Genomic DNA, 95,522 nt, shown 5'->3' with positions numbered 1-95,522 from the left:
TTCCGCGCAATGGAAAATCTTGAATGGTTACTTCTTTATGAAAGCCATGGGCAATAAGTATTCTTGAGGCTTCTTCTTTAGGAGCTATATTTCGCTCTTCAAAATAGAGATGCATGACCTCGCCGCTTTTTGTGTTCTTAAATAATTCAAAATGGTTAATCAAAAATTCTGGAAGAATAAGTTTTAATAAGTCTAGGTAATTGTCCAAGGTGCTCTTTTTTTACAAAAATCGTAATCTTATTGTAATTCACACACAACTTTTAGGATTGATCCGAATTACCACCAAATTACCGTACACTGAAAATATAGCTACCGGTTAAAATTGATGCTATATATATACTGTCCATTTTTATACCCTTTGAAAAAAACATAATTTGAAAGGATTATGATATTTTAACTACGTTATATACTAATTTAACCTTGCACTACCCCACTTTCATAATACCTGATAAAATAGCACATAAATATGGCAAAATCAATGTTTTAACAGACGTAATCCTAACATATCTTTGCCTTGTGAAATGTTAAAAACACCAAATTATGAAAAATCTATTAAACAACTCTAAAAAAGGATTCTTATTGGTAACAATGCTTGTTACTATGTTAAGTTTCGCTAAAGAAGCATCTGTTAATAGTTTTATGAATGATGCTAGAAAAACATCGCTTACACTAAATAATGTAAAGCAAGGTGACGTATTTTCAATTAAAGATGAAAATGGTATTGTACTATATAAAGAGTTAATGCAGAAATCAGGAATTTACACTAAAGGTTTTGATTTAACATCACTTCCTAATGGAGAGTATTTTTTTGAATTAGAAAAAGACATGGAAATTAAAACCATTCCTTTTATAGTAAATGCAAAAACTGTTATTGTAAATAGAGAGTTAGAAAGTACCACTTACAAACCTTATGTAAAACAAAAAAACAATTTACTTTTTATCAGCAAACTGGCTACAAACCTAAAACCTGTAAAGATTAGTATTTACACACACAACAATTTAGAATTTCAATTACTATATTCTGAAAAAGTTGAAGGTGTTAAAACTATTGAAAAAGTTTACAAATTAGAAAAAGGTTATTACAAAGTGACTATTAACTCTGATGACAAAGAATTTACAACCTACATTAATAATTAGCTTAATGTCTTATTTAGTTTAGTTGGTAAAGTGAGCTGTGGTGGCTCACTTTTTTTTGCTTTATATTTTCCGGTTAAAGCATACCCCTTAAGCCATAGCTATTCAATATACCTGTATGTAGGTATAAATTAATTGAATGAAAGAAATATAAAACACCAGCCACAACCTTATATTGATAAAATACTATACAATAATATAGATAGATCAATTCCTAACTACATCTTAATAAGGAACCAAGTAACAACTTTTAATACACCATAATTATCCGCCAAAAAACATCTAAGAAACAAAACCGATTTTAGCAAAATATGATGAATTACCATCAATATATGCTATTTTAACTCAGTGCGCAATCAACAATATAATAACAGATAAAATAGCATAGAAACACGTCAAAATCAATGTTTTCATAACCACATACCCACCATATCTTTGCAGTATCAATTATGAAATTAATGATTATGAAAAATATATTAAACAACACAAAAAAAGGATTCTTAATGGTAACAATGTTTGCTACCTTGTTAAGCTTCGCAAATGAAACATCTTTCTATTCTATTGCTAAAGATGCTAAAAAAACATCCCTTACTTTAAACAATGTAAAAGAAGGAAACAAATTATCTATTAAAGATGCAAGTGGTGTCGTTCTTTATAAAGAGCTTATCCAAAAAACTGGAATTTACACTAAAGGTTTTGATTTAACCTCTCTTCCAGATGGTGAATATGTATTTGAATTAGATAAAGATTTAGAAATTAACACAATACCATTTACGGTTAAAGCAAATGATGTTAATGTTAACAAATCTGCTGAAACTACAGTTTTTAAACCGTTTGTAAATCAAAAAAACAACTTAGTATTTATTAGTAAGTTAGCTACAAACTTAGAATCTATGCATATTAGCATCTATGAAATAACAAACAACAATTATGAATTAATTCATTCAGAAAAAGTTGGAGGTACTAACACCATAGAAAGAGTATACAATTTAAGAAAAGGTGACTACAAAATAGCAATTACTTCCGATAACAAGGAGTACACAACATTCATTAATAATTAGTTTAATGTCTTATTTAGTTTAGTTGGTAAAGTGAGCTGTGGTGGCTCACTTTTTTTTTAAACAGTAATACCCCGAACACCTGTAGGAGTTCATCTTTATAAAGTTGGCAGATTAATTAAAATACACTCAATTACCACCTTTATATACTATATTAATTTTACAATAATTTCACTTAAAAATAACAGATAAAATAGCATACAAATTGGTCAATTTCAATGTTTTAAAACCTTTAAAACGATATTACCTTTGTCATGTAAAACGTTAAAAACACCAAATCATGAAAAACGTATTAAACAACTCAAAAAAAGGATTCTTATTAGTAACACTGTTTGTTACTATGTTAAGTTTCGCAAATGAAACATCTTTTTATACTATTAAAAATGATGGGGAAGAAATCTCTGTAACTTTAGATAATGTAAAGCAAGGAAACCTATTGTCTATCAAAGACAACAATGGTATTGTACTATATAAAGAGCAAATTCAAAAATCTGGAACATTCTCTAAAGGATTCGATTTAACATCTTTACCTAATGGAAGTTATATTTTTGAACTTGATAAAGATGTAGAAATTCAAACAATTCCTTTCAACGTAGTAGCAAAGACTGTTACTTTCGATAAAGAATTAGAAACTACAATTTACAAGCCAGTAACTAGAATTAAAGGTGATGTTGCTTTTGTTTCAAGATTATCTTTAAACAAGGCTCCAATGAAAATAGCTGTTTATTTTACTAGCTTCTCAAGCAGCTTCAGAAGCCCAGAACTTATTTATTCTGAAACAGTTAAAGACACTGAAAACACCAGTAGAATTTTCAAACTTACAGGTAAAGATAAAGGTACTTACAAAATTGTTTGCACTACAGAAGGCAGAGAATTTACAGAAGAAATTTAATAATTAATTAATCAAATTGTTTTTAAAAGAGTGAGCATTTAGCTCACTCTTTTTGTTTTATATACAATCGAAATCAATTAAGACATTAACAACACCACCACTACCCTTTATTTACCGGGAAAATTAGCTTTCCGTTTTTGTAAAAAAGCTGTGGTGCCTTCTATAAAATCGTCCGTTCCAAAGCAATTTCCAAACCCAACAATTTCAGCATGAAATCCATTAACACCATCCTTATAATTCGCATTTACGGCTTTAATAGCTTGGCTTATAGCAACTAAAGAATTGTTAGCTATCTTATAAGCTAACTTTTCAGAAAGTGGTAATAATTCTTCCTGGGTTGTTACATGATTAACCAAACCGTAATTTAAAGCTTGGTTAGCATCTATCATACTGGCAGTCATTATCAATTCCATGGCACGTCCTTTCCCAATTAATTGCGGTAATCGTTGCGTGCCACCATAACCTGGAATAACACCCAAAGACACCTCGGGCAATCCCATTTTAGCGTTATCGCTAGCCACCCTAAAATGGCAGGCCATAGCTAATTCTAAACCACCACCAAGAGCGAAACCATTAACCGCAGCAATTACTGGAGTACTTAAATTTTCGACAAAATCAAACAAAATTGTTTGCCCTTTAAGTGCCAATTGCTTGCCTTCTTCTTCAGAAAAATCGGCAAATTCACTAATATCTGCACCAGCAACAAAGGCTTTTTCCCCACTACCTGTAACAATAATTACTTTAGTACTTTTATCATTATCAGCTTTCTTAAAGGCATTATGCAACTCCTCAATAGTTTCGATATTTAGTGCATTCAATTTTTTGGGTCGATTGATGGTAATGGTGGTTACACCAGCTTCTGTTTCAAAAAGTAAGTTATTAAATTTCATAAGTTATTCCTTTAATAAGTTTAGTCCTATAATATAAGGTATTTCGGAGGCATAAAACCTTAAAGCTGTTTTCACCACTTTATCCGATTTATCTCTAGGCGATTTCGTAATATATCGCGCTTTGGAATTGGTAAAATCCATGGTATGTTTTTCATCCATATCTGTTTCTTTATTTGTCTGAAAAATGATACTATTTTTATCAGACCACCAAGTTCCTTTTCCATAAAAATTCTCTTCAGCAGGAATACCACCCTTTCTATAAAAATGATATAAAAAAGTTCCATCTTCATTTAATGAAAGTGTCCATTTTAAACTTTTCTCTACATCTTTTGGATGGCCATAAACATATACACCAGATTGCCCGAAAATATTCATGGAAGCAACAATAGATAAAATAAAAAATAATCGTTTCATGTTCGTTTATTTTACTCTAGGAAACATCACTTTAAAAGTGCTCCCAACATCTTTTTTGGATTCCAAGGTTATACTTCCTCTATAAGTTTCTACAATATTTTTAACCATAGCCAATCCAAGGCCCATACCACTAGTTTTGGTAGTAAACTTTGGTTCGAATACTTTGTCTATATTTTCAATGGAAACACCTGAACCATTATCCGATACAGTAATAACCACATTGCTATCTTCATTCTTAACATTGATATCTATTTTTGGCGTATGGTTTTCTGGCATAGCCTGAATCGCATTTTTAACCAAGTTGGTAACAACACGTATTAACTGTGTTCTATCTAATTTCGCTATAATTTCCTCTTCTTCAGCAGTAAAAACAATATAATCTTCATTAAAAATTTCGAGTGCTAATCTTACAATATTAACCACGTTTAAGGTTTCATTTTGTTGGGCTGGCATTTTAGCAAAATTTGAAAACGCAGACGCAATAGAACTCATCGTATCAATTTGTTGAATCAAAGTTTTGCTAAATTCATCAAGCTTGATATGAATATTTTCATCATCTGGATTAAACTTACGTTGAAAATTTTGAACTGTTAAACGCATGGGAGTTAATGGGTTTTTAATCTCATGCGCTACTTGCTTAGCCATTTCTCGCCATGCTTGTTCTCGTTCACTCTTTGCCAATTGAATAGCACTTTCCTCTAACTCATCAATCATACTATTGTATGAATTTACCAGTGTTGAAATCTCTTCACTAGTATCGTCTACAACAATTTTTTGATTACGTTTTTCTAATCGGGTTGTATTAATCTTATCGCTAATGGTTTTTAACGATTTTGTAATGTATTTTGATAACAAAAAGGCAATAATAATTGCCATAAGTAACACAAACATAAAGGCGTAACCGATACGTGTTAAAAACTCCTGCAATTCTTTATTTAAAAAATCATCCTTCTCTAGATAAGGCAAATTCAATATCGCAATGGCTTTGGATTTTTGATCGATTAAATAGGTATAAGACGATTGAAATGTTTCACCATTCTCTATACGCTTATCCACAAAACGATGTATTGCTGTATTAGAAATGGCATTTAAAATTTCGGCATCTATACAATGGTCTGCTTCATTATTTTGCAAACCTGCCTTTGACGAAACAAGTAAAGATCCCTCTAAATCGTATAAGTTGATTTGAAGTTTATGAATATCTGCAATATTATAAACTTCATCTTTAAATATTAACGGAATGTTTTCGGTTTTAACTTCCCATGTATTCTGACGTCCATTTAGAACCCGTTTTAAATGCGTTTGAATATTTTCTTCTTTCCTATCTAAACGCTCCTTATGGTAATCCTCACTTTGTTCTTTATATTGATAAATGGCAACCAAAGAAATAAGTATAGACGCTAATAATACCAAAAGGATCATAGCTAAAAAAATGCGGGTTCGCAGAGATAGTTTTTTAAGTTTCATGCGCCTATTTTCTTTGATTTGGAAGGAACGCATGCCGTTCACATTTAAACGTACCGCTTTTGGTTGAAATTATTAACAATTCTTGTTCCATGTAGATTTATACTGCATTAAATATAGCAATAATTGAACCAAAAATCGTTTGGAAGAATTCCAAAAAAAAATAAAAATCGTAAACTGCAGAAAGTAATACTTGGAATTTTAAATTTGATGCTTGATAATTTACTTTTAATTAAGCATCCGGATTTTTATCCCGTATATTCTTATATACTTTAAACCCCAACATTATAAGAATGCCCAAAACGATGATTCCTACCACACCCCAAACCCAATTGATGGCACTTTTTAAAATCACCAAAAACACCACGGCGAATAGAATAAAGGTGGCTCCCTCATTCCAAATACGCATAAAACTTGATGTTTTTTTAACCTCATCACTTTGAAGTTGTTTGTAGTATTGATGTGTTTTTAGATGATAAATAAAAAGTAAAACCACAAAGGCTAGCTTTACATGCATCCATGATTGTTGTAACCAATAAGGCTGCAAAATGAGTAACCAAATAGCAAAAAAGGTTGATAAAATAGCTGAAGGCCATGTAATAATAATCCATAAGCGTTTGGCCATTAGTTTTAATTGTTTCCCCAGAATTTCCTTGTCTGGTGAGGGTTTATGGAACGCCTCTATTTGATAAACAAAGAGTCTTGGAATATAAAAAAGCCCTGCAAACCATGTAATTACAAAAATAAGATGAAATGATTTAATGTAATTGTAATATTCCATAACTAGATAGGTTGATTAATTAAATTAGTCTTCACTTCTTTATTCAAAAAATAGGCAGTTACTATGGTTGAAAGCACATCGGAAATCGGAAATGCTATCCACACACCTAGTTCGCCATAAAATTTTGGTAATATTAAAATTAGCGGTATAAAGAAAAAACCTTGACGGGTTAAGGTTAATAATAATGCTGGAATTGCTTTTCCTATAGATTGAAAATAGGCAGCTCCAATAAGTTGTACAGCTATAATCGGGGTTGCGGCAAACACCCATCTCATATCGTTCGGGGTTTGTTTAATAACCTCTAAATCGGTTGTGAACATGCGTGTAATGGCCTCAGGAAACAACATTAAAACCAAAAATATACAAGTTGATAATACGGTGGCAAACTTAATGGCTATATTAATACTTTCCCTAACCCTGTCGTAATTTTTAGCACCATAATTAAATCCTGCAATAGGCAAAAAACCTTGTGTAATTCCCAAAACAGGAAACATGGCAAACATGAGCATTCTACCAACAATAGCATAAGCAGTTACAGAAACTTCTCCCCCTAAATCGAATAGAATATTATTCATAAATAAATAGGTAACACTCACAACGGCTTGCCTGGCAAGAGTTACAAAACCTAAAGACCCAATTTCTTTAACTAAAGTTGAGTTTAATCCAAAATGAGTGGTATTTATTTTTAATTCTGAATTTTTGGAAAGAAAATACCAAACAATATAAACAAACGTGAAGGTGTAAGAAATGGAGGTGGCCCATGCAGCGCCTTCCATTCCAAAATCTAATACATTAATAAAAATATAATCCAATAATAGGTTTCCAACTGATGGAATCATCATGGCATACATTGCAAACTTAGGTTTACCTTCGGCTCTAATAACATTATTTCCCATCATGCTCAGCGCTAAAAAAGGCACGCCATATAACACAATGGTGTAATAAACTTTAGCAGGTTCAAAAATTGCACCTTTACCTCCAAAACCTAAAATAATGGCATCTGCAAACAGTAACCCCGTGCCAACAAAAACCGTTGTAAGTAAAATGGTTAGCGAAATTTGATTTCCAAAAGTTTTTAAAGCTTTATCTCTGTTTCCTGCCCCCAATGCTCTTGAAATAATGGAAGAACCTCCAATACCAATAGCCATACCCAAAGCAGCAATAAAAAAAGAAACTGGCAATACCACATTAATGGCGGCAATAGCAATAGAACCAATCCATTGACCAACAAAAATAGTATCCACCAAAACGTTAAGTGACATTACTAAAATACCAATAGATGCAGGAACCGCCTGTTTAATTAAAATTTTACCAATTGGCTGCGATCCTAAATCTTGTGATGATATTTTTGCCATTATGCATGCTGGGTTTCAGAGGCTGCCCAATGGTTAACCCATTTTGATAAGAGTGCTACCCATTCATCATCATCATTTAAGCAAGGAACTGTTGTAAAATCTTTACCTCCCATTTCATGAAAAATTTCCTGACCTTCCATAGCTATTTCTTCCAAGGTTTCTAAACAATCGCTCACAAAGGCTGGCGTTACAATGGCCATGTTTTTTACACCTTGTTTCCCTAAACGCTCAATAGTTCTATCGGTATAAGGTTGCAACCATGGGTCGAATCCTAATCGGGATTGAAATGATGTAGAGAAACTTCCTTCTTTAATTTGAAGTTTTTCAGCAACCAACCTAGTTACTTCCAAACATTGATGACGATAACAAAATTCATGCGCTTTACTAGGTGTCGCACAGCAACTTCCATCTATTTTACAATGTGACTTTGTTATATCACTTTTTCGAATATGACGCTCCGGCACACCGTGATACGAGAATAATAAATGCTCGTAGTTTACACCTTCTAAATGTTTTTTAATAGAATTTGAAAGTACTTCGATATAATCGGGTTTATTATAAAATGCAGGAACAGACTCTATTTTTAAATTTGGAAAATATTGTTCACGAAGTTCTTCGGCCAACACAGTAATCGTTTCGGTAGTTGCCATAGCAAATTGCGGATACAACGGAAACAGTAATACCTCATCCACCCCTTTATCTACTAACTCTTGAAGGCCTTTCTTAATGGTCATACTACCATAACGCATCGCTAAACCTACAGGTAAACTGGTTAGTTTTTGTAATTTATTCTGAAGTCTTTGCGAAAGTACAATTAATGGCGAACCATCTTTCCACCATATTTTTTTATATGCTGCTGCGGATTGTTTTGGGCGTGTTTTTAATATGATGCCTTTAACCAATGCTGTTCGGGCAATTAATGGAATGTCGATAACGCGCTCATCCATTAAAAACTCGCCTAAATACTTTTTTACATCCTTTGGAGTTGGGCTATCTGGGGAGCCAAGATTTACAAGTAAGATTCCTTTTTTCATGTTGCAAAAATACGATAGAAATTAGAATCCTCATATTTTGCCACAAGTAATTCTAAGATTGTTCTTCAGTTTTTTCCTGATGATATAGTTTAGGGCGCTCCTCGGTATAATCACAATCTTGAAAAATACCGCAAGATGTACTAGGGCGAACTAAAGATTTTGAATTCTTATTTTTTAGCAATGCTTCAATTTCTGGGGTTAAATATTTCATTGTAATGTTTTTTTTGTTGTTGCAAAAATACAACCATTTCCTAAGCCTTTTGTTAAGAAATAGTCAAGTAAATGCAACATTACTTACAAAATTACCGAATTAAGCAATACAAAATACCCCCTAAAAGGTGCTGTTTAAACTCAGGAACCGCATACGACTCGTTGGTGTGCCCTAAACCTGTGTAAAACGAGCGCCCACCATCAAACTCATGGTACCATGCTATAGGATGGTAATCACCATGTACACCACCATCATAGGAAGATTCATCTAAGCGTAACAAAACAGATATATCTTGATTAAAAGACTTAAAATTATACCATTCGTCATAATGCACCCATTGTTCAGGTAAATGCTTCGTAGAAGGATGATTTTCATTTACTCGGATTAAGGTTGCAGTTGCCTGTTCCGGGTGACTTAAAAAATAAGCACCTACTAATTTACCGTACCAAGGCCAATCGTACTCCGTATCTGTAGCCGAATGTATCCCCATAAAACTGCCACCATTTTTAATAAACGTTTCAAAAGCCTTTTCTTCATCGTCATTTAACACATCCCCCGTAGTGTTTAAGAATACCACTAATTTATATTGTTTTAAATTCTCAACAGAAAACTGCTGGGCATCTTCGGTATTGGTAACCTCGAAATTATTCTCTTTGCCTAAAGCTTGAATTGTTTTTATACCTGTTTCAATGGACTCATGTCTAAAACCAGTGGTTTTAGAAAAAACAAGAACCTTATCTGTTGTTCTGCACGAGACAATAAAAAATAAGACAACTACTATTAAAATACTTTTCATAAAATTAATTTAAAGACATGATATATTTTTTAGGAGTTGTACCATACTTCTTTTTAAATGCAGCAATAAAATGACTTGCGGTGCTGTAACCTACACGTAAACCCACTTCGTTTACATTATTTTCACCCGATTCTAAAAGTTTTCTAGCCACTTCCATTTTATAATCGAACAAAAAACTAAAAACCGAATCGCCGTAAATCTGTTTAAATCCTTCCTTTAGTTTTTTAAGCGGTAAACCTATTTCGTCGGCCAATTCCTGTAAACTCGGTGGTTCTGCCATCCTGTTAACTATAATATCTTTAGCCTTTCTAATTTTTATGACGTTGGTTTCATCCACCAAAAACGGACATTGCTCAATATTAGCATCTTCACTTCGGTTAAAATAAAGACTTAACAATTCATAAGCTTTACCTTTAAAATATAAATCTTTTATGGAATGATTCAGATTATAATTCAATAATTGATTTAAAACAATAGCCATAGATGGTGTAATATTACCATCTTTATAGTATTTTTTATCTTTGTTATCTTCATTTAAAAATGAAATATAATCGGCTTCTTGGGAAAACAATCCGTGGAACTTTTTAATTGAAATTAACACAGAAACCATCCAAGAATTAGGATTCACCTGAAGATTAATTGGTAAATCGCGCTGTGGATTGTATAATAACAATGAGTTTTCTTCAAGTATATTTAGCAAATAGCGACCTTCATTAAAAACAAATTTGCTCATACCTTTTACACAAAAGTGAAATTGAATACAATCGCTATCTATTTCTTTAAGAACATTTTGGGTTTCGCTACTGTCGTTTTTATACACTAAAACCAAAAACCCATCTTCCACTTTTGTTTCTTCAAATGAACTTTTAGCGTTGTTTTTCACAAACCTTTCTTCGTTATTTGTTATCATCTTATTTAGTTTAATTCTAAATTAGCAGTAAAAAATGAGGTACTCATACCACAAAAGTATGATATTTATCATGTTTTTGTTAAAAAGCAGTCTAAAAAACCACAAACGACACTAAAAGTTCTTTTAGCGTTGTTTTTTTACTAATCATAAATATACATTTGCTTTCTGAATTACGCGAAAAAAAATGCACCAATATAACATTTCGAAAAGCAAATACTTTTACGCCATAGGCTTGAGTTACAAAAAAGCCGATGCCGACGTAAGAGGTCATTTTAGTTTAGATGAAAACGCGAAATTAAAATTGCTTAATCAAGCTAAAGAAAATGCTATTGAAAGTTTAGTAGTTACTTCTACTTGTAATCGTACAGAAATTTACGGATTTGCAGAACACCCTTTTCAACTTATCCAATTACTTTGCGATAACACAAGAGGTACTGTTGAAGAGTTTCAAAAAGTGGCATACGTTTATAAAAATAATGATGCCGTGTCTCATATGTTTCGTGTGGGTTCGGGGTTAGATAGCCAAATTCTTGGTGATTTCGAAATTATTAGTCAGTTAAAAATTAGTGCAAGACAATCTAAAAAATTTGGATTGTTAAATCACTTTACCGAACGTTTGGTAAATGCCGTAATTCAAGCAAGTAAGCGTATTAAAAATGAAACTGAAATTTCATCGGGGGCAACTTCGGTTTCTTTCGCTTCAGTTCAATATATTTTTAATACGGTTAAAGATATTTCAAGTAAAAATATCTTACTTTTTGGAACCGGCAAAATAGGACGAAACACCTGCGAGAATTTAGTTAAGCATACAAAAAACGAACATATCACTTTAATCAATAGAACGAAGGATAAAGCTGAAAAAATTGCAGGAAAGTTCAATCTTGTTGTTAAAGATTATGCCAACTTACAAGAAGAGATTCACACTTCAGATATTTTAATTGTAGCTACTGGTGCCCAACGCCCTACAATTGATAAACATATAATTCAAACGCACAAACCGCTTCTAATTTTAGATTTATCAATACCAAAAAACGTAGATGCCAACGTGGAAGAATTGGATAACGTTTCGTTAGTACATTTGGATCATTTATCTCAAATTACCGACCAAACTTTAGAAGCAAGAAAAGAGCACATTCCTTTTGCTGAAGCCATAATTGAAGAAGTAAAAGCAGAATTTAACGATTGGTTGGAAACACGAAAATTTGCCCCAACCATTAAAGCTTTAAAGGATAAGTTACTAGATTTTGCTACGGCAGAATTAGAAACACAACGCAAAAAAAATAGCGATTTTAACGAAGTACAAGCCGCGTTAATTAGCAACAATATTATTCAAAAAATAACCAATCATTTTGCACATCATTTAAAAGATGATGGCATTCCTACCGATGAAAGTCTGGAACTCATAAAAAAAGTGTTTCAGTTAGAACCCACAACACATGTCTAAAATTATAAGAATTGGCACCCGCGATAGCGAATTAGCGCTATGGCAAGCTAACATAGTACAAATTCAACTTGAAAGTTTAGGTTATAAAACCCAATTAGTGCCTGTAAAATCTACAGGCGATTTAGTTTTAGATAAACCCTTATATGAACTTGGTATTACAGGTATTTTTACTCGCACCTTAGATATTGCCATGTTAAACCATGACATTGATATTGCAGTACACTCACTTAAAGATGTGCCAACCGTTTTACCAAAAGGTATTGTACAAGCAGCAGTTTTAAAACGTGGTAATGTTAACGATACGTTAGTTTTTAAACATAACGAAGAGTTTTTAGGTTCTAAAGAGGCTGTTATCGCAACTGGAAGTTTACGCAGACGTGCGCAATGGTTAAATCGTTTTCCTACGCATACTGTTGTGGATTTACGCGGAAATGTGAATTTACGTTTACAAAAACTACAAGACAATGAAAATTGGAATGCTGCTATTTTTGCAGCAGCAGGTATTGGTAGAATTGGATTAAGACCAGAAGAAGCCATTAATTTGGACTGGATGATTCCAGCTCCAGCACAAGGTGCTATAATGGTTACGGCTTTAGCTGAAGACGAATTTGTTCGTACTGCTTGTAAAGAGTTAAACCATGAAGAAACTGAAATTTGCACCTCCATTGAACGTGAATTTTTAAATAAACTGGAAGGTGGCTGCACCGCACCTATTGGCGCTCTTGCTTACATTAAAAATGAAGAGGTTAATTTTAAAGGCGTTTTATTAAGTATTGATGGCTCTAAAAGAATTGATGTAACGCGTGTAAAAAAACTAGGCGAACACCATGATATGGCAGAGTTCTGTGCCAATTTTGTAATAGAACGTGGGGGCAAACGCCTGATGGACAGCATTAAAAACGCGAACAAAAAAACAAATATATACTCAACAAAATCGTTTACTGAAGACCAACGTTTACTTTTTCATGAAAAGGTGGTTGCAGAAAGTGCCGATTTTATAAAAATAAGTCTAAACAGAATTCACCCGCGATTTTTAAAAAATGAAATTGAAAATGTGGTGATAACCAGTAAAAATGCGGTTGAATCGTTAATTACGAACTATTCTGCGGTTGAATTGCAGTTTAAAAACATATACTGCGTTGGTCGTCGTACCAAACGTCTTGTAGAAACTAAAATAGGTAAAGTAAAACACTTTGAAAATAACGCTAAAAAACTAGCTAAGTATTTAGTAGAGTTTATGGAAGGTACCGAAGTAACTTATTTCTGTAGTGATTTGCGTTTAGATGATTTGCCAACTATTTTAGAAGAAAACAAAATTAAAGTAACAGAAGTTGAAGCCTACCAAACCAAATTTGACGGTATAAAAGTAGACGATACTGTTGAAGGTGTAATGTTTTACAGTCCCTCAACTGTTGAAAGTTTTATTCAGAAAAACAATGCTGAAATTATAGCTTTTTGTATTGGTGAAACCACAGCCACAGAAGCTAAAAAACATTTTAAAGATGTTAGAATTGCCAAAGTGCCAACCGTTGAAAGCGTTATTGAATTAGTCAATGAACACTACGTTTAAACTCCATACATTGGTATACATTTAAGATGAAAAGAGAATCGTTATTAAATTATCTTTATCGCTTTTTTGATATAATAGTTCTCCTTTTTATTGTTTTTGATTTTGGTTACGATTTTAACGAAAACTTTACATCACCACATGTTATTGGGCTCATAATACTTTTGTTTTTTCTGCTGTTTTTTAATGTTTTTAAGTTTGTAAAATACCAATACAAACGCTTAAAAAATGTAGCATTTGTAAACATCATTATTATTTCGGTTTTACTTGTTACTTCTCTAATAATTTCATTAGCTAATTTTGGTGAAAGTTCGGATATTATCTTACAAAAAATAAAACCCGTATTAGAAGGTGGTTTAATATTATACTTCTTACTCAGGCTTTTAGTATTAGTTAGGCATATTTACGACGTATACTTTAACCCAGCCATCGTATTTGTTGGCAGCTTTGTGATACTCGCCTTAGCGGGTGCTTTTTTACTAATGTTGCCTAGTGCTACCACAAACGGCATTAGTTTTACCAATGCCTTATTTACAGCCACTAGCAGTGTGTGTGTAACCGGATTAACAGTAGTAAATACTGCCACCGATTTTACTTTAATTGGGCAATCCATTATACTTGTTTTAATTCAGTTAGGTGGTTTGGGTATATTAACCTTTACTTCGTTTTTCGCCTTTTTTTTTAGAGGTAGTTCGTCATTTAAAGAAGGTTTAAATACCAAAGATTTTTTAGCACATGAAGGCCTAAAAGATGTTTTTAGAGTGGCATTGAATGTAGTTGTTTTTACACTCGCTGTTGAATTAGTGGGGGCAATATTCATCTATTTTACTGTATCTACAAATACGGCTATCAGTAATAAATTTTACTTTTCTATTTTCCATTCTATTTCGGCATTTTGTAATGCTGGTTTTTCAATATTTTCAGCTGGCTTATTCGATCAAAGTATTCGATTTAACTATGTCTTCCAATGGATTATTATGATCCTCATTGTATTTGGTGGTCTGGGGCATCACATTATATTCAATTTCTACAAATATTTAAAAACCTACGTTTTAGAATTCTTCAATAATAAAATTATTCATAAACGGGTTCCTATAGTAACTCTTAACTCTAAAATAGTAATTTATACCACCCTTATTTTACTATTTTTTGGATGGATATTCATATTTATTTCCGAATATAACAGCACGCTTTTAGACCATGCCACCCTTTTCGGAAAGCTTACAAATGCAGCCTTTGGCTCTGTGTCACCAAGAACTGCCGGATTTAACGTGATAGATTACTCACAAATGACGATGCCTTCATTATTATTCGTTATATTCTTGATGTGGATTGGTGCTTCGCCAGCATCAACCGGAGGTGGCATAAAAACCAGTACTTTTGCATTAGCAACATTAAACATACTTACTATAGCGAAGGGAAAAAGTAGAATAGAAATTTTTGGAAGACGATTTTCGGCAGAATCTACATCCAGAGCTTTCGCTATTTTAAGTATTTCATTAATAATTATTGGTATTGCTATTATGGCATTACTAATTTTAGAACCTAAAGACACGCCACTATTAACGGTGGTTTTTGAATGCTTTTCGGCATATAGCACCGTTGGTTTAAGTTTAAACTTTACACCAACACTTACCGAGGTAAGTAAATACGTTATTATAGCAGTAATGTTTATAGGAAGAATAGGAATGCTCAACTTAATGATTGGTTTATTACGACAAGTGAATCATCAGTTTTACGAGCTACCAAAAGAAAATATTTTAATTAACTAATCAGTCATTAAAATGAAGATAATCGTTTTCGGACTTGGGAATTTCGGTATGGCTTTATCATTAAGTTTAACTGAAACTGGTAATGAAGTTATCGCTATTGATAAACAAATGGATAAAATTAATCTTGTAAAAGATAAAATTTCGCACGCCATTTGTATGGACTCCACAAACGAATTAGCTTACGAAGCTGTTCCTTTAAAAGATGCAGATAAGGTTATTGTGGCCATTGGTGAAAACGAAGGTGCAGCCATCATTACCACAGCCATCATTAAAAAATTATGTAATGTTAAAATTATAAGTCGCGCTTTATCCCCTATTCACGATACGGTTTTAGAGGCAATGGGAATACATAGTATTGTGCACCCAGAACAAGATTCGGCAGATAGACTTACAAAACAAATTAACTTTAAATCGACTCTTGAAAATTATCAGTTGGATAATAACTTCACCATTTCTGAAGTAAAAGCAAAACCCGAATTTTTTGGTAAAACCTTGCAAGAATTAGATTCTATTGATAAGTATCGATTAACATTAATTACCATCATTCGAGAAAAGGAAAAAAAGAATTTAATTGGTAAAAAAACCATAATAAAAGAAACCATAGGAAGAACATCACCCAATACTTTAATTTTAGAAAAAGATATTTTAGTTGTTTATGGCAATAACAAGGATATTGAAAACTATTGTATGGGCGAAGAAGAATATGATTTAAGAAATAAAAATATATAATTGAAAAAACCAATCTTGCTAAACAAGAAACAAACAATATGAGCATAAAAAACGATTTATTTTTAAGAGCCCTAAAAGGAGAAACTGTTAACCGTCCACCTGTTTGGATGATGCGTCAGGCAGGTCGCTATCTACCAGAATTCATAGCACTTAGAGAGAAATATGACTTCTTTACACGCTGCCAAACACCAGAAATAGCCAGTGAAATTACTGTTCAGCCTATTCGTAGATATGGCATGGATGCTGCTATTTTATTCAGTGATATTTTGGTTATTCCTCAAGCTATGAATATTGAAGTGCAAATGAAACCGAACTTTGGGCCCTATTTACCAAATCCCATTCGCACGTCTAAAGATGTTGAAAACGTTATTGTTCCCGACGTTAAAGAAGCTTTAGGTTATGTTTACCAAGCTATAAAAGCAACTAAGGAATTATTAAATGATGAGATTCCCTTAATTGGTTTTGCAGGATCCCCATGGACCATCTTATGTTATTGTGTGCAAGGTCAAGGCAGTAAAACCTTCGATAAGGCTAAAGAATTTTGTTTTACAAACCCAGTGGCAGCCCATTTGTTACTTCAAAAAATAACCGACACTACCATTGCTTATTTAAAAGAAAAAGTAAAAGCAGGTTGTAATGCTGTACAGGTTTTCGATTCTTGGGGCGGTATGCTTTCTCCGGTAGATTATCAAGAATTTTCTTGGCAATACATCCAACAGATTATAGACGCCTTAAAAGACGATGCACCAGTAATTGCTTTTGGAAAAGGTTGTTGGTTTGCGTTAAACGATATGGCGAAGTCTGGCGCTGCTGCTTTGGGAGTAGATTGGACTTGCTCACCAAGAAATGCACGTTATTTAACGGGTGGTAACATCACGCTTCAAGGCAACTTTGATCCATCACGTTTATTGTCTCCCCCTTCCGATATAAAAAGAATGGTGACCCAAATGATAAACGAATTCGGTAAAGACAAATACATTGCAAACCTTGGTCATGGCATTTTACCTAACATTCCGTTAGATCATGCAAAGGCATTTGTAGATGCTGTTAAGGAGTATAAAAGTCCATCTTAAGCTACCTACAGGCTAGAAACTTTAACAAACGCAACCCTATTTGCTAAAACTTAAAACGTTGAATACATATTATTCTATCTAAAACCAAACACCCTCTCCAAAGGAGAGGGTTAAAGAGTGGCTTTATATGATTAAAAATATATTTTCAGGAATTCAAGCCTATTTTGGAGCGTTTAGTTTAATATCCAAACTAAAGCTTTGGAAGTATTTTGTTATTCCAATGCTAATAAGTTTCATAACGGCCATTCTAATTGGCGTTTCTGCCTATGCCTTATCCGATAATATTGGGTTTTATGTCTCTAAAATATGGGTTTGGAATTGGGGCAAAGAAACCTTTACAACCATTTGTAATATCATAGGTGGCTTGTTAATAATTCTTATAGGGCTCATCTTGTTCAAGCATATTATAATGGCTCTATCCGCGCCCTTTATGAGTCCCGTTTCAGAAAAAATTGAACATCATTTAGTAGGCCAATTGCATACACACAGAAAAACTTCATTCCTTGCCCAACTTTTACGAGGTATTCGTATAAATATTAGAAATCTAGGCTTAGAACTAGTTTTAACTGTACCAATACTTTTACTTGGTTTTATACCTATTATTGGTATATTTTCAACTGTATTATTAGTATTAGTTCAAGCTTACTACGCTGGTTTTGGTAATATGGACTATACATTAGAGCGTCATTTCAAATACCATGAAAGTATCCAATTTGTTAAAAACAACCGTGGGTTAGCCATTGGAAATGGTATTATTTTCCTGCTTTTTTTATTAATTCCCGTAATTGGTGTAATTTTAGTGCTGCCGCTTTCGGTAACCGCAGCTTCAGTAAAAACTATTGAAGCTTTAAAATTAAATGACAAATAAAAAAATGGTTCAAAAAATCATATTATCTCCATTTCAAAAATTCGTTAAAATTGAAAGTTCGAGTGGAATCTTATTACTCATTGCTACCATTTTAGCACTTATTTGGGCCAATTCGCCTTTATCAGAAAGCTATTATGCTATTTGGCAATATAAAATGGGTGTTACCACCGAAAGCTTTGAATTAAACAAACCATTAATACTTTGGATTAATGATGGGTTAATGGCCATCTTCTTTTTTCTAATTGGATTGGAAATTAAAAGGGAGTTCTTAATTGGAGAACTTAATTCCACTAAAAAACTAGCATTTCCATTAGTTGGTGCTTTAGGAGGCATGCTTATTCCTGTGCTGTTTTTCATCCTTATAAATCAAAACCCAGACACATTTAAAGGTTGGGGTATTCCCATGGCTACCGATATTGCCTTTTCTCTAGCTATTTTAAAAGTATTAGGAAACAAAGTACCGCTTAGCTTAAAGGTGTTTTTAACTGCTTTTGCAATCGTCGACGATTTGGGTGCTGTTTTAGTTATAGCCTTATTTTATAGTGGTACCATTAAAGTTAGTTTATTAGGTATCGCATTTGTATTATTAGCCATTTTATACTTTTTATCATACAGAGGACTTTTTTCAAAGTTTACATTGATTTTTTTAGGAATTATCATTTGGACATTATTTTTAAAATCGGGTATTCACCCTACCCTTGCTGGTATTTTGCTAGCGTTTTCAGTGCCTATCAGTCAGAAAATAAAAACGCAAGAATTTATCGATAACCTGGTATCAATTACCAACAATATTAAACAAGCAAGGATTTCAAAAAAACCCATTCTATCCAGAGAACAAATTCAGGAAATTGATGATTTAGAAGATTGGACCAACAAATACCAATCGCCACTTCAACACATGGAGCACAATTTACACGATTGGGTGGCCTATTTTATCATTCCACTATTTGCTTTAGCCAATGCAGGTGTGGTTTTAAATAGCGGCATTCCTTTGGATATAGCTTTGGTTATTAATATAACTATCTGCTTAGTATTAGGTAAAAGCATTGGGATCTCTTCCATCGTTTTACTAGCCAAAAAACTTAAGATTATTGAAATTCCGCAAGATATTTCGAATCTTCAAATTATAGGCGTTTCATTTCTAGCTGGTATTGGTTTTACCATGGCTATTTTTATTGCAGGTTTAGCCTTTGTGGATAGCCCTACCTACATAGATTCTGCGAAAATTGGTATTCTAATAGGCTCATTAATTTCTGCAGTCCTTGGATTTATCATATTACGCTTCAAAAAATAAATATGAAAGACACATTCTATCAATACATACAAAATTTACAAGATACCATAACATCCGGATTAGAAGCTATTGACGGTAAAGCTACATTTCAAGAAGATATTTGGGAACGACCTGAAGGTGGCGGCGGGCGTACACGTGTTATTGAAAATGGTAACGTTTTTGAAAAAGGTGGCGTCAATATTTCTGGAGTTCATGGAAAATTACCAAAGTCAATGCAAACCTATTTTAATGTAGGTGATGTTGATTTTTTTGCATGCGGATTAAGTTTGGTGCTTCACCCTAAAAACCCATTGGTTCCAACCGTACACGCTAATTGGCGCTATTTTGAGATGTACGATGAAAACGGTAACATAATTGATAGTTGGTTTGGTGGCGGACAAGATTTAACGCCCTATTACCTATTTGAAGAAGATGCCATTCATTTCCATCGCATCTGTAAAACGGCTTGCGACAAGCATAATCGGGAGTTTTACACCACTTACAAAAAGCGTTGTGATGAATATTTCTACAACGCACATCGTGAAGAAGGTCGAGGCCTTGGCGGTTTGTTTTTCGATTATTGTAAAGCAACAGATGAGATGACAATGCAAGATTGGTACAGTTTTGTTACCGAAGTAGGCGATAGCTTCTTAGAAGCCTATGTGCCTATTGTTGAAAAACGCAAAACCTTACCGTATACCGAGGCCCAAAGAAACTGGCAAGAAATTCGCCGTGGACGTTATGTTGAATTTAATTTGGTACACGATAAAGGCACCTTATTTGGATTAAAAACCAACGGACGCATAGAAAGTATTTTAATGAGTTTGCCACCACATGTGCAATGGGTTTACAACCATAAGCCCGAGCCAGGAAGCCAAGAAGAAAAATTGATAGAAGTATTAAAAAAACCTGTAGATTGGGTTTAAATAAAATCCTAAAAGGTTAAAAAAATCAGGAATTTGAATTGCTACTGCGGAAATAATAAAACCTACCAAAATTGCTGTGAAATTTACCATAAAAATGGCGGTAAAACTAAAACAGCTGAACAGTTAATGCGCTCCAGATATTCTGCATTCGTTTTGGCTAATGGCGACTATTTAATGCTAAGTCATCACCCTTCTACCCGACCAATAAAGGAGAAAAAAGACATCGTTTCTTGGGCCAAATCCGTACAATGGATAAAATTAGAAGTTTTGGAAACTTCCAAAGGAAATGAAACCGATTCCGATGGTACCGTCACATTTAATGCGTATTTTTACGAGCGCGGAAAAGTAGAAGTGATTCACGAAAAATCTGCTTTTTTAAAAGAAAATAATCAGTGGACCTATTTAGGTTTAAGTAAATAAAATAATAGTAATGTACCCACTTAGAAGAAACAGACGTTTAAGAACCAATGAAGCCATTCGTTCCTTAGTTCGAGAAACCATCCTATCTCCAAGCGATTTTTTAGTCCCTTTATTTGTAGTTGAAGGCCAAAATATAAAAGATGAAATTCCGAGCATGCCAAATTATTTCCGTTACAGTCTAGATTTACTAGAAAAGGAAGTGAAGGAACTTTGGAGTTTAGGTTTAAAATCGGTGCTACTATTCGTTAAGGTACCAGATAATTTAAAAGACAATAAAGGTACCGAGGCCTTAAACCCTAACGGATTGATGCAACGTGCGATTAAAACCGTAAAAAATGCCTGCCCAGATATGTTGGTTATGACGGATGTGGCTTTAGATCCTTATTCTATTTACGGACATGATGGTATTATAGAAAACGGTATGATAGTTAACGACCCAACTGCCCAGTTTCTAGCAGAAATGAGCGTTTCGCATGCGCAAGCTGGTGCCAATTTTGTAGCACCAAGTGATATGATGGATGGACGTATTTTAACCATTCGAGAAGCTTTGGAAGATGAGGGGTTTATTAATACCGGAATTATGAGTTATTCGGCTAAATATGCTTCGGCATTTTACGGACCGTTTCGCGATGCGTTAGATTCTGCACCAGTGGATATGGTTGATATTCCAAAAGATAAAAAAACCTACCAAATGGATTATGGAAACCGTTTAGAAGCCATCAGAGAAACTAATATGGATATTGATGAGGGCGCCGATATTGTTATGGTAAAACCAGGACTTTCATATCTTGATATTCTAAGAGACATTAAAAATGAAGTTGATGTACCTGTTGCTGTGTATCAAGTGTCTGGTGAATATGCCATGTTAAAAGCCGCTGCCGAAAAAGGTTGGTTAAATCACAACCAAGTTATGATGGAAACCACAACTGCTTTTAAACGTGCTGGGGCAGATATTATAGCGTCCTATTTTGCCAAAGATGTGGTTAAACTTATAAGTTAGCAAACTAGTTTCAATTACAATACGAACTTCTCTTCTAAAACAATAGGCAAGAATCATTATGTTTATGTGACTAAATTTGATTAAAAACTACCGATTTTTATAAATTTTATTAAATAAAACTTCTTAGAAGACACTTATTTTAATTAAAAAAATCAACCGAAAATTTATCCGTTATGAGAAACCGATTCTTAAATTCCAAAGTAATTTTAACGCTCTTTATAGCGGTAACGCAAACCATCCTTTCACAAGCACCTAATTATATTATTGTTTTAGGAGATGATATTAGTCCTTCTAGCCTAGGCTGTTATAACGCCCTAAATCCAAATACCTCTCCTAATATTGATAAACTAGCAAAAGAAGGGATTAAGTTTAACAATATGTTTGTTTCCCAAGCCGTTTGTGGCCCAACTAGAGCAGAATTATATACTGGCTTACAACCTCATAGAAATGGATGTTCTAGCAATCATATGCCCACAAAAACTGGCACGCTAAGTATTGTTCATTACCTTAAAAAACTAGGTTACCGGGTTGGGTTAACTGGAAAAAGGCACTTTTCGCCTGCAGCAGTTTATCCCTTTGAATTCATTGAAGGCTTTGAAGAAAATGCTAATGCCAAAAAACCAATATCAGAATCATGGGATAGCGTAAAAGAATTTGTTTCACGTAACCAAGAGCAACCCTTTTGCCTTATCATATGCTCTGTACACGCCCATGCGCCATGGGATTCTGGAGATACTTCTTGGTGGAATTTAAGCGACCTAAAACTACCTCCTATTTTAGTTGACACCCAAGAAACTAGACACTATTTTCGGGAGCATCTTGCAGAAATACGATTGTTTGATGAACAAGTTGGAAACGTTCAAACCTTAATGAAAACCTTTTCACTAGAACAAAACACTGCGTTGATTGTTTTAAGTGAAAATGGAACGGGTATGCCCAATGGGAAATGGAGTAATTATGATTGGGGTGTACGGTCTGGTTGTATCATGAAATTTCCTGCGCCTTATAATAAAATTTTTGAAACCAATACCATTGCCCAATATTGCGATATTGTACCCACATTAATAGATGCTGCAGGAGGCAAAATCCCTGAAAATTTAGATGGTAAAAGTTTGATGCCCATTATTAGTGGTAAAACAAACAAGCATAGAGAAAATGCATTTTTTGTATATAATAACGGTAAAGAAGGAACCGACTTTTCATCTCGTGCCGTTACAGATGGACGTTTTAAACTTATTTGGAATTTAACACCCAATACCCTATTTGCTGTTCGGGTTATTAATGGTTTCGATTACGGTTATATTGATAAAATGGAAGACCGACACGTAAGGAAAATGTATTTAAGTTGGCTTGATAAAGCTGCAACAAACCAAAATGCATCAAATATGGTGCAGCGTTACAGAAAAAGACCAGAGTATGAACTTTATGATTTAAATTCGGACCCTTGGGAGTTGAATAATTTAGCAGATAACCCTAATTACTTAAAAGAAGTAACAAATTTTAAACACGCTATTGTTGCTTGGATGAACCAACAAGGCGATGTTTTAATGAATTGATAGTACCAATAAATCTTAATAAAATTACCGTTCTATTTTTTTATCAACGCTATAGGTAGTTTCAAAATACCCAATGTTGCCTTGATTGGTAATGCCTTCTATTATAACAAGCATATCACCTATATTGTCTGCATTATAAAACTCAACTTTTGCCTCTCCATTTTCATCTGTATTGAAATTTGGTAACCAATGGACTACCGAACGTAAATCGGGTATCTTCCAATCGTTAATGTCATCTGCATCATATTTTGGCGCATAAAATTCACGCTTGGGCGTAAAACCTTGAACACTGCCTTTATAAATACCTTTTGGTCTTTGTACACCATAATATCCCTTGCCTGTATACGTATAGATGCTTATTATTGACGTTCTTCCTTCAGAAACCGATTCAGTTGGTGCAAACATCTGATCTTCATTAGAAAAAGAAGGCCTATTTAAGTCAGAATCATAATATCTTGGATATGTTGGACGATTTATTATCTCAAAGCTTTTAATTTCTTCCGTAGGTAAACTTTCCAAATATGGATAATCTAAAGGTTTTACAGCAATACCGTCTATGATAACAATCGTGCGGTCAGATCCGTAAACATATGCTACTAAGTAATCACCCGTGTCGATTATACCAACATCATTAGGATAATTGAATTGCAACAAACTATACAACCCATAATGCCATTTTTTTGTTTTTGTCATCAGTTCATCATTTTCTATCACCAAATCTGGTGCACCATGTAAATCCATCACTTTTTCTCGAGTTGGCGTCATATTATAACCATCAAGCTTCACTTCATCTAGAGCAATGGTGCCATTAGCTACTTTAAAGTCCTCCAATGCTTGTCTGCGGGCAATGTTCTGTTCCACATAAACATTGACACTATCTATCAATTGTACTTGTTCTTCTCTTAAAAATTCCACTTTTGGACTAATAGGCATATCCAAATCTATTGTGAAATTCTTTTTGTCTCCTTTTTCATTTTTGGTCTGAATCGTAACTTTAAAATTATCCTTATAATAATCATCTATCTGAAAATGGAAAACCCCTGTGCTGTCTACTTGTTGGGTTGCTACGTTTAAAGGACCATAAACCATAGTGACCTCCACAGGTTCTCTTAAGGGTTTGTTGGCACCGAAAAGATTCCTTACCCTACCTATAACAGATAAACTTGTTTCCGGCAGAAACTCAAAATCGGTGCTAAACTCCGTACTTTCATATTTATAATTGCTCCAACCTTGGGTCAATAACAGGGCATCCATATCGTGTTTTCTGCTCTGGTTGTTCGGGTTGAAATAATGGGAAGGGGTTTCTATGTTGCCTTTTAATTCTGAATCCAACAGAAAATAGGATAGAATATTGCTACGTGCATCGTTCACGCTTCCCAATTGTTCCTTGTTGACCACCAATACCGATAGGTTGGTTTTAATGGCATTACTTTCCTTATCCTTTGTGGTCAAGTTCAAAACGGTTTTATCGCGTTGTCTGTAATGCTTTAAATGTGGGGTGGTTGTTATGTTGATGCGTTCGTCTTCCTTAAAATTAAAGAACAAACGTTCGGCAACAATTTGGTTTTGTTTGTTGGTGATGGTGAACTTAATGATGCCCTCGGGAAACATGCTTTTTTCTATGCCCGTATTAGCGATTCCTTTTTTGAATGGCAGATAGAAACTATCGTACTCCACGCCCCGTGCCTGTGCTTTTACGTGCAGTTCCTCTTGGTTTGGGTCTTTGGAGTTTAAGGTGATGATGATATACTCCTGTAGTTCCTTTACTTTTATCACCACGCCCGTTGGGTTTGCTTTGGGCAGTTCGTATTTGTATTCTATATCGTTCTTACCTTTTACACTGGCGTAGTAAGTTTTTTGGATGTCGGGTGTTAAATAGGTAGTCCCCATGCCCAAAGGGTTGCTTTGGAAGGGCATGATGATGTTACCGTCTTGGTCTACAATATAACCGCTGACTTCCTTCCCTTTGTTGTTATAATCGAGTGCCTTAAACCCGATGGTACTTGTGAGCCCATCTACCAACTTGCCGCCTTCGGGGAAAAACTGTAAGTCCAGATACTCCTTGTTTACCGCTACGGTTTTGCTGTATGAACTTACATGTCCCAGATTGTTGTTCCTTAGTTTTACGGAATCCAGTTTTAGTTCCATGCGGGCTTTTATAACATCTTTTGGGAGTGCATATTGAAATGAATAGCCTTCATCTGCACCTTTTTTTATTTCTACCGAATCTGTTTTTTTATCGGTATGGATGTACATTTTTAGCTTGCCTTTGTATTTTGGGTTCAGTAAGTTTGGGTATGCCTTTGCCGAAAGTTCAAATTGGTCGGGAGCGGTTTCCGTAAGCGTGATGTTCCTGATGGCCTCTTCATTTTCCGAAACTTTTTTGGCTGCGTAGATATCGATATAGGTCTGTGAAATGAATGCGCTATCAAAGTTTTTGTTCCATTGGGTATAGGCACGTACCATGTAGCGTCCCGGGGGCAACTCTTCATTTAGATCGAAAAAACCATCGGCCTTTCCATAGTCCAGTTTCAACAGTTTTTTGTCTATGATGCGCTTGTCGAAATCAATAAGTTCCACATGCAGGACACTGCTTATTTTGGTGGGTAAGTGTGCAAAATCAGTGACTATGGCCTTGAACCAAATGGTATTATCGGTGGTAAAAACGCTGCTGCTTAACTGTATATAGATTTTTTCGGCGTAGGCATTTTTAGAGTCTATAACCAATGACTTTTCCTGGGATTGAACTTGATGGCTTATTAAAAGGAAAAAGAAACAGAACAGAATGGTGCAGAAATTGTTTTTCATAAATCGCTTAGTTAGGTTAAAAACCTTACACAATTATCATACCAATATAAAACAAATTCTTACATTAAAAGATTAAATTGATTTTGTAAATTAGCGCTAAGAAAACTTTTTTAATGAACACATTAATTTTTTGGGCAACCATTTCTATTTTCTTTTCTTTTTTATGCTCTATTCTTGAAGCTGTTTTATTAAGCGTAACACCTACCTTTTTAAATCTAAAAAAACAAGAAGGTAAACTCTATGCACATACCTTAGAAAAACTAAAAAAAGACATTGACAAGCCCCTTATCACGATTCTTACACTAAATACGGTAGCGCACACATTAGGTGCTATGATGGTTGGAATTGAAGCAGAAAAACTGCCTTATAAAATTGAATTTCTCGGTATAAACACCGTAGGGGTTGTTTCTGCGCTTATGACGTTTTTAATATTAGTTGCCTCAGAAATTATTCCAAAAACCATAGGAGCCACTTATTGGGAAAATTTAGTGAATTTTACCGCGAAAGTCTTGGTTGTTTTAATGTTTCCATTAAAATGGACTGGTATTTTATGGTTACTCCAATTAACCACAAAACTTATTGGAGGTAAAGGACATGGAAGCGTTTTAAATCGGGAAAACTTTATTCTAATGACCGATATGGCCCAGAAGGAAGGTGTCTTTCAAGAGAATGAAAGTAAAATAATTAAAAATCTGCTAACATTTAAAGAAATATATGCTAAAGATGTGATGACGCCCCGAACCGTTATCCAAACAGAAAATGAAAACACGACTGTAGAAGACTTTTTTGCAAGAAATTTAAATTTACGATTTTCAAGAATCCCTATTTATGATGAGGATTCAGATAATATCATAGGGCTAGTTTTAAAAGATGAAGTCTTTAAGGAAATGGCACTTGATAATGGTCACAAAAAATTATCGGAACTTAAACGAAACATCATTGTTGTACATAGGCGATTGCCAATACCTCAGCTATTTGAAAAATTGGTGGAGAGCAGAAACCATATGGCTTTAGTGGTTGATGAATACGGATCTGTTAGTGGTATTGTTACCATGGAAGATGTAATTGAAACGCTATTAGGTCTGGAAATAATGGATGAAAGCGATAACGTTTCTGATCTTCAGCACTTGGCAAGAAAAAGTTGGGAATCCAGAGCTAAAAAATTAGGTATCTTGGACGATCCTGATAGTACGGAACAGTGAAAACCTGCATCATCAAATCGCCTTTAGGTTTTACCAAAATTGTTGGTAACCAGGATGGAATATGCTCTGTTGTTGTACTGAACTCTGAAGAAAAAATAACCGACAATATTCCTACTGAATTAGAGGATTGCGTCATTCAACTTCAGCAATATTTTGAAGGTATACGAACGCACTTTAGCCTAAAACTAAACCTAAAAGGATCGAATTTCCAAAAAACAGTATGGAAACAGCTACAAGAAATTCCATATGGTAAAACTATTTCATATTTAGACTTATCTAAACAACTAGGTGATGTTAAGGCCATACGTGCTGTAGCCAATGCAAACGGCAAAAACCCTATTTGGATAATTATTCCCTGCCACCGTGTTATAGGAAGTGATGGTAGTTTAACTGGTTATGCCGGTGGTTTGCACCGAAAACAGTGGCTTTTAGAACATGAAAGGCCACACAAACAGCAGACTTTGTTTTAATTTTTTTGGGGACTGAAATACATAAAATTATTTCCTATATTTAATTCAACTAAACCTTAATACATGAAAATCTTAAAGTACTTTTTCAAAGGAATTCTAATTTTGTTTGGATTAATAATTATTTCCTTATACGTTACCGATACCGATTACCTAATTAAAGCCGTAAGAACCATTTACCTTAAAGGCTATTCCACGGCTTACCTAGATGATTTTAAAGAATTTGATAATCAAAAAGTAGAAAATGGCATCCCGCAACCTTGGCCAATTCACAAAGACTACAATAAGGTTAAAGAAACCGAAGCCCTTAACACCATAAATAAATCAAACGGAACTATTGCTTATGTGATTATAAAAAATGACAGTATTTGGTTTGAAAATTATTATGACGGTTACGATGAAAACTCCAAAACCAATTCGTTTTCTATGGCCAAAAGTTATGTGTCTGGACTTATGTTTAAAGCAATTCAAGATGGCTACATAAAAAGTTTAGACCAACCTGTTAGCGATTTTTTACCAACATTTAATAAGGGTTTAGCAGCAAAAATGACGGTAGGCGACTTATCGAGTATGGCATCTGGAACTACCTGGGATGAAAAATACTATTCCCCTTTTTCCATTGTAACGCGTGCTTATTTTGATGATGATCTGGAAAAAGTAATGCTTGGTTTAAAAGTTCAAGAAACACCAGGACAAAAATTTAAATATGCTAGTGGCGACACTCAAATGCTAGCTATGGTAATAGAAAGAGCAACAGGAAAAAAACTTTATAAGTACTTAGAAGAAAGCTTCTGGAAACCTTTGGGTTGCGAAAACGAAACCCTTTGGCAAGTTGATAGTAAAAAACACGATTTAGTAAAATCTTACTGCTGCATTGCAAGTAATGCCAAAGATTTTGCTCGCTATGGTAAACTTTTTAAGGACTATGGTAAATGGCATGGTAAGCAAATTTTAGATTCCACTTTTGTAGCAAAATCCGTAACGCCCCGGTTTCCAGATAGTCCACAATACGGTTACGGCTGGTGGCTGAAAGAGCAAAATGGCAAGCAGTTTTTTATGATGCGTGGGCATTTAGGACAATACGTTATTGTGGAACCTAATGACAATGTTATTATTGTGCGCTTAGGCCATTCCAAAGGAAACAACAAGGAAGTAGGCTCATTCACACAAGATATTTCCGTTTATATTGATGAAGCTTATAAAATGCTAGAGCAATGATCTCAAAACTTAATTTAGAAAATATCTTGTTTTTAGATATTGAAACCGTTCCAGAAGTTCAGCATTTTTCGGAATTGGACGAAACCAAACAAGCACTTTGGGAACACAAATCTAAATACCAAAGAAAAGACGATGAAACTGCTGAAGACTTTTATGAACGTGCCGGAATTTGGGCAGAATTTGGTAAAATTGTTTGTATTTCTGTAGGCTATTTTACCTTCCGTGGTGATATAAGAAACTTTAGAGTAACCTCTTTTTGGGGTGATGAAGTAAAAATTTTAAAAGACTTTAAAAATCTACTCATTTCGCATTTTAACGAAACTAAACACCTGCTATGCGCTCATAATGGTAAAGAATTCGACTTTCCATACATTGCACGTCGCATGATAATAAACAATATTGAGTTGCCTAATAAACTTAATTTATTCGGAAAAAAACCTTGGGAAGTACCGCATTTAGACACTTTGGAATTGTGGAAATTTGGCGATTATAAGAACTATACCTCTTTAAAATTATTAACCAACGTATTAGGGATACCGTCGCCAAAAGATGATATTGATGGTAGTGAAGTGTATCGTGTTTTTTATGAAGAAAACGAAATAGACCGCATTGTAATTTACTGCGAAAAGGACACCGTTGCTGTGGCTCAAATATTTTTGCGTTTACGTGGTGATGATCTTTTAACCAACGAAGAAATTATTCATATTTAAGGAAAGTTTACTTTAAAATATTCCTTTTACACAAGAGCATTTTCATTTAAACTATCCAAACAAAAAACAGCAGATGTTCTAGTAAAATGCACTAGTTCCATCATTTTTTTAATATTCACGTCATTCGAAATTGGCAAAATATTAAGATCGGATGTACTCGATTTTAATAAATCTAATTCTTGTTTTACATCATAAGCATCAATTATCGAATCTTCTGGAAAACGCACCAAATCTTTTAATAAACTAATATCATCATTAGTTTGCATACCATTATCATCAAACCCAACTTTCACATGAATTTTACCTTTCCAGTTTTTTTGAAGTAGCAGTGAGGTTAAAATTGAAATATCATTATTTCCTAAATCGTAACTTTGCTTCCAATTTGCTGGAAATTCCTTTAGCCATAACGTGATATCTCTCTCTAAAGAAAGCCCAACATTTTCAAAAGGCACGTACAATAAAACGCTATACTTATTAAGTTTAGCTACTTCTATTAATTTTTGGTAAGAATCATGAAATTGCTCATTACTACCAACTGTTAAAAACAGGGTATTAGGTTTAAAAAAAGCGGCGTTAAGTGATTGCATACTTATCTTTAAACTTTCTGACAAATCGTTCCCACTGATATACGTATAGTTGGTTGCAATATTTTTACTTTTTAAACGCTTACTTACCTCGGGCAAGAACACATTTAACTTATCTTCTATATCCTTATCAAAACTTTGAACGGCTAAAAATTTAACCGATCCTTTGGGAGCTACAACGCTTTCAATTAGTTTAAAAGCCACCCTGATATCTTTTGGTGCAGTTACGGGAATAAGCAAATCGGGGCGCCATGAACGTACTTCTCTTGTGGGGCTTAACTCTGTTGTTTTTTTTGTAGACCACTCTGCCAACGCGGTAAACAAACCACTTCTAGAATCGCCTGCCTCCGATTTCAATTTCTTTTTCACTAAGTAGAAATAAAAAATTATAATTAAAATTATGGAAGCTAAAGCTACTGCTGCGTTTATAATAAACATAACAGTTATTGAGCCAAAAGCACCAATTAACGGAACTATTATAGGGATTTTTAAAGTTGGTCTGAAACTGGGTAGAGCCAGCGACTGCTCTATTAAGGCCACAACGTTTACCATGGCATAAGTAATCATAAAAAACATGGTTATTAACGGGGCTATGGTATTTAAATTTCTAAGCGACAATCCTAAAAGTACGATTACAGCCGTAATAATCATGGCATTTATTGGTTCTCCCTTTTTGTTGGTTTTAGCTAAAAACGGACTTTTAGGAAGAATTTGTTTTTCACCTAAAGCCAATAAAATTCTAGGAGCACCTACAAAAGACCCCAATGCAGAAGACAATGTTGCTCCTAACAATCCTGCCAACACAATTGGAGCGTAATACGCCTTATCAATAAACACATTATAGTTTTCCAATAACTCTGTTGGAGTTGCTAATAAAGCTGCTACAAAAACCAATCCCATATAAACGATAGTGGTAATTAACACAGCACTAATAGTTCCTATTGGAATGTTTTTTCTAGGGTTCTTGAGGTCTCCAGACATGTTAGCACCTGCCATTACACCCGTAACGGCAGGAAAAAAAACCGCAAAAACAACCCAAAAGGAGGTGCCCTCAAAATTATTCTCTATGGAACCTTTGTAATCGCCAACCCAGACAAAATCGTAATTAAGCTCGTGTATAAACAAGCCACCTAGAATTGAAGCTATCGATAATATAATGACAGCCATTATAATATACTGTATTTTAAAAGCAAAACTAGTACTTATAAATGCAATTGTTAAAACCAAGGAGAAAATTAAAATATCTAAGATAATAGGCGCAAATTCTGGTAATAATGTTTGCAGACCTTCCCTAAAACCAAAAACATACATAGCTACAGCAATTGCCTGAGAAAAGAAAAAGGGAATACCAATGGCACCACCTATTTCTAAGCCCAAAGACTGGGAAATCAAACTAAAAGCACCTCCGGATCCAATACGTATATTAGTAGTAATACTTGATAATGATAGTGCTGTGGTTAAGGTTATGGAAACCGCAATAACAATTATAGACAGCGCACCAAAGATGCCTGCATTACCAACCACCCAGGGGTGTCTAATATACATGATAACACCTAAAATGGTTAAAAATGTTGGAGTAAAAACACCAGCCATAGTGCCAAATTTTTTTCCTGATTTTGTGGCTTCTACCTTCATTTTTACTACTATTTTAAATTTGTTTAGTTACACCAGTCTCCAATATTGTTTACTAAATTTAAAGTTTTTTATCCTTAAAATATCACGCATTTTCATTTTTTTCAACTTTATACATTAAGGAAAACGCTATTTTTAATGGTTTGAAATTATTTGAATAATTCTTTAAAAAAAAAGCAGCTTGAGATAGGCAAAAGCTACTTTTTAATTTTAAGTCTTTAAAAAAAACTAGTTTAATAATTTATCCTTTTAAAGCAGCCACTTTATCTTCATAGGCATGCCATAGTTCTGTAATATATACATGTTGATTAGAAAAATCATTGTTTAACTTATCTAATGATTTCTCCAAATCTTTATCCGGATGATTAAATAAATCTACTTGAAGGTGCCCTACTTTAGCAACTAAACTTTCACAGGAGTTTTTGATGTCTTCAATTTTTCTTAAAAATTCTTCTTTTAATTCTAATTTAGATTTTTCCATAATTTTCAATTTTATAAATTAAACTTATACCCTACTGCTAATTGATTGTAATCAAATAAATTTCGAATTGTAAAATCAACATAAAGCTTACCATTCAATACATTAGTATTAGCACCTAATATTAAGTTGGCATTGAGTTTAGCAACCCCTTTTATGTTCATAAACCCTAAACCAGCTCCCGCATAGGGTTTTACAGTGGCGTTGTTTATGTTTATTGGCATGATACAGTTACCAGAAATACCGAAGGATATTGGGTTAGAAATACCGAAGAACAATTCGGGAACTAACATTATCTTAGAAGCCTGAATCCCAAAATAAGCACGAGTTCCTATTACAGGCATCGATTCTTTTCCGAACATAATACCTGCAAAACCAGCCATATCTTGAAAGGCAAGTTTAGATAAATTAGGTTTCGGTTCTTCCAACTTCATGGGTTCTACAAAAGATAGGGTATCAACCACCTTTTCTTCAGTTTCATTTAACTCCACTTCTGGCTCTATAACATTACTTTCTGCTTTTTGAATAGCATGCAACCCTTCTATGCGCTCTGTGTTACTTTCAACTTTTCTATTTAGCGTGTCTAATTTATTTAGAACTTGTTGATACTTGGCATCATTTGATTGTTCGGCTTTGGCGTTAATATCATTTTTTAATTTAGCGTTATTGGCTACTTTTTCTAATTCAAGTACCCGCTTTTTGAGAAGTAAAATTTGATTTTCATTATAAGCTTGCGATTGATTTTTTAAAGTTGTTGATGGAACAGCATTTGTTTCAACTTGGTTTAAAATACGTTGAATTAACATTTCAAATTCCAGTGGCGTCATTTGCACCATTGGTTCTTTGTCTTCTACTGGAGCCGTTTCAACAACAGGTTCAGGAACTAATTTACTCTGGGCCTCTACTTTCTTTTCTTCAATTATTTTCTTATGAATTGCTGGTTTATTTTCATCTACAATCGAATCATCAGCCACAACTATTTTTTCCACTTCTACTTTCTTTTCTGTAGTAGCTTTTTTAATGTTCTCAGTTTTTTTTGTTGCAGCCACAACCTCAACGGCCTCTACTTCTTTCAAAGCTTCAACTGTCGCTTTTTTATCTTCTAAAATTTCAACGGCTTTATTCAGGTCTTTATTTGCCTTAGCCTTTTTCAAGTCTGCTTCTAACTGTGTTATTTTTTCTTGATAGCCTGCTTTAAGATTTGAAATTTTGATATCGTTATCAAGCTGTTGTTCATTGAGAACTTCCTCTAAATTTTCATTATAAACGGTAGATGGAGAGGCTGCTTTTTTACCCAAAACTAACTTCAAACCAAAATCATACATAATATGCGTTTGTATTTGGTCTGGTGATTGAAGATCTTCTTCATTGGCATTTGATGTTAATAAAGCTTTAATGCCGCCATAAGCTAGAACACCTTTTACTAGCGGCACTTGTAACCCCAGACCTCCTGAAGCAAAATAACTATTGTTTACAGAGCTGCCGTTCTTACCTAAATAGCCGTTGGATGCATTCATGTAACCGCCTCCTAAAGCTATATAAGGCACTACGCCGGTGGGCTGATTCAATCGAGCTCTAAATTCACCACCATACATGGAAAGCTTATCGAAGTCGGTTGAAATTTGCTCATCATTTGCTGCCTGATAGTAAAAGGCTCTTATTCCGATATAATCGTTAAAATCCAATCCTAAATAGCCTCCTAACAACCAAGCATCTCGAAAATTAGATTCGTTATCAAATTGAATATTAGATAAACCAGGTTCTAGAACAAATCTAACTCCACTAAATCCGCCAGAAAAGCTATTTAAATAGGCTTGATCCAACTCGGTTAATGTACCGGGTTTGCGACCTCCTAAATAAAATTGTAAAGATGCCATGGCCGACCAGTTACTTAATTTCTCATCGTTAAAATCTGCATCCGAAACTCCAAAAGTTAATTTATCCGCCTCTGTTAGCAAACGAGAACCTGCATTAAAATTATACATGGTGTTTTTTGCCTCAATTGCAAAAACAGTACGTTTACCCATATTAAATTTAGCACCCAAACCCAGCGAGGCAAAAATTTGCTCATGCTTAAACTGAGACTCCAACTGTATGGTTTGAACTCCCGAACCTAGAGTGAAATAAGGATTAAGCTTGGTTGAAGTGCCAAAATTTGCTTTAAATTCGCCTCCAATTCTTGTTAGGTTGACATCTCTTTTTGTAAATGAATCGCTTGAATAATTAACCAAACCAAAATCGGAAAAACTAGTATTTAAATCTATGTCTTGCATATAAGTTGCACGCAACTCAATATATTCGCCAAAACCGAAACCAACTTTTCCTCCAAACAACAAACCATCTTCTAAACCCGATTTATTATCCCAAAGTGTATATTCTAACGCTGGTGATAATGTGACACTTATGTCTTTTACCTGAGCAGACACTTTGAAACTGCCTAGTAAAATCATAAAAATTAGTGTGTATAGTTTTCTCATATGTAAGCATGTTGTTTTATTATTAAATACTTTTAAACCACTTCTTTACCAACAACTTCTTTTTCAACTACTTCATTATTTGGAATAACTTCTATTGTATTATTAGATTTTAATTTATGCTGAAGGTTGTTTATCAAAGAATCCTTTTCTAGGCCTAAAATTGTTTTTTGAAATTCGGAAACTTCTACTTCCCTTCTTAGTTCTTTAAAGCCGTCGATTATTGCAAAAGCTATTAATGCCACTAAACCTATTACCTGAACAAGAATTAATGGTGGCATTTGAAAAATTCCGAAGCCTAAATCGATATTAATAGATGTTGAAAATAGATTGAAATTTAGTATCAATAAAAAGGCGTTAATCGCTAGGTATAGGTAAATTATAATATATTTCATAACTATTCATTTTCTAGTTTAATTAGTTGTTTTTCAACTTTAAGCAACAATTTTTGATTTGCCTTATATTCTAACACCAGATTATCTATTGCTTTTGTATTTAAAAACGTTTTATGCAATGAATCGTTTTTTAAATAATGTGCTAATGTTAATTCTCCGAACTTAAAAGTTAGTGTTTCTTGAGCAGCTTCTAATTTGTGTTTTTCTTTATTTAAAGCCTGCTTATCGGTAAAATGATGAATCTTTTCATTCGCTTCCTCTACCAATTCTGCACTTGCTACATATGCCTTAGCTGTGGTTTCTTTAAATTTTTCGGTAACAAATGATGCACCTTCAGCCACATAAGTTGCGCCTTCCGCAACATTTTCGGTAACATTTTCTATTAAAGATTTTAAAAAGCCCTTATTACTTTTATCTTTAGTAGTTGTTTTTGTAATTTTTTTCGTTGCCATGATATTATTTCTTTTTATGGTTAACTCTATTGCTTCTTCTCTTTCCAATCATGTATAATGCACCCATTATTAAGCCAATGGTAACTATTATTATAAAGGCCAAACCAGATTTACCCGATTTCTCTTCTTTGTTCAATACACCATCGTCCTCTAGGGCTTTATCTGTAGTTAAAGGGGTATCTAGATTGGATATTTTGGCGGCTAACAACTTATAATCAGTATCTAAATTTGATTTTTCGCTTAACAGCGTGTTTAAAATGTCATTAATTTTAGAAATTTGTTCTTCAAGTCTTACTTTTTCATCGGCATTAAACTCGGTTATGATAAGTTGAGTATCGTAATTACTTCTAATTTTTTTGCTAAGTGCATCTCTTTGACCAGAAATCCTAATAATCTGTTCTTCAGCATCTGCTACACTTCTATTTATGTTTTTTACCACATCATTCTGAATAAGTATTTTAGAGTTAATACTATTCAATAAGGTATCTACATTTTTAAATGCAGCCGGTGGTGCCCCTTTATCGTACAGAGCCTTTTTTTGTTCTTGGTAAACATTTTTCTCTTCATTTAAAATTTCAATTTTTTTAAGAGCCAATGCTACTTCTTTCTTTTGCAAAGAAGTTTGTTCCTGCAAATTTTCCTTTTGACCTTTCAGTTCATCAAGTTTACGGTTAACGCCTTCTATGCCCGGATTAAGTTTTTTTTCGTTAATGGCTTTCATAGATACTTCCAACTGCGTTAAAACCGCCTTTAATGAATCTCTTTGCTCAGATAATTCGTCGATAAGTTTTACTTTTTCAACTTTTTGCGTGCTTAACAACCCTAATTTTGAGTTATAGAGGTTAATAGAATCTGCATTTGTTGCTACATATTCATTGGATGCGCCATCTTTAATCAAAGATTGGTCTGCTTTTTTATCTCCACTTGTACAACTTATAATTGCTAAAGCGAGAATTCCTAGTGTTAATAGTTTTGTTTTCATATAATAATTATTTAATTAGTTAAGGAGTAAGTTCTATTAATGAGCCAGTTACTTATAAAAAAGTCGTGTTTATTAAATAAAAATCAGCAACCAAATCGTACTTTTAAGGTCATGCTATTTTGATTTTATAAAATATAAAAGACTATGTACAAGCTATTTTTATTATTAATCAGCCTTTTTTCTTTGACTGTTGGCGCGCAATTAGATTCGACAAACCAAAGTATTATTCGACTTTCTGAAAAAGACTTAAACGCTATTATTACTAGAATTGTAGAAGCTAAGCAAAGACACTATAAGATACGAAATTTAATTGACAATCAACCAGTTAATTCAGATAATTTACGATTAAACGCTGATATAAATCTTTTGTATAAAAAGGTTGAAAGTTTAGAAACTGTATTTGGTTCCTTAAACACGAAAACAATTATGCCTTCGCAATCTTTTAATGAAAATTTGCCCCTAAAAACCCAATTGGAAGTGTTGCAGCTTAAAATTGATAGCTTAAACTGGTTTTTGGATATCTACCGCAAAAACGACCCTAGTTTACGCCAAGAAACCATCCGTCCTATCAATACAAAAATGAACAGACCATTACTACAAACTGAAATAGATTCTATTACTACACTTATAAAAAAAAGGCTGCAGACAGAAAAGCAACAAAAGAACCTAAATATTCTAGACAGCACACCATCAGCATACATCTTGCTATCAAAAAAATACGGAGACTTTAAATCTCAATTATACTTTGAAAACAATTCGGTAGCTATTGACACCTCTCAAACTGAAATTATTCGTAATGTCGTATCCATCTTAAAAGATAATGACAATATAGATGTGTTACTAAAAGGTTTTACAAGTAACAAAGGAAGCGCCCTTCACAACCAAAATTTATCGATGCGTCGTACAGAATCTGTAAAAACAGCTTTAGTTGCACTAGGTGTACATCCCACAAGAATAGTATCCATGTACCATGGCGTAGACTATAAGGCAAATACCGAACAAGAAGCAAGACGAGTAGATATAACTTTTATTATCAGAAAATAAAAATGAAGCTTACAATTATAATGTTCTTATGTTTTCTTTAATTTGATAAAGTCTTTATATTTACTCATGCCAAATAATATAATTTTAAAAGTTTCCGATTTATCCATTTCATTTGGAAACAACGAGGTCATTCATCATATTTCATATCACTTAAATCAAAATGAAATATTAGGTATTGTTGGTGAATCGGGTTCAGGCAAATCGGTATCATCATTAGCCATCCTAGGATTGCTTCCAAAGAAAATTTCAAAAATATCTTCTGGTAGTATTCTTTATAATGGCGAGGACTTAACAAAATTATCTTCGAAAACATTTCAAGGTATTAGAGGAAAAAAAATAGCGATGATTTTTCAAGAACCAATGAGTTCTTTAAACCCATCGATGACTTGTGGCAAACAGGTTCAAGAAATTTTATTACAGCATACTAAATTATCTAAACAAGCCGCCAAAGAAGAAACAATCTCACTTTTTGAAAAGGTAAAACTTCCAGATCCCGCACGCGTTTATAATGCCTATCCGCATGAAATTTCTGGTGGTCAAAAACAACGGGTTATGATTGCTATGGCCATAAGCTGTAAACCAGACATTTTAATTGCGGACGAACCCACCACGGCTTTGGATGTCACTGTGCAGAAGGAAATAATAAAGTTGCTTAAGGAGCTTCAAGCTTCAACCAAAATGAGCATCATATTTATTACCCACGATTTATCGTTAATATCGGAAATAGCACATCGGGTATTGGTAATGTATAAAGGGGATATTGTGGAACAAGGTGCCGTTAAAACCATTTTTAACACACCAGAACACGTTTATACCAAAGCGTTAATCAATTCACGTCCGTCTTTAAAAACACGATTAAAAGTACTGCCAACCATTCAAGATTATTTGAATAACACCACCAAGCATGAAATTATAAGCTCGGAAGAACGCCAAATGAATCATGAAAAATTATACAGTAAACCAGCTCTATTAGAAGTTATTAATGTTGAAAAAGCTTATATATCCAAATCTGGTTGGTTTACAAAACCGAATGTATTTAAAGCGGTTGATGATGTAAGTTTTAAATTGTATGAAGGGGAGACTTTGGGATTGGTAGGAGAATCTGGTTGCGGAAAATCAACACTCGGAAATGCCATACTTCAGCTGGATAAGGCCACAGCAGGACAAATTCTGTACAACGGCGTTGACATTACAAAGCTTTCAAATTCCGAAATTAAAACCCTAAGAAAAGATATTCAAATTATTTTCCAAGACCCTTATTCATCATTAAACCCCAGAATACCCGTAGGTGAAGCCATTATGGAGCCAATGAAAGTACATCAACTTTATAATAATGATGCTGAGCGAAAAGAAAAAACTATTGAAATATTAAATAAAGTAGGACTCTCGGAAGCGCATTTTGATCGGTATCCTCATGAATTTTCAGGTGGGCAACGTCAACGCATTGGTATTGCTAGAACCATTGGCTTACAGCCTAAATTAATTGTTTGCGACGAATCTGTTTCTGCTTTAGATATTTCGGTACAAGCACAAGTACTAAACCTGCTTAATAATCTTAAAGAAACATTTGGTTTCACCTATATTTTCATTTCGCATGATTTAGCGGTTGTGAAATATATGAGTGACCAATTGTTAGTTATGAATAAAGGTAAAATAGAAGAATTGGACGATGCGGATGTTATATACGCTTCGCCCAAAACAGAGTATACTAAAAAGTTGATAGCTGCCATTCCAAAAGGATTATAGCATAAATATCTTCTTCGTTAAATAAAGTAAGCTTTTAATAAATTGTAAATTCAAACGTAGGTTTTTTTTGAATTTACTCTCAGAAATCGTAGGTTGTTCAGGTAGATTTGTTGCAAAATTCATAAGCTTTAAGTTTATGGTAGATTTGGGGAAATCTATTTATTCTGTTTGGTAAATTTGGGTACTGCTAAGATATACGTTTTTTCAAAAGTTTCGGTCTAAAAACATAATTATTCGCTAAAATACGTATTTTTTTAACATTTAAACATTATTTGTAGTCTAATTACTTCTTTTTTGTGACTTCTGAAGTTGAAAATTAAAAATCCCTTTTTAAAGCTTAACTCTAATTTATTTTGAAGAATGTGCTTCTAAAAAGTTTAGGAGTTTTTTAGGATATGCTTGCCCCCCAATTGCCGCTAAATTATGATGACCTCCTCCTTTTACTAAAACCAAGGTTTTATCTTTTGAAGCCAAATTTTCATATAAGGCTTTGCCATATTCCACACTAATATTTGTGTCTTTATCACCATGTGAAATAAGTATGGGTTGCGTAATGTGTTTTACAGATTCAATTGGAGAAACCCTATCTGGATTAAATTTAGCGATTTGCCCAGCTTCGTTTAATGCTATATTAGAGGCAAATTCAATACCTATGTCGAATAAAAAACGCTTCTGGTAATCATACACTATTTGCCGGAGATCGGAAAAGGTACTCTCAATAATCCCAAACTCTATCCGTTTATCATATTCAATCGCTTGAATAGCAATAGCGCCACCTAATGAATTACCCCAAATAGCCACCTTTGTATCGGGTGTTTTCTTTTTAATGGCATTCACAATAGCTTTTATATCTTTCTTCTCAAAATCACCATAAGTAGTATAGCGCCCTTCACTCTCACCATGCGCTCTATTATCAAAAAGCCAACTATCATACCCATTTTCAGCAAGATTAATCGCAAGATCAGTAAAATGTTCTTTACAGCCACCAATACCATGAACTAAAATAATGGACGCTTTAGGTTTACCTAAGGACGATTTTACATGAAAGCCTTTTAATTTTGTCTTATCAAAAGAAACCACATCCACTTTATCATATTGGGTAGTACCATTTTCAAAATAGTCAATAGAAGTAACTCTTGGTGGTATTATTATGGAATACGGAAGCACATGTATTAAAATTACATATCCTGCTATTCCTAAAAACAACACTAGGGCAATTAAAAATTTATATCTTTTTTTCAATTTTAACTATTTATATCCATTTCTGGAATTTCACCTTCCACAATCAATGTACCTTCAGTGGCTTTAATTACGGCTTCAACAGAAACGCCTGGGGCGCGTTCTAAAAGCTTGAAGCCATTTTTTGTGACCTCTAAAACCGCCATATTGGTAACAATTTTTTTTACGCAACCAACACCTGTTAAAGGCAAAGTACATTGTTTTAGTAATTTTGATTCGCCTACTTTATTAGTATGCATCATGGCAACGATGATGTTTTCTGCACTAGCAACTAAATCCATAGCTCCCCCCATACCTTTCACCATACGTCCTGGTATTTTCCAATTGGCTATATCGCCATTTTCAGCTACCTCCATGGCCCCTAAAATTGTTAAATCAACATGTTTACCCCTAATCATAGAGAAACTCATTGCAGAGTCAAAAAAACTGGCGCCTGGCAATGTCGTAATAGTTTGTTTACCGGCGTTAATTACATCGGCATCTTCTTCGCCCTCAAAAGGAAAAGGTCCCATACCTAATACCCCATTTTCACTTTGAAATTCAACTTCTATATCATCCCGAACATAGTTAGCAACCAAAGTTGGAATACCAATGCCTAAATTTACGTAATAGCCGTTTTTTACCTCTTTAGCGATTCGCTTTGCGATTCCTATTTTATCTAGCATAATCTAAGTTTTAAATACCTAAAGTTATAAGTATCTAAAGTTCTCAAAGTAACGCTTTGTTAATTTAACTTAAGTGAACTTTAAGTACTTATAACTTTTAACTTATTACATTTTTTGTCTTACAGTTCGTTGTTCGATACGCTTTTCAAACTTTTCTCCCTGAAAAATGCGTTGAACAAAAATACCTGGGATATGTATTTGATTTGGATCTAAGGTTCCTAAAGGCACTAATTCTTCCACTTCAGCAACCGTAATTTTGGCTGCACCACACATATTCGGATTAAAATTTCTGGCGGTTCCTTTAAAAATTAAATTACCTGCAGCATCTCCTTTCCAGGCTTTCACAAAAGCAAAATCGGCCTTAAATGCATATTCTAGAACGTACATTTTACCATCAAACTCTCGAGTTTCTTTACCTTCAGCAACTTCTGTACCAAACCCTGCCGGTGTATAAATAGCAGGAAAGCCTGCCTGTGCTGCACGACAACGTTCGGCTAGAGTCCCTTGCGGAATGAGTTCAACATCTAATTCGCCAGATAACATCTGACGTTCGAATTCCTCATTTTCTCCAACGTAAGACGATATCATCTTTTTAATTTGATGTTTTTGAAGAAGCAATCCTAAACCAAAATCGTCTACTCCGGCATTGTTTGAAATACATGTTAAACCCTTTACACCTAGTTTCACCAACTGCGCAATGGCATTTTCAGGAATACCACTTAATCCGAACCCCCCAAACATGAAAGTCATGTTATCAGAAACTCCTTTTAAAGCTTCATTAACGTTAGCTACTTTTTTATTAATCATCTTATTATTAAGTTTAATGCTTCTTAAAAATACGAAATAAAAAAACCATTCCGAAAAGAATGGTTTAAGTTTTATATTAAAATTATGATGATTTAAAAATTCAAATCGTCGGGCGTATTACCAGAATCACCCTCATTCATACCGTTTCCAGATGTCTTTGAACAATCTACATTTATTGAAAGTCTTAGTGGCGCTTCAAAATTTCCTGTTGAAACATCCAAAGTTTTATCTGCATAACAACTCTTCATAAATAATCCCCAAATAGGCAATGCCATGGAAGCACCTTGACCATAAGTAATAGATCTGAAATGTACCGCTCTATCTTCACCTCCTACCCAAACACCTGTTACAAGGTTTGGCACCATACCCATAAACCAACCATCACTTTGGTTTTGTGTAGTTCCTGTTTTTCCTGCAATTGGGTTCGTAAATGCATAAGGGAATCCTGTTATAATTTCTTTATAAACCCCATAAGGTTCGCCTGTTCTTTTTAATCTCGCTCCAGAGCCATGTTGCGTAACACCTTCTAATAATTTTACAGTAACATAGGCTTCTTCTTCACCCAAAACATCGCGTGTTTCTGGCTTAAACTGGTATAAGATCGTACCGTTTTTATCTTCAATGGTGGTTACCATAACAGGTTTCGTATAAACACCTTTGTTGGCAAAAGCGGCATAGGCCGATACCATTTCGTAAACACTTAAATCGGCCGTTCCCAAAGCGATTGAAGGTACCGCAGGAATATCAGATTCAATTCCTAATTTTTTCACCATATCTATAATAGGTTTAGGACCAACCTTATCCATTAATTGAGCAGTAATGGTATTTACCGAATTTGCTAAAGCATCTTTTAGGGTTCTAGTACCTCCATAATCGCCACCAGAGTTTTTAGGGCACCAATCTTCCACATTTCCATACTTTCCTTTCTCTATACAAAAAGGGATATCTGGAAAAATATCACAAGGCGAGTAATGCAACTGGTCTATAGCAGTAGCATAAACAAACGGCTTAAATGTAGAACCTACTTGTCGTTTACCTTGCTTTACCATATCATATTGAAAATGTCTGTAATTAATACCACCTACCCATGCTTTCACATAGCCTGTTTGTGGATCCATAGACATCATACCAGTACGTAAAAATGTTTTGTAATAACGGATAGAATCTATTGGTTTCATTATAGTATCAACCTCAACGGCTTTTCCATTCTTCCAAGCAAATACCGACATGTCTGTTGGTTTATAAAAAGAAGCTTCAATATCTTTGTCCGATTTACCCAAGTCGTATTTCATTTTTCGCCAGCGTTCCGATTGCTTCATGGCATTTTTCATTAACTTTTGGATTTCTTCAGTAGTTAAATCTAAAAAAGGAGCTGTTTTGTTGCGCTCGGGTGTATTTTGTTTAAAAAAAGCCGTTTGTAACTGAGACATATGCTGTTGTACAGCATTTTCAGCATATAATTGCATACGTGAATCGATGGTTGTGTACACTTTTAATCCATCGTTGTACAAACTGTATTTAGACCCATCAGGTTTCGGGTTGTTTTTTATCCAATCCTTCATGAATCCATCCAAATAAGTTCTGAAATAAGTAGCAATACCTTCACGATGAGATTCTGGAGTATAATTTAAATCTAAATCCGTTTTTTGAAGTGAATCCTTCACTTTTTCGTCTATATAATCGTATTTTTCCATTTGTGCCAAAACCACGTTTCTACGCTCTAGCGTTAACTCCGGACGTTTTCTTGGGTTGAATAATGATGAATTTTTAAACATCCCAACAAGCATGGCAGACTCTTTTAAATTCAACTCCTTTGGCTCTTTTCCAAAATAGATTCTTGCTGCACTTCTAATACCATCAGCATTATTTAAAAAGTCGTAAATATTAAAATACTGAGCAATAATCTCTTCTTTAGTATATTGACGTTCTAAACGGGTGGCAATAATCCATTCTTTTATTTTTTGTGTCATCCTACCCACCTTATTTTTAGAACCTTCACCATGAAATAATTGCTTCGCTAATTGCTGGGAAATAGTACTAGCACCACCGCCACTTCCTAACTTAACAATGGCTCGTAAAGTTCCAATAGCATCAATACCTGAATGGTTATGAAAACGGGCATCTTCGGTGGCTAATAAGGCTTCAACTAAGTGCTTAGGAAGCTCATCATAACTTACAGGTGTTCTATTATCGTTTAAATAGAATTTACCCAAGGTTTTTCCATCAGAAGAAATAATTTCAGTTGCTAAATTTGTTTTAGGATTTTCTAGAACGGTATGATCTGGCATCTCACCAAAAAGACCCCAAGAAGCAAATAAGAAAACTAATATCACTAAGAAAATACCTGCTATAAAGGTTAGCCAGAACCAACGAATGTATTTTGAAAAGTCCTGAGTTGCCGGTGTTGTTTTTTTTGTTGCCATGTACTTTAATTTGTAAATACGTCCCGAAGAAAAATCAGGACACTCGAAGAGACATTAAATTATTATTTTTTACTAGGTTTTTCTATTCTGAAGCCCACATCGGTAATACCTTCCAAAGCCACCACACCATTTACCTTCCCGTTTTCACGCATAGCCTGTTGTATGTTCACTTTATATTCCCCCTTTTCTCTAAAAACAACCTGTTCTTTATACCAAAGTTTGTTTTCTTTAACATCGGTTAAACCTGTTCCTAAAAACTTACCAGTTGGGTCTGCCATTTTATATTCTAAGGTATCCGTTACCGTTTTTCCGTGAGGAAATACCATTTCAACTATTAGATATAAATTATTGTATTTATAAGTATTCGTATTTCTTAAATTAACAAACAAATTGTAGGCATTTGTAGAATCTGGGGCTTTTATATTAAAGCTAACAACCGAATCTTTGTGCCATTTATTTGGAATTGGATGGTACACATCATAAATACGATTAGGATCGCAGGATGTAAACACAAAAAACAATATCAAAAAAAACAAAGGCACATTATTTCTGCACATTTTTAGTGTTTTGAGGTTTGTTTCTGTTTTTTTTGTTTCTGTTATTACTTTTTTTAACACCTTGCTGGTTTGGTTTTTTATCGGGTGCAGCATTTTTATTGCCTTGATTTGGTTTCCTTCTGTTATTTCTACGTTTTTTATTGGGTTTTGGACTATCAAAACGTGTTAAACTATCTTGACCAACAACATTTTCAAACTCAGTTTTAATTTCTTCTGTAAGCTCTAAAGCATATTCTTCAAGACTGATGATTTTTTGATTTTTCTTATTTAAAGCAATTATCTCGTTAGCTTGCTGCGTAGTTATTTTATGCCAATTTGCCCATTCACCTTCATAGGCATACCACATATGCCCTTTAAAAATATCGGTTTTTTGGCAAACTGCTGTTCCTTTTTCGGTTTGAAGTTTAATTTCTGTTTTCGGGAAGCTTTTTAAAGCATCTAGGTAACTATCTAACTCGTAATTTAAACAACATTTTAACTTACCACATTGACCCGCTAATTTTAACGGATTTAATGATAATTGCTGATAACGTGCTGCTGAAGTACTTACAGAACGAAAATCGGTTAACCAGGTAGAACAACACAATTCGCGACCACAAGAGCCAATACCACCAAGTCTGGATGCTTCTTGACGAAACCCTACTTGCTTCATCTCTATTCGAATTCTAAATTCGCGTGCGAACACTTTTATAAGTTCTCTAAAATCGACACGTTCTTCTGCAGTATAATAAAACGTTGCTTTGCTTGCATCCCCCTGAAATTCGATATCTGAAATTTTCATTTCAAGTTTCAAATCGATAGCGAATTGACGGGCACGCACCTTCATTGGTTCTTCTCTATCGCGTGCTTCCTGCCAGATATCAATATCTTTTTGGTTGGCTTTACGGTAAATTTTTAAAGTTTCTTCTGGTTTTTCAGAGATGTTTTTACGCTTCATTTGAACGCGCACCAATTCCCCAACAAGAGTAACCATGCCAATATCATGACCAGATTGTGCTTGTGTAGCTACCACATCGCCAATACTTAAAGTTAAGTTATCGGTGTTGTGATAGTATTCTTTTCTACCGTTTTTAAAACGAACTTCAACCCAAGCGAACGGTTTTTCACCATTAGGAAGCGACATATTAGCTAACCAATCGAACACCGTTAGTTTATTACAACTATCTGTGCCGCAAGTGCCATTACTTTTACATCCTTTAGGTTGACCGTCTTTTCCAGTTGAACAACTGTTACAAGCCATATGTTTTTTATATATTGATTTCGTTTAAAACCAGAGTTTTAACGAAAGAAGGTTCATACTTATTTTAAAAGGTAAAGATAAGATTATTATGCTTACTTTAAAAAAGATGCTAAATTATCATGATATTTTAAAAAATCATGCGTGTTTTTAATCTTGTTTTAAACTAATTTAACTGAAATTATTTTTACCGGACAAGCCTTAGAAGCATTTTCTGAAGCTTCTAAAATTTCATGTTCATTTGACTTTAATGTAAAAAAACCTTTTTTATCTGTGGCATGCAACAAAACCGATTTCCCATCTTTTTTAGACATTTGAAACTGTTTTGGAGCCAACTCCACACAATAATTACAGCCAATACATTTGTTGCGTTGTAAGGTGATAACTACCATTAGGCTTCCACTTTTTCTTCAACAATTTTATACAATTTGTCCGACGGTCTAATTCTAAAACCTAATGGAATGGTAACCAAATCGCCTTTGCTACCTTTAGTTTGTTTTTGGTCGTTTACCATCATGTCACTCACCTCCAGTTCTTTGGCTCCTGTTGTTGGTCCAGTTATTAAAATGGTGTCACCAATTGTGATATCGAAGGCTTCAATTTTAAATTCGCCTATTTGTGGTTTTGGGAAAAAGTGAGTTCCCTTACCAATATATACTTTCTTTTGAGTAGCATGCGACCCAGAGCCATTGCTCCATTCGCCTAATTTCTGACCTAAATAATAGCCATTCCAGAACCCACGGTTGTACACCTTTTCTAGTTCCTGCATCCATGTAATTACTTTAGCTTTATCGTAGGTTTGGTTCTCTAAACTATCTATAGCTGCACGGTAACAAGCAATTACTTTAGCTACATATTCTGGAGCGCGACCACGACCTTCAATTTTTAAAACGGTAATACCAGCATCAACAACCTGATCTAAAATATCGATGGTACATAAATCTTTAGGAGACATAATGTATTCATTATCAAGCTCCATTTCAAAACCAGTTTCCTGTTCAATCACCGTGTATTTTTTACGGCAATTTTGTTTGCAAGCGCCTCGATTTGCAGATGAATTGTACGCATGCAGGCTCATGTAACATTTACCCGAAACCGCCATACACAACGCACCGTGACCAAAAATTTCGATTTCAATTAATTTACCTGAAGGGCCTTTTATTTGATCTTTTTCAATCTGCTCGGTTATTTTTTTCACCTGTCTTAAACTTAACTCACGACTCAACACCATAGTATCGGCAAATAGGGCATAGAACTTAACCGTTTCGATATTGGTGATATTAATTTGGGTGGAGATATGCACTTCCATACCAACTTCGCGAGCAGCCATAATAACGGCTTGATCCATGGCAATAACCGCTGTAATATTTGCTTCTTTTGCTTTATTGATTAGGGTTTTTACGATGGATAAATCATGATCGTAAATAATCGTATTTAGGGTTAAATACGTTCTAACGTTTTTTTCTTTACAGCGTTTTGATATTTCCTGAAGGTCATCTAAAGTGAAATTTATAGATGCTCTGGCTCGCATGTTTAATTGTTCAACACCAAAATAAACAGAATCGGCGCCGTTATCTAGTGCAGCCTGCAACGATTCAAAGTTTCCTGCGGGTGCCATTAGTTCAATTTTCTGCATAACTTTTAGTTTTGTTTTTTCTGGAAATGATCAAAAATGTTTCTTAGGTCCTTTTTATATGGCAAATGTTCCGCACGGCCTTTTTTGAAAATGTCGTTGCTATTACCTTGACCTTTTCTTAGTTCTTTTTGCTCTTCAAAAGGCAATCTATTAATTTCCATACAGGTCGTAGAGCAACAGTTTTCCATTTCTTGCTTACATTTCGGACATTGAATAAACAGTAAATGGCAGGCTTGGTTTGCACAGTTAGTATGCACATCAAAAGGTTCGCCGCATTGGTGACAACTGGCTATTACATCATCACTTATACGTTCAGCACGTCTGTCATCAAACACAAAATTTTGTCCTAAAAATTTATTTTCAAGATTTTGTTCTTTTATTTGACGGGTGTATTCAATAATACCGCCTTCCAACTGAAACACATTTTTAAACCCTTTGTGCTTAAAATAGGCACTGGCTTTTTCACAACGAATGCCGCCGGTGCAGTACATTACTAAATTTTTGTCTTCTTTATGGTCTTTTAAATCGGCTTCAATAATATCTAAAGACTCTCGAAACGTATCCACATCTGGCGTAATGGCATTTTTAAAATGCCCAATTTCACTTTCGTAATGGTTACGCATATCAACCAAAACGGTGTTTTCATCTTCTATATACTTATTAAAATCTTCCGCTTTTAAGTGAATACCTTTGTTGGTAACATCAAAGGTTTGGTCATTTAAACCATCGGCAACTATTTTGTCGCGTACTTTCACTTTCAGCTTTAAAAACGATTTGTTATCCTGCTCCACAGCAATATTCAATCGAATATCTTTTAAAAAATCGATGCTATCTAAGTGGTTTTTAAATTCGTTAAACCGATCGGCTGGTAATGAAAGTTGGGCGTTAATGCCTTCATGAGCAACATAAATTCTGCCTAAAACTTCCAGACTATCCCAGGTTAGGAATAAGTGATCGCGTAAAATTTGTGGATTTCCAATATTAGCGTATTGGTAAAAAGAAAGTGTTAATCGACTTTTTCCTGCTTGGTCAATTAATTCGGCTCTTTCTTTTGCGCTTAATTTATTGTACAGTTGCATGCTATACTAATTTTTAAGGTTAAAGAATTATTTTAAGGTGCAAAAGTACACTTTTTGAAAAAACGACACTAATAAACATAAAAAAAGCATCTAATTTTACATAGATGCTTCAAAGAAAAATTCGAGCTAGTCTACTTAAAAAGTACACTTTAGATAAGTTTACATCCGATTATATTAATAAAAATAGTCTTCAAATGCAAACCGCTACATATTATACTTGATCAGAATCAACATATAACTATAGCACATTTCATAGCAATATCCTTCCCGATTTTATAGTAGATGCAGAATGTTCATAAAGGTTGCGTTATAAAATTGTAAGATGACAAAACTTATAGTATTTTAGCATCCATTACTTTAGAAAATAAAAAACAAAAATGAGCAGCGAAAAAGAAGCAAAATTAAAAGCACTTAAACTTACATTAGATAAACTAGATAAGGCCTACGGAAAAGGTACTGTAATGAAAATGAGCGACCAAGCGGTTGTTGATGTTGATGCTATTTCATCCGGTTCTTTAGGTTTAGATATTGCTTTAGGTGTTGGTGGTTATCCACGCGGACGTGTAATTGAAATTTACGGACCAGAATCTTCGGGTAAAACAACCCTAACGTTACATGCCATTGCTGAGGCTCAAAAAGCAGGTGGTATTGCCGCCTTTATTGATGCGGAGCATGCTTTTGATAGATTTTATGCCGAAAAATTAGGTGTTGATTTAGAAAATTTAATCATTTCGCAACCAGATAACGGTGAGCAGGCTTTAGAAATTGCAGATAATTTAATCCGTTCAGGAGCTATTGATATAGTCGTGGTCGATTCGGTTGCTGCTTTAACACCAAAGAGTGAGATTGAAGGTGAAATGGGTGACTCAAAAATGGGGTTACATGCCCGATTAATGTCTCAAGCACTAAGAAAACTAACAGCTTCAATTAGTAAAACGAATTGTACCGTAATTTTTATTAACCAGTTACGTGAAAAAATTGGTGTTATGTTCGGTAACCCAGAAACAACTACAGGTGGTAATGCCTTGAAATTTTACGCTTCGGTAAGATTAGATATTCGCAGATCTACACAAATTAAAGAAACTGACGGTAGCGTATCTGGTAATAAAACCCGTGTAAAAGTGGTTAAAAACAAAGTGGCACCACCGTTTAGAACAGCGGAATTTGATATAATGTATGGCGAAGGCGTTAGTAAAGTAGGTGAAATTTTAGATATTGCCGTAGAAAACGAAATCGTTAAAAAAAGCGGTTCTTGGTTTAGCTATGAAGACACAAAATTAGGGCAAGGTCGTGATGCGGTAAAGGCACTTATAAAAGATAATCCAGAACTTATGGACGAGCTTGAAGCCAAAGTAAGGCTTGTAGCCAAAGCAGCTTCTGCTGGTGAATAAACTTAAAAATCCCGACTTATCGGGATTTTTTTTTGCTTCAAATACGCAACCATTTTAAAAAAATTGCATCTACAAATAAAAAAGCAAAAAAAAGAAACAATGAAAAAGTTAATCGCCCTAGGTTTAGCTTTAATTTTCGCTACATCTTGTAGTTTGGACAACGATAATAGTGTGAATTATAGCTTTGAAGTTTTACCTATTGAGAGTGTTGATATTCCTACTGAATTTACATTAGGAGAAACATACCCGATAACGGTTACGTATTTAAAACCAACAGCATGTCATTATTTTAAAGAGTTTTATTATCATAAAAACTTAAATGAACGTACTGTAGCACCAATTACCATCGTATATGATAATGATAATTGTGAAACTTTGGAAAATGTCTCAGAAGAAGCTACTTTTAACTTCATTGTTACAAGTAATGGTTCTTATATTTTCAAGTTTTGGCAAGGTGAGGATGATAATGGTGAGGACCAATATTTAACTATTGAAGTACCCGTAGTAGAATAACTTTAGGTTTTAATTAAAACGTGTTAAGTTGGGTTTAGAACAACTCATAGAAAATTGTAAAATTAACGATACAAAAGCACAAAGTGAACTGTACAAACTCTTCTCGAGTAAGCTGTTCTCGGTGTGCTTAAAGTATTCGCGAAATTATGCGGAAGCAGAAGATAATTTGCAAGATGCTTTTTTAACAATTTTTAAAAAAATTGATCAATACAAAAACAAAGGTTCGTTTGAAGGTTGGCTAAAACGCGTTGCTATAAACACGGTATTACAGCAATACAGAAACGAAAAGGTTTTTGATATTATAAATGATACACAAATTGAAGATGAAGAAATTGAAGTTGATGAAGATACTATTTCCATCGACTATTTGTTACAATTAATACAGCAATTACCTGATAGGTACCGATTGGTTTTTAACTTATACGTACTTGATGATTATTCGCACAAAGAAATAGCAGACATGCTAAATATAAACATAGGCACTTCAAAATCAAACTTAGCTCGCGCAAGACAAATTTTGAAACAAACTATTGAAACAGACAAAACAAAGCAACGTTTACAATCATTATAGATGAATGATAAAAAACATATAGACAGATTATTTCAGGAGCGTTTTAAAGATTTTGAAGCAACTCCTAGCGACACTGTTTGGCAAAACATTGAATCTGAATTAACTAAGAAAAAGAAAAAGCGCCGCATTATACCCATTTGGTGGCAATACGCAGGCGTTGCGGCCATGCTGGCTCTACTATTTACGATAGGTGGTTCTTATTTCTATAATTCAGATAAAAATCCAACTATAAACGTAGTGGATACTGAAAGAGAGCAAACTCGAAGTTCAAACATTAAAACCGCTATTGAAACCAACAAAGATAATAACACTAAAGTAGTTTCAAACGATGGTGAATCTTCAAAAATTATTCGCAAATCGGATGCATCTAAATTAATCAACCTAAAATCAGGAACAGCTTCAAATAAAAAAACGAACATTAATAACAATTTTAAAAATTCAAATAATCATGTTGCTGCTTCAGTAGGAAAATATAAAACGACAACGAATTCTGAAATAGTTACTTCTAATGTAAACAAAACAGTTCAAAATAATGAATCATTAATCGCTTTAGAACATGCTAAAAAGGAGATTATTGATGCTTCTAAAGAAAAAACTACCGGTACTAAAATTGAGGAAAAAAACAAAAACAATGTTAGCATTGAAGAGGCTGTAGAGAATGCAAAAAGGAATGCTTCCAAAAAAAATGGTAAAAACAAATGGCGTATTTCCCCGAATGCCGCTCCCGTATATTTTAGTAGTTTAGGTGAAGGTTCATCTATTGATCCACAATTTAACAACAATTCTAAAACCGGGGAGGTAAATATGAGTTATGGTATTCATGCCAGTTATGCCGTTAACCATAAATTAAAAGTTAGGTCAGGTATTAATAAAGTAAACTTGGGTTACAGTACTAACGATGTTGCTGTTTATCATACCGTAGGCGCTAGTTCTAGTACACGCGTACTAGAAAACGTAATTGCCGTTGCCAGCGATGCGCCTGATAACCTTTCAATTATTAGTAGCGAAAGTATAAACGTCAAACCAGAGGCATTTACAACAACAAACTCATCCATAAATCAAGCATTTGCATATATTGAAATACCTTTAGAAATTCAATATGCCATTGTAAATAACAAGTTTGGGATTAACCTAATAGGTGGTTTTAGTTCCTTCTTTTTAAGTGATAATAAAATATATTCGGAGGCAGAAACGGGTACACGTACCTTTTTAGGCGAAGCTAGTAATATTAATAATGTAAGTTACAGTGCAAACTTGGGATTGGGATTAAACTATCAGGTTTCTAAGAAAATAGACTTGAATATAGAGCCAATGTTTAAATATCAAATCAACACATTTAACAACACTTCTGGCGATTTTTCACCTTATTTTATAGGTGTTTATACCGGTTTCGCTATTAAATTCTAGGTTTTTGGTTAGATCTAGATATTAATTTTCCTTAAGCTCGGAAATTAATATCAATGAAAACGGCTCTCCTCAGAGCCGTTTTTTTTATTTGTTTAAAAAATTTTTAATTGGAAAATCATAGTTATTCGTTGTAGAAATAACACTACTATAATTGATGCTTTAATACTTAATATAAATTTTAAATAGACATTATAAATGCCAAAAGCGAAACTAATAACATAACCCTACTTATGTTTTTTTCTTTTGTTGTTAATTGGATACTTTTTATCCAATTTAAATTTAATTTACTAAAAATAATTCCGCACAAAACGAAATAAAAACATATTATAATGTACCTGTCTCTTTGAAGGTGAATAAATGCGTTTAGGTCAATATATTTGACCAGACTACGGTGTATAATTAAAATAAGAAGCGTTAAATACAACGCTAATGTACTTGACATTCTTAATTTAGTTGTAAAGTCCAAGACAGACTTAGATGACCCAACTCTTGCAATGAAATAAGAAATTCTGTATGTTGATAAAACTATGTACTTAATAAAAAACATCTTGTGCCATGGTTTAATTAAAAACCTCCAATTGTTTCAAAATAACACATCTTGCTTCTGCATTCAAAGCCTTGGTATCTTTAATTGTTAAAGTATCCGTTTCTAAAAATTTATGAACCTTAACACGCATGATTCCTGGGCCCCCACTAAAAAAGGTGTAAGAAAGTCGCTTTTTATTATCACCAAAGGTTATAGGCACTACAGGTATATCATGATTAATTGCTAGCCTAAAAGCACCATCCTTAAATTCATCCAACATAATATGTTCTTCAGGCACGCCACCTTCAGGAAAAATACAAATACTTACACCTGTTCTCAATCGTTTTTGAGCTCTTAAAAAAACAGCCTTTCTGCTTTTTTCCGAACTTCTATCAACTAAAATACAAGTTCGTTTGTAGAAAAATCCGAAAAGCGGAATTTTGGCCAGTTCCTTTTTACCAACAAAAACAAAAGGATTTTTTACCGAAACCAGCATGAGCATTATATCTGCCATAGAGGTGTGATTGGCAATAAACATGTAACTTTTAGTGTTTTCCGGGGTTTGTTCGCGTTCAATTTTCCAATGAAAACCCATACCCACTAAAATAAATTTAGCCCAAAGACGGGCAATTTTAAAAAAATACGGGTACCACGATTCTTTAGAAATAGATATTAAAAGTATGGGAAACAAAATAAGTATTGGTAATGCTACAAGAATGTAGAACCAGATGCGATACAAAATCCAAAACAGGTATTTAAAAAGCTTCATCAAAACCAAAAATACACAATTGTATTGAGCAATTCTATTAAAAAAATTACCTTTGTTGCTTAATAAAATTAGTTTAATTAAATAAGGTTCCCACCTTCGTGGGAATATCAAGATGGCAAGAATACTAACAGGCATACAAAGTACAGGAACACCACATTTAGGAAATATTTTAGGCGCATTAATGCCTGCTATAGAAATGGCAAACGACCCTAAAAACGATTCGTTTTTATTTATAGCGAATTTGCACACCTTAACCCAAATTAAGGATGCCCAAACCCTTAGAGACAACACGTATTCGGTGGCGGCTACTTGGCTGGCTTTTGGGTTAGATATTGAAAAGACAGTGTTTTATAGACAAAGTGATATCCCACAGGTAACCGAACTATCATGGTATTTAAGTTGCTTTTTTCCTTTCCAACGTTTAACACTTGCACATGGTTTTAAAGACAAAGCCGATAGACTGGAAGATGTAAACGCTGGTTTATTTACATACCCAATGCTTATGGCCGCTGATATTTTAATATATGATGCTGAAATAATTCCGGTAGGGAAAGACCAGTTACAGCATATTGAAATGACACGAGATGTTGCCTCTCGTTTTCATGCTAAAATGGGTGAGGTTTTTGTTTTACCAGAAGGGAAAATTCAGGAAAATATCATGATCATTCCTGGAACCGATGGTGAAAAGATGAGTAAAAGTCGCGAAAACTTCATCAACATATTTTTAGACGATAAAAAATTACGCAAGCAAATAATGACTATTCAAACCGATAGTACGGCGCTAGAAGAACCAAAAGATTGGAGCACTTGTAACTGTTTTGCCATTTATAGTTTGTTAGCTGATGAAGACCAAATAAAAACCATGAAAGCCAATTATGAAAACGGTAATTATGGCTACGGACACGCAAAACAAGCACTTTTTGAATTAATTGTTGAAAAATTCGCCGAACAACGCCAGCGTTACCACTATTATATGAATAACCTAAACGAAATAGACAAAGCTTTGGCTTTAGGCGCTGAAAAAGCAAAATTAGTAGCTGATAACGTTTTAAGGCGCGTTAGAGAAAAGGTAGGCTACTAACAATATCGTTTTAACTTCATAAAATGCCTGCAAAAGCAGGCATTTTATATTACCTCAAACAACTTCCCTGGTAAGGGACGAATTACACCTTTAAGTTCCATAGTAAGTAATATACTTGCCACTTTAAAAATGGGTATGTTACATTCAATAGCAATTACGTCTAATAATTGTTTATCGTTTTCTTTTAAATAATCATAAATCACTTTTTCGGTGGCATCCAACTCTACAAACAACTGTTTTTGGATAGCAGGCTGTTTGTCCTCTTCCAGTTTCCAACCTAAAATATAGGGTATATCTAAAGCCGTGGTTAGCATGTGTGCCTTTTGGTACTTAATCAAATTATTGCATCCCACACTTTGCATATCGGTAGTTCTTCCTGGCACCGCAAACACATCGCGATTATATGAGTTTGCAATATCAGCAGTTACCAAACTACCACCTTTTACAGCAGATTCTATAACAATGGTTGCCTCGCTTAAACCAGCAATCACACGATTTCGTTTTAAAAAATTGTTTCTATCAAAAGTGTCTGAACTCCAAAAATCAGTAAAAAACCCACCATTTTTCTCCACATCAACCATATATCTTTTATGCACAGCCGGATAAATTTGATTAAGTCCGTGCGCTAAACAACCAATAGTTTGTAAGTTGTGTTTAATGGCTGCTTTATGTGCTGTAATATCTGTTCCATAGGCAAACCCTGAAACAATAACAGGATTATAAATAGCGAGTTGTTCCACCAATTCTTCGCAAAAGCCAATACCACTGGTAGTTATTTTTCTTGCACCAACAATACTTATAATACGCTGTTGCTTTAAGTTTATCGTTCCTGATTGAAACAATACCATAGGCCCATCAATACAATGTTTTAACTTATGCGGGTAATTTTCATCTTCAAAATATAACACCTGAATGTTATTTTCTTTTATAAACACAAGTTCCTTTTCTGCTTCTTTTAAATGATGTGGCTTAAACAAATCGCTTAAAATGACGCTGCCAATACCATCAATTTTAAGTAAATTCTGTTGTTTTTCTTTTAAAACTGCTTCCGCAGATCCACAATGATTAATAAGACGTTTAGCCGTAATATCGCCAATATTGGGCACATGCTGCAATGCTAAAGTGTAAAGCAAATCATTTTCGCTCATTGTATACAATTGATTTTGAAGCTGCAATAAAAGAATTTTTACGCAATTTTTGAGATTTAAAATTTCTATGTTTTTTTGAAATTTATAATCACCGATTGACCTAAAAAGCGTAATTTTAAAATTGATTGGCTTTGTTAATAAATTTTTCATAGTAAATTCTATCTGAAAGCAAAAAATTATAACTTTGTTACTATGCAATTAGAAACTTACATTAGCGATTTACTCTATAGATATGAGTGTGTTACCATACCTGAATTTGGTGCATTTTTAACACAACGTGCGTCTGCAACTATCGATGCTGCAACAAACACTTTTTATCCACCCAAGAAAACGGTGTCTTTTAATGAGCAAATTCAAAAAAATGATGGCTTGTTGGCGCATTACATAGCCGATGTAGAAAAGATTCCTTTTGAAATTGCTAATGAAAAAATTGCAAAACGTGTAAATACCATAAAATCGTATTTAACACAAGGTGAAACCGTTACATTTAAAAATATTGGCGACATCGTTTTTAATGCTGAAGGCAAAATAGTTTTTGAACCTTCCTACCATTTAAACTATTTAACTAATTCTTTTGGGTTGTCACAATTTGTATCACCTTCAGTTGTTCGTGAAGTTTATAAAACAGAAGTTGAGGCTATTGAAAAAGTAATTCCACTTACTGTAACCCACGAAAAACGTAAATCTAAGCCTTATTTTAAATATGCTGCTGTAGCATTAATTGCCTTAACTATGGGCGGTTTAGTTTCTTCAAAATATTATATCGACCAAATAGAGCAACATAATCAAATAGCTCAGGAGAAAGCAAATCAACAATTGGAAGCTAAAATTGAACAAGCGACCTTTAATTTAAATCCGTTGCCTGCCATTACTTTAAATGTTGTTAAACAATCTGGAAATTACCACGTAGTTGCTGGAGCTTTTAGAGTTGAAGACAATTGTGCTCAAATTATTGACGAATTAAAAGCACAAGGCTATAATGCCAGAACCATTGGTGTAAATAAATATGGTTTACACGAAGTGGTTTATGGAAGTTATGAAACGGCTGAAGACGCTTATAAAGTGTTGCGTGATGTTAGAACTAACTACAACAAGGAGGCTTGGTTGTTGGTAAAAGAGCTTGAAGTTACGTTAGAATAATTATTCCTAAAACTATCAAATAAATTTTAAAATCGGTTTACATTTGCACAACATTAAACACGTTGTAATGCAAGCAAAAACACCCGAACAATCTAAAACAATCCTTACAGATATCGTTTTACCTGGTGAAACCAATCATTTAAACAATCTTTTTGGAGGCGAATTATTAGCCCGAATGGATAGAGCTGCAAGTATTGCCGCTAATCGTCATAGCAGACACATAGTTGTTACCGCATCGGTTAACCACGTGGCTTTTACTAAAGCTGTGCCTTTAGGAAGCGTTGTAACTGTGGAAGCAAAAGTATCTCGCGCATTTAATACATCGATGGAAGTGTTTATTGATGTTTGGATTGAAGATAGAAACTCAGGTGTACGAACAAAAGCTAACGATGGTATATACACCTTTGTGGCAGTGGATGATACAGGAAAGCCTGTTGTAGTGCCAGAAGTTATACCAGAAACCGATTTGGAAAAACAACGTTTTGATGCCGCTTTACGTAGAAAACAATTAAGTTTATTACTTTCTGGTAAAATGAAACCTCATGAAGCAACTGAATTAAAAGCCTTTTTTGAATAAAACAAGTATAACCTAAGCACCTAATAAAGGCAAATACTTCAGTTTATGACACCTTAATGCCATTGAAATACAACATTTTAATGCAACTTCGGGTATCGTAGTGTGCAATTTAAAAACGATGGCTCTATTCCCTTCGTATTCAAATGTGTTATTATAAATGGTTTTGAAAGTTGGAATTAATTTAGAGGTGCATTTAAAATACATAGCATATTGCCCTGCATATTGCCTTGGTTTATTTGCTTTTCAATCCATCCTAATAGTGCTTCCATGCTTGGTAAAGTAACTAGGTTCGCCCTATTTTAAAGTTTCTTCAAGTTTTTCCAATCCATCAATTTCAGAAGCAACACTTAATACTAACGGCCTCAAACGTAGTAATCGTTGCTGAACCATTTCTGGGTAGTTATTAAAAACCCCTTCAACTTTCGGGTTACTAATTAATTACATTCCAGAAATATAATAGAAAACGAGAAAATTTACATCCTATAAATCCAAGATGCAGGATTTTCAGTTGCTGTACCTTTTGCTATTGAAAAAGTTAATATGGTTTCACCGTTGGATTGGTTTGTAAATACCTCCCCTATCACTTGTTTTGTACTTACCTTATCGCCTTCTTTAACATATACCGATGCTAAATTTCTATATACGGTTAAATAATCTCCATGACGAATCATAACAATAGGATTCACATTTTTCATCCTAAGAACGGCGCTTACTTCGCCATTAAAAACAGCAAGTACTTTTGCATTCTTTTCGGTTGCTATACGAACACCATTACTTTTAATGGTTAATGAATTATCAATTGGATGCGGCTGTGTACCATATCCAAGCGTTACATAACCTTTTTCAACGGGCCATGGTAGTTTTCCTTTGTTGGCTACAAAATTAGCCGCTAAAACCTTCTCTTCTGGGGTTAAAGAAAAGCCCGAAGAACTTTTTGTACTGGTAACCCCTGCTTTTTTATTAGACTTGGCAATGGCTTCTTTAATAATTCTATCAATCTCGGCATCAATCCTATCGGCTTCGCGCTGTTTTTCTTTTATTTGAGCGGCATACATCGCGCTATTCTTCTTGATGTATTTCATTAATTCTTCTTGCTGCTTACGCTCGTTTTCTAATGTTTTTTGGGTTTCTCTATTTTCAGCAATAAGTTGTTTTTTTACCTCTTGTTGTTTAAGTAACTCCAAGTTGGTGGCTTGCAAATCAAGAGTCTTAGCTTTTATTGTTTCACCTTGCTCCTTTTGGTGCTCAGTATACTGCTTCATATACTGCAAACGCTTATAAGCTTGTTTAAAGTTTTCGGCCGATAGCAAAAACATGATTCTGCTTTGTTGGTTTTTACTCTTATAAGATTTAACCATCATAGCAGCATAATCGGCTTTCAAAACCTTTAATTCCTCTCTTAACTCTGTTATTTTACGTTGATTATAATTGATATCGCGTGTTAATAAATTAGCCTGTTGGTTAGTAAGCTTAATAAACTTATCCAATACATTTATTTTATGCCTAAACCCCTGGATTAAATTTAATTGGGATTTTTCTTTGGATTTATTTTCTGTTTGTAACCTATTAATTCTTTGAATTTCTAAACGAAGTTCTTGCCTGCGTTGTTCCAATTCTTTTTGTTTTTCACTTTGAGAAAACATAAATAGACTGCAAAGCAAAAAGCTAAACAGTACTATTCTTTTTAATGGTTGGCTATATTGTAACATTAAAGTTTTATTTCTTTAAAACCTGAGGGTATTTTATACGGAAAACTTAAATCTTCGTTTAAAGTAACTCCTTTAAACTCCAATTCAATAATTGTTTCTTTATTTGCTTCAACAGCTATTACCTTTATGTTTTCTGGTAACAATTGTTTTTCAACCTCTTGATAGGTTAAGTAATCTATTTGTAAATGCCTAAATTCTTTTGGTTGTGATACTTGTTGCGATTTCACTTTAAATCGAACAGGGTCCAATAAAAAGAAAATTTCGAATAAAGCTCGTTGTTGTTTTGGTTGTAATAGGTAAGCTTTATCGTTTATTGAAGCTTCATAGGAATCGGCGTCCATATTAAAAATAGCTTCACCATATAATAAATTCTGAACCTTCTCAAAATCCAAATCGGTACCTAGTATATTGCTTAAATAATTATAGTCCCCTTCAAAATAGGTATTATCTAACTTGTTGTAAAAACTAACCTTATCAGGGGTTACTAATGCTTTAACCACAGAAAATGCAGCACTTATCCATATTACTTCATCTTTCTTGGCCCTAAAATTCACACTATACGATTGCGAGTTGCCATCTTGATTGTAACTAATTTTAAGTCTAGATTGCAGTGTATTAAAATTTGCTACCTGTTTGGCGTTTTCTTTTAAAACTTGTTTTGTGTTAAGTTTTAGATTCGTTTCTCCACCAACTAAGGTTTTTGACGATTTACAATTAAACACCAAAAATGCCACTAAGGTAAAAAAGATGTACTTTAAGTTGTTCATTAATTTTCGGTTTCTAATTGTATTGCTTTATCACTAAACGTTTTTGCTTTGGCAGTATTGTTTATTGCGCTGTAGGCTAAACTTAGTTGTTTATAAAAATCGATTTCCATTTTAGTATCATCAATAACAAAATCTACACCAGTTTCTAAAATTTCAATGGCCTTTTCTGGTTGATTTAACTGGTTTAATGCTACGCCATTAATTAAATAAAACAAAGGTTGTGCTGGATATTTCTGAAGCACTTCGTTGCTCCTTTTCTCTGCCACATCAAATTTTTGCAAATCTATGTAAAGTAACAATACATTTCTAAGGACATTAAAATTTTCTGAATCTATTTTTAAGGCAGTCTCAAAATACCCTAAAGCCTTGGATTTATTATTTTTAGACAAGTAATATTGCCCTAATTCAATAAGGGTTTTACTATTGTTGCTATCACTAACCAAGGTGGTTGCTTCAACTAAATCGGGTTCGTATTGCGGGTTGTTACTAACAAACTGTACAAAATCGGTTAATACTTTAAGTTTAGCTTCGGGTTTAATTTCTGAACTTCTAACCACAATTTTCATAGATTCAATAGCCTTTTCAGCATTATCATCATCTAAATAAAATTTGTAAAGTGCCAAATGAACCACCTGTGAATGTGGGTTTACCTTAAGTAATTCCTGTGCGGTTTCAAAAGCCTTTTCTTTTTCATTATTTTCACTATAGCGGTAAATGAGTTGTAAATAATTTGATTCTTTATCTGGATTATCCTCCACACGCGATTCCAGATTTTTTATCTGATCTTTTTTGCGTCCCGTAGCTGCATAAATCTGATTTCGCATAACATCTCTAGCTACCGAAATTCCAAATTCAGCATCCAAGGCATCTAAAAGCTTTAAAGCTTCGTCATACTCGTGAGTCTTTAAGTACAATCCCGCTAAATCCTCCTTGTAATCCGGATGGTATTTTACCAGCTCCTTTACCGTTTTAATGGCTTTATCAAAATCATTCTGTTCAATATAAAAACCATAAAGGGCATCTAAAAACCATTCGTTCTCGGGTGCTTTACTAATGGCTTTTTTAAAGGCTTCCTCGGCAGCCCCAAAATTTTTAAGCTGATTGTAATTTTTTCCTAATTCAAAATATAAAACTGGTACCGAATTATCCAATTCTATACATTTTAAAAGTGCGGTTACCGAGCGATCATAATTCTCAATACCTCGCTGTTTTAACGCCTCATAAAATTGTTCCTGAAAAGCGTCTTCAACAACACCCAAATCATCATCAGGCTTTTTATTAAAATCTACCTGCGCATAATTCATCTGCGGAAGCAAAAAGGTTCCGACGATAAAAATGAGTATGTAGATTTTTTGTTTCATGTATTTATATTATTTTTTATTTGGGCGTTACCACAAGGGTCGGGCTTTCCGCTATATCTTTTTTGCTTTTAATGGCAAAAAAGGATGCCGCTGCAATCCCTAACGCAGGTATTCGCCAAAATTTAGTTGATTCAAAAACTATTCCAACACCGAATAATCTCCAATACTTACACTTTTAAATTTGCCATCAAACCTTACGTGGTTGCCAATCATCGCTTCATCTAAATTAGCATTTCTAATAGTCGTATGTGTTTGTATCAAACTATTTTTTATAGTTGAATTTTCAATAATACCGTTTTTTCCAATGGACACATTGGGTCCAATTGTACTATTCTTAATCACTACATTTTCACCAATAAAACAAGGTTCAATAATTTCCGAATCTATTACTTGTGCCGAATCAGCTATTAATTGTTCTTGTGCATCTGCCTTCAAGAAGTTTAACATCCTGCCATTGGTTTCAACCGTAATCGCTTTATTACCGCAATCCATCCACTCGTTTACAGTTCCGGTTTTAAAAACGTTTCCATCGGCCATCATTCGGATAATGCCATCATTAATTTGATATTCACCTCCATTGGTAACGTTTTCATCTAAAATTTGTTGTAGTTTTTCCTTCAAAACCGCCACATCTTTAAAATAATAAATACCAATTACAGCTTGGTCGCTAACAAAATCCTTTGGTTTTTCAACTAACTCAATAATTTCCTGATTTCCGTTTAATTTTACAACGCCGTAAGCCTCTGGATTATCTACTTGTTTGGTCCAGATTACACTATCGGCCGTTGGGTCTAATTCGAATTCGGCACGAATCAACGTATCAGCATAAGCAATTACTGCAGGGCCCGATAAAGATGGTTTAGCACACATTATAGCATGACCAGTACCTAAAGGCAAATCTTGGCGGTAAATGGATGCTTTCGCGCCTAATTCGGTTGCCAAAGCCTTTAAACTTTCAACAACATCATCACCAAAAAATGCTGGATCCCCCAGAACAAATGCGATTTCATCAATAGGTTGCTTTAAAACTTTAGCAATATCTTTTACCAATCGGTGAACAATAGGTTGCCCTGCCACTGGTATTAAGGGTTTTGGTACGGTTAAACTATGCGGACGTAAACGAGAGCCTCGCCCTGCCATTGGTACAATTATTTTCATCTTAAAAAGTTGATTCGTTTAGTTGTTTTTTTGTGTATTATTTGCAACGAATACACGATGGTTTTCTTTCAAAAATCTACAATCGATATTCGTAATATATTGCTTATTTGGTTCCAGTACTACCAAAACCACCTTCTCCTCTTGCGGTTTCAGAAAGTTCGTTAACTATTACCCATTCTGCTCTATCGTGCTTTGCAATGACTAACTGTGCTATACGTTCACCATTCTCAATAACAAAATTTTCATGAGATAGGTTTACTAAAATAACTCCAATTTCACCTCTATAATCGGCGTCAACCGTACCGGGTGCATTTAAAACAGTAATTCCTTTTTTAGCAGCCAAACCACTACGTGGACGCACTTGTGCTTCATACCCTATTGGTAATTCAATATACAAACCTGTTCCAACAATGCATCGCTCTAAAGGTTTTAAAGTTTTTGGTTCAGATAAGTTAGCTCTTAAATCCATACCTGCTGATGCGCCCGTTTCATAGTGGGGCAAGGCATGGTTGGATTTGTTTATTATTTTTATTTCCATATTATCGTTTTAACAGTCGTTTTAGTTCATTTTTTTCAAACAACATTATACTGCCCAAAAATAATAAAACTAAAAACGTATTAATGTAATAATTAGCATTTGTATTTAATGTAATCACCGATAATATAATAGCTAGTATTAAATATCCAAGTATTTTCTTTAAATCATATGGTACTTTATAATATTTCTGACCTATTACATATGATAAGACCATCATAATACCATATGCAGCTAAAGTGGCCCAAGCAGCAGCAATGAAACCTATTTTTTCAATAAAAAATAAATTGAAAACGATTGTAATAACTGCTCCCACAATGGATAAGTACATACCGTACCTAGTATTATCAGTTAATTTATACCAAATGGCTAAATTGAAATAGATACCTAAACATAAGTTGGCTATTAAAACTATCGGTACAATGGAAATGGCTTGCCAGTAACTTTCATCCTTAACTAACAAGATTTTAAAAATATCTAAATAGGATATGATAAATACCAACATAAAACTACCAACAATAACAAAATACTTCATAATTAAAGCATAAGTTTCTTTGGCATTTATTTCTTTTGCATGGGAAAAGAAAAATGGTTCGGCTCCTAAACGAAACGCTTGGATGAAGATAGTCATAAACATTGCTATTTTGTAACAGCCACTATAGGCTCCGTTTATATCTTTACCAACCAAATAAGGAAGTATCCATTTATCAAAATTCTCATTAATTACATAAGCTAAACCGGCAACCATAATTGGCCATCCGTAGTTAATAAGCTGTTTAAAAATAACTTTACTAAACTGTAATTTTGTTTTAAAGAAATAAGGCAACAACATTAAAAAAGTAACGATGCTTGCTATTAAATTAGCAATGAAAATATACTGAACCAAGTCCGATTTGTCATAATTAGCAAAACTTATATTAAATTTTGGCATTACCCATAAAAAGAAATAGTTAAGTAAAACATAAATTAAAATATTGGCAATTTTTATGGAGGCAAATTTAATTGGTCGCCCAGTAGCCCGCAAATAAGCAAACGGCGCAACTACAAGCGTGTCTAAAACCAATAATCCTATCAAGATATTAAAATATTTTAAGGGAATGTTTAACCAAAAAGCTAATTGCTCATTGAAAATCAAAACGACACCTAAAAAAAGTAAGGTTGTTAGAATTAAACTAATAAAAACCGTAGAAAACACTTTGTCTTTTTCATCAGATTTATTAAAAAACCTAAAAAAAGCCGTCTCCATCCCATAAGTTAATAACACATTGAAGAAGGCTGCATAAACATAAAAAGTTGTGTTATCGGAATAGCTGGTAGTTTGCAAGGTTCCCGTATGTAAAGGCACCAATAAAAAGTTCATTAAACGAGGCAAAACGGTTGCCAAACCATAAATGATAGTGTCTTTAAAAAACTTTTTTAATACGCTCAAAGTAACATGCAATAAGTTGTGTTAAAAGTAGATAATTCAACACAGCTATAAAAATAATAGTTAAATAAAAAAGCTTCATGGTGTATGAAGCTTTAAAATACAAGTTTAAGTGTAATTATATAAGTTTTTTAAGAGCTACAGATTTGCCATTTTTTAATATCACTTTCACAATATAGATGCCAGACACCAGGTTTGCATTCTCAATTTTTTTGCCTAATAAGTTATATACCTCCAATTTCAAGTCTTTTAAATTTGATACAAATTGGTTGTTTTTAGTTACTATTTTTAAATCTGCTAATAGCTTTGTGTCGGTATTTAAGATAGCACCTGCAATTTGAATATTGTTTAATGTGGGAAAGGTTGTTCCGGTGGTAGTTAAAATTCTAACTTCATCCACACTATCAAAATCGGAATTTAAGCTTACAAAAACCCGTCTATCACTAGCATTGCCAACAAAATTAGAAGAAGCTACTTGAGAGCCATTCTTATAACCTAATACGACCATGGACTGATTGTTGTAGTTTCCCCAATCAAACCAATCAAATCCATTAATTTGAAACTCTAAACCTGAAGCCTCTCTAATAACGTGACCTTTCCAACCAGCGCTTGCGCCGTAAGGGATAGCAAAAGTAGTTAAGCCATGGAAATTATCGCCAGCAATAGCCAATTCTGAGGTTGATTTCCATTCTATCTCTGCAATATTATTCAAAGCTTCATTTACATTATAAATTTCGAATGTTAAGCCTGCTATGTCTTGTGATCCACCTTCGCCATCGGTAGCGATACCATCATTCCACAGCGCGCCAGCATCCGATGTAAAAGTTAAGGTTTGAGCATTAATATGATGATAAAAAAGTAAAAAGATTATAAAAGTATATAAAAAGTAATGTTTCGCCATAGTATGATAGGTTAAGTTATTTAGGACATTTAAAAGTACACAAAGAAAAACTAAAATTAAAGAATTTACACCACAAATAACTCTTACACCTGTATTTATTGTATTTTAACGATTTTTATGCGATAAAGTCAATAAAAAAAGCCTCAAATAATTGAGGCTTTTAAATATATAAAGGATTTCTGCGGGTGCAGAAATGTAACTACTAGTTATTCAATGCTTCCGCACCACCAACAATTTCCAAAATTTCGTTGGTAATAGCAGCCTGACGTGCTTTATTATAGGTTAGTTTAAGTTGATCACGTAACTCTTTTGCATTATCAGTTGCCTTATGCATCGCTGTCATACGTGCACCATGTTCACTCGCAAAAGAATCTCTAATTCCTTTGTATAATTGTGTCTTTAATGATTTAGGAATTAATTGCTCAACGATTTCAATTTTTGATGGTTCAAAAATATAATCTAAATTAACATTTGCATTGGATTCTGCAGGTACGATAGGTAAAAACTGTTCTACCATCACTTCTTGTGTAGCTGCATTTTTAAACTTGTTATAAACAATTTCAATCTTATCAAATTCTCCAGCAACAAACTTATCCATCAACATTTGAGCAATTACAGCGACGTTATCAAAGGTTAAATCGTCGAAAATAGCACTTTCATTGGCAATAATTTTGTTGGTCTTTTTAAACGCATCATTAGCCTTTTTTCCAATAGTTACGTACGAAACATCTAGATTAGCATATGTTTTAGAAACTAATCTATTTACCTCTTTTAAAATATTAGAATTAAAAGCACCTGCTAAACCTCTATTCGAAGTAATAGCCACAATTAAAACCTTTTTTACTTCGCGTTGCGTAGAAAATTTACTTCCAGAATCTGCATCTAAAGTCGCACTTAAACTTTGTAAAAGCTCAGTTAACTTATCTGCATAAGGACGCATTGCTGTAATAGCATCTTGTGCCTTCTTTAACTTTGCAGCCGATACCATTTTCATGGCACTGGTAATTTGCATCGTTGAAGATACCGATGATATTCTGTTACGTATTTCTTTTAGATTCGCCATAATCTCTTTTTGTCATTCCGCACTTGTTACGGAATCTATTTAATTCAATTTCAAAACATGAGATTCCTGCTTTCGCAGGAATGACAATTAAGCTCTATATTTTCCTGATAAATCTTTAGCTACAGCTGTTAATGTATCTGTAACTTCATCAGTTAATTTACCTGCCTTCAAATCAGCTAACACATTAGCATGTTTCGCTTTTAAGAATTCAATATAATCTTTTTCAAATTCTTTTACTTTCTCTACTGGCACATCTCTTAATAAGTTTTTAGATCCCGCATAAATGATTGCAATTTGATCTTCAACTTTAAATGGATCGTTTTGAGCTTGTTTTAAAATCTCAACGTTACGTTTTCCTTTGTTGATTACGTTTAATGTAACGGCATCTAAATCGGAACCAAACTTAGCAAAGGCTTCTAATTCGCGGAATTGTGCTTGATCTAATTTTAAAGTACCGGCAACCTTTTTCATTGATTTAATCTGAGCATTACCACCTACACGTGATACCGAAATACCTACGTTAATTGCTGGACGTACACCCGAGTTAAATAAATCTCCATCTAAGAATATTTGTCCGTCTGTAATAGAAATTACGTTTGTTGGGATATATGCTGATACGTCACCTGCTTGTGTTTCGATAATAGGTAATGCTGTTAATGAACCTCCACCCTTTACAATTCCTTTAAGAGAATCTGGTAAATCATTCATGTTTTTAGCAATCTCATCATTATTGATAACTTTTGCAGAACGCTCTAATAAACGAGAGTGTAAATAGAAAACGTCACATGGATACGCCTCACGTCCTGGTGGACGACGTAATAATAAAGACACCTCACGGTAAGCTACTGCTTGTTTAGATAAATCATCAAACACGATTAATGCCGGACGACCTGTATCTCTAAAATACTCTCCAATAGAAGCTCCTGTAAACGGTGCATAAACTTGCATTGCAGCAGGATCTGATGCATTTGCAGCTACGATAGTTGTATAGGCTAAAGCACCTTTTTCTTCTAACGTTTTAGCAATTAGAGCAACTGTTGATGCTTTTTGACCTACAGCAACATATATACAATATACAGGCTCACCTGCATCGTAAAATTCTTTTTGATTTAAGATGGTATCGATACAAACTGCTGTTTTACCAGTTTGACGGTCGCCAATAACCAACTCACGTTGACCACGACCTACAGGAATCATCGCATCAATAGATTTGATACCTGTTTGTAATGGCTCGGTTACTGGCTCACGGAAAATAACTCCAGGTGCTTTACGCTCTAGAGGCATTTCGTAAGTTTTACCAGAAATAGGACCTTTACCATCAATTGGGTTTCCTAAAGTATCAACTACACGTCCAACAATACCTTCACCTACATTAATAGAAGCGATACGACCAGTACGTTTAACTGTTGAACCTTCTTTAACTAGTTTAGAAACACCTAGTAATACGATACCTACGTTATCTTCCTCTAAGTTAAGTACGATACCTTCTAAACCGCCATCGAATTCTACTAACTCACCATATTGCGCGTTAGCTAATCCGTAAGCACGTACAATACCATCACCTACAGTTAATACAGTTCCAACTTCGTCCAATGAAGCATTAGCTTCGAAACCTGATAGTTGTTGCTTTAAGATTGCTGATATTTCAGCTGGTTTTACTTCTGCCATCTTATTATTTATTTAGATATAAATATCTTAGTTTAATGTGAATTCCTTTTTTAGTTTACTAAATTGATTTGCAATACTTGCATTATATTGGATGTCGCCAATTCGTAAAATGAAACCTCCTAAGATGCTTTCATCTACAATACTTTTAACTTCAATATCATTTCCTGTAAGTTCTTTAGCTTTAGCTAATACTTGTTGCTTTAAGGCATCGGTTAACGCAATAGCAGTTGTTACTGTTGCTACTTGAATACCTTTAGATTCGTCAAATAATTTTGTGTATTTGGAAGCTACATCACCAATAATAGCAATTCTATTGTTGGTAGCTAACGTATCTATTAAGCTTAAAGTTGTTTTATCAGCATTTTTGAAAACCTCTAACAAAACAGCCTTTTTAACTGAAGTACCCATTACAGGACTTTGAAGCGTATCGCTCAAATCTTTACTTTGTGCAAGGGTACTAACAATTAACTTCATATCAGCATTTACAACCTCGGCCGTTTTTCTGTCTGATGCTAAACTTAATACTGCCTTTGCGTAACGTATTGCTGCTCTTGCTCCCGCCATTTTATTTTAGTTTAATTTTGCTTCTCCCAACATAGACTCAACCAATTTAACTTGTTTGTCTTTGTTAGATAATTCTTCACGCACTACTTTTTCAGCTATTTCTAAAGATAAATTTGCTACTTGACTTTTCAATTCTGCCATAGCTGCTTTCTTTTCGCTTTCAATAGCTGCTTGCGCTTGCTCAATCATTTTATTAGCTTGTGTTTGCGCTTCACTTTTGGCGTCTTCTATCATTTTATTTTTGATATCACGCGCTTCTTTAAGCATGTCTTCACGCTCTGCTCTAGCTTCTTTTAATAACTTTTGGTTATCGGCTTGAAGATTTTTCATTTCTAATTTTGCTTTTTCAGCAGAATCTAATGCACCTTTTATCCCTTCTTCTCTTTCTTCAACTGCGTTTAAGATTGGTTTCCAAGCAAACTTTTTTAATAAAAGCACTAATCCAACAAATAATAATAATTGCCAGAAGAATAAACCTAAAGAAAATTGTTCAATTAATTTTTCCATTTATGTGTCTCTTTATACTAGTTAATTTTTAATTTAAAAACAGCTATAACCAACCGTTATAGCTGTTTTTGGTTTTTAAGCTGCAAATAACGCAGCAAATCCAATACCTTCAATAAGTGCAGCTGCAATAAGCATAGCTGTTTGGATTTTTCCTGAGGCTTCTGGTTGGCGCGCTATAGCTTCCATAGCTGAACCACCAATTTTACCGATACCTAAACCAGCACCGATAACGATTAAACCAGCTCCTACAATGTTTGGAATTGTCATAATATATATATTAAAAATTAAACACTCAATTTAAAATTTCCATACCCATGGAAATGCAACAAACTATAATTAATTAATGATGATCGTCGTGGTGATGCTCTTCTACAGCCGAACCAAAGTACAATGCCGATAACATTGTAAAGATATACGCCTGTAAAGCAGCCACTAAAAGCTCTAACAAGGCTAGCACAAATGCTAAACCAAATGACAATGAACTTCCTAACCAGTTTTTAAATATAAACATTAAACCAATAATACTCATTAATACAATATGTCCTGCAGTAATATTTGCATACAAACGTATTAATAATGAAAAAGGTTTAATGAATGTACCCAGCAATTCTATTGGTGCTAAAATAATTTTCATTGGCCATGGCACACCTGGCATCCAGAAGATATGACCCCAATAGTTATTGTTAGCCGTAAATGTAGTTATTAAATACGTTAATAACGCCAATGCTAAGGTTACAGCAATATTGTTTGTTACGTTAACACCAAGTGGTGTTAATCCTAATAAGTTGATGATCCAGATAAAGAAAAACACGGTTAATAAGAAACTCATGTAACGCTTGTAATGTTTTTTCCCGATGTTTGGAATGGCGATATCATCGCGAATGTATAACACAATTGGTTCTAATAAACGTCCCATTCCACTTGGCAAAGCACCTTTTTGATACGATTTAGCCATTCTTCGAAACATAAAGAAAATTAACAACCCTACTAAGAAAATGGTGAATACGTTTTTTGTGATTGAAAAATCTAGAGGCTTAGCGTTTGTAGCATGATGATGATCATCAAGATGAATAGTTCCTGCCGCGTCTGTTTTATAAATTTTTCCGTGATATAATTTGTAGTAGTTACCGTTTACCTCTGCAACCGATTCTCCGTGGTGAAGTTTAGACGATGAAAACACCTGCAACCCATTGTCCCATAAAATTACTGGAAGCGGAAAACCAATGTATTTATGTTCTCCTGCATCCGTTTCGTATGAAAACAACCCAAAATCGTGAGAATCAAGTAAGTGATGATTAATGTATTCTTTAATTTCTTCCTTAATTCCTTGCTTACCTTCTACTTCAGGAGCAATTTCTTCTAAATGCATTTCCCCTTGTTCATGTTGAGCAAAAGAAAGACTTGTTGCAAAGAAAAATAATAAACAAATTGTTCTTAATGAATATATATATTGCATATCACTTAATTAATAGTGGGCTAAAAATCCGTGCAAAGGTATGTTTTTATCTTAAAATCAAAAAACAAAATCTCACATTATTTAACTAGTCCTTTTTTTTACTTATTCATTTGTATCTAATCTGTTCAGAAGCCTTATAGAAGCTACTGTTTCAGTAATTAGGCAAATAGCATATGGAATAAAAAAAGACAAAAATTCATTTCGAGTTATAATACCATCTGAATGATAACCTGGGTAAAAGAAGACAAAAAAGAAACCAAATTTAATAAAGCTTCCAACCATGAAAAACAACCCTAATTGGTCTTTATATTTATTTCGGAATACAAATAAAATCGACATAATACCAATTGCCAAAACGGTATTAATTACATAAGCAAACTGTATTTGGCTCGTAAGTACATTCGCTTGAGCAAATTGTAAAACCCAAATGTAAATAAAATAAGTACCTACAGATATACCAAGTATGCCTAAAATATTTACTATTAACAATTTTCTCATTAATCATTAAACTTCTTTAGTTGCTGTAACACAACATATAACGAAATGGCAACTCCCAGCAAGGTACCTATAATTAGAAATACCTTTCCTCCATTAGAATATTTAGCATCCAACCACTTACCTGAAATTATAAAAAGGTAAATAGTAATACCCATTTGAAAGGCTATTCCTGTAAGAATAACAGCATTTTTAAGCGGTTCTTTCGGTTTTTGTTCCTTGCTCACCTTTGTTTATTTCTTTTACTGTACCCTTCATTACACACGACACGTTAAAGGTAGCTCCTGGTTCAACAGCCAATTTACCTGCCACTACTTCGCCATCAATTTCTGCCGAAGCCTTTAAAGTAAGGGTTCCTGATAAACTTAATTTTCCCGAAAATTTACCTTCAAAATATGCATCTGTGCCTTGTAGCGTCCCTTTTATAAAACCCGATTTACCTACAACAATTTTACCTGTAGTAGTAATTGTCCCTTCTATAATGCCATCTATTCTAAAATCGCCTTCACTATTAAAATCGCCGACAATTTTTGTACCTTGAGAAATAATATTCTGACTTGATAAATTGTCTTGGCCTTGTTTGTTTGATTTGCTATCTGAGAACATAATGCTAATTATTTAGAGTTATTTACCGTATTTAAATAAGCATCCAAATTTTTATGAATCTGAATGATTTGGTAATTTGTTGATGATACCACAAAATACGGTAATGTTATTTTCTTTTTATCTTCTTTAGTAAGTAATTGATTAAAAGTATTGGCTACTTGCATATTTCTTAAACCATGTACAATTACAAACGTTGAGTTTGGGGTATACACATCCACTGACGATTTTAAATTGTAGTATTTAATGTTTTTTAAAGCCTCATCCAAGACTTTCTGAAAGCTTACAATTTGTTCTGCTTTTGTATTATCAAATTTAAAAACGACCTTGTAATTATCGGAAGCACCTTCATAGTCATTTACAAATTCGGCACTTATTAATTTAGGCAATACATTTGTTTCAATTTCTTGAGCTTGTTTACCTTCAGGGGTGTTGGCATATGTAACAGCTACATAATTAATCGCTTCTTTGTACGCTTCCTTTCCGTATAAACGTCCTGTTGCAGTAGCCTTTAAAAGTTCAAATTTAGGAACTATAGCATCACCATCAAAGGATTGTATATACTCTTCACTTTTTGAAATCACATCTAAGTATTCTTGATTTTCAAATTGCACATAGACCCTCTCATATAATTTGTCCGGACTGTTATCATCTACATCGGAAGCCGATTCTGGATTTGATAATATAATGGCATATCTAGATTCAGGATAATTTGCAACGATATCGGTTTTAGCAATGTTTGCTTCGCCATTTTGCCCTAAAGCCTCGTAAATTTTATACAAATTGTATTTTGAAGGCAGAATTAAGCGCTCCTCTGGGTTGCTTTTTAATAAGTTTTGAAACCTACTTTTTGCTAATTCGTATTCTTTAAATTTCTCTTTATAAATTAAACCTAACTGATAATAGGCATAGTTTCTTTCTTTAGCAATACTATCTATAACTTTTTCTTCGGAAGGAATTTTAGAAATGTAGAATTGTGGATCAAACTTTTCATCCTCTGAAGCCATTGCTAATATATTGATGCTTTCTGCCACATTTGATGCAGAAGTATTGCCTTTGTTACTCCATCTCCAATTATCCTCTAACGAACGGTCGCCCCATTTTTTAATAAACTCGTTTTTACCATAAGATACTGTAGTTGGGTTATAAAAATAAAAGGTCGCCGCTTGAATGGGCATACCGCGTTGCACCTGCAAACCTCCAACCGGAGTATTAACTGTTGCTAATCCCGCATTGTTGCGTTCCGATGCCTCGGCTTTTTCTTTAGCTTTTTCAGTTTTTATTTTAAGTTTTTCAATAAAATCTTCAAAATAGGCAACACGTTCAGTCTCTGTATAGTTTACCAATCGTAAAACACTATCGCTTGCTTTGGCAATCTCTTCATAAAAAATTACATCTTCTAAATTATCGCGTTTACGTTTAATTATACGGTATGGTTTTGAGTTTAAAACCAAACTCGTCATGGTACTATCGTAATAAGTACCAGCCTCTCGATATAGCGATTTATCAAAATTGATATCACCTAGGATTTCAAAATTTTTAGCTCTTAATATTTTATCTTGAGAATTAGTTCGTAACGACTTATTAAAATATGTAATTGCTAACGTATCGATTTGATTATGCAAATAGTACAAGCCTTTTTGATGATTAATTTTATCTAAAAATGGGCGGTTTTCACGGTTTTCTTCAAGCTCCGTAATATGTTCCAACAACTCATATTTATTATCTTTTTCATAATCGAAATTTTTAATTTTTTCAATTTCGGCACTAATCATATAAATTCGGGGTGTTCTTCTGTTCAGCTCAATCACTTTGTCGAATGCATAAATAGCACTATCCTTTTTGCCCAATTCGTTATACAATTGTCCTTGAATGAATCTGTATCGGCCACGTTCATCTTCCCTTTTTGTAGCCTTTGAAGCTATTTCCAGTTGGGTGATGGCACTATCAATGGATTTTGTGTTTAAATACGCTTGCGCCAACATAGACGTGGCATCGGCTAAATCTTGATCTTCAAGCTTTTCTTGTTTTAATAAGCGCTTCAGGTTTTTAATGGCAAGCTCATCGTTATCCAACCGAATGTTGGTTTTTTCGCGCCAAATTTTCGCTTGGTTTATTTTATCACTTGCAGGATATTTGTATAGGATGTAGTTGAAAGCCTCTAATGCTGGTATAAAACGCTGGTCAAAATATCTAGCTTTTCCTAAAAGTAAATAGGCTTCATCAATTTGTGGGTTTTTTTCTTTACCAGCAATGTTCATGCTGTGTTTTTGAATGGCTTTAACCGCTTTTTCTTCTGCCGTATTGAAATTTTCATTTTTAGATTGACCAGGAAGCATCACTTCTTCCGAAATTTGCATCCGCTCAATAGGTAAAACCTCCCAATAATTGTCTGCATAACCATCGATTAAGCTACTTCTGCCAGCTTCTAACGCATTATAACCATTAAAAAGTGCATTAAATTCTGCTGTTACAGCGTGAAAATTTCGACTAATAAATTTATCCTTCTTTCTGGAACAACTTACTAACAGTATAATAGAACTTGCAAAAATTATGGTTGTTTTAAACGGTATTTTCAATGCTGGTATTTTTAGTCTAACTTAATAACTATAAACTCGTGCTTATATTATGAAAGCAGGTAAAAATAAGCATCTTTTTCGATTAACCGATAAAATGACAGGACTTTTGGATGAAGTGACGTTATTTGTTTGGTTTTATGATGTTTAGTATTGCTGGAAGACAAATAAAAGGTGATAAAGAACATAAACTGATAAAGGCCACTAAACCACACCGGTTCCTGCAAAATGTGTTTCCAATTCCTTTAGAGTTGTGGCATTGGTTGCTAGATCTTTTACAACTTCGCCTTTTTCCAATACAACAATACGTTCGCAAACATCGGTTACGTGCATTAAGTCGTGACTGGAAACCAATACGGTAATGCCTTGTTTTTGGGCCAAATTTTTAATGATGTCTTTTAATCGAATTTGTGTTGTTGGATCCAAATTTGCAAAAGGTTCATCTAAAATGATAACCTCGGGGTTTCCAATTAAAGCAGCTACAATGCCCACTTTCTTTTGATTGCCTTTACTTAAATCTCTTAAATATTTTTTTTGGTTTAGTATTTCACCGTGAAAAAAATCTTCAAATTGCGCTACCAAAGCATTTACATCTGCTTTGTTTTGGTTGCGTAATTCGCCAATAAAATAGAAATATTCTTCCGCAGTTAAATATCCTATTAAAAAACTTTCATCTATAAATGCAGATGTAAACGGTTTCCAATCTTCACTTTCATTCACTTGAATACCATTGGTAGTAATAAAACCTGTTGTAGGTTGAATCAAATCTAAAAGCAAACTGAAATAAGTGGTTTTTCCCGCACCGTTATTACCCACTAAACCAAAACTTTGCCCTTTAGGAATTACTAATGATTCAATATTCAAAACTAAATTACCATTATACTTTTTGGATAAATTTGAAGTTGTTATCATGTTACTCGCTTTTAGTTATTTTGATTGAACGCATCAATCATTATGTATTTCGATTTTAGGTATTTTGATGTTATCCCATTCATTAGTTTTTGATGAAACACAATGCCAATGACGCCAAAAAGCGCGATAATTAAACACGATATTTCGAACCCTACCAAAAAGTAAAATAGCGCAAAAATACCCAGAGGCATTATCAATAATGGAATACCAATAAGCCATTGTACTGCACCGGTTCCTTGATAATTGAAGGCTGCTTTTTGGCTTAAATCAATCTTTTTTCTATTAAAAGATCCGCCATACAGCATAAGGTGTGTGTTTACACCAACATTATAAATAGCAGCGGCAAAATGTGCTAATAAAATTTTCCAACCAAAAAACACGTAAGGGATACCTAAAACAAACAATATAGCAACACTTAAAGCCATTAAAGTAAATTTAGATTTTAAATATTGCTCATACTTAATATTCTGACTCATTAGCAACTTATAATAACCACTATCCCAAGCTGGTATAAATTGCCCGAAATTAATTAAAAATATACCCGTTGAAAAAATGCCTATAAACACAAAAAACCATGGTATGTTTTGATAAGTGTCCTGCGGATAAAAAAACAAGCCATATAACAAGCCCATTACCAACATCCATACTGATGATTTGGTGCGCTTGTTTCTCCAAATGAGTTTTAAATCGAGCTGCATAAACGGGGCGATGTCTCCAAAATTTTTTGTCCAATCTAAATTAGAAGTGCTTATTTCGGCAACTTTTTCTTTTAACCCACTATCCAAAAAGAGTTTTTTCCTTAATATTTTGAAATTAAAAAGATACAAACCTATTAAAATAAAAATGGGAACAACAATTAAAACTGGTAGTTCATAAACACGTTCAAAGCCATTCGCTACGATACTTGAAAATGATATAATTTTGAAATAATTAAGCCCAAATAAACCACCTGCCACACTTATAATAGGCAAAAAAGATAATTCAATTTCACTTGAAAAACTTTCAATTATAAAGTTTAAAAAATGAATAATTAATATTGTTAACACAATTGCCAACAGCCAAATTAAAACCGCAGCTGTAGGATACCCTTTTAATATAAGTGTAATTGCAAAAGGTACAAAGGCAAAAAGATGCAAAAAATTAAAAAATGAGGTAAGCGATTTACCCAAAACATAGTTCACAATTTTGCTTCTTTTTATAGGCAAAACCAATAAAGGCTTAACAACCATAACTGGTAATTTTTGAAAGAAAAACCTAAACAGTAAATCGCCTATAATCCAATAAAACAGAACACTATTTACAATGTTTAATGGATCTAAATCTGGAAATGCCTCCGTAAGTGCCGGATATAACACGAGTCCTAATCCTAAAAAAATGGCTATAAAATATAATGCCAAAAAACCCATTAAAATTTTTATAGCAATGCTTTTACCAAAACTCGCCGACCTAAAAAACGATAGCCATTCTAAACTTAGAAAATGCTTAATCATGTAATAATTGATTAATTATATTTTTGAGCAATTTGACTTACTTCCATTCCCCATGATTGACCAAAAGTCATCGCTTTTTGTGTTAATCCTAATTGTTTTTCAGCTAATTTTTTTCCTAAATCGGTATGATAAAAACTTACTAATTCACTAATTTCACTTTGAGTGAATTCCTCCATGTATAAATCGGCAATTTTAGCATATAAACCGTCTAATGTTGCTAATGCTTCCTTAGTGTATGCTTCTTTTTTTTCATCTGGAACACCATAACCTATCTGAGCAATAGCGCCATCAAAAGCAGCACCTGCACCTGTTAGCTTTATAAACTCAATAGTCTGTGATTTAAATTGAGTAGATTCCTCTTGAGCATTAACACTTAAAGCCATCATGAACACGCAAACTAGTAAAATTTTTTTCATTTTTTTATTGATTAATATGTTTTATGTAGTAAAAGTAATAAATAAAATAAACTTATATTAAGGATTATCTATTGAAAACTTTAAAATGATGTTAGTAGAACTGCCTTTATATAAAATTAGTTGTCCATATAGCTCAAATTTATTTATAAAATTAATATGCGTAAGTAAGTTCTCTAGTTTTTTTTTGAACTAATTATGCTGTAAATCTAATGGCTTCATTATTTTTGTTAAAAACTTAGATATGTCATCATTTCACAAACTTTCAATTAGAAATATAAAAAAAGAAGCTAACAAAGCCATTAGCATCACCTTTAACCTCCCTGAAAATCTAAAAGACACCTTTGCTTTTAAAGCAGGGCAATATATTACTTTAAAAGCTACGGTTAATGGCAATGAAGTTAGACGCGATTATTCTATTTGCGCCTCTCCAAAAAGTGGCGAACTTCAAGTTGCAGTAAAAGAAGTTAAAGACGGAACATTTTCAGCTTATGCCAACAACGCATTACAAACAGGTGATACTATTGAAGTAGCTCCTCCAAAAGGGCGTTTTATTTTTGAACCCAACGATTCAAAAACCAAAAACATAGCTGCATTTGCCGCTGGAAGTGGTATTACCCCAATTTTAAGTATTATTAAATGTGCTTTAGAAGAAGAAGTATATAGTAAAGTGATTTTAGTTTACGGCAATAAATCTACTGAAGACACCATGTTTTTAAATGAACTATTAGATCTTCAACATCAATATAAAGACCGATTTTCTATTCAATTTGTATTTAGTCAACAAGATAAAGAGGATTCAATTTTTGGTAGAATAGAAAAGAGCACCGTAAATTATGTGATGCTAAATAAGCACAAACATATTGAGGTTGACGCCTTTTATTTATGCGGACCAGAAGCTATGATTCATGTTGTAAAAGATGTTTTAACCGATAATGGCATTGATTCAGACCGTATTCATTTCGAACTCTTTAAGGCTGCAAAACCAATTGAAATGGAAGAAGCCACAACTCCATCGGGTAAAACTATGGCAACTATTACGGTTGACGACGAAACATCAACAATTGAAATGTCGCAAAAACAAACCATCTTAGAAGCTGCCTTAGATGAAGATCTTGATGCACCGTATTCTTGCCAAGGCGGTATTTGTTGTAGTTGTTTAGCGCGCTTAAAAGAAGGTGAAGTAACGATGCGCCAAAACAATATTTTAACCGAAAAAGAAGTAGCAGCAGGACTAATACTTACTTGTCAGGCACATCCAACGACGGCTACCATTGTAGTAGATTATGATGATGTTTAAAACGAGTTAACTAGACAATTAGTTGGATAAACGCTTTGCTTTTAGATTACAGCTTTAATTTTTTCTATAACCGTTTCTGGTGAAATACTTCGAGAAGCTTCTTTGTAGTTCTCGGGATATTTATTGCCGTAAACTGAAGTCGGGATTTTAGGAAATTGATTTCTATCTGAAAGCAAGGCGTAATCATCGGGCTGATTAAAAGGTGCAAACCCTGCAAACGGATGCGTTACACCCCAAATGCTAACTACTTTTATACCTAACATGGCTGCTAAGTGTGCATTCCCAGAATCCATAGAAAGCATCACATCTAAATTAGAAATAAGAGCCAACTCATCTTCCAGAGACAATTTTCCTGCTATATTTATTACATTTTCCGAAGTGCTAGCGAAACCATCTAGAAGTTCTATTTCCTTTTTTCCACCACCAAACAACAGCACTTTATAGTCTTTTGAAAGGTCCTCAATAACCACTTTCATTAAATCTAAAGGATACATTTTACTTTCGTGTGCAGCAAATGGAGCAATGCCGATAAGTTTTTTTAAATTATTTCCTAAAAGTAATTTTAGATTATCATTTAAAGCTGCTTTTTGGGGAAATGTAGGATTTAATAAATTCAGCTTAAAACCCAATGTTTCAAAAACATCGGCATATCTTTGATGGGTTGTTTTAAGTTGCTGAAAATTTTGACCAGTGACTAAGGCTAGCTTTTCGGCACGTCCTTTATTAATTTGAACTACCCTTTTTCCAAATAAAAAACGCTTTAAAATATTAGTTCTAAGCACATTGTGTAAATCTGCAACCGCATCAATTCCTAGGTTTTTTATTTCTTTTGAAAGTTTAAAAAGTCCATAAACACCTTTATGCTTTCCCTTAACATCGGCAGCAAACACCGAAACATTCGGTAATTCTTTGAATAAAGGTTCAAAAAAAGCTCTGGTTAAAACGGTAATTTTAACCTCGGGATATTGTTGTGTAAAAGCCCTTAAAACAGGTACCGTCATAGCAACATCCCCCATGGCTGAAAGACGAATAACAAGTATGTGCTTTAAGGGCTTAGACATAATATAAGGAAAATCCTGTTTGTGCAGGAATTATTTCTGCCCTCTAAGCACAGGGTTTAATTCATCATCATTATACATTTTCATCTGCTTGTACACTTTCATGTATTTATCACCTTTTTCAATATCACTTAGCAGTGTATCAATAGCTGTAGATAAATCCACACGTTGTTCCAACAGAACATCTAGTTTTTTCTTGCAAGCTTCGCGGTGTGCATCTGTAGCATCAATACGAGTTGCTTCTTCGTTCATATGATACACTTTTAAAGCTAAAATGGACAATCTATCAATTCCCCAAGCAGGACTTTCAGTATTAATTGTAGCATTTTCCTTTGGTGTAACGTGCTTATATTTTTCTAAGAAATAACTATCAACATACTCCACCATATCTGTTCTATCCTGATTAGATGCATCAATTTGGCGCTTTAATGTTAAAGCAGCTACAGGATCAATTTGTGGATCGCGAATTATATCTTCATAATGCCATTGCACGGTATCAATCCAACATTTTCTGTATAATAAATGTTCTATTAAATCACTTTCTGAATATGGGTTTTCAAACGGCTGATCTACCGTATTTATAACGTGATATTTTGCTATAACGTCTTGAAATATTTTGTTGGCTTTACTTGTAAACATGGTATCTTATTTTTAAGAAGTACAAAACTACAAAATTTAAACATAATTAATATGTTTTCTAATAGTGTATGGTTGCCGTTTCCGAATTTATAAATGGTGAGCGTACGGTAAATGTGAATTGAAATAATTAACTTTATAATTCAAAAAAACGAAAGCCAATATTTATGCATATTCATAACCTATCAGAACAAAATTCAATTTTAAACACATTTATTGCTGAAATTAGAAATGTATCCATCCAAAACGACCGTATGCGTTTTAGAAGAAACATAGAACGAATTGGAGAAATTTTAGGCTATGAAATTAGTAAAGTTTTTAATTACAAATCCGAATCCGTTGAAACACCATTAGGTAATACATCTATAAATTTAATAGAAAACGACATTGTTTTATGCTCTATTTTAAGAGCTGGAGTGCCACTGCATAATGGCTTGTTAAATTATTTTGATGCTGCCGATAATGCTTTTATATCTGCTTACCGCCATCATAAAGCTAATCCAGAAGAATTTGATATTATTGTAGAATACTTGGCTTGCCCAAAATTAGATAACAAAACACTTATTTTGGCAGACCCCATGTTAGCCACAGGCCAATCTATGGTAGCAACTTTTGAAGCTTTAAAACCCTATGGAACCCCAAAAGAAATACATTTAGTAAGTGTAATTGGCGCTCAAGAAGGTGTTCGTTTTGTCGAAAAACATTTTAATGAAAATGTACACTTATGGATTGCTACAGTAGATGAAAAACTAAACAATAAAGGTTATATCGTTCCAGGATTAGGAGATGCTGGCGACTTAGCTTTTGGTGAAAAACTACAACATTAATAGCAAAAACGGCATAACTAATAATATTAGAAAAAATATTTCCTTAAACCATTTATCCTGAATAGTTTGAATATAGTTTGTAATTATGATAGCTAAAGGTGCGAAGAAAAACAAAAATTCGCTTCCATTTTTATCTGGAGCAAACAGCACCACAACAAATGACACTAAGGCTGCTACAATAACAATTTTAAAAGAAGCCCTTAAGTCCCTTTTTTGCTTTTTTATATTTTGTAAATAAAATAAGGAAGACCAAATCCCAAAAGAAATTAACATAGTAATAGCCACGATGTAAGTTGTTGAATTATAACGGCTAAAATCGTAGCTAATTCTTCTTGATGCATTAAAAATTTCAAAGTAATCATCATGCAAAATTACTGACGTAGCCACTGCAATACTGAAAATAGTGGCGGAGCCAACAAATGGAATAACCCAATGCCTTACATTGTTATCTGCATAAAAAAACAAGCTCATAATAATTACTATAAAAAAGAGTATAGCCCAAAAATAAAACAGGGAAGCAACCCCAACCCATAAAGCAGCATCAAACAATTTGCTTTTTATACTCTTTTGTGATCGTAGGCTTATAATTCGCCTAATACCCAATAACACAAAAAAGTTGGATATCAGAATATTGGTATGACTAGTTGTTTGTTCTAACAATAACAGAAACAAACTAAAAAGAAGGATTTCAAAGTTATTACTCTTTGCTAAATTATTTTTGGAAACAATAAAACTGAATAGTAAAATAGTTAATGCACATAGTAAAAAAGCGAATAACTGGTTAAGAACAAAAACCGTAGAAAACGTTTCGGATACTAAATTTGTTCTAGCAGTTAAAAAAGCTAAAACAGTAATAATAAAAACTGAAACAAAATTTATTACTTTAGAATTATTAAAAATACTTGTAATCATTAACTGTTTTTGTATTTTTGCTTTGTAAATATACTAACTAAAACTGGTTAGATACCAATAATTATAACGACATGAAAGATTTCTTTTACGCAATACAAGATTTATTTGTAAACGTTTTATTTGCTCCTATGGACTACTTAAGTGCCTTAGAACTAGAAAACTGGTTTGCCGCTAGCGCCATTTCTTGGATTTTTGTTATCATCGGATTTGCCGCTATGGTTTATTGGATGAAACAACTTAAAACATTTAACGACAATAACGAAGAAGACAAAAGCATTTCTTCGCACTCGTTTCTATAAATCGAATCCAATATCTTTACGATAATACATCTTATCAAAATGTAGTTTTTCTATACTTTGGTAAGATTTTTTTATGGCTTCTTGGTAGGTATTTCCATAGGATGTAATTGCCATAACACGTCCGCCCGAGGTTATAACTTTACCTTCTTTTAATTGCGCACCTGCATGAAATGGTATAGAATCTTTGATGGTTTCTATACCTGTAATCTCTTTTCCTTTTTCGTAATCTTCAGGGTAACCACCAGACACTAACATAATGGTTGTTGCAGCACGTTCGTCAATATCGATAGTAATTCCATCTAAGGTTCCATTTGCCATGGCTAGTAGAATTTCAACAAAATCGTTTTTCAATCTTGGTAAAACTACTTCCGTTTCTGGATCACCCATACGCACATTATATTCAATAACTTTTGGGTCGTTTCCAACTTTTATAAGTCCGATAAACACAAAACCTACATAAGGCAACTTATCTTTTTTGAAACCATTTATAGTTGGTTTTACAATGCGTTCTTCAATTTTACTTAGAAATTCATCGGTTGCAAATGGTACTGGAGACACCGCTCCCATACCGCCGGTATTTAAACCTGTATCGCCTTCACCAATACGTTTATAATCTTTGGCTGTTGGCAAAATTTTGTAATTTTCACCATCAGTAAGCACAAAACAGCTTAATTCAATACCATCTAAGAACTCTTCAATTACTACTTTTGAACTAGCATTACCGAATTTAGAATCTACTAACATGCTTTTTAATTCAGCTTTAGCTTCCTCTAAGTCATTTAAAATAACAACACCTTTTCCTGCTGCTAATCCATCTGCTTTCAAAACATACGGTGGGTTTAAGGTTTCTAAAAATGAAAACCCTCTTTCAACAGTATCTTTTGTAAAACTTTCATAAGCTGCCGTTGGAATGTTATGGCGGTACAAAAATTCTTTTGCAAATTCTTTACTACCTTCTAAGGTTGCCGCTTCTTTTTGTGGACCAATTACTTTAACATGCTTAATGGCATCATCATTTAAAAAATAATCGTGTACACCTTGCACTAGTGGGTCTTCAGGACCAACCACAACCATATCAATAGTTTCATTTAAAACCAATGTTTTAATCGCTTCAAAATCGGTAACACCAATATTAACATTTGTTGCTATAGCTGCAGTTCCTGAGTTTCCTGGAGCAACAAACAACTTATTACACAATGGGCTTTGAGCAATTTTCCAGGCAAAAGTATGTTCTCTTCCGCCAGAACCTAGAATTAAAATATTCATCAGATAGTTTTTAAATGAAGCGCAAAAATAAAATTAATGCAGCTAAATTCACGACTATTTTTTATTTACTTTACCAAAAATTATACTTTAACTTGAATTTGTTCAATCTTTCATTAAAATTTAATGGCTTTCCTATTGAAAAGGCCAAAAATCTTTTGGATGCTATTCAGAAGAAAAATGAAACTGAGCGCATAACTCATATCGAAACTAAAAAACAAGACATTGTTTCATTTCATTTAGAACATAATTCATTTTACAAAGCCTTTGCAAAGGATGCTAATCCAAATGATTGGAAAAGCATTCCAGTAATGAGCAAACGCAAATTACAACAACCTTTAAGCGAACGGCTTTCAGATGGTTTTACTACAAAAAATGTTTATATAAATAAAACCTCTGGTTCGTCTGGCGACCCGTTTATTTTTGCGAAAGACAAATTTTGTCATGCCTTAACATGGGCGGGCTTTATAGACCGATATGCTTGGTTTACAATAGATTTCAACAGTTCCAAACAAGCCCGTTTTTATGGTATTCCATTAAACAAAATAGGCTATTACAAAGAACGATTTAAAGACTTTTTAAGTAAACGTTATCGGTTTTCGGTATTTGATTTAAGCGATTCACAATTAGAAAAAAACCTCAACACTTTTAAAAACACCAAGTTCGATTACATTAATGGTTACACGAGTTCCATTGTACAATTTGCGAAATTTTTACATCGAAAAAACATCATTTTAAAAACGGTTTGTCCAACTTTAAAAGCATGTATTGTTACTTCTGAAATGCTTTTTAAAGAAGATAAAACACTGTTAGAAACACAATTTGGCATTCCTATAATTAATGAATATGGTGCGGCCGAATTGGGTTTGATCGCCTTTCAAAACACTAAAAATGAATGGATTGTAAATACCCAGGATTTATATATTGAAATTTTAGATGAAAACAATCGAGTTTTACCTTACGGTGAAGAAGGCCGAGTTGTAATAACCTCGCTTTACAACAAAGCACATCCGTTTATTCGATACGATTTGGGCGATATTGGAAAACTATCAAAAGAAAGCACTCCCAATAAACCTATTCTAGAGAGCTTGATTGGGAGAACCAATGATATTGTAAATTTACCAAGCGGGAAAAAAGCAGCCGGTTTAACATTTTATTACGTTACAAAAACTGTTATTGAAAACGACGGAAACGTGAAAGAATTTATTATTGAACAGTTGACATTGGATACATTTAAAATAAGTTACACAAGTGCTTATGAACTGCCAGAAGACAAATTAATTGCGATTAAAATTGCTATTTCTAAATATTTAGAACCTAATTTAAAAGTTAATTTTGAAAGAAAAGTAACTTTAGTGCGTTCCAACCGGGGAAAATTAAAACAGTTTAAATCGTTTTTGTAGAAATTACAAGTTTCGATTTTACAAAAAAGTGTTCCTTTAAAAAGATTAGCATATAGTAAACAGATTTTAAGACTGAAAAACCCAATCCTTTTCGATACACCAAATAATTATATTTTAAAAGATTGATTTTGTTGGCGGACATAGAATCTTTCCGAACGCGATAATAGGCCAACGATTCTGGTATACTTTTAGCAGGTTTCCCGGACTTTTTAATCGCAGATAGCCACAGCAGCCAATCTTGACGTTTGCGCAAATTAGGTGCTTTAATTTTACCTAAAACTTCTGCGTTATATACTCCCGTTAAATTACCAATGTAATTGCTTTTTAAATATTTGGTAAATGTTAATTCAGGTAGTGCTTTTATTAATTTGTTAAGCGGTTTACCTCCTTCATCAATTTGTTCATAACTGCAGAAGCATACATCACAATTTTCGGCTTGCATAAATGCCAATTGCTTGGCTAGCTTTTCTGGTTTCCATAAATCATCCCCATCTAAAAAAGCTATATAATTACCTTGAGATGCCTCAATCCCTTTATTTCTGGATATTGCAGCACCTGAATTGGTTTCGTTTTTAATAAGTTTTATGTTTGGGTGCTTTGCAATAATTTGCTCTACTATATCAATTGTATTATCCGTTGAACAATCATCAATTAAAAGTAATTCCCAGTTTTTATAAGTTTGATTTATAACGCTGTTTATAGTTTCCGAGATAAATGCTTCAGAATTGAACATGGGCGTTATTATGGAAACAAGTGGTTTCAAAAATGTATAAAAATAGTTATATCACAAAAAATTAGCCTTTCGTAATAGTTATTTCCAAAGAATAATTATGCCGGATATTATATAATCGCCTAAAAAATTAAAATAGATTTTAAATTAACGCAGAAAAATTTTAATTAATAACCTAGAATCATTGAAACTAAGATTAAAATAAATCCTCCGCATTAATTTAATCAAATACTTATTTATTTATAAAACCTGTGAAATCTTTATGCTCGCTTTTATAAAGTTCTTCTTCCGTTAAACTTTTAAAATAATCATAAGTTATTTTCATTCCTTCTGCACGATCCACCTTAGGTTCCCAACCTAATAGTTTCTTGGCCAAAGTTATGTCTGGTTGACGTTGCATAGGGTCGTTTACTGGCAAATCTTTGTAAATTACTTTCTGAGTTGTTCCAGTTAACTTGATAATTTCTTCTGCGAAATCTTTTATTGAAATTTCATGTGGATTACCAATATTTACTGGTTCTGCATAATCGCTTAATAATAATCTGTAAATTCCATCAACTTGGTCATCTACATAACAAAACGAACGTGTTTGAGAGCCATCTCCGAAAATAGTTAAATCTTCACCTCTTAAGGCTTGCCCCATAAAGGCAGGAATTACACGGCCATCATTAAGTCGCATTCTTGGACCGTAAGTATTAAAAATACGCACTATACGTGTTTCTAAGCCGTGAAATCTATGGTATGCCATAGTCATAGACTCTTGAAAACGTTTAGCTTCGTCATAAACACCTCTTGGTCCTATAGTATTTACATTTCCATAATAATCTTCGGTCTGAGGATGCACTAATGGATCCCCATACACTTCCGAAGTTGATGCAATTAGCATTCTTGCATTTTTAGCTTTTGCCAAGCCTAACAAGTTATGCGTACCTAAAGAACCAACTTTCAATGTTTGAATAGGAATTTTCAAATAATCAATAGGACTTGCTGGCGAAGCAAAATGAAGAATATAGTCCAACTCTCCATCAATTTTTACATATTCCGAAACATCGTGTTCAATAAATTCAAAATTTTTATTGTTTGATAAGTGAGCTATATTCTTTTTATCTCCAGTTATAAAATTATCCATACCAATAACCCTATACCCTTCTTTGATGAAGCGGTCACATAAATGAGAACCTAAGAACCCTGCTGCCCCTGTAATTAATACTTTTTTCATATCACATTAAAATAATTAATAGGCTTTTTCTTCTCCTTGAAACATGTTTGTAATGGTTCTAATTATTATATTAAAATCCAAAAGTAAAGACCAATTCTCAATATAAAATATATCAAATTTGACTCTATTTATTATATCGACATCCGTTTCAACCTCGCCTCTATATCCACTAACTTGGGCAAGACCAGTAATTCCCGGCTTCACATGGTGTCTAACCATATATTTATCAGCTTTCTGCATATAAACTTCCGAAAGAGAGGTCATATGGGGTCTTGGCCCAACAACCGACATATGTCCCAAAAATACATTATAAAATTGAGGCATTTCATCTAAACTTGTTTTACGGATAAATGCTCCTAATTTAGTCACCCTTGTATCATTTTTCTTAACATGTAAATCGTTAGTTGTTTTGCTCACCGACATTGATCTGAATTTAAGACAGTCAAACTCCTCACCATCTAAACCATGTCTTCTTTGTTTGAAAAATATTGGGCCTTTAGATTCAAGTCTAATTAAAATTGCCAATAATGGCGCTAACCATGATAATATTAGTATTATTACTATAGAAGAAAAAATAAGGTCGATAGTTCTCTTTAAAAAAGCGTTGAAAGGTTCGTTTAAAGTAATTTCCCTTAATGATAAAATAGGTATACAGTCATAATATTCATATTTCAACTTTTTAGAAAAAATATCTTTATTATCTGGTATAAATTTTAATGTTCTTAAATTGTTATCTGCAAAATCAATTAGTTTATTAATTTGTTTATTGGATAATTCGGAAACTGAAAAATAAATTTCATCAATATTATTTTCTAAAACGTATGCAAAACATTTTTCCAATGAAAAATTAACATCATTTACAAAGAACTCTTTCCTAAATCGATAGCCAAACTCAGATTTTTTTTTAAAAATTTCTATAAGTTGCTTAGTTCTTGCATTACCCCCAATTACAATAACATCCCTTCCATTTCCTCTTAAAACTGAGCGGAACTTTCTTAATAGATAAAATGTTATTAGTTTAAATGAAAAAATTAAAGCAGATGCAAATAAAATATAATTCGCCAAGGCTAATCTTCCTAGGTCTGGCTGTTTAAAAAACCCCATATAGGCATATAAAATGATAGCAAAAATTATCATTTGCCTAATTAACAGTGGAATAACTTGAATTATTTTTGTATGCCTATAAACTTCGTAGAAATTATTCTTTACAGAAATAATTAACCAAGCAACTGTTATATAAACTATAAAAGGATAATGACTTTCTAAATTGATGGGGAAAAGATAAGTTGTCCCGTTGATTATTATTAAATCAACAAACCCTATTAATGGTTTGATAAATTTTGAATACCTTCCTTGTTTGTAGCCCAATTCTTTTATTTCGTTTAAGTTGATTCTTTAAAAAAAGTTATTCTAACCTGTTTCTTTATAAGTGTTGAAGTTAATTGAGTAATCTAAAATTAAATAACCACTCTGTTGTTTTTATTTCAAAACAAAAATAGCAAACAAGAGTAATATTGCAGTCAATTATTTAGATAAAAATTCGGAACTAACTTTTCTACATATGTAACATAAGGTCTTTCTTGATAAAAACCAAAACTAAAAGGTTGGTTCAACTTTAATGTTACGGTAATTTCTATTCAATAAGACATTTTTTATGATAAAATTCATTTTTATAAATTAACCAAAATAAAAATTAAACTTTCAGATTAAAAAAATTATTTCAGAAAAACACAAATCTCGAACGAAGTGCTGTTAGGAATATATCTATCTTTGTTATTAATTTCTTTATTTAAATGAAATGACTCATATTCTTCATATAACTGAAACATTTGCAACCGGTGTTTATGTATATTTAAAAGACTTAACTAATTATTTTGACAATCATAGTTCCTTCAAATCAACAATTATATACAGCAGTAATAGAGTAGAAACTGAAAAAAGTCGATTTCACAAAGATTTTTCAAAAAATGTTGCCCTTATTGAAGTCAATATGGTTAGGGAGATTTCTCCAATTTTAGATTTTAAATCTGTAAGGAAAATCATTAGTGTAATTGGTGAGGTTAAACCAGATATTATTCATTGCCATTCTTCTAAAGCTGGAATCATCGGTAAATTTGCCGCGATATTATATCCCAACATTAAGGTATTTTACACACCACATGGTTATTCTTTTTTAAGAGAAGACCTTAGTCCCTTTAAAAAAAAGTTATATTATTCTATCGAAAAGTTATCGTCTATTTTTTTACCAGGAACGACCATAGCGTGCGGTGACACCGAATATGAATATGCAAAAAAATTAGGAAAGTCCCATTTAGTAAGAAATGGAGTTAATATTTCAGAGCTCAGAAATTTTGCTTTAAAAAACGAAAAAACTGTTTTTACTGTAGGTACGGTTGGACGTATTTCATTTCAGAAGAACCCTGAACTATTTAATAAAATAGCAGAATTATTTCCGAAAATAAAATTTGTCTGGGTAGGTAACGGGGTTTTACACACAAAACTTCTTTCAGAAAATATTGAGGTTACAGGATGGAAAACTCGAGAGGATGTTATAGAAACAGTAAATTCTTTTGATGTTTACATCCAAACATCTTTTTGGGAAGGATTGCCAATAACTATTTTAGAAGCAATGGCTCTTGAAAAACCAATAATTGCCACCAATGTTATAGGAAACAAGGATGCCGTTAAGCATGGAGAAAATGGCTATTTATGTGACTCCCTAAACGCTTTTCAAAACTATATAAATAAATTAATTAAAGATGATGCCTTGAGAAATTCCTTGGGCTTAAATTCACTAAAAAGGGCTACCCTACTTTTTGACAAGGATAAAAATTTTGAATTTATAAAATTAATTTATCAAGGCAAATAAAATAGGATTTTAAATTGATAAACAGAACTCTAACAGTCTTGTTTAATTGGAACATTAAAAGAAAAAATTAAGTAAAAAAGGAAAAACAAAGACAAGCCGGAAATTCTAACTAATATTGATTCAGTCATCATAATAACTAAAAAGAAAATCATATAGTAAAGTGCCAAAATGATGTTTCTATTTGCTTTTAAAAAAGAAATTAACATCCATGCAAAAAACAAAAAAGAAGGAATCCCCATTCCTAACATATAGTGCAAATATTGATTATGCGTATTAATTGGAGAAAAATGAATAAATCCGTCTGCAATTATTTTATTACTAACTAATTCTTTTACATTTTTAATTCCTATTCCAAATAAATAATTTTTTTCAATTTCTTTTACAGAATAACTTATTATTAAATAACGTTGATTCATGTTTTCCCATGAATTATGCACCATATCAAATTTATTATCTGTTCGAATAGACTCATAAATTCGTACAATTGAATCTACGCCCATTCTAACTCTTGGAATAGCCTTAAAACTTATTGCTAATATTCCAAAAAGAATCACACTTAGGATAATAATTTTTATAAAGGGCTTTAACTGAATTTTTATATAAAAACTTAATAAAATAAGCAATAAAACGGCTATTAAAGCAATTCTTGCGCCAATGTAAATTAACATAAATAGTAAAATGGCAAAGATTAGGTAATCTAATTTCTGTCTAATATAAGTTTTATTTCTAATTTTTAATGCCAACAAAAAGCAAAGACCTAAACCAATATACATTCCCAAATAAACATGCGTGATATCTAAATAAATTGGAAAATACGTATTTGTTGAAGTGGTAATAGTATTATTTAAAGCATTGATAATAAACAAATAAAAAACACAGATCAAAACTGAAGTTAGATATACATTTATGACTTTAGAAATTGAAATCACAAAATATTGTTGCTTCATTACTATAAACAACAAAGGGTAAATTAGTAAATATAAAAAAGTATCTAATTCTTTAACTTGCGACGCAGTAATCAAAAAATTAATAACTATTAATGCAAATAATACTAAAACATATATTTCAAAGGATAAATTTTTATTGTTTATTTTTTCTCTATTATGAAAAAAGAAATATATATGTAAAACCAAATTTATTATAAGCAAAGCTGTATGAACACTTCTAAAAAAAAGTAAGGAAAAAATCAGCAAATGAAAATAATTCTTTTTAATATAGTCACTAGTAACATGTCTCCTCTTTAATCGAATTAACTGAATTATAGTTAACCCAATAATAACTGGCATTAAATATTTGTAGGATTTAGGAAAGCAAAATGAAACAGACAAATAAAGAAAAAAAGAACAAGCGTCTAAATAATATTTTTCCTTAATATCTAAAAAAAAATTTCTAATGGCGTCTTTCATATAACTTCGTTAATTCTTGAACATAAATATCTATTTGAAATTTTTTTGAAAATGTTTGGTAACCTTCGTTGGCAAGTTGCTGTCTAAAATTGCTATCTTTAATTAGGGTCGAAATTTTATCAGATAATTCTAAATAATTGGTAGGCTCAAAAAGAATACCATTTACGTTATTATTAATTAATTCAGAAGGGCCTTCTAAATTACTTGCTATTACCGCCACATTAGCCCTAAAAGCCTCTAATACTACTATTCCAAAACCTTCCCAAATTGAAGGCAGTATAAATACATCAGCAACATTATAATAGTTCTCTACAAGAGATTGTTCTCCTTCAAACCTCACTAAATTATTAATTCCTAATTGGACTGCCATTTTCTCTAAAGAAGTTCTTAGAACTCCGTCTCCAACGATCAACAATTCGAAAGAATTGCCATAACCATTATCTTTTAAAACTTTAATTGATTTCAATAATGTATCAACTGATTTCTGTTTAGTTAGCCTACCAACAAAAAGTAAATTTACTTTTTGTTTATCAACTATCACAGGTTTTGACATCCTTAGCTCATTTTGTCTTTGTGCACTTAAAGTAGCAGGAATTGCATTATACAATAAATGTGATTGATTCTGGGGTAGTTTTAAAGTATTAATAACATGTTGCTCTACCGATTTGGAAATGGAAACAACTTGTATATTCTTAGCAGCATTAAAAAATAAGAATTTATAAATTTTAAAAAATACTGAATCTAATAAATTTCGTTGAAAATAAATATTGTGCATTGTGCAAAACACCCTTGACTTCAAATTTCTTGAACTCCAAATACCAATTAAATCTGCATGACCAAGATGTGTGTGAATAATATCTGGATTAACACTTTTAAAATATGACCTCATTTTTTTTGCTAGGAATAGAGATAATTCCAAATTTTTAACCTTAACCCTTTTGTCTAACAAAGGTATTAAATCATCTATTTTTTTTAAATAGATTAAATGAACTTCATTGGTTTTAATTTGAATGTTAATTATATCCAATAATAGTTTTTCGGCACCACCAATTCCAAAAGCTGTAATTACATGTATAATTTTCATTTAATATTCAATTTAAATTCACTATAAATAAGTTGAATAACCACAAATAAGACCCAAATAGGAGCCTGATAAAAGTCTGCGATTATAAAAAGATGTAAAAAGGAGGTGATTACGCTAAAAAGTAAAAAACCACGTATAGGTTCTTGGATTCTCATAATTTTGGCAATCAAAACAATTTGAAATAAAACAAACGAGAATAAGGCAAAAATTCCTATGTCAGATAAAATTGTTAAATACACACTTAAATATCCTTCACTATCCTGATGCACACCGTAACCAGGTCCGTTTCCGAAAAATGGGTGGTCTATAAAATTAGATATTGCTCTTGTCCATTGGGATAATCTTTGTCCGCTAGAAGTTAAATTAGTAGTATCTTCATTAAATGTTATTTTTTTAATAATTCCATCTATTTCCCCAATATTATAATCTGCATTATTCAAAAATGATATAATTAATAATACGGTGCAAAGAACAAATACTGTTCCTATCCAAAATAAATTCTTTCTACTTATTGAGAAATTTTCTATTCTGTTCATAAAATAAATAAATAAAAACGAGAATATAGCTAAGACAATTCCGGCACTAGAAAGCAACGATATATGCGAACATACAAACAAAACGATAACCCATTTAAATTTTGAAAAATGGTGCTTGCAATATAAATAATACAGAGATATACCAAAATAAATATTATAAAAATTGGCCATATGCCCAGGTTCTTCCGCTACTCCCGCCACTGTAAAAATATTTGTCCTGATAAAATAATTCATATTACTAATCTTTCCATCTATTACTGGAGAAAATAAACGCCTAAGACTAAAATCAAAAAAATTTATACCAATAAAATCTATTATAATGATAAAAGAGCATAAAAGAAAGGATCTGTAAATAACTGCCGCAATTTGTATCGATTTGATATTTAGCACCTCAATTACATACTTTGAAACAAAAAAATAAAAAACAATTGCATTAGAATATGCTAATGAATGATTAAAACTTCTTTGCTCCTTAAAACCTAATAAAAAACTTAGCCATACAAAAATTAATAAACCAATGAGAAGAAGATCTTCAGTTAATATCCATTTAGATTTTAATCTACCACGTATAAAAATAGCCAAAACCAAAAAAACAAATAATAATTGGTTAATAACAACGGGAAGCCTTAACCATGCAGATATGGCAAAGAAACTCGTGAATGGAGCGAAAAAAATAAATAAATAAAATAGTCTTCTTAACATTAAAATCCTTGTAAAATTGGTTTTAATTTATCTCTTGTAATTACCAAAAAATTAAATAATATCCTTTTTAAATAGTAAATATGTGCTAATTTTACTTTATTGTTTTTTCTAATTCTAAAATCTTCCTTGGCTGTTATAAAAAGGTTTTTAGTTAAGTGTGTAGCACCTGTGTTTCTCATATTCACAAGAACCTCATCCGTAAATAAAAATTGTACTCCTTTACGGTAAGCCCTGAAAACAAAATCATAATCTGCTGATAACTTATAATCTGTATTAAATAAACCAATTTTTTGGTAAACACTCTTATCAACAAAAGTAGCTGGATGATTAATAGGCATAGTCCCACAAATATATTTTGCAATATCTTTTTTGTTTTGAACCGTTTTATAAACCTCATTTTTATTGTTAATTTTATTTTTTTTTCCAGATATTATAGAAAAAAGGTTGGTTCTTTTTACTTTCAATATCTGTGAAAGAGCATCCAATTCAAACCAATCATCACTATTAATGATGCCAATTAAATCGCCATTTGCCATCGAAATCCCCTTGTTCATAGCATCATAAATACCTTTATCAGGTTCACTTATCCATTTATAAACTATGTTTTTTTGCTTGAATTTTGGTTCATAAAGCTTAATAATTTCTGGTGTTTTATCTGAGGATTTACCATCTATAATTATATATTCTATGTTTGAATATGATTGGTTTAAAACGGATTCAATAGTATCTACTATTGTTTTTTCGGAATTAAAGCAAACTGTTATTATAGAAAATTTCATTGTATCTGTTTTTATATAATTATATTACTTATTAGCTTTTTATATTTTAAGGCTATGTAGAACCTACATAAAAAATTAATAGGGTATCTTTAAATAATAGGGTATGCTAAGGAATGTACTTTTCTAATAAGTTTTCTTTAATTATAGCTTAACTCCAAATTTATAGCAAAAGGACCTCACTAAGTGTTTACAGAAATAGAATAATGGATGTTCTGTTCTAACAGAAAGCGCCGTAGACCTAAAAATGTTTTTTTGAGGATTATCCAACATTTCTTTACTATATATATGCCTATCATCAAATAAATATCGGTATGGGAAACTTCCATAATCGCTCATATCACCCTCAATCAACACGTTTTTGTGTTTTTTA

92 protein-coding genes are annotated in these 95,522 nt (G+C 33.2%); 33 read left to right on the top strand and 59 right to left on the bottom strand.

What is annotated here, in order from left to right; genetic code table 11:
• The first annotated feature begins 540 nt into the window (after positions 1–540).
• The 3 genes from ABYI63_RS07040 to ABYI63_RS07030 all read left to right on the top strand — a co-directional run bounded on the left by ABYI63_RS07040 (position 541) and on the right by ABYI63_RS07030 (position 3,084).
• Entirely contained in the window at positions 541–1,137 is a 597-nt protein-coding gene (locus ABYI63_RS07040) for a hypothetical protein (RefSeq protein WP_372754879.1), read from the top strand.
• Between the two features lie 461 nt (positions 1,138–1,598).
• Positions 1,599–2,195, top strand: coding sequence for a hypothetical protein (locus tag ABYI63_RS07035; RefSeq protein WP_372754877.1), 597 nt, complete (start codon positions 1,599–1,601; stop codon positions 2,193–2,195).
• 277 nt (positions 2,196–2,472) lie between these two features.
• Positions 2,473–3,084 (top strand): hypothetical protein, encoded by a 612-nt coding sequence (locus ABYI63_RS07030; protein ID WP_372754875.1) that lies wholly within the window; start codon positions 2,473–2,475, stop codon positions 3,082–3,084.
• Positions 3,085–3,191: 107 nt separating this feature from the next.
• Here the strand turns inward: ABYI63_RS07030 and ABYI63_RS07025 are convergent, their stop codons facing one another.
• The 9 genes from ABYI63_RS07025 to ABYI63_RS06985 all read right to left on the bottom strand — a co-directional run bounded on the left by ABYI63_RS07025 (position 3,192) and on the right by ABYI63_RS06985 (position 10,939).
• On the bottom strand, positions 3,192–3,974 hold the full coding sequence (locus ABYI63_RS07025) for an enoyl-CoA hydratase/isomerase family protein (protein WP_372754873.1): 783 nt from the start codon (positions 3,972–3,974) through the stop codon (positions 3,192–3,194).
• Between the two features lie 3 nt (positions 3,975–3,977).
• Complete coding sequence (locus tag ABYI63_RS07020; RefSeq protein ID WP_372754871.1) at positions 3,978–4,388, bottom strand: hypothetical protein; 411 nt, start codon at positions 4,386–4,388, stop codon at positions 3,978–3,980.
• A 6-nt stretch (positions 4,389–4,394) separates the two neighbouring features.
• Positions 4,395–5,855 carry an ATP-binding protein gene (locus ABYI63_RS07015; RefSeq protein WP_372754869.1) on the bottom strand — a complete coding sequence of 487 codons (1,461 nt, stop codon included), beginning with the start codon at positions 5,853–5,855 and terminating at the stop codon, positions 4,395–4,397.
• Between the two features lie 229 nt (positions 5,856–6,084).
• On the bottom strand, positions 6,085–6,633 hold the full coding sequence (locus ABYI63_RS07010) for a CopD family protein (RefSeq protein WP_372754867.1): 549 nt from the start codon (positions 6,631–6,633) through the stop codon (positions 6,085–6,087).
• A gap of 2 nt (positions 6,634–6,635) precedes the next feature.
• The gene (locus ABYI63_RS07005; protein ID WP_372754865.1) at positions 6,636–7,988 is read right to left on the bottom strand and encodes an MATE family efflux transporter; all 1,353 of its coding nucleotides are present in this window, start codon (positions 7,986–7,988) and stop codon (positions 6,636–6,638) included.
• The gene (gene hemH, locus ABYI63_RS07000; RefSeq protein ID WP_372754863.1) at positions 7,988–9,022 is read right to left on the bottom strand and encodes a ferrochelatase; all 1,035 of its coding nucleotides are present in this window, start codon (positions 9,020–9,022) and stop codon (positions 7,988–7,990) included. Before hemH ends, ABYI63_RS07005 begins: the two co-directional genes overlap by 1 nt.
• Positions 9,023–9,074: 52 nt before the next feature.
• Positions 9,075–9,233 carry a hypothetical protein gene (locus ABYI63_RS06995; RefSeq protein WP_372754861.1) on the bottom strand — a complete coding sequence of 53 codons (159 nt, stop codon included), beginning with the start codon at positions 9,231–9,233 and terminating at the stop codon, positions 9,075–9,077.
• Positions 9,234–9,324: 91 nt separating this feature from the next.
• Positions 9,325–10,029, bottom strand: a complete 705-nt coding sequence (locus ABYI63_RS06990; protein ID WP_372754859.1) for a ThuA domain-containing protein — start codon at positions 10,027–10,029, stop codon at positions 9,325–9,327.
• A 4-nt stretch (positions 10,030–10,033) separates the two neighbouring features.
• Complete coding sequence (locus ABYI63_RS06985; protein WP_372754857.1) at positions 10,034–10,939, bottom strand: helix-turn-helix transcriptional regulator; 906 nt, start codon at positions 10,937–10,939, stop codon at positions 10,034–10,036.
• Between the two features lie 184 nt (positions 10,940–11,123).
• Between ABYI63_RS06985 and hemA the strand changes: the two genes are divergently transcribed.
• The 11 genes from hemA (at position 11,124) to ABYI63_RS06930 (ending at position 23,567) form a co-directional block, all read left to right on the top strand.
• Complete coding sequence (gene hemA / locus ABYI63_RS06980; RefSeq protein ID WP_372754855.1) at positions 11,124–12,383, top strand: glutamyl-tRNA reductase; 1,260 nt, start codon at positions 11,124–11,126, stop codon at positions 12,381–12,383.
• The gene (gene hemC, locus ABYI63_RS06975; RefSeq protein ID WP_372754853.1) at positions 12,376–13,953 is read left to right on the top strand and encodes a hydroxymethylbilane synthase; all 1,578 of its coding nucleotides are present in this window, start codon (positions 12,376–12,378) and stop codon (positions 13,951–13,953) included. Before hemA ends, hemC begins: the two co-directional genes overlap by 8 nt.
• A 26-nt stretch (positions 13,954–13,979) precedes the next feature.
• Positions 13,980–15,722 (top strand): TrkH family potassium uptake protein, encoded by a 1,743-nt coding sequence (locus ABYI63_RS06970; RefSeq protein WP_372754851.1) that lies wholly within the window; start codon positions 13,980–13,982, stop codon positions 15,720–15,722.
• Positions 15,723–15,734: 12 nt separating this feature from the next.
• Positions 15,735–16,451 (top strand): TrkA family potassium uptake protein, encoded by a 717-nt coding sequence (locus tag ABYI63_RS06965; protein ID WP_372754849.1) that lies wholly within the window; start codon positions 15,735–15,737, stop codon positions 16,449–16,451.
• Between the two features lie 38 nt (positions 16,452–16,489).
• Positions 16,490–17,524: a uroporphyrinogen decarboxylase gene (gene hemE / locus ABYI63_RS06960; protein WP_372754847.1), complete on the top strand. Its 1,035-nt coding sequence runs from the start codon at positions 16,490–16,492 to the stop codon at positions 17,522–17,524.
• A gap of 127 nt (positions 17,525–17,651) precedes the next feature.
• Positions 17,652–18,392, top strand: coding sequence for an EI24 domain-containing protein (locus tag ABYI63_RS06955; protein WP_372754845.1), 741 nt, complete (start codon positions 17,652–17,654; stop codon positions 18,390–18,392).
• Positions 18,382–19,686, top strand: a complete 1,305-nt coding sequence (gene nhaA, locus ABYI63_RS06950) for a Na+/H+ antiporter NhaA (RefSeq protein ID WP_372754843.1) — start codon at positions 18,382–18,384, stop codon at positions 19,684–19,686. Before ABYI63_RS06955 ends, nhaA begins: the two co-directional genes overlap by 11 nt.
• A 2-nt stretch (positions 19,687–19,688) precedes the next feature.
• Positions 19,689–20,591, top strand: a complete 903-nt coding sequence (gene hemF / locus ABYI63_RS06945) for an oxygen-dependent coproporphyrinogen oxidase (protein WP_372754841.1) — start codon at positions 19,689–19,691, stop codon at positions 20,589–20,591.
• A gap of 33 nt (positions 20,592–20,624) precedes the next feature.
• Complete coding sequence (locus ABYI63_RS06940) at positions 20,625–21,011, top strand: YchJ family protein (protein WP_372754839.1); 387 nt, start codon at positions 20,625–20,627, stop codon at positions 21,009–21,011.
• Positions 21,012–21,021: 10 nt separating this feature from the next.
• Positions 21,022–22,011, top strand: a complete 990-nt coding sequence (gene hemB, locus ABYI63_RS06935; RefSeq protein WP_372754837.1) for a porphobilinogen synthase — start codon at positions 21,022–21,024, stop codon at positions 22,009–22,011.
• A gap of 173 nt (positions 22,012–22,184) precedes the next feature.
• Positions 22,185–23,567, top strand: coding sequence for a sulfatase (locus tag ABYI63_RS06930; RefSeq protein WP_372754835.1), 1,383 nt, complete (start codon positions 22,185–22,187; stop codon positions 23,565–23,567).
• A gap of 24 nt (positions 23,568–23,591) precedes the next feature.
• Here ABYI63_RS06930 and ABYI63_RS06925 read toward each other — a convergent pair whose 3' ends face one another.
• Entirely contained in the window at positions 23,592–26,375 is a 2,784-nt protein-coding gene (locus ABYI63_RS06925; RefSeq protein ID WP_372754833.1) for a hypothetical protein, read from the bottom strand.
• Positions 26,376–26,488: 113 nt separating this feature from the next.
• Between ABYI63_RS06925 and ABYI63_RS06920 the strand changes: the two genes are divergently transcribed.
• The 4 genes from ABYI63_RS06920 (at position 26,489) to ABYI63_RS06905 (ending at position 29,972) form a co-directional block, all read left to right on the top strand.
• Positions 26,489–27,577 carry a CNNM domain-containing protein gene (locus tag ABYI63_RS06920; protein WP_372754831.1) on the top strand — a complete coding sequence of 363 codons (1,089 nt, stop codon included), beginning with the start codon at positions 26,489–26,491 and terminating at the stop codon, positions 27,575–27,577.
• Complete coding sequence (locus ABYI63_RS06915; protein WP_372754829.1) at positions 27,574–28,047, top strand: methylated-DNA--[protein]-cysteine S-methyltransferase; 474 nt, start codon at positions 27,574–27,576, stop codon at positions 28,045–28,047. Before ABYI63_RS06920 ends, ABYI63_RS06915 begins: the two co-directional genes overlap by 4 nt.
• A 63-nt stretch (positions 28,048–28,110) precedes the next feature.
• A complete protein-coding gene (locus tag ABYI63_RS06910; protein ID WP_372754827.1) occupies positions 28,111–29,262 on the top strand; it encodes a serine hydrolase domain-containing protein in 1,152 nt (383 codons plus the stop codon).
• A complete protein-coding gene (locus ABYI63_RS06905; protein WP_372754825.1) occupies positions 29,259–29,972 on the top strand; it encodes a 3'-5' exonuclease in 714 nt (237 codons plus the stop codon). Before ABYI63_RS06910 ends, ABYI63_RS06905 begins: the two co-directional genes overlap by 4 nt.
• Positions 29,973–29,998: 26 nt before the next feature.
• Here the strand turns inward: ABYI63_RS06905 and ABYI63_RS06900 are convergent, their stop codons facing one another.
• The 6 genes from ABYI63_RS06900 to ABYI63_RS06875 form a co-directional block, all read right to left on the bottom strand.
• Positions 29,999–32,191 (bottom strand): amino acid permease, encoded by a 2,193-nt coding sequence (locus ABYI63_RS06900; protein WP_372754823.1) that lies wholly within the window; start codon positions 32,189–32,191, stop codon positions 29,999–30,001.
• Positions 32,192–32,429: 238 nt separating this feature from the next.
• Positions 32,430–32,669, bottom strand: a complete 240-nt coding sequence (locus ABYI63_RS06895; RefSeq protein ID WP_372754821.1) for a hypothetical protein — start codon at positions 32,667–32,669, stop codon at positions 32,430–32,432.
• An 11-nt stretch (positions 32,670–32,680) separates the two neighbouring features.
• Positions 32,681–35,116, bottom strand: a complete 2,436-nt coding sequence (locus ABYI63_RS06890) for a hypothetical protein (protein WP_372754819.1) — start codon at positions 35,114–35,116, stop codon at positions 32,681–32,683.
• A gap of 59 nt (positions 35,117–35,175) precedes the next feature.
• Entirely contained in the window at positions 35,176–35,535 is a 360-nt protein-coding gene (locus ABYI63_RS06885) for a hypothetical protein (protein ID WP_372754817.1), read from the bottom strand.
• Positions 35,536–35,537: 2 nt separating this feature from the next.
• The gene (locus tag ABYI63_RS06880) at positions 35,538–35,987 is read right to left on the bottom strand and encodes a hypothetical protein (RefSeq protein ID WP_372754815.1); all 450 of its coding nucleotides are present in this window, start codon (positions 35,985–35,987) and stop codon (positions 35,538–35,540) included.
• Between the two features lie 4 nt (positions 35,988–35,991).
• On the bottom strand, positions 35,992–36,969 hold the full coding sequence (locus tag ABYI63_RS06875; RefSeq protein WP_372754813.1) for a hypothetical protein: 978 nt from the start codon (positions 36,967–36,969) through the stop codon (positions 35,992–35,994).
• A gap of 144 nt (positions 36,970–37,113) precedes the next feature.
• Between ABYI63_RS06875 and ABYI63_RS06870 the strand changes: the two genes are divergently transcribed.
• Both ABYI63_RS06870 and ABYI63_RS06865 read left to right on the top strand, forming a co-directional pair.
• On the top strand, positions 37,114–38,013 hold the full coding sequence (locus ABYI63_RS06870; protein WP_372754811.1) for an OmpA family protein: 900 nt from the start codon (positions 37,114–37,116) through the stop codon (positions 38,011–38,013).
• A gap of 66 nt (positions 38,014–38,079) precedes the next feature.
• Positions 38,080–39,759, top strand: coding sequence for an ABC transporter ATP-binding protein (locus ABYI63_RS06865; RefSeq protein ID WP_372754809.1), 1,680 nt, complete (start codon positions 38,080–38,082; stop codon positions 39,757–39,759).
• A gap of 348 nt (positions 39,760–40,107) precedes the next feature.
• On the opposite strand, the gene ABYI63_RS06860 is transcribed toward ABYI63_RS06865, so the two are convergent.
• The 9 genes from ABYI63_RS06860 to ABYI63_RS06820 all read right to left on the bottom strand — a co-directional run bounded on the left by ABYI63_RS06860 (position 40,108) and on the right by ABYI63_RS06820 (position 49,402).
• Complete coding sequence (locus ABYI63_RS06860; protein WP_372754807.1) at positions 40,108–41,001, bottom strand: alpha/beta hydrolase; 894 nt, start codon at positions 40,999–41,001, stop codon at positions 40,108–40,110.
• A gap of 2 nt (positions 41,002–41,003) precedes the next feature.
• Positions 41,004–41,663, bottom strand: coding sequence for a 3-oxoacid CoA-transferase subunit B (locus ABYI63_RS06855; protein WP_372754805.1), 660 nt, complete (start codon positions 41,661–41,663; stop codon positions 41,004–41,006).
• Positions 41,664–41,768: 105 nt separating this feature from the next.
• Positions 41,769–42,470 carry a CoA transferase subunit A gene (locus tag ABYI63_RS06850; RefSeq protein WP_372754803.1) on the bottom strand — a complete coding sequence of 234 codons (702 nt, stop codon included), beginning with the start codon at positions 42,468–42,470 and terminating at the stop codon, positions 41,769–41,771.
• Between the two features lie 92 nt (positions 42,471–42,562).
• Positions 42,563–44,893, bottom strand: a complete 2,331-nt coding sequence (locus ABYI63_RS06845) for a penicillin-binding protein 1A (RefSeq protein ID WP_372754801.1) — start codon at positions 44,891–44,893, stop codon at positions 42,563–42,565.
• Between the two features lie 62 nt (positions 44,894–44,955).
• A complete protein-coding gene (locus ABYI63_RS06840; RefSeq protein WP_372754799.1) occupies positions 44,956–45,450 on the bottom strand; it encodes a gliding motility lipoprotein GldH in 495 nt (164 codons plus the stop codon).
• A complete protein-coding gene (locus ABYI63_RS06835; RefSeq protein ID WP_372754797.1) occupies positions 45,437–46,690 on the bottom strand; it encodes a stage 0 sporulation family protein in 1,254 nt (417 codons plus the stop codon). The genes ABYI63_RS06840 and ABYI63_RS06835 overlap by 14 nt, the downstream gene beginning before the upstream one ends.
• 158 nt (positions 46,691–46,848) lie before the next feature.
• Entirely contained in the window at positions 46,849–47,079 is a 231-nt protein-coding gene (locus tag ABYI63_RS06830; protein WP_372754795.1) for a ferredoxin, read from the bottom strand.
• Complete coding sequence (locus ABYI63_RS06825) at positions 47,079–48,323, bottom strand: peptidase U32 family protein (RefSeq protein ID WP_372754793.1); 1,245 nt, start codon at positions 48,321–48,323, stop codon at positions 47,079–47,081. The genes ABYI63_RS06830 and ABYI63_RS06825 overlap by 1 nt, the downstream gene beginning before the upstream one ends.
• A 5-nt stretch (positions 48,324–48,328) precedes the next feature.
• Positions 48,329–49,402 (bottom strand): rhodanese-related sulfurtransferase, encoded by a 1,074-nt coding sequence (locus ABYI63_RS06820; RefSeq protein WP_372754791.1) that lies wholly within the window; start codon positions 49,400–49,402, stop codon positions 48,329–48,331.
• Positions 49,403–49,779: 377 nt separating this feature from the next.
• On the opposite strand from ABYI63_RS06820, the gene recA reads away from it, so the two are divergent.
• The 4 genes from recA (at position 49,780) to ABYI63_RS06800 (ending at position 53,284) form a co-directional block, all read left to right on the top strand.
• On the top strand, positions 49,780–50,793 hold the full coding sequence (recA, locus tag ABYI63_RS06815) for a recombinase RecA (RefSeq protein WP_372754789.1): 1,014 nt from the start codon (positions 49,780–49,782) through the stop codon (positions 50,791–50,793).
• Positions 50,794–50,892: 99 nt separating this feature from the next.
• Positions 50,893–51,306 (top strand): hypothetical protein, encoded by a 414-nt coding sequence (locus ABYI63_RS06810; RefSeq protein ID WP_372754787.1) that lies wholly within the window; start codon positions 50,893–50,895, stop codon positions 51,304–51,306.
• Between the two features lie 28 nt (positions 51,307–51,334).
• On the top strand, positions 51,335–51,877 hold the full coding sequence (locus ABYI63_RS06805) for an RNA polymerase sigma factor (protein ID WP_372754785.1): 543 nt from the start codon (positions 51,335–51,337) through the stop codon (positions 51,875–51,877).
• Positions 51,878–53,284, top strand: coding sequence for a hypothetical protein (locus tag ABYI63_RS06800; RefSeq protein WP_372754783.1), 1,407 nt, complete (start codon positions 51,878–51,880; stop codon positions 53,282–53,284). It begins immediately after the preceding gene.
• A 560-nt stretch (positions 53,285–53,844) separates the two neighbouring features.
• Here ABYI63_RS06800 and ABYI63_RS06795 read toward each other — a convergent pair.
• On the bottom strand, positions 53,845–54,579 hold the full coding sequence (locus tag ABYI63_RS06795) for a lysophospholipid acyltransferase family protein (RefSeq protein WP_372754781.1): 735 nt from the start codon (positions 54,577–54,579) through the stop codon (positions 53,845–53,847).
• A gap of 112 nt (positions 54,580–54,691) precedes the next feature.
• On the opposite strand from ABYI63_RS06795, the gene trpS reads away from it, so the two are divergent.
• Entirely contained in the window at positions 54,692–55,660 is a 969-nt protein-coding gene (trpS, locus tag ABYI63_RS06790) for a tryptophan--tRNA ligase (protein WP_372754779.1), read from the top strand.
• Positions 55,661–55,704: 44 nt separating this feature from the next.
• Here the strand turns inward: trpS and dprA are convergent, their stop codons facing one another.
• On the bottom strand, positions 55,705–56,808 hold the full coding sequence (gene dprA, locus ABYI63_RS06785) for a DNA-processing protein DprA (protein WP_372754777.1): 1,104 nt from the start codon (positions 56,806–56,808) through the stop codon (positions 55,705–55,707).
• Positions 56,809–57,000: 192 nt separating this feature from the next.
• Here dprA and ABYI63_RS06780 point away from each other — a divergent pair, with 192 nt between their 5' ends.
• Together ABYI63_RS06780 and ABYI63_RS06775 are read left to right on the top strand one after the other, a co-directional pair.
• Positions 57,001–57,948 (top strand): SPOR domain-containing protein, encoded by a 948-nt coding sequence (locus ABYI63_RS06780; protein WP_372754775.1) that lies wholly within the window; start codon positions 57,001–57,003, stop codon positions 57,946–57,948.
• A 67-nt stretch (positions 57,949–58,015) separates the two neighbouring features.
• Positions 58,016–58,525, top strand: a complete 510-nt coding sequence (locus ABYI63_RS06775; RefSeq protein ID WP_372754773.1) for an acyl-CoA thioesterase — start codon at positions 58,016–58,018, stop codon at positions 58,523–58,525.
• Positions 58,526–58,998: 473 nt separating this feature from the next.
• Here ABYI63_RS06775 and ABYI63_RS06770 read toward each other — a convergent pair whose 3' ends face one another.
• The 20 genes from ABYI63_RS06770 to ABYI63_RS06675 form a co-directional block, all read right to left on the bottom strand.
• The gene (locus ABYI63_RS06770; protein WP_372754771.1) at positions 58,999–60,168 is read right to left on the bottom strand and encodes a murein hydrolase activator EnvC; all 1,170 of its coding nucleotides are present in this window, start codon (positions 60,166–60,168) and stop codon (positions 58,999–59,001) included.
• 65 nt (positions 60,169–60,233) lie between these two features.
• Entirely contained in the window at positions 60,234–61,001 is a 768-nt protein-coding gene (locus ABYI63_RS06765) for a DUF4292 domain-containing protein (protein WP_372754769.1), read from the bottom strand.
• Positions 61,001–62,362 carry a tetratricopeptide repeat protein gene (locus ABYI63_RS06760; protein ID WP_372754767.1) on the bottom strand — a complete coding sequence of 454 codons (1,362 nt, stop codon included), beginning with the start codon at positions 62,360–62,362 and terminating at the stop codon, positions 61,001–61,003. The genes ABYI63_RS06765 and ABYI63_RS06760 overlap by 1 nt, the downstream gene beginning before the upstream one ends.
• Positions 62,363–62,500: 138 nt before the next feature.
• Positions 62,501–63,520, bottom strand: coding sequence for a sugar phosphate nucleotidyltransferase (locus ABYI63_RS06755; RefSeq protein WP_372754765.1), 1,020 nt, complete (start codon positions 63,518–63,520; stop codon positions 62,501–62,503).
• Positions 63,521–63,623: 103 nt separating this feature from the next.
• The gene (gene dut, locus ABYI63_RS06750) at positions 63,624–64,058 is read right to left on the bottom strand and encodes a dUTP diphosphatase (RefSeq protein ID WP_372754763.1); all 435 of its coding nucleotides are present in this window, start codon (positions 64,056–64,058) and stop codon (positions 63,624–63,626) included.
• Between the two features lies 1 nt (position 64,059).
• Complete coding sequence (locus tag ABYI63_RS06745; RefSeq protein WP_372754761.1) at positions 64,060–65,484, bottom strand: lipopolysaccharide biosynthesis protein; 1,425 nt, start codon at positions 65,482–65,484, stop codon at positions 64,060–64,062.
• A 115-nt stretch (positions 65,485–65,599) separates the two neighbouring features.
• A complete protein-coding gene (locus ABYI63_RS06740) occupies positions 65,600–66,382 on the bottom strand; it encodes a T9SS type A sorting domain-containing protein (RefSeq protein ID WP_372754759.1) in 783 nt (260 codons plus the stop codon).
• 202 nt (positions 66,383–66,584) lie between these two features.
• The gene (atpG, locus tag ABYI63_RS06735; protein WP_372754757.1) at positions 66,585–67,445 is read right to left on the bottom strand and encodes an ATP synthase F1 subunit gamma; all 861 of its coding nucleotides are present in this window, start codon (positions 67,443–67,445) and stop codon (positions 66,585–66,587) included.
• 87 nt (positions 67,446–67,532) lie between these two features.
• Entirely contained in the window at positions 67,533–69,113 is a 1,581-nt protein-coding gene (atpA, locus tag ABYI63_RS06730; protein ID WP_372754755.1) for a F0F1 ATP synthase subunit alpha, read from the bottom strand.
• Between the two features lie 27 nt (positions 69,114–69,140).
• Positions 69,141–69,677 (bottom strand): ATP synthase F1 subunit delta, encoded by a 537-nt coding sequence (gene atpH / locus ABYI63_RS06725; protein ID WP_372754753.1) that lies wholly within the window; start codon positions 69,675–69,677, stop codon positions 69,141–69,143.
• Between the two features lie 6 nt (positions 69,678–69,683).
• Complete coding sequence (locus ABYI63_RS06720; RefSeq protein WP_372754751.1) at positions 69,684–70,184, bottom strand: F0F1 ATP synthase subunit B; 501 nt, start codon at positions 70,182–70,184, stop codon at positions 69,684–69,686.
• A 75-nt stretch (positions 70,185–70,259) separates the two neighbouring features.
• Positions 70,260–70,451: an ATP synthase F0 subunit C gene (atpE, locus tag ABYI63_RS06715; protein WP_164974874.1), complete on the bottom strand. Its 192-nt coding sequence runs from the start codon at positions 70,449–70,451 to the stop codon at positions 70,260–70,262.
• Positions 70,452–70,524: 73 nt separating this feature from the next.
• Positions 70,525–71,640, bottom strand: a complete 1,116-nt coding sequence (gene atpB / locus ABYI63_RS06710; protein WP_372754749.1) for a F0F1 ATP synthase subunit A — start codon at positions 71,638–71,640, stop codon at positions 70,525–70,527.
• Positions 71,641–71,742: 102 nt separating this feature from the next.
• The gene (locus tag ABYI63_RS06705) at positions 71,743–72,138 is read right to left on the bottom strand and encodes a hypothetical protein (RefSeq protein WP_372754747.1); all 396 of its coding nucleotides are present in this window, start codon (positions 72,136–72,138) and stop codon (positions 71,743–71,745) included.
• Positions 72,138–72,362 carry an AtpZ/AtpI family protein gene (locus tag ABYI63_RS06700; RefSeq protein WP_372754746.1) on the bottom strand — a complete coding sequence of 75 codons (225 nt, stop codon included), beginning with the start codon at positions 72,360–72,362 and terminating at the stop codon, positions 72,138–72,140. The genes ABYI63_RS06705 and ABYI63_RS06700 overlap by 1 nt, the downstream gene beginning before the upstream one ends.
• A complete protein-coding gene (locus ABYI63_RS06695) occupies positions 72,328–72,741 on the bottom strand; it encodes a polymer-forming cytoskeletal protein (RefSeq protein ID WP_372754744.1) in 414 nt (137 codons plus the stop codon). Before ABYI63_RS06695 ends, ABYI63_RS06700 begins: the two co-directional genes overlap by 35 nt.
• Positions 72,742–72,749: 8 nt before the next feature.
• A complete protein-coding gene (locus ABYI63_RS06690) occupies positions 72,750–75,317 on the bottom strand; it encodes a tetratricopeptide repeat protein (protein WP_372754742.1) in 2,568 nt (855 codons plus the stop codon).
• Positions 75,318–75,518: 201 nt separating this feature from the next.
• Positions 75,519–76,226, bottom strand: a complete 708-nt coding sequence (locus ABYI63_RS06685; RefSeq protein ID WP_372754740.1) for an ABC transporter ATP-binding protein — start codon at positions 76,224–76,226, stop codon at positions 75,519–75,521.
• 11 nt (positions 76,227–76,237) lie between these two features.
• Positions 76,238–77,716: a DUF5687 family protein gene (locus ABYI63_RS06680; protein ID WP_372754738.1), complete on the bottom strand. Its 1,479-nt coding sequence runs from the start codon at positions 77,714–77,716 to the stop codon at positions 76,238–76,240.
• A gap of 11 nt (positions 77,717–77,727) precedes the next feature.
• The gene (locus ABYI63_RS06675; protein ID WP_372754736.1) at positions 77,728–78,132 is read right to left on the bottom strand and encodes a DUF2059 domain-containing protein; all 405 of its coding nucleotides are present in this window, start codon (positions 78,130–78,132) and stop codon (positions 77,728–77,730) included.
• Between the two features lie 241 nt (positions 78,133–78,373).
• On the opposite strand from ABYI63_RS06675, the gene ABYI63_RS06670 reads away from it, so the two are divergent.
• Positions 78,374–79,429: a 2Fe-2S iron-sulfur cluster-binding protein gene (locus ABYI63_RS06670; protein ID WP_372754734.1), complete on the top strand. Its 1,056-nt coding sequence runs from the start codon at positions 78,374–78,376 to the stop codon at positions 79,427–79,429.
• Positions 79,430–79,470: 41 nt separating this feature from the next.
• On the opposite strand, the gene ABYI63_RS06665 is transcribed toward ABYI63_RS06670, so the two are convergent.
• Together ABYI63_RS06665 and ABYI63_RS06660 are read right to left on the bottom strand one after the other, a co-directional pair.
• The gene (locus tag ABYI63_RS06665; RefSeq protein WP_372754732.1) at positions 79,471–80,490 is read right to left on the bottom strand and encodes a glycosyltransferase family 9 protein; all 1,020 of its coding nucleotides are present in this window, start codon (positions 80,488–80,490) and stop codon (positions 79,471–79,473) included.
• 30 nt (positions 80,491–80,520) lie between these two features.
• The gene (locus tag ABYI63_RS06660; RefSeq protein ID WP_372754730.1) at positions 80,521–81,126 is read right to left on the bottom strand and encodes a DUF4254 domain-containing protein; all 606 of its coding nucleotides are present in this window, start codon (positions 81,124–81,126) and stop codon (positions 80,521–80,523) included.
• 164 nt (positions 81,127–81,290) lie between these two features.
• Here ABYI63_RS06660 and upp point away from each other — a divergent pair, with 164 nt between their 5' ends.
• Entirely contained in the window at positions 81,291–81,950 is a 660-nt protein-coding gene (gene upp, locus ABYI63_RS06655) for a uracil phosphoribosyltransferase (protein ID WP_372754728.1), read from the top strand.
• Here upp and ABYI63_RS06650 read toward each other — a convergent pair.
• Complete coding sequence (locus ABYI63_RS06650) at positions 81,939–82,862, bottom strand: DUF6427 family protein (protein WP_372754726.1); 924 nt, start codon at positions 82,860–82,862, stop codon at positions 81,939–81,941. The genes upp and ABYI63_RS06650 overlap by 12 nt on opposite strands.
• A 71-nt stretch (positions 82,863–82,933) precedes the next feature.
• Between ABYI63_RS06650 and ABYI63_RS06645 the strand changes: the two genes are divergently transcribed.
• Positions 82,934–83,161, top strand: a complete 228-nt coding sequence (locus ABYI63_RS06645) for a uracil phosphoribosyltransferase (RefSeq protein WP_372754724.1) — start codon at positions 82,934–82,936, stop codon at positions 83,159–83,161.
• On the opposite strand, the gene purD is transcribed toward ABYI63_RS06645, so the two are convergent.
• A complete protein-coding gene (gene purD, locus ABYI63_RS06640) occupies positions 83,156–84,427 on the bottom strand; it encodes a phosphoribosylamine--glycine ligase (protein WP_372754722.1) in 1,272 nt (423 codons plus the stop codon). The genes ABYI63_RS06645 and purD overlap by 6 nt on opposite strands.
• A gap of 92 nt (positions 84,428–84,519) precedes the next feature.
• Here purD and ABYI63_RS06635 point away from each other — a divergent pair, with 92 nt between their 5' ends.
• On the top strand, positions 84,520–85,827 hold the full coding sequence (locus tag ABYI63_RS06635) for a phenylacetate--CoA ligase family protein (protein ID WP_372754720.1): 1,308 nt from the start codon (positions 84,520–84,522) through the stop codon (positions 85,825–85,827).
• Here the strand turns inward: ABYI63_RS06635 and ABYI63_RS06630 are convergent.
• The 3 genes from ABYI63_RS06630 to ABYI63_RS06620 all read right to left on the bottom strand — a co-directional run bounded on the left by ABYI63_RS06630 (position 85,811) and on the right by ABYI63_RS06620 (position 89,144).
• Complete coding sequence (locus ABYI63_RS06630) at positions 85,811–86,590, bottom strand: glycosyltransferase family 2 protein (RefSeq protein ID WP_372754718.1); 780 nt, start codon at positions 86,588–86,590, stop codon at positions 85,811–85,813. The two genes, ABYI63_RS06635 and ABYI63_RS06630, sit on opposite strands and share 17 nt — an antisense overlap.
• Before the next feature lie 199 nt (positions 86,591–86,789).
• The gene (locus ABYI63_RS06625) at positions 86,790–87,776 is read right to left on the bottom strand and encodes a UDP-glucuronic acid decarboxylase family protein (RefSeq protein WP_372754716.1); all 987 of its coding nucleotides are present in this window, start codon (positions 87,774–87,776) and stop codon (positions 86,790–86,792) included.
• Between the two features lie 15 nt (positions 87,777–87,791).
• Positions 87,792–89,144, bottom strand: coding sequence for an exopolysaccharide biosynthesis polyprenyl glycosylphosphotransferase (locus ABYI63_RS06620; protein WP_372754714.1), 1,353 nt, complete (start codon positions 89,142–89,144; stop codon positions 87,792–87,794).
• A gap of 430 nt (positions 89,145–89,574) precedes the next feature.
• Between ABYI63_RS06620 and ABYI63_RS06615 the strand changes: the two genes are divergently transcribed.
• Complete coding sequence (locus ABYI63_RS06615; protein ID WP_372754712.1) at positions 89,575–90,645, top strand: glycosyltransferase; 1,071 nt, start codon at positions 89,575–89,577, stop codon at positions 90,643–90,645.
• Between the two features lie 29 nt (positions 90,646–90,674).
• Here the strand turns inward: ABYI63_RS06615 and ABYI63_RS06610 are convergent, their stop codons facing one another.
• From ABYI63_RS06610 to ABYI63_RS06600, 3 genes are read right to left on the bottom strand one after another with little or no spacing between them, the layout of a single operon-like run.
• Complete coding sequence (locus ABYI63_RS06610) at positions 90,675–92,051, bottom strand: O-antigen ligase family protein (protein ID WP_372754710.1); 1,377 nt, start codon at positions 92,049–92,051, stop codon at positions 90,675–90,677.
• Positions 92,035–93,135: a glycosyltransferase gene (locus tag ABYI63_RS06605; RefSeq protein WP_372754708.1), complete on the bottom strand. Its 1,101-nt coding sequence runs from the start codon at positions 93,133–93,135 to the stop codon at positions 92,035–92,037. The genes ABYI63_RS06610 and ABYI63_RS06605 overlap by 17 nt, the downstream gene beginning before the upstream one ends.
• Positions 93,132–93,842: an O-antigen ligase family protein gene (locus ABYI63_RS06600; protein WP_372754881.1), complete on the bottom strand. Its 711-nt coding sequence runs from the start codon at positions 93,840–93,842 to the stop codon at positions 93,132–93,134. The genes ABYI63_RS06605 and ABYI63_RS06600 overlap by 4 nt, the downstream gene beginning before the upstream one ends.
• A gap of 346 nt (positions 93,843–94,188) precedes the next feature.
• Between ABYI63_RS06600 and ABYI63_RS06595 the strand changes: the two genes are divergently transcribed.
• On the top strand, positions 94,189–94,356 hold the full coding sequence (locus ABYI63_RS06595) for a hypothetical protein (protein WP_372754883.1): 168 nt from the start codon (positions 94,189–94,191) through the stop codon (positions 94,354–94,356).
• 16 nt (positions 94,357–94,372) lie between these two features.
• On the opposite strand, the gene ABYI63_RS06590 is transcribed toward ABYI63_RS06595, so the two are convergent.
• Together ABYI63_RS06590 and ABYI63_RS06585 are read right to left on the bottom strand one after the other, a co-directional pair.
• A complete protein-coding gene (locus tag ABYI63_RS06590) occupies positions 94,373–95,152 on the bottom strand; it encodes a glycosyltransferase family 2 protein (RefSeq protein ID WP_372754706.1) in 780 nt (259 codons plus the stop codon).
• Positions 95,153–95,293: 141 nt separating this feature from the next.
• The coding region (locus tag ABYI63_RS06585; RefSeq protein WP_372754704.1) for a hypothetical protein at positions 95,294–95,522 on the bottom strand (229 nt) is incomplete at its 5' end.

Source organism: Mariniflexile sp., assembly GCF_041583155.1.
In the GTDB taxonomy this organism is placed as follows: Bacteria; Bacteroidota; Bacteroidia; order Flavobacteriales; family Flavobacteriaceae; genus Mariniflexile.
Note: the sequence above shows the minus strand (reverse complement) of the source record. Positions and strands in the feature narration are given on the sequence as shown.

Bases quoted from the DNA above. Each gene is read 5' to 3' on its own strand.
- ABYI63_RS07040 (WP_372754879.1), top strand. From the start codon at position 541: ATGAAAAATCTATTAAACAACTCTAAAAAAGGATTCTTATTGGTAACA.
- ABYI63_RS07035 (WP_372754877.1), top strand. From the start codon at position 1,599: ATGAAAAATATATTAAACAACACAAAAAAAGGATTCTTAATGGTAACA.
- ABYI63_RS07030 (WP_372754875.1), top strand. From the start codon at position 2,473: ATGAAAAACGTATTAAACAACTCAAAAAAAGGATTCTTATTAGTAACA.
- ABYI63_RS07025 (WP_372754873.1), bottom strand. From the start codon at position 3,974: ATGAAATTTAATAACTTACTTTTTGAAACAGAAGCTGGTGTAACCACC.
- ABYI63_RS07020 (WP_372754871.1), bottom strand. From the start codon at position 4,388: ATGAAACGATTATTTTTTATTTTATCTATTGTTGCTTCCATGAATATT.
- ABYI63_RS07015 (WP_372754869.1), bottom strand. From the start codon at position 5,855: ATGAAACTTAAAAAACTATCTCTGCGAACCCGCATTTTTTTAGCTATG.
- ABYI63_RS07010 (WP_372754867.1), bottom strand. From the start codon at position 6,633: ATGGAATATTACAATTACATTAAATCATTTCATCTTATTTTTGTAATT.
- ABYI63_RS07005 (WP_372754865.1), bottom strand. From the start codon at position 7,988: ATGGCAAAAATATCATCACAAGATTTAGGATCGCAGCCAATTGGTAAA.
- hemH (WP_372754863.1), bottom strand. From the start codon at position 9,022: ATGAAAAAAGGAATCTTACTTGTAAATCTTGGCTCCCCAGATAGCCCA.
- ABYI63_RS06995 (WP_372754861.1), bottom strand. From the start codon at position 9,233: ATGAAATATTTAACCCCAGAAATTGAAGCATTGCTAAAAAATAAGAAT.
- ABYI63_RS06990 (WP_372754859.1), bottom strand. From the start codon at position 10,029: ATGAAAAGTATTTTAATAGTAGTTGTCTTATTTTTTATTGTCTCGTGC.
- ABYI63_RS06985 (WP_372754857.1), bottom strand. From the start codon at position 10,939: ATGATAACAAATAACGAAGAAAGGTTTGTGAAAAACAACGCTAAAAGT.
- hemA (WP_372754855.1), top strand. From the start codon at position 11,124: ATGCACCAATATAACATTTCGAAAAGCAAATACTTTTACGCCATAGGC.
- hemC (WP_372754853.1), top strand. From the start codon at position 12,376: ATGTCTAAAATTATAAGAATTGGCACCCGCGATAGCGAATTAGCGCTA.
- ABYI63_RS06970 (WP_372754851.1), top strand. From the start codon at position 13,980: ATGAAAAGAGAATCGTTATTAAATTATCTTTATCGCTTTTTTGATATA.
- ABYI63_RS06965 (WP_372754849.1), top strand. From the start codon at position 15,735: ATGAAGATAATCGTTTTCGGACTTGGGAATTTCGGTATGGCTTTATCA.
- hemE (WP_372754847.1), top strand. From the start codon at position 16,490: ATGAGCATAAAAAACGATTTATTTTTAAGAGCCCTAAAAGGAGAAACT.
- ABYI63_RS06955 (WP_372754845.1), top strand. From the start codon at position 17,652: ATGATTAAAAATATATTTTCAGGAATTCAAGCCTATTTTGGAGCGTTT.
- nhaA (WP_372754843.1), top strand. From the start codon at position 18,382: ATGACAAATAAAAAAATGGTTCAAAAAATCATATTATCTCCATTTCAA.
- hemF (WP_372754841.1), top strand. From the start codon at position 19,689: ATGAAAGACACATTCTATCAATACATACAAAATTTACAAGATACCATA.
- hemB (WP_372754837.1), top strand. From the start codon at position 21,022: ATGTACCCACTTAGAAGAAACAGACGTTTAAGAACCAATGAAGCCATT.
- ABYI63_RS06930 (WP_372754835.1), top strand. From the start codon at position 22,185: ATGAGAAACCGATTCTTAAATTCCAAAGTAATTTTAACGCTCTTTATA.
- ABYI63_RS06925 (WP_372754833.1), bottom strand. From the start codon at position 26,375: ATGAAAAACAATTTCTGCACCATTCTGTTCTGTTTCTTTTTCCTTTTA.
- ABYI63_RS06920 (WP_372754831.1), top strand. From the start codon at position 26,489: ATGAACACATTAATTTTTTGGGCAACCATTTCTATTTTCTTTTCTTTT.
- ABYI63_RS06910 (WP_372754827.1), top strand. From the start codon at position 28,111: ATGAAAATCTTAAAGTACTTTTTCAAAGGAATTCTAATTTTGTTTGGA.
- ABYI63_RS06905 (WP_372754825.1), top strand. From the start codon at position 29,259: ATGATCTCAAAACTTAATTTAGAAAATATCTTGTTTTTAGATATTGAA.
- ABYI63_RS06900 (WP_372754823.1), bottom strand. From the start codon at position 32,191: ATGAAGGTAGAAGCCACAAAATCAGGAAAAAAATTTGGCACTATGGCT.
- ABYI63_RS06895 (WP_372754821.1), bottom strand. From the start codon at position 32,669: ATGGAAAAATCTAAATTAGAATTAAAAGAAGAATTTTTAAGAAAAATT.
- ABYI63_RS06890 (WP_372754819.1), bottom strand. From the start codon at position 35,116: ATGATTTTACTAGGCAGTTTCAAAGTGTCTGCTCAGGTAAAAGACATA.
- ABYI63_RS06885 (WP_372754817.1), bottom strand. From the start codon at position 35,535: ATGAAATATATTATAATTTACCTATACCTAGCGATTAACGCCTTTTTA.
- ABYI63_RS06880 (WP_372754815.1), bottom strand. From the start codon at position 35,987: ATGGCAACGAAAAAAATTACAAAAACAACTACTAAAGATAAAAGTAAT.
- ABYI63_RS06875 (WP_372754813.1), bottom strand. From the start codon at position 36,969: ATGAAAACAAAACTATTAACACTAGGAATTCTCGCTTTAGCAATTATA.
- ABYI63_RS06870 (WP_372754811.1), top strand. From the start codon at position 37,114: ATGTACAAGCTATTTTTATTATTAATCAGCCTTTTTTCTTTGACTGTT.
- ABYI63_RS06865 (WP_372754809.1), top strand. From the start codon at position 38,080: ATGCCAAATAATATAATTTTAAAAGTTTCCGATTTATCCATTTCATTT.
- ABYI63_RS06855 (WP_372754805.1), bottom strand. From the start codon at position 41,663: ATGCTAGATAAAATAGGAATCGCAAAGCGAATCGCTAAAGAGGTAAAA.
- ABYI63_RS06850 (WP_372754803.1), bottom strand. From the start codon at position 42,470: ATGATTAATAAAAAAGTAGCTAACGTTAATGAAGCTTTAAAAGGAGTT.
- ABYI63_RS06845 (WP_372754801.1), bottom strand. From the start codon at position 44,893: ATGGCAACAAAAAAAACAACACCGGCAACTCAGGACTTTTCAAAATAC.
- ABYI63_RS06840 (WP_372754799.1), bottom strand. From the start codon at position 45,450: ATGTGCAGAAATAATGTGCCTTTGTTTTTTTTGATATTGTTTTTTGTG.
- ABYI63_RS06835 (WP_372754797.1), bottom strand. From the start codon at position 46,690: ATGGCTTGTAACAGTTGTTCAACTGGAAAAGACGGTCAACCTAAAGGA.
- ABYI63_RS06830 (WP_372754795.1), bottom strand. From the start codon at position 47,079: ATGGTAGTTATCACCTTACAACGCAACAAATGTATTGGCTGTAATTAT.
- ABYI63_RS06825 (WP_372754793.1), bottom strand. From the start codon at position 48,323: ATGCAGAAAATTGAACTAATGGCACCCGCAGGAAACTTTGAATCGTTG.
- ABYI63_RS06820 (WP_372754791.1), bottom strand. From the start codon at position 49,402: ATGCAACTGTACAATAAATTAAGCGCAAAAGAAAGAGCCGAATTAATT.
- recA (WP_372754789.1), top strand. From the start codon at position 49,780: ATGAGCAGCGAAAAAGAAGCAAAATTAAAAGCACTTAAACTTACATTA.
- ABYI63_RS06810 (WP_372754787.1), top strand. From the start codon at position 50,893: ATGAAAAAGTTAATCGCCCTAGGTTTAGCTTTAATTTTCGCTACATCT.
- ABYI63_RS06800 (WP_372754783.1), top strand. From the start codon at position 51,878: ATGAATGATAAAAAACATATAGACAGATTATTTCAGGAGCGTTTTAAA.
- ABYI63_RS06795 (WP_372754781.1), bottom strand. From the start codon at position 54,579: ATGAAGCTTTTTAAATACCTGTTTTGGATTTTGTATCGCATCTGGTTC.
- trpS (WP_372754779.1), top strand. From the start codon at position 54,692: ATGGCAAGAATACTAACAGGCATACAAAGTACAGGAACACCACATTTA.
- dprA (WP_372754777.1), bottom strand. From the start codon at position 56,808: ATGAGCGAAAATGATTTGCTTTACACTTTAGCATTGCAGCATGTGCCC.
- ABYI63_RS06780 (WP_372754775.1), top strand. From the start codon at position 57,001: ATGCAATTAGAAACTTACATTAGCGATTTACTCTATAGATATGAGTGT.
- ABYI63_RS06775 (WP_372754773.1), top strand. From the start codon at position 58,016: ATGCAAGCAAAAACACCCGAACAATCTAAAACAATCCTTACAGATATC.
- ABYI63_RS06770 (WP_372754771.1), bottom strand. From the start codon at position 60,168: ATGTTTTCTCAAAGTGAAAAACAAAAAGAATTGGAACAACGCAGGCAA.
- ABYI63_RS06765 (WP_372754769.1), bottom strand. From the start codon at position 61,001: ATGAACAACTTAAAGTACATCTTTTTTACCTTAGTGGCATTTTTGGTG.
- ABYI63_RS06760 (WP_372754767.1), bottom strand. From the start codon at position 62,362: ATGAAACAAAAAATCTACATACTCATTTTTATCGTCGGAACCTTTTTG.
- ABYI63_RS06755 (WP_372754765.1), bottom strand. From the start codon at position 63,520: ATGAAAATAATTGTACCAATGGCAGGGCGAGGCTCTCGTTTACGTCCG.
- dut (WP_372754763.1), bottom strand. From the start codon at position 64,058: ATGGAAATAAAAATAATAAACAAATCCAACCATGCCTTGCCCCACTAT.
- ABYI63_RS06740 (WP_372754759.1), bottom strand. From the start codon at position 66,382: ATGGCGAAACATTACTTTTTATATACTTTTATAATCTTTTTACTTTTT.
- atpG (WP_372754757.1), bottom strand. From the start codon at position 67,445: ATGGCGAATCTAAAAGAAATACGTAACAGAATATCATCGGTATCTTCA.
- atpA (WP_372754755.1), bottom strand. From the start codon at position 69,113: ATGGCAGAAGTAAAACCAGCTGAAATATCAGCAATCTTAAAGCAACAA.
- atpH (WP_372754753.1), bottom strand. From the start codon at position 69,677: ATGGCGGGAGCAAGAGCAGCAATACGTTACGCAAAGGCAGTATTAAGT.
- ABYI63_RS06720 (WP_372754751.1), bottom strand. From the start codon at position 70,184: ATGGAAAAATTAATTGAACAATTTTCTTTAGGTTTATTCTTCTGGCAA.
- atpE (WP_164974874.1), bottom strand. From the start codon at position 70,451: ATGACAATTCCAAACATTGTAGGAGCTGGTTTAATCGTTATCGGTGCT.
- atpB (WP_372754749.1), bottom strand. From the start codon at position 71,640: ATGCAATATATATATTCATTAAGAACAATTTGTTTATTATTTTTCTTT.
- ABYI63_RS06705 (WP_372754747.1), bottom strand. From the start codon at position 72,138: ATGAGAAAATTGTTAATAGTAAATATTTTAGGCATACTTGGTATATCT.
- ABYI63_RS06695 (WP_372754744.1), bottom strand. From the start codon at position 72,741: ATGTTCTCAGATAGCAAATCAAACAAACAAGGCCAAGACAATTTATCA.
- ABYI63_RS06685 (WP_372754740.1), bottom strand. From the start codon at position 76,226: ATGATAACAACTTCAAATTTATCCAAAAAGTATAATGGTAATTTAGTT.
- ABYI63_RS06680 (WP_372754738.1), bottom strand. From the start codon at position 77,716: ATGATTAAGCATTTTCTAAGTTTAGAATGGCTATCGTTTTTTAGGTCG.
- ABYI63_RS06675 (WP_372754736.1), bottom strand. From the start codon at position 78,132: ATGAAAAAAATTTTACTAGTTTGCGTGTTCATGATGGCTTTAAGTGTT.
- ABYI63_RS06670 (WP_372754734.1), top strand. From the start codon at position 78,374: ATGTCATCATTTCACAAACTTTCAATTAGAAATATAAAAAAAGAAGCT.
- ABYI63_RS06665 (WP_372754732.1), bottom strand. From the start codon at position 80,490: ATGTCTAAGCCCTTAAAGCACATACTTGTTATTCGTCTTTCAGCCATG.
- ABYI63_RS06660 (WP_372754730.1), bottom strand. From the start codon at position 81,126: ATGTTTACAAGTAAAGCCAACAAAATATTTCAAGACGTTATAGCAAAA.
- upp (WP_372754728.1), top strand. From the start codon at position 81,291: ATGCATATTCATAACCTATCAGAACAAAATTCAATTTTAAACACATTT.
- ABYI63_RS06650 (WP_372754726.1), bottom strand. From the start codon at position 82,862: ATGATTACAAGTATTTTTAATAATTCTAAAGTAATAAATTTTGTTTCA.
- ABYI63_RS06645 (WP_372754724.1), top strand. From the start codon at position 82,934: ATGAAAGATTTCTTTTACGCAATACAAGATTTATTTGTAAACGTTTTA.
- purD (WP_372754722.1), bottom strand. From the start codon at position 84,427: ATGAATATTTTAATTCTAGGTTCTGGCGGAAGAGAACATACTTTTGCC.
- ABYI63_RS06625 (WP_372754716.1), bottom strand. From the start codon at position 87,776: ATGAAAAAAGTATTAATTACAGGGGCAGCAGGGTTCTTAGGTTCTCAT.
- ABYI63_RS06615 (WP_372754712.1), top strand. From the start codon at position 89,575: ATGACTCATATTCTTCATATAACTGAAACATTTGCAACCGGTGTTTAT.
- ABYI63_RS06610 (WP_372754710.1), bottom strand. From the start codon at position 92,051: ATGAAAGACGCCATTAGAAATTTTTTTTTAGATATTAAGGAAAAATAT.
- ABYI63_RS06605 (WP_372754708.1), bottom strand. From the start codon at position 93,135: ATGAAAATTATACATGTAATTACAGCTTTTGGAATTGGTGGTGCCGAA.
- ABYI63_RS06600 (WP_372754881.1), bottom strand. From the start codon at position 93,842: ATGGCCAATTTTTATAATATTTATTTTGGTATATCTCTGTATTATTTA.
- ABYI63_RS06595 (WP_372754883.1), top strand. From the start codon at position 94,189: ATGAGAAGAAGATCTTCAGTTAATATCCATTTAGATTTTAATCTACCA.
- ABYI63_RS06590 (WP_372754706.1), bottom strand. From the start codon at position 95,152: ATGAAATTTTCTATAATAACAGTTTGCTTTAATTCCGAAAAAACAATA.